The sequence below is a fragment of the Enterococcus sp. OL5 genome (genome assembly GCF_006491895.1).
GTDB classification, from domain to species: Bacteria; Bacillota; Bacilli; order Lactobacillales; family Enterococcaceae; genus Enterococcus_D; species Enterococcus_D innesii.
Genome location: NZ_VHIL01000014.1, coordinates 1 through 115,343 on the forward strand (window position 1 = coordinate 1; position 115,343 = coordinate 115,343).

The 115,343-nt window shown below is 42.6% G+C and carries 98 protein-coding genes, 3 tRNA genes, 1 rRNA gene, 4 pseudogenes and 1 other annotated feature (1 of these 107 running past the window's edge); of the genes and pseudogenes, 84 read left to right on the top strand and 22 right to left on the bottom strand.

All coding sequences use genetic code 11. From position 1 onward, the window contains the following. From rrf to FJU10_RS14630, 3 genes and pseudogenes are all read left to right on the top strand, one after another. A 5S ribosomal RNA gene (gene rrf, locus FJU10_RS14620) occupies positions 1–93 on the top strand; the annotation flags it as partial. 11 nt (positions 94–104) lie between these two features. Then, a tRNA-Asn gene (locus FJU10_RS14625) sits at positions 105–178 on the top strand. Between the two features lie 168 nt (positions 179–346). Next, a pseudogene (locus FJU10_RS14630) lies at positions 347–987 on the top strand (HAD hydrolase-like protein). Positions 988–1,035: 48 nt separating this feature from the next. Here the strand turns inward: FJU10_RS14630 and FJU10_RS14635 are convergent. Next, the gene (locus FJU10_RS14635; protein ID WP_140966224.1) at positions 1,036–1,392 is read right to left on the bottom strand and encodes an iron-sulfur cluster biosynthesis family protein; all 357 of its coding nucleotides are present in this window, start codon (positions 1,390–1,392) and stop codon (positions 1,036–1,038) included. Positions 1,393–1,784: 392 nt separating this feature from the next. Between FJU10_RS14635 and FJU10_RS14640 the strand changes: the two genes are divergently transcribed. Beyond that, positions 1,785–2,219: a universal stress protein gene (locus tag FJU10_RS14640; RefSeq protein WP_140966225.1), complete on the top strand. Its 435-nt coding sequence runs from the start codon at positions 1,785–1,787 to the stop codon at positions 2,217–2,219. A gap of 358 nt (positions 2,220–2,577) precedes the next feature. Continuing rightward, entirely contained in the window at positions 2,578–2,817 is a 240-nt protein-coding gene (locus FJU10_RS14645; RefSeq protein WP_081119116.1) for a hypothetical protein, read from the top strand. Between the two features lie 95 nt (positions 2,818–2,912). Here FJU10_RS14645 and FJU10_RS14650 read toward each other — a convergent pair. After that, positions 2,913–2,985, bottom strand: a tRNA-Thr gene (locus tag FJU10_RS14650). A 194-nt stretch (positions 2,986–3,179) separates the two neighbouring features. On the opposite strand from FJU10_RS14650, the gene FJU10_RS14655 reads away from it, so the two are divergent. Next, positions 3,180–3,253 (top strand) — tRNA-Asn (locus tag FJU10_RS14655). Between the two features lie 92 nt (positions 3,254–3,345). Here the strand turns inward: FJU10_RS14655 and FJU10_RS14660 are convergent. After that, the gene (locus FJU10_RS14660; protein WP_189372342.1) at positions 3,346–4,734 is read right to left on the bottom strand and encodes a hypothetical protein; all 1,389 of its coding nucleotides are present in this window, start codon (positions 4,732–4,734) and stop codon (positions 3,346–3,348) included. Beyond that, positions 4,731–5,120, bottom strand: a complete 390-nt coding sequence (locus FJU10_RS14665; protein WP_005225133.1) for a GntR family transcriptional regulator — start codon at positions 5,118–5,120, stop codon at positions 4,731–4,733. Before FJU10_RS14665 ends, FJU10_RS14660 begins: the two co-directional genes overlap by 4 nt. Before the next feature lie 164 nt (positions 5,121–5,284). On the opposite strand from FJU10_RS14665, the gene FJU10_RS14670 reads away from it, so the two are divergent. The 6 genes from FJU10_RS14670 (at position 5,285) to FJU10_RS14695 (ending at position 12,043) form a co-directional block, all read left to right on the top strand. After that, complete coding sequence (locus FJU10_RS14670; RefSeq protein WP_140966227.1) at positions 5,285–6,301, top strand: acyltransferase family protein; 1,017 nt, start codon at positions 5,285–5,287, stop codon at positions 6,299–6,301. A gap of 119 nt (positions 6,302–6,420) precedes the next feature. Beyond that, complete coding sequence (locus FJU10_RS14675; RefSeq protein ID WP_140966228.1) at positions 6,421–7,749, top strand: aminopeptidase C; 1,329 nt, start codon at positions 6,421–6,423, stop codon at positions 7,747–7,749. Positions 7,750–8,094: 345 nt separating this feature from the next. After that, on the top strand, positions 8,095–9,483 hold the full coding sequence (locus tag FJU10_RS14680; RefSeq protein WP_140966229.1) for an L-cystine transporter: 1,389 nt from the start codon (positions 8,095–8,097) through the stop codon (positions 9,481–9,483). 159 nt (positions 9,484–9,642) lie between these two features. Beyond that, entirely contained in the window at positions 9,643–10,422 is a 780-nt protein-coding gene (locus FJU10_RS14685) for a tyrosine-protein phosphatase (RefSeq protein WP_086293344.1), read from the top strand. 16 nt (positions 10,423–10,438) lie between these two features. Next, on the top strand, positions 10,439–11,269 hold the full coding sequence (locus FJU10_RS14690; protein ID WP_140966230.1) for a fructosamine kinase family protein: 831 nt from the start codon (positions 10,439–10,441) through the stop codon (positions 11,267–11,269). Positions 11,270–11,284: 15 nt separating this feature from the next. Then, a complete protein-coding gene (locus tag FJU10_RS14695; protein WP_140966231.1) occupies positions 11,285–12,043 on the top strand; it encodes an acyl-ACP thioesterase domain-containing protein in 759 nt (252 codons plus the stop codon). 50 nt (positions 12,044–12,093) lie between these two features. Here the strand turns inward: FJU10_RS14695 and FJU10_RS14700 are convergent, their stop codons facing one another. Further along, positions 12,094–13,062, bottom strand: coding sequence for an asparaginase (locus FJU10_RS14700; protein WP_086293338.1), 969 nt, complete (start codon positions 13,060–13,062; stop codon positions 12,094–12,096). 88 nt (positions 13,063–13,150) lie between these two features. Between FJU10_RS14700 and FJU10_RS14705 the strand changes: the two genes are divergently transcribed. From FJU10_RS14705 to FJU10_RS14715, 3 genes are all read left to right on the top strand, one after another. Further along, positions 13,151–13,981, top strand: coding sequence for a DUF72 domain-containing protein (locus FJU10_RS14705; RefSeq protein ID WP_140966232.1), 831 nt, complete (start codon positions 13,151–13,153; stop codon positions 13,979–13,981). Between the two features lie 8 nt (positions 13,982–13,989). Next, a complete protein-coding gene (locus tag FJU10_RS14710; protein WP_077454040.1) occupies positions 13,990–14,850 on the top strand; it encodes a Cof-type HAD-IIB family hydrolase in 861 nt (286 codons plus the stop codon). 94 nt (positions 14,851–14,944) lie between these two features. Then, positions 14,945–15,475, top strand: a complete 531-nt coding sequence (locus tag FJU10_RS14715; RefSeq protein ID WP_140966288.1) for an HAD family hydrolase — start codon at positions 14,945–14,947, stop codon at positions 15,473–15,475. A gap of 71 nt (positions 15,476–15,546) precedes the next feature. On the opposite strand, the gene FJU10_RS14720 is transcribed toward FJU10_RS14715, so the two are convergent. Next, the gene (locus FJU10_RS14720) at positions 15,547–16,896 is read right to left on the bottom strand and encodes an aspartate kinase (protein WP_077454038.1); all 1,350 of its coding nucleotides are present in this window, start codon (positions 16,894–16,896) and stop codon (positions 15,547–15,549) included. Positions 16,897–17,250: 354 nt separating this feature from the next. Here FJU10_RS14720 and ezrA point away from each other — a divergent pair, with 354 nt between their 5' ends. From ezrA to FJU10_RS14775, 10 genes are all read left to right on the top strand, one after another. Next, positions 17,251–18,972, top strand: coding sequence for a septation ring formation regulator EzrA (gene ezrA / locus FJU10_RS14725; protein WP_016611694.1), 1,722 nt, complete (start codon positions 17,251–17,253; stop codon positions 18,970–18,972). Between the two features lie 186 nt (positions 18,973–19,158). Beyond that, positions 19,159–20,301 carry a cysteine desulfurase family protein gene (locus FJU10_RS14730; protein ID WP_140966289.1) on the top strand — a complete coding sequence of 381 codons (1,143 nt, stop codon included), beginning with the start codon at positions 19,159–19,161 and terminating at the stop codon, positions 20,299–20,301. A gap of 47 nt (positions 20,302–20,348) precedes the next feature. Continuing rightward, positions 20,349–21,557 (top strand): tRNA uracil 4-sulfurtransferase ThiI, encoded by a 1,209-nt coding sequence (gene thiI, locus FJU10_RS14735; RefSeq protein ID WP_140966233.1) that lies wholly within the window; start codon positions 20,349–20,351, stop codon positions 21,555–21,557. 153 nt (positions 21,558–21,710) lie between these two features. Continuing rightward, positions 21,711–22,364 (top strand): redox-sensing transcriptional repressor Rex, encoded by a 654-nt coding sequence (locus FJU10_RS14740; RefSeq protein WP_005237525.1) that lies wholly within the window; start codon positions 21,711–21,713, stop codon positions 22,362–22,364. Between the two features lie 65 nt (positions 22,365–22,429). After that, positions 22,430–22,921: a thiol peroxidase gene (gene tpx, locus FJU10_RS14745; protein ID WP_140966234.1), complete on the top strand. Its 492-nt coding sequence runs from the start codon at positions 22,430–22,432 to the stop codon at positions 22,919–22,921. 57 nt (positions 22,922–22,978) lie between these two features. Further along, positions 22,979–23,213 (top strand) — a binding site (T-box leader). A gap of 533 nt (positions 23,214–23,746) precedes the next feature. Next, a complete protein-coding gene (locus FJU10_RS14755; RefSeq protein WP_140966235.1) occupies positions 23,747–26,392 on the top strand; it encodes a valine--tRNA ligase in 2,646 nt (881 codons plus the stop codon). Between the two features lie 148 nt (positions 26,393–26,540). Beyond that, positions 26,541–27,854, top strand: coding sequence for a bifunctional folylpolyglutamate synthase/dihydrofolate synthase (locus FJU10_RS14760; RefSeq protein WP_140966236.1), 1,314 nt, complete (start codon positions 26,541–26,543; stop codon positions 27,852–27,854). Beyond that, positions 27,847–28,521: an HAD family hydrolase gene (locus FJU10_RS14765; RefSeq protein WP_140966237.1), complete on the top strand. Its 675-nt coding sequence runs from the start codon at positions 27,847–27,849 to the stop codon at positions 28,519–28,521. Before FJU10_RS14760 ends, FJU10_RS14765 begins: the two co-directional genes overlap by 8 nt. A gap of 82 nt (positions 28,522–28,603) precedes the next feature. Next, entirely contained in the window at positions 28,604–29,296 is a 693-nt protein-coding gene (gene radC, locus FJU10_RS14770; protein ID WP_140966238.1) for a RadC family protein, read from the top strand. Positions 29,297–29,496: 200 nt separating this feature from the next. Continuing rightward, the gene (locus tag FJU10_RS14775) at positions 29,497–29,697 is read left to right on the top strand and encodes a cold-shock protein (RefSeq protein ID WP_005225155.1); all 201 of its coding nucleotides are present in this window, start codon (positions 29,497–29,499) and stop codon (positions 29,695–29,697) included. A gap of 143 nt (positions 29,698–29,840) precedes the next feature. Here FJU10_RS14775 and rnjA read toward each other — a convergent pair whose 3' ends face one another. Next, positions 29,841–31,520 (bottom strand): ribonuclease J1, encoded by a 1,680-nt coding sequence (rnjA, locus tag FJU10_RS14780; RefSeq protein ID WP_005225156.1) that lies wholly within the window; start codon positions 31,518–31,520, stop codon positions 29,841–29,843. A gap of 1 nt (position 31,521) precedes the next feature. Next, positions 31,522–31,734 (bottom strand): DNA-directed RNA polymerase subunit epsilon, encoded by a 213-nt coding sequence (locus FJU10_RS14785; RefSeq protein ID WP_005225157.1) that lies wholly within the window; start codon positions 31,732–31,734, stop codon positions 31,522–31,524. Positions 31,735–32,135: 401 nt separating this feature from the next. Here FJU10_RS14785 and FJU10_RS14790 point away from each other — a divergent pair, with 401 nt between their 5' ends. The 3 genes from FJU10_RS14790 (at position 32,136) to FJU10_RS14800 (ending at position 36,279) form a co-directional block, all read left to right on the top strand. Then, positions 32,136–33,869, top strand: a complete 1,734-nt coding sequence (locus tag FJU10_RS14790; protein WP_140966239.1) for an ABC transporter ATP-binding protein — start codon at positions 32,136–32,138, stop codon at positions 33,867–33,869. Further along, complete coding sequence (locus FJU10_RS14795) at positions 33,866–35,623, top strand: ABC transporter ATP-binding protein (protein ID WP_005225159.1); 1,758 nt, start codon at positions 33,866–33,868, stop codon at positions 35,621–35,623. The genes FJU10_RS14790 and FJU10_RS14795 overlap by 4 nt, the downstream gene beginning before the upstream one ends. A 62-nt stretch (positions 35,624–35,685) precedes the next feature. Continuing rightward, on the top strand, positions 35,686–36,279 hold the full coding sequence (locus FJU10_RS14800; RefSeq protein WP_223273080.1) for a gamma carbonic anhydrase family protein: 594 nt from the start codon (positions 35,686–35,688) through the stop codon (positions 36,277–36,279). 61 nt (positions 36,280–36,340) lie between these two features. Here FJU10_RS14800 and clpP read toward each other — a convergent pair whose 3' ends face one another. Next, a complete protein-coding gene (gene clpP / locus FJU10_RS14805) occupies positions 36,341–36,931 on the bottom strand; it encodes an ATP-dependent Clp endopeptidase proteolytic subunit ClpP (protein ID WP_140966240.1) in 591 nt (196 codons plus the stop codon). A 175-nt stretch (positions 36,932–37,106) separates the two neighbouring features. Between clpP and FJU10_RS14810 the strand changes: the two genes are divergently transcribed. The 6 genes from FJU10_RS14810 to glnA all read left to right on the top strand — a co-directional run bounded on the left by FJU10_RS14810 (position 37,107) and on the right by glnA (position 42,824). Continuing rightward, positions 37,107–37,625 carry a hypothetical protein gene (locus FJU10_RS14810; RefSeq protein ID WP_008377057.1) on the top strand — a complete coding sequence of 173 codons (519 nt, stop codon included), beginning with the start codon at positions 37,107–37,109 and terminating at the stop codon, positions 37,623–37,625. Positions 37,626–37,848: 223 nt separating this feature from the next. Continuing rightward, complete coding sequence (locus FJU10_RS14820) at positions 37,849–38,598, top strand: glycerophosphodiester phosphodiesterase (protein ID WP_016620554.1); 750 nt, start codon at positions 37,849–37,851, stop codon at positions 38,596–38,598. Beyond that, positions 38,595–39,512, top strand: a complete 918-nt coding sequence (miaA, locus tag FJU10_RS14825; protein WP_140966241.1) for a tRNA (adenosine(37)-N6)-dimethylallyltransferase MiaA — start codon at positions 38,595–38,597, stop codon at positions 39,510–39,512. Before FJU10_RS14820 ends, miaA begins: the two co-directional genes overlap by 4 nt. Then, positions 39,509–40,753, top strand: a complete 1,245-nt coding sequence (gene hflX / locus FJU10_RS14830; RefSeq protein WP_005225165.1) for a GTPase HflX — start codon at positions 39,509–39,511, stop codon at positions 40,751–40,753. Before miaA ends, hflX begins: the two co-directional genes overlap by 4 nt. A gap of 290 nt (positions 40,754–41,043) precedes the next feature. Continuing rightward, positions 41,044–41,424 carry a MerR family transcriptional regulator gene (locus FJU10_RS14835; protein ID WP_005225166.1) on the top strand — a complete coding sequence of 127 codons (381 nt, stop codon included), beginning with the start codon at positions 41,044–41,046 and terminating at the stop codon, positions 41,422–41,424. 59 nt (positions 41,425–41,483) lie between these two features. Then, positions 41,484–42,824: a type I glutamate--ammonia ligase gene (gene glnA, locus FJU10_RS14840; RefSeq protein ID WP_140966242.1), complete on the top strand. Its 1,341-nt coding sequence runs from the start codon at positions 41,484–41,486 to the stop codon at positions 42,822–42,824. A gap of 320 nt (positions 42,825–43,144) precedes the next feature. Here the strand turns inward: glnA and FJU10_RS14845 are convergent, their stop codons facing one another. Further along, entirely contained in the window at positions 43,145–43,534 is a 390-nt protein-coding gene (locus FJU10_RS14845) for a YxeA family protein (protein WP_140966243.1), read from the bottom strand. A gap of 234 nt (positions 43,535–43,768) precedes the next feature. Here FJU10_RS14845 and FJU10_RS14855 point away from each other — a divergent pair, with 234 nt between their 5' ends. Then, entirely contained in the window at positions 43,769–44,371 is a 603-nt protein-coding gene (locus tag FJU10_RS14855; RefSeq protein WP_077454029.1) for a LysM peptidoglycan-binding domain-containing protein, read from the top strand. Between the two features lie 124 nt (positions 44,372–44,495). Here the strand turns inward: FJU10_RS14855 and FJU10_RS14860 are convergent, their stop codons facing one another. Continuing rightward, entirely contained in the window at positions 44,496–45,659 is a 1,164-nt protein-coding gene (locus FJU10_RS14860; protein ID WP_140966245.1) for an epoxide hydrolase family protein, read from the bottom strand. 228 nt (positions 45,660–45,887) lie between these two features. Between FJU10_RS14860 and nagB the strand changes: the two genes are divergently transcribed. Next, positions 45,888–46,589 carry a glucosamine-6-phosphate deaminase gene (gene nagB / locus FJU10_RS14865; RefSeq protein ID WP_005225171.1) on the top strand — a complete coding sequence of 234 codons (702 nt, stop codon included), beginning with the start codon at positions 45,888–45,890 and terminating at the stop codon, positions 46,587–46,589. A 230-nt stretch (positions 46,590–46,819) separates the two neighbouring features. Continuing rightward, positions 46,820–47,530 carry an MgtC/SapB family protein gene (locus tag FJU10_RS14875; protein ID WP_008377072.1) on the top strand — a complete coding sequence of 237 codons (711 nt, stop codon included), beginning with the start codon at positions 46,820–46,822 and terminating at the stop codon, positions 47,528–47,530. Positions 47,531–47,590: 60 nt separating this feature from the next. Here the strand turns inward: FJU10_RS14875 and FJU10_RS14880 are convergent, their stop codons facing one another. After that, on the bottom strand, positions 47,591–48,415 hold the full coding sequence (locus FJU10_RS14880) for a DUF92 domain-containing protein (RefSeq protein ID WP_140966246.1): 825 nt from the start codon (positions 48,413–48,415) through the stop codon (positions 47,591–47,593). A 136-nt stretch (positions 48,416–48,551) separates the two neighbouring features. Here FJU10_RS14880 and FJU10_RS14885 point away from each other — a divergent pair, with 136 nt between their 5' ends. The 6 genes from FJU10_RS14885 to FJU10_RS14910 all read left to right on the top strand — a co-directional run bounded on the left by FJU10_RS14885 (position 48,552) and on the right by FJU10_RS14910 (position 56,629). Next, positions 48,552–49,859, top strand: coding sequence for an FAD/NAD(P)-binding oxidoreductase (locus FJU10_RS14885; protein WP_140966247.1), 1,308 nt, complete (start codon positions 48,552–48,554; stop codon positions 49,857–49,859). After that, positions 49,849–51,291, top strand: coding sequence for a helix-turn-helix domain-containing protein (locus tag FJU10_RS14890; RefSeq protein WP_140966248.1), 1,443 nt, complete (start codon positions 49,849–49,851; stop codon positions 51,289–51,291). The genes FJU10_RS14885 and FJU10_RS14890 overlap by 11 nt, the downstream gene beginning before the upstream one ends. Before the next feature lie 129 nt (positions 51,292–51,420). Beyond that, a complete protein-coding gene (gene glpK / locus FJU10_RS14895) occupies positions 51,421–52,941 on the top strand; it encodes a glycerol kinase GlpK (protein ID WP_140966249.1) in 1,521 nt (506 codons plus the stop codon). A 3-nt stretch (positions 52,942–52,944) separates the two neighbouring features. Next, positions 52,945–54,774 carry a type 1 glycerol-3-phosphate oxidase gene (gene glpO, locus FJU10_RS14900; RefSeq protein WP_140966250.1) on the top strand — a complete coding sequence of 610 codons (1,830 nt, stop codon included), beginning with the start codon at positions 52,945–52,947 and terminating at the stop codon, positions 54,772–54,774. Continuing rightward, positions 54,767–55,483 carry an MIP/aquaporin family protein gene (locus FJU10_RS14905; RefSeq protein ID WP_140966251.1) on the top strand — a complete coding sequence of 239 codons (717 nt, stop codon included), beginning with the start codon at positions 54,767–54,769 and terminating at the stop codon, positions 55,481–55,483. Before glpO ends, FJU10_RS14905 begins: the two co-directional genes overlap by 8 nt. Before the next feature lie 90 nt (positions 55,484–55,573). Further along, positions 55,574–56,629, top strand: a complete 1,056-nt coding sequence (locus tag FJU10_RS14910) for an alpha/beta hydrolase (RefSeq protein WP_140966252.1) — start codon at positions 55,574–55,576, stop codon at positions 56,627–56,629. A 59-nt stretch (positions 56,630–56,688) separates the two neighbouring features. On the opposite strand, the gene nrdF is transcribed toward FJU10_RS14910, so the two are convergent. The 3 genes from nrdF to nrdH form a co-directional block, all read right to left on the bottom strand. Continuing rightward, positions 56,689–57,654 carry a class 1b ribonucleoside-diphosphate reductase subunit beta gene (nrdF, locus tag FJU10_RS14915; RefSeq protein WP_005225180.1) on the bottom strand — a complete coding sequence of 322 codons (966 nt, stop codon included), beginning with the start codon at positions 57,652–57,654 and terminating at the stop codon, positions 56,689–56,691. A 97-nt stretch (positions 57,655–57,751) separates the two neighbouring features. Continuing rightward, positions 57,752–59,911 (bottom strand): class 1b ribonucleoside-diphosphate reductase subunit alpha, encoded by a 2,160-nt coding sequence (gene nrdE, locus FJU10_RS14920; RefSeq protein WP_140966253.1) that lies wholly within the window; start codon positions 59,909–59,911, stop codon positions 57,752–57,754. 97 nt (positions 59,912–60,008) lie between these two features. After that, positions 60,009–60,233, bottom strand: a complete 225-nt coding sequence (nrdH, locus tag FJU10_RS14925) for a glutaredoxin-like protein NrdH (RefSeq protein WP_005225182.1) — start codon at positions 60,231–60,233, stop codon at positions 60,009–60,011. 357 nt (positions 60,234–60,590) lie between these two features. On the opposite strand from nrdH, the gene FJU10_RS14930 reads away from it, so the two are divergent. The 27 genes and pseudogenes from FJU10_RS14930 (at position 60,591) to FJU10_RS15055 (ending at position 87,863) form a co-directional block, all read left to right on the top strand. Beyond that, positions 60,591–61,061, top strand: a complete 471-nt coding sequence (locus FJU10_RS14930; RefSeq protein WP_077454022.1) for a FeoA family protein — start codon at positions 60,591–60,593, stop codon at positions 61,059–61,061. Then, the gene (gene feoB, locus FJU10_RS14935; RefSeq protein ID WP_140966254.1) at positions 61,058–63,196 is read left to right on the top strand and encodes a ferrous iron transport protein B; all 2,139 of its coding nucleotides are present in this window, start codon (positions 61,058–61,060) and stop codon (positions 63,194–63,196) included. The genes FJU10_RS14930 and feoB overlap by 4 nt, the downstream gene beginning before the upstream one ends. Next, positions 63,193–63,324, top strand: coding sequence for a hypothetical protein (locus FJU10_RS14940; RefSeq protein ID WP_005237465.1), 132 nt, complete (start codon positions 63,193–63,195; stop codon positions 63,322–63,324). Before feoB ends, FJU10_RS14940 begins: the two co-directional genes overlap by 4 nt. Positions 63,325–63,752: 428 nt before the next feature. Then, complete coding sequence (locus FJU10_RS14945) at positions 63,753–64,199, top strand: PTS sugar transporter subunit IIA (RefSeq protein ID WP_140966255.1); 447 nt, start codon at positions 63,753–63,755, stop codon at positions 64,197–64,199. Between the two features lies 1 nt (position 64,200). After that, complete coding sequence (locus tag FJU10_RS14950; RefSeq protein ID WP_140966256.1) at positions 64,201–64,566, top strand: PTS sugar transporter subunit IIB; 366 nt, start codon at positions 64,201–64,203, stop codon at positions 64,564–64,566. Positions 64,567–64,591: 25 nt separating this feature from the next. Further along, positions 64,592–65,878 carry a PTS ascorbate transporter subunit IIC gene (locus FJU10_RS14955; protein ID WP_016610457.1) on the top strand — a complete coding sequence of 429 codons (1,287 nt, stop codon included), beginning with the start codon at positions 64,592–64,594 and terminating at the stop codon, positions 65,876–65,878. 24 nt (positions 65,879–65,902) lie between these two features. After that, the gene (locus tag FJU10_RS14960; RefSeq protein WP_140966257.1) at positions 65,903–66,568 is read left to right on the top strand and encodes an SIS domain-containing protein; all 666 of its coding nucleotides are present in this window, start codon (positions 65,903–65,905) and stop codon (positions 66,566–66,568) included. Continuing rightward, entirely contained in the window at positions 66,565–67,470 is a 906-nt protein-coding gene (gene dapA / locus FJU10_RS14965; RefSeq protein WP_140966258.1) for a 4-hydroxy-tetrahydrodipicolinate synthase, read from the top strand. Before FJU10_RS14960 ends, dapA begins: the two co-directional genes overlap by 4 nt. A 23-nt stretch (positions 67,471–67,493) precedes the next feature. Further along, positions 67,494–69,635: a BglG family transcription antiterminator gene (locus FJU10_RS14970; protein WP_140966259.1), complete on the top strand. Its 2,142-nt coding sequence runs from the start codon at positions 67,494–67,496 to the stop codon at positions 69,633–69,635. Between the two features lie 302 nt (positions 69,636–69,937). Continuing rightward, positions 69,938–71,206 (top strand): CapA family protein, encoded by a 1,269-nt coding sequence (locus FJU10_RS14975; RefSeq protein WP_140966260.1) that lies wholly within the window; start codon positions 69,938–69,940, stop codon positions 71,204–71,206. Between the two features lie 252 nt (positions 71,207–71,458). Then, a complete protein-coding gene (locus FJU10_RS19450; RefSeq protein ID WP_223273082.1) occupies positions 71,459–71,752 on the top strand; it encodes a hypothetical protein in 294 nt (97 codons plus the stop codon). 167 nt (positions 71,753–71,919) lie between these two features. Further along, the gene (locus FJU10_RS19455) at positions 71,920–72,072 is read left to right on the top strand and encodes a hypothetical protein (protein ID WP_223273083.1); all 153 of its coding nucleotides are present in this window, start codon (positions 71,920–71,922) and stop codon (positions 72,070–72,072) included. A gap of 275 nt (positions 72,073–72,347) precedes the next feature. Further along, positions 72,348–73,004, top strand: coding sequence for an HAD family hydrolase (locus FJU10_RS14985; RefSeq protein ID WP_081119071.1), 657 nt, complete (start codon positions 72,348–72,350; stop codon positions 73,002–73,004). Between the two features lie 553 nt (positions 73,005–73,557). Then, the gene (locus FJU10_RS14990) at positions 73,558–73,941 is read left to right on the top strand and encodes a DUF7006 family protein (protein WP_077454012.1); all 384 of its coding nucleotides are present in this window, start codon (positions 73,558–73,560) and stop codon (positions 73,939–73,941) included. Between the two features lie 249 nt (positions 73,942–74,190). Beyond that, positions 74,191–75,033 carry a Cof-type HAD-IIB family hydrolase gene (locus FJU10_RS14995; RefSeq protein WP_140966261.1) on the top strand — a complete coding sequence of 281 codons (843 nt, stop codon included), beginning with the start codon at positions 74,191–74,193 and terminating at the stop codon, positions 75,031–75,033. A gap of 314 nt (positions 75,034–75,347) precedes the next feature. Then, a complete protein-coding gene (locus FJU10_RS15000; protein ID WP_077454010.1) occupies positions 75,348–76,154 on the top strand; it encodes a MurR/RpiR family transcriptional regulator in 807 nt (268 codons plus the stop codon). Then, positions 76,144–77,589, top strand: coding sequence for a glycoside hydrolase family 1 protein (locus FJU10_RS15005; protein WP_140966262.1), 1,446 nt, complete (start codon positions 76,144–76,146; stop codon positions 77,587–77,589). Before FJU10_RS15000 ends, FJU10_RS15005 begins: the two co-directional genes overlap by 11 nt. 87 nt (positions 77,590–77,676) lie before the next feature. Further along, the gene (locus tag FJU10_RS15010; protein ID WP_140966263.1) at positions 77,677–79,515 is read left to right on the top strand and encodes a glucose PTS transporter subunit IIA; all 1,839 of its coding nucleotides are present in this window, start codon (positions 77,677–77,679) and stop codon (positions 79,513–79,515) included. Positions 79,516–79,801: 286 nt separating this feature from the next. Further along, a complete protein-coding gene (gene hisG / locus FJU10_RS15015) occupies positions 79,802–81,361 on the top strand; it encodes an ATP phosphoribosyltransferase (protein WP_140966264.1) in 1,560 nt (519 codons plus the stop codon). Next, positions 81,358–82,638: a histidinol dehydrogenase gene (gene hisD, locus FJU10_RS15020; RefSeq protein ID WP_140966265.1), complete on the top strand. Its 1,281-nt coding sequence runs from the start codon at positions 81,358–81,360 to the stop codon at positions 82,636–82,638. The genes hisG and hisD overlap by 4 nt, the downstream gene beginning before the upstream one ends. After that, a pseudogene (gene hisC / locus FJU10_RS15025) lies at positions 82,635–83,692 on the top strand (histidinol-phosphate transaminase). Before hisD ends, hisC begins: the two are co-directional and overlap by 4 nt. Next, the gene (gene hisB / locus FJU10_RS15030) at positions 83,689–84,282 is read left to right on the top strand and encodes an imidazoleglycerol-phosphate dehydratase HisB (protein ID WP_140966266.1); all 594 of its coding nucleotides are present in this window, start codon (positions 83,689–83,691) and stop codon (positions 84,280–84,282) included. The pseudogene hisC and the gene hisB overlap by 4 nt, the downstream one beginning before the upstream one ends. 67 nt (positions 84,283–84,349) lie before the next feature. Then, complete coding sequence (gene hisH / locus FJU10_RS15035; protein ID WP_140966267.1) at positions 84,350–84,973, top strand: imidazole glycerol phosphate synthase subunit HisH; 624 nt, start codon at positions 84,350–84,352, stop codon at positions 84,971–84,973. Then, positions 84,970–85,689: a 1-(5-phosphoribosyl)-5-[(5-phosphoribosylamino)methylideneamino]imidazole-4-carboxamide isomerase gene (gene hisA / locus FJU10_RS15040; protein ID WP_140966268.1), complete on the top strand. Its 720-nt coding sequence runs from the start codon at positions 84,970–84,972 to the stop codon at positions 85,687–85,689. The genes hisH and hisA overlap by 4 nt, the downstream gene beginning before the upstream one ends. After that, positions 85,686–86,444 (top strand): imidazole glycerol phosphate synthase subunit HisF, encoded by a 759-nt coding sequence (gene hisF / locus FJU10_RS15045; protein ID WP_140966269.1) that lies wholly within the window; start codon positions 85,686–85,688, stop codon positions 86,442–86,444. Before hisA ends, hisF begins: the two co-directional genes overlap by 4 nt. 38 nt (positions 86,445–86,482) lie before the next feature. Then, complete coding sequence (hisIE, locus tag FJU10_RS15050) at positions 86,483–87,115, top strand: bifunctional phosphoribosyl-AMP cyclohydrolase/phosphoribosyl-ATP diphosphatase HisIE (protein ID WP_140966270.1); 633 nt, start codon at positions 86,483–86,485, stop codon at positions 87,113–87,115. Between the two features lie 52 nt (positions 87,116–87,167). Further along, positions 87,168–87,863: an aspartate/glutamate racemase family protein gene (locus FJU10_RS15055; RefSeq protein ID WP_140966271.1), complete on the top strand. Its 696-nt coding sequence runs from the start codon at positions 87,168–87,170 to the stop codon at positions 87,861–87,863. A 133-nt stretch (positions 87,864–87,996) separates the two neighbouring features. On the opposite strand, the gene FJU10_RS15060 is transcribed toward FJU10_RS15055, so the two are convergent. Next, positions 87,997–88,446 carry a DUF305 domain-containing protein gene (locus tag FJU10_RS15060; protein ID WP_005225207.1) on the bottom strand — a complete coding sequence of 150 codons (450 nt, stop codon included), beginning with the start codon at positions 88,444–88,446 and terminating at the stop codon, positions 87,997–87,999. 258 nt (positions 88,447–88,704) lie between these two features. Here FJU10_RS15060 and FJU10_RS15065 point away from each other — a divergent pair, with 258 nt between their 5' ends. From FJU10_RS15065 to FJU10_RS15095, 6 genes and pseudogenes are all read left to right on the top strand, one after another. Further along, positions 88,705–89,181: a DUF1456 family protein gene (locus FJU10_RS15065; RefSeq protein WP_081119064.1), complete on the top strand. Its 477-nt coding sequence runs from the start codon at positions 88,705–88,707 to the stop codon at positions 89,179–89,181. 291 nt (positions 89,182–89,472) lie between these two features. Further along, on the top strand, positions 89,473–90,960 hold the full coding sequence (locus FJU10_RS15070; RefSeq protein WP_077453997.1) for a helix-turn-helix domain-containing protein: 1,488 nt from the start codon (positions 89,473–89,475) through the stop codon (positions 90,958–90,960). 304 nt (positions 90,961–91,264) lie between these two features. After that, the gene (locus tag FJU10_RS15075; protein ID WP_077453996.1) at positions 91,265–91,645 is read left to right on the top strand and encodes a DUF7006 family protein; all 381 of its coding nucleotides are present in this window, start codon (positions 91,265–91,267) and stop codon (positions 91,643–91,645) included. Between the two features lie 114 nt (positions 91,646–91,759). Further along, a pseudogene (locus FJU10_RS15080) lies at positions 91,760–92,114 on the top strand (RidA family protein). 530 nt (positions 92,115–92,644) lie between these two features. Then, positions 92,645–96,613, top strand: coding sequence for a mucin-binding protein (locus tag FJU10_RS15085; RefSeq protein WP_140966272.1), 3,969 nt, complete (start codon positions 92,645–92,647; stop codon positions 96,611–96,613). 245 nt (positions 96,614–96,858) lie between these two features. Further along, entirely contained in the window at positions 96,859–97,647 is a 789-nt protein-coding gene (locus tag FJU10_RS15095) for a MerR family transcriptional regulator (protein ID WP_175632042.1), read from the top strand. An 89-nt stretch (positions 97,648–97,736) separates the two neighbouring features. Here the strand turns inward: FJU10_RS15095 and FJU10_RS15100 are convergent. The 3 genes and pseudogenes from FJU10_RS15100 to FJU10_RS15110 all read right to left on the bottom strand — a co-directional run bounded on the left by FJU10_RS15100 (position 97,737) and on the right by FJU10_RS15110 (position 103,085). After that, positions 97,737–100,357, bottom strand: a pseudogene (locus FJU10_RS15100) (HAD-IC family P-type ATPase). Positions 100,358–100,579: 222 nt separating this feature from the next. Next, a complete protein-coding gene (locus FJU10_RS15105) occupies positions 100,580–100,900 on the bottom strand; it encodes a DMT family transporter (RefSeq protein WP_077453606.1) in 321 nt (106 codons plus the stop codon). 250 nt (positions 100,901–101,150) lie between these two features. Then, a complete protein-coding gene (locus FJU10_RS15110; RefSeq protein WP_140966274.1) occupies positions 101,151–103,085 on the bottom strand; it encodes a BglG family transcription antiterminator in 1,935 nt (644 codons plus the stop codon). Between the two features lie 247 nt (positions 103,086–103,332). On the opposite strand from FJU10_RS15110, the gene FJU10_RS15115 reads away from it, so the two are divergent. From FJU10_RS15115 to mngB, 4 genes are all read left to right on the top strand, one after another. Beyond that, positions 103,333–103,794 (top strand): PTS sugar transporter subunit IIA, encoded by a 462-nt coding sequence (locus tag FJU10_RS15115; protein WP_005225261.1) that lies wholly within the window; start codon positions 103,333–103,335, stop codon positions 103,792–103,794. Continuing rightward, complete coding sequence (locus tag FJU10_RS15120; RefSeq protein WP_005225262.1) at positions 103,791–104,114, top strand: PTS fructose transporter subunit IIB; 324 nt, start codon at positions 103,791–103,793, stop codon at positions 104,112–104,114. The genes FJU10_RS15115 and FJU10_RS15120 overlap by 4 nt, the downstream gene beginning before the upstream one ends. Positions 104,115–104,132: 18 nt before the next feature. Beyond that, positions 104,133–105,233 carry a PTS fructose transporter subunit IIC gene (locus FJU10_RS15125; RefSeq protein ID WP_140966275.1) on the top strand — a complete coding sequence of 367 codons (1,101 nt, stop codon included), beginning with the start codon at positions 104,133–104,135 and terminating at the stop codon, positions 105,231–105,233. Between the two features lie 263 nt (positions 105,234–105,496). Beyond that, a complete protein-coding gene (mngB, locus tag FJU10_RS15130) occupies positions 105,497–108,172 on the top strand; it encodes a mannosylglycerate hydrolase (protein WP_140966276.1) in 2,676 nt (891 codons plus the stop codon). A gap of 126 nt (positions 108,173–108,298) precedes the next feature. On the opposite strand, the gene FJU10_RS15135 is transcribed toward mngB, so the two are convergent. Together FJU10_RS15135 and FJU10_RS15140 are read right to left on the bottom strand one after the other, a co-directional pair. Further along, positions 108,299–109,420 (bottom strand): SGNH/GDSL hydrolase family protein, encoded by a 1,122-nt coding sequence (locus tag FJU10_RS15135; protein WP_223273086.1) that lies wholly within the window; start codon positions 109,418–109,420, stop codon positions 108,299–108,301. Positions 109,421–109,431: 11 nt separating this feature from the next. Next, positions 109,432–110,841 (bottom strand): PTS transporter subunit EIIC, encoded by a 1,410-nt coding sequence (locus FJU10_RS15140; RefSeq protein WP_140966278.1) that lies wholly within the window; start codon positions 110,839–110,841, stop codon positions 109,432–109,434. A gap of 157 nt (positions 110,842–110,998) precedes the next feature. On the opposite strand from FJU10_RS15140, the gene FJU10_RS15145 reads away from it, so the two are divergent. Together FJU10_RS15145 and FJU10_RS15150 are read left to right on the top strand one after the other, a co-directional pair. Then, the gene (locus tag FJU10_RS15145) at positions 110,999–111,715 is read left to right on the top strand and encodes a GntR family transcriptional regulator (protein ID WP_140966279.1); all 717 of its coding nucleotides are present in this window, start codon (positions 110,999–111,001) and stop codon (positions 111,713–111,715) included. A gap of 185 nt (positions 111,716–111,900) precedes the next feature. Then, positions 111,901–112,329, top strand: coding sequence for a GNAT family N-acetyltransferase (locus FJU10_RS15150; protein ID WP_140966280.1), 429 nt, complete (start codon positions 111,901–111,903; stop codon positions 112,327–112,329). An 84-nt stretch (positions 112,330–112,413) separates the two neighbouring features. Here the strand turns inward: FJU10_RS15150 and FJU10_RS15155 are convergent, their stop codons facing one another. Further along, complete coding sequence (locus FJU10_RS15155) at positions 112,414–113,241, bottom strand: LysR family transcriptional regulator (protein ID WP_140966281.1); 828 nt, start codon at positions 113,239–113,241, stop codon at positions 112,414–112,416. Between the two features lie 150 nt (positions 113,242–113,391). On the opposite strand from FJU10_RS15155, the gene FJU10_RS15160 reads away from it, so the two are divergent. Both FJU10_RS15160 and FJU10_RS15165 read left to right on the top strand, forming a co-directional pair. Next, positions 113,392–114,360: a TDT family transporter gene (locus FJU10_RS15160; RefSeq protein WP_140966282.1), complete on the top strand. Its 969-nt coding sequence runs from the start codon at positions 113,392–113,394 to the stop codon at positions 114,358–114,360. Positions 114,361–114,453: 93 nt separating this feature from the next. Further along, a protein-coding gene (locus FJU10_RS15165) for an L-lactate dehydrogenase (RefSeq protein ID WP_015509125.1) crosses the window boundary here: on the top strand, positions 114,454–115,343 show its 5' portion. Its footprint extends 70 nt past the window's final position; only the first 890 of its 960 coding nucleotides appear in the window; its start codon is at positions 114,454–114,456; the stop codon falls past the right edge of the window.

Genomic DNA, 115,343 nt, shown 5'->3' on the forward strand with positions numbered 1-115,343 from the left:
TACACCTGTAACCATGCCGAACACAGAAGTTAAGCTTCTTAGCGCCGATTGTAGTGAAGGGTTTCCCTTTGTGAGAGTAGGACGTCGCCACGCATTTCAATTTTTCCGGCATAGCTCAGTTGGTAGTAGCGCATGACTGTTAATCATGATGTCGTAGGTTCGAGTCCTACTGCCGGAGTTGCTTGATAGCATCTGCTATCTTTTTTTTTGCATAAAATGACAAAAATAAAGACGTTGCCTTTGATGGGGCAGCGTCTTTTTTATTTAGATGAGATCAGAACGAAAAGGAAGAAGTGTTGCTTGTACTGCTGTTTTTTTCTATACTATTAGAAAAGGAGACGATGGCGTGAGAAAAAAGGTACTTTTTGATTTAGATGGAACGATCATTGATTCGAGTGAAGGAATCTATGGGTCGATTCAATATGCGATGGAAAAGAGCAATTAGCGCAAGACATACTACGGAGCTTTGTGGGACCGCCTTTGATTGAATCCTTCCGTGGCTTGGGTTTAGATGAAGCAGCTGCCCAGCAAGCAGTTGTCTTCTATCGTGAAAATTATCGTCAAGCGGGGATGTTTCAAGTCCAACCATATCCGTTGATCGAAGAAACATTGCAGGAGCTGGCGCAGGAGCACGATTTGTATATCGCCACGTCGAAACCAGAAGTTTTTGCAAAAGAGATCCTGACCCATCTCAAGTATGATGGTTATTTCAAAGGAATCTATGGGGCGGATCTTGAGAATAAACGTGGCGAAAAAGCGGCGGTTATCCGCTACGCACTTACTGAGATCGAAAAGGAGCAAAAAGCGCAGCAAACCATCATGATCGGCGACCGTGAGCATGATATTTTAGGTGCAAAAGAAAACCAGTTACCGGCAATCGGCGTTTTATATGGTTTTGGGTCAAAAGAAGAATTGCTTGATGCTGGTGCGATCGCTTTAGCCGCTGAGACACAAGAACTCTTAGCGTTGATTCCAGATTCATTATAGAGAAAAAGAGCTAACAAGCACCTTACAAGGCGTTTGTCAGCTCTTTTGTTACGCATTCGTTTGTTTCAACTGTGGAGAGGATTCCAATAAAAGATTGGTATCCAAATAGCCGCTTTCGTTTTTCAAAATCAAGGTTCCTGAAGTTGGGTGAACATCTAGAATCAGATGACCAGTCAAGAACATTTGATCATAGGTTGATGTAAAGAAAGTAAACTGATTGCTTGAGACTAACTCATTGTATGGGTCTAGCGGTTCATCGATCGGTGTGATCAAAAAACGTTCGCCGATCATACAGCATCCAGCTGCTGAAGAAAATTGGTTCGATCCGTCATTACTCGTCAGAATATATAAGTCGGGTCCTTCTGGAAAGCGAGCAGCGGCACTAGGGGTAATATGTAAGTCCATTTTGCATGATCTCCTTTTTGAAACGAGTGAGCAACAAGCTGTTTCGTTTCGATAATTGTTGATAATCCAAGTGTATCACTCCTCTTAGGGATGTGACAGCAACTTGCTTTTCAACCAACCAAGCTTAAAGTTTTAGCAAGAAAAAGGCGATAATACCGATTATCAGCAAGAAAAGCCCTAAATACAAGAGCACAGTGACTGCAGCATGGAAAAAAGAGCGCATTTCTTTCACCTCGAATCATTGTTCTCCTTATTTTACTGCATAATTGCGGAACCAAGTAAGAACCTTCACAAATCTTAAAGGAAGTTTTAGGTCTCTTAAGAGTAGACATCGTCCTTTTTTGTAACGCTTCCATTTTTTGTGGTAAAATAAAGAAAAGGAGGCGATTTGGATGTTACGTAATTCTCAAAATGTACTTGTTGCCTTAGATGGGTCGGATCAGTCAGAAAAAGCGTTCCAAGAAGCACTCGCGATTTGTCATAGGAACAAAGCCAAATTGTATGTCCTCTCTGTTATCAACAATGCTGAGTTATCCACAAGTGCCTATGCTTTTGCGAAAATTTTTGATCAAGAAAAATTACGTGTGGAAACGGATATGTTGAAAAAAATCTATGATGCCAATCAACATGGGGTGGAAGATGTTGAGGTGATCGTTGAAGTCGGCGATCCAAAACGTTTTATCATTCATGCAGCGACTGAATTGTATCCAATTGATTTGATCGTTATCGGTGCAACTGGTAAAGGCACATTGACCCGAGCTGTCGTGGGCTCAACCACCGATTATGTCGTCAATCATTCGAAATGTACGGTGCTGGTCGTGAAGTAAAAATTTAAATCATACGGAAAAAATATGTTATTTTTTAAGTTAACACCAGGCATCTCCTTTCAAAAAAATTCAGTTTAGTTGAAAAATCTGCTCTCTTAGCTTTAGGAGAGCGGGTTTTTTGTTGTAAAAAAGAAGTGCCTAAAATTGAGCTGTGAGTAACGATTGAAAAATTCTTTTTGTTTGTTTTATAAGAAAATATTTATTTAAATTTATAAAAATTGACTATTAGAAGAGATAGTTTGTTACACTTTTAATAAGCAAAGGCTGTAGGAAAAGTAATGGAGAGAGGGGCTGATAATTTACTGAGTTTCCATGATTCAGCTGGTTGCAAGTGTCTATCATTGGAAAGGAGAATAAAATGAAACGTGTTGCAGAAAACTATTTGGTTGTTTTTTCGATTCTTTTGCTGATTATATGGTTAGGCTTGATCCAAGTAAAAGAATATTCCCAAGAAGCAGTTCTGTCGATCATTTACTTTATTAATCTATATACGCTCTTGTTTAAATTTAAAGATGCAGTGAGGATGGTGAAAGCCGTTGTATCTGTCCTACTATTGGGTTTTACGATCTTATTTCTTTTGTATATCGCAGGGAATTAGGGGCAATACGAATGATTAAGTTAAGAAAATATCGCTATATTTGGGGAATTAGATGCACAAAAAAAGACAACGTCCGACAAACGTTGTCCTACCAAAGCCACTTGACGGGCTTGAACCGTCGACCTCATCCTTACCATGGATGCGCTCTACCAACTGAGCTAAAGCGGCGTGTTATTTAACACAAGATATAGAATACCGTAAAGGCGCTGCTTTGTCAATCAGATTTTCGGATATTTCTTGAGAAAAACACTTTGCGGGAAGGGAAGTTTCTAAAAGGGGATTTTCTTGAAAAAAAGGAACAAAAAATTGATTTTTGCTCTTGCTAAATTATCTGACTATTTGGTATAGTACAGATAGATTCTTCCGGCATAGCTCAGTTGGTAGTAGCGCATGACTGTTAATCATGATGTCGTAGGTTCGAGTCCTACTGCCGGAGTATCAAAAACGACCTTCCGAAACGAAGGTCGTTTTTTTTTGATTGTGGATAGCCTGGAGATAATGGGTTCCCCAGTTTTTTCTCCAGAACACTTACTCTGCTGAGGAAATCTTCTGTACTAGTTCTTCGTATAAATCCGTCGTTTCGGCGGCTTTTTTATTTGTGTAAAAAACGGTTGGGCCATCTTTGGTGGTGACTTTTAAAATAGGTGTCGAGTTTATGTCCACGAACATTCTGGCAGGATCACCGGCAACGGTAAACTTACCGATTTGGTAACTGGCGGTTCCTACACCCATGGTACGAACACGAGGCGATGGCAAAGCTTCGATCAATTCCACCGTTTTTATATCTGCCAAAGAGACCGTTGTTTTCCCGGTCATTGGTGCATCAAAGGTGACTTCTTGTCCTTGCACTTCGCCGGTGATCGCATCAGGAGCGAAATCTAAGCGGTACATTGGAATGATGGTACCGACCATTAACACAAGTAAGAAGACAGCGGTGATGCCTGCGACGATTTGTCCGCTGCGTTTGCCTAGATTGATGCCGATATTCATCCCAACACGGTCAGGAACGAACAGTCGCGCATCATTAGGATTGATGTAAAAACCATATCGCCAGTAAGCATCTTCGCCATAATAGCGCGGTTGTCCTGCTGGTTCTAAGAGCTGATCTTGTTTTTTACGCAGATCTAGCAACAAGAAGAAGGTAAAGACGATCAAGAAAACAACCAAAACAACAAAGAGAAGTAAGAGGATAGTACTGAATGCTCCAGTAGCGGACATGGACGCCAGCGGAACAGTCAACAAGAGCAGTGTAATGGTACAAGTGACAGCGATCAATAAGGACCAATAGCGCTTTGTTAAATCATTGATGTGCTGGTCGATAGCTGAATCACCGCTGATCCCGCGAACGGGTAAGCGGCTGATGATCACCCAGAGATAAACGAACAGCGCAAAAATTGCTAAGGAGACACCGCCCATCAAGTATCCTGTAGAAAGATCAGGCAACTGCCATGCTTGGTACAAACTGATCATTAACAAAATCCCCGCTGGAACGAGGCTATACCACGGCAGCATTCGTTTATTTTTGGCTTGAACGAGTTTTGTGTCGATCCGAATCGGATCGATGGGTAGTTCCCATCCATTGGCAAGGATCAATTGCCGCATTTTTCCGATGTAATGCACTTGTACCAAGTAAGCTGTCCCCAACAAAGCGGCCATATAAAGCCAGAATAGGGTAAGGATGATGGAGTCAGATAAATTGAACAAAAAAAGGAGACTTGCTACACTAAATGTACCAACGATTTGTAAGATACGCTTGCGAAATTCTGTGATCAAGCTGTGGACGCTAGGATCATCCAGATGCTCAGGGGCAAGGGTATTTTCGAGTAAAACATTTTTGTGGGGATTGCTGATCAAGCGTAAACCAAATGCGGTCGTCCCACAGAGGACGAGGGCAATAATGAAAAAAAGATAAGTCATTTGCATTCATTCCTTTCAGGAAATTGGTCCAGCAGTTGTTGAACATCCGTTAAAAGCGCTTGCTTGCTTTTGCCGTGTAAGAGAGCGGTTGCTAGCTGTAGCTGCAAGTTTTGGCGATACTCCGCTTCTTGTCCGGAAGTAAACGGTGGTGGCGCGGCAACGGCGGTTCCTTTGCGGCGATCTGTGACTAACAAGCCTTCTTCTTTGAGGGAATTGTAGGCTTTTGAGATCGTCATGGTATTGATGCCGATCTCTTCGGCTAATTGACGGACGGATGGCAGCAATTCGCCAGCGGATAAATCGCCTTTTGCGATACCGACAATGATCTGTTCCCGCAACTGCTGGTAGATGGGTTGGTTGCTTTGGGTTTGAATATCAAATATCATCGAAAACAGCTCCTTTGTATTATATATATTAATACAAAGGATACAAAATAGCAACTGGTAATCAAATGAACAAGAATCGTTAGAAAAAAGTAAATAGCTTGTTACAGTTCTGTTTCATGGATCAGGTATCCTTTGACAGATACAACTTAGAGGAGGAACTTTTTATGAGCCAATCGCAAAGAACGGCTTACTTTGATAATGCAAAATTTTTACTGATGATCTTGGTCGTCTTCAGTCACTTACTACAGCCTTTTATCGGCGATCAGAAGTTTTATCATGACCTATATTATTTTATCTTCACTTTCCATATGCCAGCTTTTGTTTTTCTGGCTGGGTACTTTGCCAAACCGTTGACGAAGGGACACAAGCTTCGTGAGCTGATGAAAAAGTTCTTGCTGCCTTATGTCTTCTTTCAGGTGTTTTACACCGTCTATTACTGGTTGATCGGTCTACGGGAGTCGTTAAAAATCCAACTGTTGAATCCGCAATGGGCACTTTGGTTTTTGCTTAGCATGTTCTTTTGGCAGCTCTCGCTGTTAGTCTTTCAAAAAATGTCTAAAAAGCAGGCGATCTTGCTGAGTATCGGCTTGAGTATCTTCGCTGGCTACGTGCCGTTTTTAAATCAAGTGTTGACCTTGCAGCGGACCTTTGTCTTTTTGCCGTTTTTCATCATCGGGTTTTATTTTCCCAAAAATGAGATGCGCTTTTTATTGAAACCAAAGATTCGGACCATCAGTTTGCTTTTCTTACCGATCATCTACACCTTTATCGCATTTTTTCATGGGATGAACAAGTACATGGTTTTTGGTTCCAAGCCTTATGACGATTACTTGAGCTATCCGTTGTTCGGCGGTCCCTTGCGTGCGGTCTTTTTCGTGATCGGGCTGATGGGGATCATCGGCTTTATGAGCCTCGTGCCCAGAGAGCACTTGTTTTTTACGAAGTGGGGCAAAAACACTCTGCTGGTCTATCTTTTACAAGGGATCTTCATCAAGGGCTTGCGGGCATTAGCGATCACCGACTTGAATCTATCGGTATTAGGCTTTGTGACGTTGGTGTTAGCCAGTGTTTTACTGACGATCTTGCTAGCCAGTCGCCCGATCCGCTTTCTGTATGCACGATTTGAACGAGGACTATCCTTTGTTTTACTTGGCTTTTTGCTTTTGATGCTCACCCTTTAAATCCTTGATACGAGCAACCGCTCTTAGAAAGATGATCCTTTCATTTTTCTAGGAGCGGTTGTTATTTGAGAGGCAGAGGCGTAAAATGGAAGGAACGGAAAGTGAAAGGATGAAGAAATATGTCAGAAATTTCAAAAAAGACCACCGCTGCCTTTGCGCAAGCGTATCAAGACAACAATAAACAAACGGCACTGCAACGGAGTGTTGTGAAAAATGGGATCACCGCTTCTGCAGAAAACGTGTCAGCAAAAGTCAACAATGTGCCGGTTTTCTCAGTCGATGTGACAACAGGGAAAGTCTCAAACCAAAAACAATCAGGTCGCTGCTGGATGTTTGCCGCATTGAATACATTCCGTCATAAGATGCTGAATGATTTCAATTTAAAAGAATTTGAATTGTCGCAAAACCATACCTTCTTTTGGGACAAATACGAAAAAGCCAACTATTTCTATGAAAATATTTTAGCAACTGCCAACGAGCCTTTGACAAGTCGCAAAGTTGCTTTCTTGTTGCAAACCCCACAACAAGATGGTGGGCAATGGGACATGATCGTTTCGATTTTCCAAAAATATGGTGTCGTGCCAAAAACAGTCATGCCAGAAAGCAGCAACTCTTCTAATTCTCGTGATCTAAACAATTACTTAAACAAAAAACTGCGTAAAGATGCGGTTGCTTTGCGTCAGCTAGTAGCCGAAGGCAAAACAGCTGAAGACATCCAAACAGCCAAAGAAGCGATGTTGGAAGACATTTATCGTTTCTTAGCGACTTCTTTAGGCACACCGCCAGAAACCTTTGATTTTGAATACCGTGATGAAGACAAAAATTATCACATTGATCGCAACTTAACACCACAAAGCTTTTATGAAAAATATGTTGGTGTTGACCTTGATGATTATGTCAGCATCATCAACGCACCAACTGCCGACAAACCTTACAATCAATCGTATACCGTAGAAATGCTCGGCAACGTGGTTGGCGGCAAAGAAGTCAAATACTTGAACGTCGATATGTCGACCTTCAAAAAATTAGCGATCGCTCAATTGGAACAAGGGGAGTCCGTGTGGTTCGGTTGTGATGTCGGTCAATCTTCTACCAGAGATACTGGGATCATGGCATTAGATGCGTATGATATCAACGACTTATTTGATATCGACTTTACGATGACCAAAGCAGAACGCTTAGATTTTGGCGAAAGCTTAATGACCCATGCGATGGTCTTGACCGGTGTTGACTTGATCGATGGCGAATCAACCAAATGGAAAGTCGAAAACAGCTGGGGGGAAAAAGTCGGAACGAATGGCTTCTTCGTCATGAGCGATGCATGGATGGATGAATACACCTATCAAATCGTGGTTCGCAAAGAATTCCTGACAGCTGAACAATTGGCTGCCTTTGAAGCAGAACCAACGGTCTTAGCACCTTGGGACCCAATGGGGGCATTGGCGTAAGTCAGCAATTTCTATTGACCTCTTGAATATTCTCTGAAATTTTTCAAAAAGACGAAATGAAAAAATAACGAACCAGTTGCCGCAATCCAACCGTTAGGAAAGCAGAAATCCTAGCAGCATGGGGTGTGGTAACGGTTCTTTTTTTTATTTTCTGACAAAAAAGCGGTACCATCGCAGAAAACTGGAAACTTATTTATTGTAAGATGAAGCAAACTTCTTTAAAATGGAATAGTCACTAATGATGCCACACGTCTCATTAGAGTGAACTGTTGAAGAATGGTCACTGGGAACCTTTACTTCCTCTGACAGACTTTATCATGTTTATTGAACAAAAGGAGGATTCAAATGACAAATCTGTTAACTATCATTGTTGTTCTACTTTTTGCTGCCCTTATTTATGGGTTCTACTTATTGCAAAAGCGTCACCTGAAGTTTTCAACGCGGGTCTTTGCGGCGTTGTTCGTCGGGATCGTTTTTGGTGGTGTGCTGCAGCTGATTTTTGGGACAGGCTCTGACGTTGTCACGCAAGCTCTTGACTGGATCACGATGGTTGGTAGTGGCTATGTGGCCCTCTTGCAAATGCTGATCATGCCCTTGATCTTCGTTTCGATCGTTGGTGCTTTCACCAAGATGAAAGAAAGCGAAAAAATCAAGAAGATCAGTTTTACGGTTCTTGCGACTTTGCTAGGGACAACGGCGATCGCTGCCTTGATCGGGATCGTGATGGTCATGGTCTTTGGTCTTGACGGTGCCAGCTTTACCGAAGGGGCAACGGAGACAGCACGGATCGCAGAATTAGCGGAACGTTCGACACAAGTCCAAGATCTATCGATTCCACAACAAATCGTTTCCTTCATCCCAAGCAATGTCTTCGCCGACTTTGCTGGTACTCGTTCGACAAGTACGATCGGGGTCGTGATTTTCTCAGCCTTTGTTGGGATCGCCTTTCTTGGTGTCAAACGTAAATCACCGAAAGAAGCGGAAACTTTTGCGAATTTGATGGACAGCTTATATAAAATCGTGATGCGTATCGTCACGTTAGTTTTGCGCCTGACACCTTATGGGGTTTTGGCATTGATGACTAACGTATTAGCTTCAAGTGATTTTGAAGCCATCTTGAACTTAGGGAAATTTATCATCGCCTCTTATGCGGCTTTGTTTTTGGTCTTACTCGTTCATTCATTATTGCTGATCGCTGTTCGGGTCAATCCAGTAACGTATTTCAAAAAGGCCTCTCCAGTCTTAAGCTTTGCCTTTACTTCTCGTTCAAGTGCCGGTGCCTTGCCATTGAACATTGAAACCCAAACCAAAGCGTTAGGTGTTGATGAAGCCACGGCTAACTTTGCAGGCAGCTTTGGTTTATCGATTGGTCAAAACGGCTGTGCGGGTGTGTATCCAGCGATGTTGGCAACGATCGTTGCACCAACGGTTGGGATCAATGTCTTTGATTGGCAGTTTATCCTGCTGCTAGTTGCCGTTGTTACAATCAGCTCATTCGGTGTTGCGGGTGTCGGCGGTGGCGCAACCTTTGCTTCATTGATTGTCTTAGGCTCAATGAACTTGCCGATCGCTATCGTAGGCTTAGTTATTTCTGTTGAACCATTGATCGATATGGCACGGACACTCGTTAATGTCAGCGACAGTATGGTTGCCGGAATAGTGACCAGCAGCCGTATCAACGAACTGGATCGTTCGATCTTAGATGATTCTGCCGCCGTGATCGAAGCCGAATAGAAAAGGGTTTATAACAAGCGGAAGCAAAGAAAGACTGCGTGTGGTCTTTCTTTTTTTTGCCTGTTAAAGCTCAGCTTATAGAAAAATCTAGGTTTCAGTGCCCTTAATAGCGAAGTTTCTGCTATACTTTTAACTAGAACATCGCGGGAGGGATAAGCAATGACACAATTGATTCAACTAGAACGAGCAGCAAACGTCAGAGAACTTGGCGGCTATCAAACGACAAACGGCACGACGATCAAACGAAAAAAATTGATCCGCAGTGCGGCAATCAATGAATTGACTGCTTCAGATCAAGCAGTACTGGCAAACTATGGGGTCAATCAGGTCATTGATTTTCGCTCCATCGCTGAAGCCAATGCACAGCCTGATCGACCGATCGCCACAGCAAAGCAGCTTTTTTTACCTATTTTCAAAGAAGACGAAACGATGGTTTCCTTGTCGCCAGAAAGCTTGAAGCAGCGCTTGGAAGATGGGGAAGATGCCGAAGAGCAGATGAAAAAAGTCTACCGTCACTTTGTTGAAAGCGACTATGCCCGCCAACAATATCGGCAGTTCTTTGATCATGTGATCGACAATGCGGAAGGCGAAGGAGCAACCTTGTTTCACTGTACCGCCGGCAAAGATCGCACAGGCTTTGGCGCTTTTTTATTGCTACATGTGTTGGCAGTGGCACCAACGACGATCAAAGAAGATTATTTAGCGACCAATCGTTATCTAGCCCCAATGCTAAAAGAAAAATTTGCTCCAATGACCCAGCATTTGCCGCAAGAGCTGTTAACGGCGATCACGGTTTTGATGAGTGCCAAAGAGAGTTTTCTTGATGAAAGTTTGGCTGCGATCGATCAGCATTTCGGTTCGGTCGATCAGTATCTTCTGCAAGGACTAGGGGTGACGAAAGAGGAACAAGCGTATTTGACTGCCCAACTGACTGAGTAAAGAAAGGGAGATCCGTATGGAGGAAGCATTGTTCGCAGCAATCGGGATGACCGGCTCGCTGACGCCCATCAGTGGTGGGGATGTCAATCAAACGTATCGTTTCACTACAGGAGAAAATCGCTATTTTTTAAAGACCCATCCTCATGTTTCATCGATGTTCTTTCAAGCAGAGATCAACGGCTTAGCTGAATTAGCCCCTTTCGTGCGAGTGCCAAAAATCGAACGTCTCGGTCAGACCGAAGAGGGGGCGTTTTTATTGATGGAATGGATCGATGGTGGGGAAGGACAGCAGCGACGCTTAGGCCAAAGCTTAGCTCGGCTTCATCAGCAGACGCAGGAGTCTTTTGGGTTTTACGAAGACAATTACATCGGCTTTTTGCCGCAAGTCAATCCGAAAACCACCGATTGGCTTGATTTTTACACAGTCTGCCGTTTGGATGTGCAAGTCGAATTAGCGAAGCTAGGTAATCGCTGGCATGCCAAACGGGAAGCCGCTTATCTGCGTTTGAAAGAATTTTTGCATGAGAATTGGCGTGATCGCAGCGTCACACCTGCTTTATTGCACGGTGATTTTTGGCGGGGGAATGTGCTATTCGATCAACAAGGAGAACCAGTGTTTCTTGATCCGGCAGTCGCTTATGGGGATCGAGAAATGGATATTGCGATGTCCCAGCTCTTCGGCGGTTTTCGTCAGGAATTTTTGGAAGGCTATCAAGAAGTCTACCCATTAGATGAGGATTGGCAAGAGCGACTGCCAGTGTATCAATTGTATTATTTATTGGTCCATTTGAATCAATTTGGCGAAAGCTATGGACCCAATGTCGATGAACTATTGAGTCGTTTTTAGGAGGCAATTAGAACTATGGCAGCAAAGTATCAAACCACGCATGAAGTGGCGTATTATGAATGTGATATCAACCAAACGATGACGTTTCCAGCCATGCTAGGCATCGCCATCAAGACATCAGAAGAACAAAGTGCGGCGTTAAACCGCGGACCGGAAGTCATCGCTAGTTATAGCTTGACCTGGATCATTACCAGCTATCACATAACGGTGACTCGTTTGCCGCGCGTAGGGGAGCAGATCCAAGTGGCGACCCAGGCGAGAGAATACAATAAGTTTTTCTGTTACCGTTACTTTTGGTTATTGGCACAAGACGGAACGGAACTGGTCAAAATCGAGGCGGTTTTTGCGTTGATGGACCCTGAGACGCGCAAAGTCAGCAGTGTACCGGATGAGATCGTGGCGCCTTTTGGCAGTGAAAAAATCAAGCGAATCAAACGCTATCCGAAGATCACCCCTATCACCCAAGGACAATTTTTGCCGTATCGGGTGCGTTTTTACGATATCGATAGCAATCAGCATGTCAACAATGCCATGTATTTCAATTGGCTGATGGACGTCTTAGGCTATGAGTTTTTAACAAAACATGAAGTGACACAAGTGACGATCCGTTTTGATCGGGAAGTGGCTTACGGCCATTTGATCGAAAGCCATTTTCAAATCAATGAGAAGACAGTCGATGAAGCCGGCGAGGCTGTGCCGCTGCAAACGATCCACGAGATCAAGATTGGTGAGGATACTTACTGCGAAGCCATCTTTACTTGGCGAGAAAAATAAAACAACCCTTTTGCCTCCATTAGCGGAATGGCAAAAGGGTTTTTGTTTGGTTAATTCTCCATGAAATCAGGCAGTTCATCCATGGTCAACCCACGGTTTTTTGCTATCAGCAATTTGATGCGGGCTTTTTGGCTATTGATGCTATTGCAGAAAATCACCCCAAGAGCCTGCAATTCGATCCCGCCGCCTAAGTAGTCATAGACCGGCTCGGCAACTCCGTTGAAGCAGCGAGAAACTAAGACGACTGGAATGTTTCTAGCGATCAGTTTTTTCAAAGGTTCTATGGTTTGCGGCGGCAGATTGCCAGCGCCTAAAGCTTCGATCACTAGTCCATCGATCAGCGAGTCGGCTAAAGCATCGAACAATTCCCCAGTCATCCCCGCATAGGCTTTGACGATCGGAAACAGACCGTCGACACGATCAACATCCAAATGGCGGTTATTTAACAGCTCTTGCATAAACAAGATACGGTGCTTTGTGACTAAGCCGATCGGACCTAATGTCGGGGTACGGAACGTCGCAATATTGGTGGTGTGGGTCTTCGTAACATAACGTGCGGAATGGATCTCATCGTTCATCACGACTAAGACGCCTTTTCCTATGGCATCAGGTGATTTCGCCACCCGAATCGCACTTTCAAAGTTATAAAGCCCGTCACTGCCGATTTCATTACTTGAGCGCATGGCGCCAGTCACCACGATCGGTAACTGACCGCCGATCGTGGTATCTAAAAAGAAGGCTGTTTCTTCCAGCGTATCGGTTCCATGAGTGATCACGACCCCATCGACACCACTTAAATGCGCCAGCTGGATACGTTGTTTCAGCTGCAGCATCTCTTTTGGCGTCATATGAGGACTGGGAATATTAAAAATATCTTCGACGATCAATTCAACGTCGTCGTCAATGTGGATCGGTGCATCCATCAGTGGATTGCTGACATCAGGGCTGACGCCGCCAGTCAGGGTGTCTTCTTTCATGGCGATGGTGCCGCCAGTGTGCAACACGAGAATTCGTTTCATTTTTTCATCACCTGCAATGATTTATTTACTCTTAACTCAAAACTATTGTATACTATTAAAATAAGAAAACAAGGAGCGATGGGAAAAAATGATTCGAATTGGTTGTACCACATTTAGTGAACATGGCAGTCTCGTGCAAAGAAAAAACTCGAAATTATTTGAGTATGCCCGTTATTTTCCGTTAGTTGAGCTGGATACCACCTATCATTTTTTGCCAAAAGAAAAAGATGTGCGCAACTGGTTGACCCAGATTCCCGAAAATTTTCGCTTTGTGTTGAAAGTCCATCAAAGTGTGACCACCCAAGGGGATCTACCAGATCCGTTGACCATGACTGAAGCGCTGCAGCTTTACAAAGAAGCGATCGCGCCAATGATAGAAGCGGGCAAACTGTTTTGCCTACTAGCCCAGTTTCCCAACAGCTTTAAATGTACGAAAGAAAATGTCGCCTATTTAGACCAAGTGCGAGATTGGTTTGCGGGCTACCCCGTGGCGATCGAGCTGAGAGACAGCAGCTGGTATCAGCCAAAACTGTATCCGGGCATGATCGATTATATGAAGCGAAAACAGTTTTCCTTAGTAGTCGTTGATCAGCCGAAAAAGCTATCGACCACGATTCCCCTTGATCCAACCGTGACCAATCCCGAGTTTGTCTTGTGCCGTTTTCACGGACGCAACGACAGCGGCTGGACAGCGACAGGACCAGACGCCAAAAATCTGCGGACCTTGTATCGCTATGACCAAGCCGAACTAACGGAGTTAAAACAAGCGGTCCAAGCCATCGAAGCCAATGCCAAAGAAGTCGCAGTGGTCTTCAATAATAATGCCGGTCGTGATGCCGCTGACAATGCCCGCGCATTGATCGATGCGCTGCAGATCGATTACGAAGCATTAAATCCTAATCAGCTGAAATTATTTTGAGGAGTCATATGATAAAAGCAATCTTTTTTGATATTGATGGCACACTGATCGCCAGCAACGGCAAGGCGCTTGCCAGTACCCGTGAAGCCATCAAACAAGCCCAAGCCAATGGCGTCCTCTGCGGCATTGCCACCGGACGTGGTCCGGTTGATTTAGAGAAGGTGATCGATTACTTGTCGTTAGACATGTTTATCACCTATAACGGCCAATATGTCTACACGAAGGAAAACTTGATTTATGCCAAACCATTTCCAAAACAAACATTGGAAGCGATCGTAGACTACGCCGATGAAAATTACCGTCAAGTCATGTTTGGCGGAGAAACCCAAGTGGCTGGTAGCTTGACGATCCGTTTAAGCCAATCACCCGTCATGCAGCGCTACTTGCGCTATGTGCCCAAAAAATTTCCCGTCGGTTTTTTAAAGAAAGTTTTGCAGCGCTTCAGTCCCAATCGCAACGCCAAACGTTATGAATCATTGGACATTTTACGAGAGCCCATCTATCAGTGCATTATGCTGAGCCCTGAATCAGAGCGCGAAAAATTACGCTCCAAGCTGCCGCAATGTGATTTTAAGCGATCCAATGCCTATTCTGTTGACATCGTGCCGAAAAACGGTTCAAAAATCAAAGGCATCAAAGAGTTTTTGGCCTATGAAGGGATCGCGATGGAAGAAGCGATGGCCTTTGGGGATCATTTTAATGATGTGGAGATGTTAGAAGGCGTGGGGATCGGGGTGGCGATGGGCAATGCCCAGCCCATCACTAAAGCCAGTGCCGACTTTGTGACGGATACCAACGATCATGACGGCATCAAGAAAGCCTTGATCCATTTTGGCATCATTGCCGAGGATGCCCAAGCAAGGGAATAAAAATTAAGCAAGTAGCCAATCCATGAAGTAACATAGGAGACAGCGCAGAACCATGAAACAGAACCATGAGAAAAAGCAGAAAGAAGCGAGTAAAATGAGTCCATTTGAAATGACGGAAGAGTTTCATAAAACCTTTGATCCAACGCGACCGCCATATCCACAAGCTTTTTCAGCGGAAAAAGCCCAGTTTCGTGCTGGTTTTAAAATTGAAGAATTAGTTGAGTTCCTTTATGCTGCCAGCAACAATGACGAAGAGACCTTCCAATCAGGTCTGGAGCATTTGCATCAAGCGATCGATCAAGCCCAAGCCAAGCTGGCTGCCAAACAACAGCCTGTCAGTGATTCTCTAGTAGAACAAGTCGATGCGCTCTGTGATCTGCTGTATTTTACCTATGGCTCTTTTTCACTGTTAGGGGTCGATCCAGCGCCGATCCTGGCTATCGTTCATGAAGCCAACATGGGAAAACTTTTCCCAGATGGGCAGCCCCATTATGATCCTGAGACCCACAAAGTCATGAAGCCGAGCGATTGGGAAGAACGGTATGCTCCTGAACCGCGAATCAAGGCAGAAATCAAACGCCAATTGGCGCAAAAACAAGCGCAAGCCCAAGAATCGTCAGAATAAAAACCAAACGTGCCAGTTGCCCGTTCCGATTGCTTATCAGCAAAAGGAGTGGTGCAACTGGCACGTTTGGTTTAATCAAAGAAAGTGTAGTAAAGGGTTCTGACAGCGGCTTTTTCTTGTTCTTTGTGGATGCCGAACATGATGCTGACCTCAGAGGACCCTTGGTTGATCATCTCTAAGTTGATATTTTTCCGCGCAAGGGCAGCGGTACTGTCGGCAGTGATTCCGACTCTTTGACGCATTCCTTCACCAACGACGACGACCATGGAGAGATCGTGGGTCATTCGCAGTTCATCGGGATCGATCTCGTAGGCGATCTTGCGTAGCAGTTCTTCTTCCAATACTGGATTCAACTGGTTGGAGCGCATAATGATCGAGATATCATCGATTCCTGAAGGCATGTGTTCATAATTTAAATCAAAATCACGAAAAATCTCTAAGACTCGTAGCGTGAAACCAACTTCGCGGTTCATCAAGTATTTGCGGATATAGATCATACAAAAGCCTTCGTCACTGGCAACGCCGATCACCGGCTGATCCAAGTTGTCTCTTTGGTTGGTGATCAAGGTACCGGGATGACTTGGGTTATTGGTGTTTTTGATCACCACGGGAATTTTTGCATGGTATGAAGGCATCAACGCCTCATCGTGCAACACAGTAAAGCCGGCATAAGACAGCTCCCGCATTTCTCGGTAAGTCACTTCTTTGATGGACTCTGGATGATGAACGTAGCCTGGATGAGCAGAAAAAATCCCATCGACATCGGTAAAGTTTTCGTACAATTCTACTTGCAGGCCAGCCGCCACGATGGCACCAGAAATATCTGATCCCCCTCGAGAGAAGGTACAAATCTCGCCGGCTTCTGTGTAACCAAAGAAGCCAGGAATCACTAAGATTTCAGAACTATCGCGCCATTGTGCGATCTTGGCGTACGACTTGTTCAAGATACGGGCGTTTTGGGGTTCATCCGTCACTAGCAACCCAAGTTCTTGTGGATTCATGTAGCGAGCAGCTAACCCACGACTTTGTAAAATCCCTGCGATCAATTTGGCATTGTTGTCTTCGCCGCTTGCCAAGACCGTATCATAAAGATGCGGATTGTCTTGGGTAGGCAGCGTTTGAAAAGCCGCCAATGATTGCCAGATGCGATCTAAATGGATCTGTTCGATATTAAAAGGGGCGGCGATCGCGGTATAGCGGGCATAGATTTCTTCGATTAAATCAGTAATTTCTTCTTGAGCACACAGGCGGGTACAGACTGCTAGTAACAGATCGGTGACTTTCTGATCGTCACTGGAACGCTTACCAGGCGCTGAAACAACGACAAACCGTCTTTTAGGATCACTTTCAATTATCGCAACAACTTTTTCGACTTGTTCGGCTGAGGCAAGGGAACTGCCTCCGAATTTCGCTACTTTCATTTGACATTACTCCTGTTCAAGCTTTTTACTAGAGTACAGTTTCAATAGGGAGAAATCAAGCGGTTTCTTGAAAAAAATCGGAAAAATCAGAAAAAAAGTCACTTGTTGATGTAAATTTCACGATTTGTTTTCATTATCGCTGGAAAAGCCGTGAATGATTTTATTCGATGCGAAAAAAGTCGATCTTTTTTGCCTCAATCTAATGCTTGATTTTTTTCTTTATGCTATAATCTAGCGTAGATGCTTTTTTATAAAGGGACTGTCTGTCCTTTTTATGCTCAATGAACTTATCAATCTGCTGATCAGCAGGTTTTAGACGAAACATGTATATTTGAAAATTGGAGGAACCACAAAATGGGAACTAATATCATCTTTGGAATTGTCATTGCCATCATCATCATCGCAGCGGTCTTGTATGCAATTGGCTTTTTCATGCGGAAGAAAAACCAAGAAAAGCTAAATGACTTGGAAAAACGCAAAGAAAATCTGTTTGACTTACCGGTGATCGAAGAAGTCGATGAAGTAAAAAGAATGCACTTGGTTGGTCAAAGTCAAAATACCTTCCGTGAGTGGAACCAACAATGGACAGATATCTCCACAAAATCTTTTGCTGAACTTGAGAGTCAAATCTTTGAAGTGGAAGAACTAAACGAACGCATCCGCTTTTTCAAAGCAAAAGGGGCGATCGTCCAAGCCGAAGCGACCATGGATGAGATGGAACGTCAAGTAGAAGAGATTCGCGCCGGCTTGAAAGAATTACGAGAAAGTGAAGAACGAAATTCACTAGAAGTCCAAAAAGCGTTGGACGTTTACGAAGACTTGAAGAAGAAGCTACGGGATCAAGGCGAAGAATTCGGTCCTGCCTACAATGAGCTGCAAAAACAAATCAAAAACATTGAAATTGAGTTCACCCAATTTGTTACCTTAAATACTTCAGGCGATCCTGTGGAAGCACGGGAAGTGTTAGACCAAGCGGAAAAACACACCTATGAAGTGGAAGACTTAATGAAACGGATCCCAGCGGCCTACGAAGAATTAAACCGCACCTTCCCAGATCAGTTGAAAGAAATCCAAGATGGCTACAAAAAATTATTAGAACAAAAATATGTGTTCCCAGAAGCAAACTTCCAAGAAGAAATCAACCGTGTGAAAAAACGAGTTGAAAACTCCATGAACGATCTAGCGAAAACAGAAGTCGCTTCCGTTGAAGTGGCAAGTCGTGATACTGCAAGTGATATCGATGCCTTGTATACAGTGATGGAACGTGAGATCAACGCTAAGAAATATGTCATGAAAAATCGCCAAATCATTGAAGACTATATTGACCACGCAACGAAGAACAACCGTCAATTGTTGATCGAGTTGGATCATACGGCACAAAGCTACACATTGAATCATAATGAATTAGGTCGCGTCCGTGGTTTCCAAACGGAAGTCGACGAATTGGCTCGTCGCAACAACGAGTACCTACCACAATTAGAAAAGCACGAAATTCCTTATTCAGAAGTGCAAAGCTTCTACAAAGATGCCTACAAGATTTTGGATGATGTGGAAAGCCAGCAAGTCGAAATCGATGATTCCCTTGCGGAATTACGTCGTGGCGAAAAAGTTGCGCAAGAAAAAGTGGAAAGCTTCGAATTCCGTCTACGCAACTTGAAGCGGTTTGTTGAGAAGCAACGCTTACCTGGTTTGCCAGGCGAGTATTTAGAATTCTTCTTCGTGGCAACAGATCGGGTGGAAGAATTAGGCAAAGAATTGAACAAGATTCGCATCAACATGCAAGAAATCAATAAATTGGTTTCTGTCTGTGAAGAAGATCTTGATCTTTTAGATGAACAAACGAAAGACTTAGTGGATGCTGCGGCATTGACTGAGCAAATGATGCAATATGCCAACCGCTATCGTCATTCTCATCCAGATATCAAGGCAGCGATCGATAAATCACTTTACTTGTTCAGTAAAGAATATCGCTATCAAGATGCGCTAGATGAAATCGGCACAGCGTTGGAACGAGTAGAACCAGGTGCCTTCAAACGGATCGAAAACTTCTACTTCAATAACCGCGACTTAGTATAATACGAAAGCCAGCAGTGAAAAACTGACTGGCTTTTTTCATGGAAAGAATGGCTCGCTGCATGAGTACCGCTTACGAAGGAAGGAAAAGTTTCCTTTAAATAAGGGCAAAGCCAGCGAGTCACCTTGAAACTCAGCCCAAGAGCAGTTATAATGGGAAAGAATTTTTTTAGAGAAAGGGTCCTATCATTGATCTATTTTGACAACAGTGCAACAACCGCTATTTATCCACAAGCTTTAAATACATATGTCCAAGTCAGTCAGCGAATCATCGGCAATCCCTCAAGCCTGCATGATTTAGGAAATCAAGCCAATCGCCTGCTGCAGCAATCACGTCAGCAGATCGCCGATCTGTTAAACGTTTCTTCCAAAGAGATCGCATTTACCAGTGGGGGAACTGAGGGAGACAACTGGGTCATCAAAGGGACTGCTATAGCGAAAAAAGCCTATGGAAATCACCTGATTATTTCCAGTATTGAACACCCTGCCGTCAGTGAAACAGCGGCTCAATTAGCCGAGTTAGGGTTTGAAGTCAGTGTTGTGCCTGTCGATGCCCAAGGCTTTGTCAACGTGTCAGAATTAGCAAAGTTGATTCGCAAAGAAACGATTTTGGTTTCGGTGATGGCGGTCAATAATGAGGTAGGATCGATTCAACCGATCCATGAGATCGCAACCGTGTTAGCGGACTACCCAACGATCCATTTCCATGTAGATGCCGTCCAAGCCATCACAAAGGTGCCACAAGAGCAATGGTTCAATGAGCGAGTCGATTTTGCCGTGTTCTCTGCACATAAATTTCACGGACCTCGTGGCGCAGGCTTTATCTATTGGAAACAAGGCCGTAAGCTGGCGCCATTGATGACCGGCGGTGGGCAAGAGCAAAACCAGCGCAGCGGCACCGAAAATGTGCCAGCAATCGTTGCTATGGCAAAAGCCCTACGTTTAGCGACAGAACAAAAGGCTGAAAAGCCGAACCATGTTCAATTATTAAAAGGCTATTTGCATGAAGCACTGGCTGGGTACGAGAAAGTCACGCTTTTTTCTGGAACAGAAGGGTTTGCGCCGCACATACTTTGTTTTTCATTAAAAGGGATCCGAGGAGAAGTCTTAGTCCATGCCTTTGAAGAAAAGCAGATCTATCTTTCGACGACAAGTGCTTGTTCCTCCCGTAAAAAGATGGCCAGCAGTACGCTTCATGCGATGCACGTTCCGGAACAGTTAGCGACATCCGCTGTTCGTATCAGTTTAGATGAGAGTAATACGATGGCTGAAGTCGAGCAGTTTCTGATCGTCTTCCACCAGTTGTACCAAAAATTTTCGAAAATCAATTAAGCACGACAGACCACTATAAAATCAATCCAAATCAAAGGAGTTTTCTCGTGAATTATTCAGAAATCATGGTTCGTTACGGCGAACTGTCAACAAAGGGCAAAAATCGTCGTAGTTTTATTATGCAATTAGCTTCAAACGTCAAACGTACCTTAGCAGATTATCCCCATGTCAAAGTTCATGCCGAGCGAGATCGCATGCACTTGCTATTGAACGGTGAAAACAGCCAAGAGATCATTCCTAAGCTGCAAAAAGTCTTTGGTATTCAAAACTTTTCCCCTAGTATTCGGGTTGAAAAAGACATTGAGGTATTAAAGAAAGCCGTTCAAGACGTCATGGCAGAGATCTATACGGGCGTTGAGACCTTTAAAATCACAGCCAAACGCAGTGATCACTCGTTTGTGCAAGATAGCAACCAGTTGAATTTGACCTTAGGTAATGCGGTGATCGACCGTTTTCCTGATATCAAGGTCCAAATGAAAAAACCAGATATCAATTTGCGGGTAGAAATACGGATCGATGGCGCTTATTTGTCCTATGAAACGATCCAAGGAGCAGCCGGCTTACCCGTTGGCACCAGCGGTAAGGGAATGTTGATGCTTTCTGGCGGTATCGATTCGCCCGTTGCAGGCTACTTTGCTATGAAACGCGGCGTTGAGATCGAAGCGGTCCATTTCGCAAGTCCTCCTTATACGAGTGAACAAGCATTACAAAAAGCCAAAGATTTAACGAAGAAGCTTGCGCCTTATGTAGGAAGCATCCAATTTATCGAAGTTCCGTTTACGGAAATCCAAGAAGAAATCAAAAACCGCGTACCGCAGGGTTATTGGATGACCATCACCCGTCGGATGATGCTGCGTTTGACAGATGCGATTCGTGAGGCTCGTCATGGCTTGATCATCTTAAATGGTGAATCATTAGGACAAGTGGCTTCACAAACTTTGCATAGTATGGTCGCCATCAATGAAGTAACCAATACGCCGATCGTGCGCCCAGTGGCAACGATGGACAAATTGGAGATCATTGAAGTTGCCGAAGCCATTGATACCTTTGAATTGTCGGTTCAGCCCTTTGAGGATTGCTGCACAATCTTTGCGCCTCCTCAACCAAAGACGCGCCCAAGACTGGATAAAGTACATCAATATGAAGAGCGTCTCGATATCGCAGGGATGATGGAACGGGCGATGGCTGGGTTGAAACTGGAAGTAATCACGGCAAATCAAGAAAAAACAGCAACTGAATTCGCTGAATTCTTATAATAAACTCTCTTTTTTAAACTACGACCACAACTGTTATGGAACATTTGTGGTCGTTTTTCATCGTGTGAGAGAGTTTGTGAATATTTTCTTGCTATTGAAAATGGAACATGCTACACTCAATATGTGAATCATTTAACAAGGAGGGTGGACAGGATGGAAGCATTAAGAGATAAAAAACTTCCGAAAGCAACGGCAAAACGTTTGCCAGCTTATTTACGACACTTAAAATTACTGGATGCCTCAGGTATTCAGCGAATCAAATCAAAAGAGTTTGCAGAAATCACGCAAGTTCCTTCAGCCACGATCCGCCGGGATTTTTCTCATCTAGGAGAATTGGGTAGAAGTGGCTATGGCTATGATGTTCCTTATTTGATCGAGGTTTTGAGCTATATTTTAGAAACCAATGAGGAGAAAAAAATCGCCTTGATTGGTTATGGAAATTTAGGAAAAGCGTTAGCTAACAACAATTTTCGCAGAAATGAAAATCTTTCCGTCATCGCGGTTTTTGACAATGATCCAGAAATGATTGGCCAGACCATTAGTGGACGTTATGTCTATGGAATGGACCAATTGGCGGAAGTCGTAGCAGAAAAAGGGATCACCGTAGCGATTTCGACTGTTCCTAGTCGCTATTCGCAAATGGCGATCGATGCGATCGTGGATGCTGGGATCACAGCAATCCTGAATTTTGCCCCTGATCCCGTCATCGTGCCAAAAGATGTCAATATCCAATACATTGATTTGACGACAGAATTGCAAACCTTGATCTTTTTTGATACGACCTACTCGCAAAAATCGAAAGTCTGAGCAAATCCTTTTCGTTTTTTGACAATCTTTCTTATACTGGGAGAAAATGCTATAGGAGAGATGTTATGCAAGTTACACGCAAAGAAACGGTTTATGAGATGCCCGGCAACCAACCAAAAGTAGGGGATAAAGCAGCTGATTTTCGCTTGAAAAGTTTAGAGGACAAGGAATACACACTGACTGATTTTTTAGGAAAACCAACGATCATCAGCGTTGTTCCCGATATCGTGACACGCGTTTGTGCGTTGCAGACCAAGCGTTTCAACCAAGAAGCAAGTCAATTGGATGATATAAATTTTGTAACGATCTCTAACAATACAAAAGAAGAACAAGCACAATGGTGCGGCCAAGAAGGCGTCGACATGATCATGCTTCATGATCCGGCGAATACCTTCGGTGAGTCCTATCAAATCATGATCCCAGACTTCGGTCATTTTGCCCGAGCAATTTTCGTTTTGGACCGTGAAGGCGTGATTCAACACGTTGAGATCGTGCCTGAGATCTCCCACGAACCGGATTATCAAGCAGCCATTGATGCGGCGAAAGCAAACCTCTGATTGACTTTCAAAAAAGTTCATTGTAGAATGTAGCAAGATGAAACAAGAATCTATGATAGCAAGACAATGTTCAAGAGGAGTATCAGTGACCCTGGCGGTCAGAGAGAAGTCGGTCGGTGCAAGACTTCCCCAGACACTGAAAAGGTAGCTTGAAGGTCTTTGATCCGAACCACGGTTTGTTTCTTGCAGACAAAGCCGCACAGTAAGATCAAGCGCGTCGTGAACGTTACCTCACGTCAAAGTGGCAGAGCAATCTGCAATTTAGGTGGTACCGCGTATCAGCGCCCTAATGCCTCGGCATTAGGGCGCTTTTTGCTGTGAATCACTGCGAGTGGCCCACAAGTGGGACAGAGCAGATGATGAACAGTACTAGGCGACCGTAGGGAGCGTAGTAACCGTACTAGGAATCACTATGATTGGCCCACAAAGAGGGACAGAGCAGATGATGAATAGTACTAGGCGACCAAAGGGAGCGTAGTAACCATACTAGGAATCACTATGATCGGCCCACAAAGAGGGACAGAGCAGATGAGGAACAGTACTAGGCGACCGTAGGGAGCGTAGTAACCATACTAGGAATCACAGCGACTGGCTTGCGGAGCAAGACAGAATAGATGATGAACAGTACAAGGAGTCACCAAAAATGGTTCACGAAGTGAGCCATGACCTCTGTAAGCAATTTTTTTACCAACAATAAACTGCTGATAATTACCACCGCACTCATCCTGAACGATTCAAACATTGTCACGCTTTACTTGGCAACTGGCACCAAAAAAACCACACCAACCATTACGCTTAAAAAACGTAACTTTAGGAGGACCAACTATGACAGAAACTGAGAATCTATCCACCAAGTACAATCCCCAAGAAGTAGAAGCGGGGCGTTACCAAGATTGGTTAGAACATGACCGTTTTAAACCAAGCGGCAACAAAGAAGCAAAACCTTATTCTATCGTGATTCCACCACCAAACGTAACAGGAAAATTACACTTAGGTCATGCCTGGGATACCACGTTACAAGACATCATCATTCGTCAAAAACGGATGCAAGGGTATGACACCTTATGGTTACCAGGAATGGACCATGCAGGGATCGCTACCCAAGCCAAAGTAGAAGAAAAGCTGCGGGAACAAGGAATTTCTCGCTATGACCTTGGTCGGGAAAAATTTGTTGAACAAGTATGGGATTGGAAAGAAGAATATGCCGGTCACATTCGGGAACAATGGGCGAAACTAGGCTTATCTCTAGACTATAGCCGTGAACGATTTACGTTAGATGATGGATTATCCGAAGCGGTTCGTAAAGTTTTCGTGACGCTCTATGAAAAAGGCTTGATCTATCGTGGCGAGTACATCATCAACTGGGATCCGCAAGCCCGCACGGCATTATCTGATATTGAAGTGATCCATAAAGACATCGAAGGTGCTTTTTACCACATGTCTTACGAATTAGCAGATGGCAGCGGTGTGGTGGAGATCGCAACGACTCGTCCAGAAACAATGTTGGGGGATACAGCAGTCGCGGTTCATCCAGAAGATGAACGCTATCAAGCATTGATCGGTAAAAAAGTGATTTTGCCTTTGGTCAATAAAGAGATCCCAATCATTGCTGATGAGTACGTGGACCAAGAATTTGGAACAGGGGTCGTAAAAATCACTCCTGCCCATGACCCGAATGACTTTGAGGTCGGTAACCGCCATGACCTACCAAGGGTCAATGTTATGAACGATGATGGAACAATGAATGACTTAGCAGGTACCTATGCAGGAATGGATCGTTTTGCTGCTCGCAAGCAAATCGTGAAAGACTTAGAGGCGTTAGGTCGTCTGATCAAGATCGAAAAAATGGTCCATAGCGTAGGTCACTCAGAACGGACAGGCGTAGTAGTCGAACCTCGTTTGTCGACACAATGGTTCGTAAAAATGGAACCATTAGCAAAACAAGCCATCGACAACCAAGAAACTGACGAAGCGGTGGACTTTTATCCGCCACGTTTCAACCAAACATTTTTACGTTGGATGGAAAATGTCCATGACTGGGTGATCTCTCGTCAGTTGTGGTGGGGCCATCAAATCCCAGCTTGGTACCACAAAGAAACGGGAGAAATGTATGTAGGTCTTGAAGCGCCAGCAGATGCCGAAAATTGGCAGCAAGATCCAGACGTATTGGATACATGGTTTAGTTCTGCTTTATGGCCGTTTTCAACAATGGGTTGGCCAGATGAAAACAATAAAGATTTCCAACGCTACTTCCCAACGAATACATTAGTAACTGGTTACGACATCATTTTCTTCTGGGTAAGCCGTATGATTTTCCAAAGCTTGGAATTTACTGGCAAACGACCATTTGAAAATGTCTTGATCCACGGATTGATCCGTGATGAACAAGGTCGCAAAATGAGTAAGTCTCTTGGAAACGGAATCGATCCGATGGAAGTCATTGAACAATATGGTGCCGATGCATTGCGTTGGTTCTTATCAAATGGGTCTGCACCGGGACAAGACGTGCGTTTCAGCTATGAAAAAATGGATGCCGCTTGGAACTTCATCAATAAAATTTGGAATGCTTCCCGTTTTGTCTTGATGAATGTCAGTGAAATGACTGCAGAAGACATTGATTTTTCTGGTGAAAAATCAGTGGCGGATCGTTGGATATTGACGCGCTTGAACGAAACGATTGAAAAAGTCACTGATCTTTTTGAACGCTTCGAATTTGGGGAAGCGGGTCGTCAATTATACAACTTTATCTGGGATGACTTCTGTGACTGGTACATTGAAATGTCGAAAGAAACCTTATACGGTGACAATGAAGCAGCGAAACAAGTCAATAAGAGCATCTTAGTGCATGTTCTTGATCAAATTTTACGCTTGTTGCACCCAATCATGCCATTTGTTACAGAAGAAATATGGAGCAAACTGCCGCATACAGGGGAATCATTAGTCGTTGCTGAGTATCCACAAGTGGCACCTGAATGGACCGATGAAAAAGCGGCGCAAGGGATGGAAGTGTTGAAAGAATTGATTCGTTCGGTTCGAAATATCCGAGCAGAAGTAAATACACCACTTTCGAAACCAATTACTTTGCTGATCCAAGCAAATGAGCCTGAGATCGAAGAATTCTTGATTGCTAACAAAAACTATATCGAACGCTTCTGTAATCCAGAAGAACTAGAAATCTCTAACAGCTTGCAAGCCCCTGAATTGGCGATGTCAGCCATCCTATCAGGTGCGACGATCTACTTGCCACTAGCTGGGTTGATCAACATTGAAGAAGAAATCGCGCGTTTGGAGAAAGAACTAGCGAAGTTCACCCAAGAAGTTCAACGGGTACAAGGCAAACTGGCGAACGAACGCTTCGTTGCCAATGCGCCTGAGGAAGTCGTGGCACAAGAACGCAGCAAAGAAGCCGATTATCTTGAAAAACAAAAAGCCGTTCAAGAACGGATCGAACAATTACGCACGTTCCAATAGGATGAGCACATCACGCGCAAACAAGCATCTCTCGAAGATGCTTGTTTTTGCTTAATCAATAGAAACAGGGCGAATGATTTTCTCGTTTAAAGGAAAGAAAATGGGAAAGCCGTTCATTTTTTGTTAAAATAGGAGCGAGGTGAGCGAGATGACAAGCGAAGAAGCAACAGCGTGGATCCATTCGCGTTTGACATTTGGGCAAAGACCCGGGTTGATGCGTGTCGAAGCATTATTAAAACGGATGGGGAATCCTGAAAAAAAGGTGACCATGATCCATATCGCCGGCACGAATGGCAAGGGATCGACCGTCAGTTATTTGCGCAGTCTTTTAGAAGAAGCTGGGCAGCAAGTGGGGACCTTTACTTCCCCACACATTGAAGCGTTCAATGAACGAATCGAAATCAACGGACAATTTATATCAGATGAGGACTTGGTCGCTTGGGTGGAAAACATCCAGCCGCTGGTTGCTGAAATTGATCGCGATGAAACGTTGACGGGCATTACCCAGTTCGAGATCATTACCGCTATGGCATTAGGCTATTTTGAAGAAAAAAAGGTCGATGTTGCGATTATTGAAGTTGGCTTAGGGGGACTCTTAGATAGTACCAACGTTATTTCTCCTATTTTGACCGCGATCACGACGATCGGCATGGATCACATGGATGTCTTAGGGGATACCATTGAAGCAATCGCTGCCCATAAGGCAGGGATCATCAAGCCGCAAACACCCCTTGTTACTGGTAATATCGTTGAAAGTGCGCTTTCGGTGATCGATTTGAAAGCTGCAGAAGCACAGGCACCTGCTTATCATGCAGGGCAAGAGTACCGTGTGACCTATCGTCATCCCGATGAAGAATGGGGCGAATTGTTTGATTTTGAAAATGAGCATGGCAAAATCAAAGGTTTGAAAACACCGATGTTAGGCCGCCATCAACCAGAAAATGCCGGTGTGGCGATCCAATTGTACAGCCTGTATTGCGACCTACGACAACTGCCGTTTTCAGCCAAAGAGATTCGCAATGGCTTGCGAAAAGCCTATTGGCCCGCCCGAATGGAACGAATCAGTAGTGAGCCACTAGTGATTATCGATGGTGCCCATAACGTACACGCCATGGCTCGTTTAGTAGATACAATGAAAGAAGAGTTCAGCGACTATCGCATCCATGTGCTGTTCTCAGCCTTAGAAACTAAAAACGTCAATGAGATGCTTCAGCAATTGCTGGCGATTCCCCAAGCCGAGATTTATTTAACGACCTTTGATTTTCCCAAGGCACTGCATTTGGCAGACGGCTATCAGGAACTCGATAACAACCGAATCTCGACGGTTTCTTTATGGCAGTTTGGTTTGGCAGAGTTATTAGAAAAAATGACCAATGAAGATTTGCTGCTGGTGACAGGATCCTTGTATTTTGTTTCAGAAGTTCGTGAATTGTTGTTGGCAATAGGAGGAAGAAATGGCTAAGTTACGTGGTGTGATTTTCGATATGGACGGCTTGATTTTTGACACGGAGCTGCTCTACTACCAAGCAACTCAAATCGTGGCGGATCAAATGGGCATTCCCTATACAAAAGAGTTGTATTTAGCTTATGTGGGGGTCTCGGATGAAGAAGTTTGGGCCGCCTATCATGAACGGTTCGATGAGGCCTTTGGTCATCAGATGATTGAAGAATTTATTCAAGCGGCTTTTCAGCAAACGTTGGAAATGTTCCAACGGGGCGAGGCTGAATTGAAGCCAGGGATCCATGAGTTATTGCATTATCTTGATGAGAAAAAGATTCCTCGAGTGTTGGCGTCTAGTAACCAGCGTAAAGTGATCGACACCTTGCTGGAAGCAGCGGACTTAACGGCGGAATTTCCTGAGATCGTCTGCTTTGATGATGTCACATGGGCAAAACCAGATCCTGAGATTTTTGAAAAAGCCCACGCATTATTGGCGGTACCAAAAGAAGAATTGGTGATCCTTGAGGATTCGGCTAACGGTATTCATGCTGCTCATGGGGCAGGGATCTCAGTCATTATGATTCCCGATTTGATCGCGCCGACGACCATCATTGAAGAAAAAGTCTTGAAAGTCTTGCCTTCACTAGAGGATGTCCCAGATTTTTTAGAAACAGCTTTTTCTTTCTAATGGCGATTTTTTAAAAAGCATCGGAATCAAATAGTTCCTCCTTTGCGTATTTCTTATTAGACCGACGCAAAGGAGTTTTTTTATGATCAATGAAACAGTAATTCCCCAAAGCTCGTTTCCACGAGAGCGCTTAGTAGAATATGGAGTTGATGCCCTATCGAATCAAGAATTATTGGCCATTTTGTTGCGAACTGGCTCACGGCCCCTAAATGTCCTGGAATTAGCGGCCAGTGTCTTGAATCGTTTTGAAGAATTGTATGAATTAAAAGAAGCGACAATCGATGAATTACAAGAAATTCGCGGCGTCGGACAAATCAAAGCCATTGAGATCAAAGCGATGGTTGAATTAGGTGTGCGGATCCAGCGGTCTGTTCAACCAAAGTACGGCAAGATCAACTCCAGTATGGCGATCGCTCATCAGCTGATCCAAGAATTAAAAGACTTTCGTCAGGAGCACTTGCTAGGAATTTATTTGAATACCAAAAATGAGATCATTCAAAAAAAGACGATCTTCATCGGATCGTTGAATCAGTCGATCGCTCACCCACGGGAGATTTTTCATTGGGCGGTACGTTATAGCGCCGCACGTGTGATCGTCGTTCACAACCACCCAAGTGGAAGTCCTCAAGCTTCGGAGGCAGATCTGCTGTTTACACGCCGCTTGATCAAATGTGGGGACTTGATGGGGATCGAACTACTAGATCATTTGATTATTGGCGACAATGCCTATGTTAGTTTGCGAGAAGAAGGCCTCTGGCAACAAGAAAATTGCTGACACAACGGCTAATTTGCGAACATTATTAAAAATAAAGGTGAATTGTCTAATCGTCTGTCTTGCAAAAAAATACGGGCAAGTGTAAAATATTATTGTAATTTTGTTTGCTGAATAGATGTTGAAACGCACGTTAGGCCTCTATCGCACAAAGGCAATGTTACACATAATTAAGTGCTTATGCACGAGGAGGTTTTTTTATAATGGAACAAGGTACAGTAAAATGGTTCAATGCTGAAAAAGGGTTTGGTTTTATCTCTCGCGAAGACGGTACAGACGTATTTGTACATTTTTCAGCGATCCAAGGTGAAGGATTCAAAACTTTAGAAGAAGGTCAAGCAGTTACTTTCGACGTGGAAGATTCTGATCGTGGACCTCAAGCAGTTAACGTAAACAAAGCGTAAGCTTTTAAACAAACTGCCAGTAAGAACACTTTGAAATCAAAAACCCAAAAGACCATCAATTAGATGGTCTTTTTTTTGCTTTTTGCATGGGGAAGGAAAAAGGGGAGTTCCCAGTAACCTGAGAACTCCCCTTGCATGTGTGACTATAAATCATCCGGCGTCATGATCATTGAAAGGATCATTGGATGACGTTCGGTTTTTTCAAATAGGAATGGCTGTAAAGCCGATGACATCGCTTCTCTTAATTTGTGCTCTGTTGGGTCTGGTTGGTTCAAGACTTCCCGCAACGCACGGAAGAGGATCTGCTGTGCTTCGTTGATCATCTCGCCGGATTCTCGCATGTAAACAAACCCACGCGAAAGGATATCTGGTCCAGCAAGGACTTCTTTCTTCGCCACATCGACTGTCGCTACTGCTAAGACGAGGCCTTCTTCTGAAAGAATGCGACGATCTCGTAAGACGACATTTCCGATATCACCGATACCGCTGCCGTCGACATAAACATCATTGGCATTGAAATGACCAGCCAAGCGAGCGGTATCCGCCGTTAAGGCCAACATGTCACCATTTTCCATAATGAAACAATTTTCTTTTGGTACACCAACATCTTGTGCCAGTTGGGTGTGGATGTTCAGCATCCGAAATTCCCCATGGACAGGCATAAAGAATTTTGGTTTCATTAGACGCAACATCAGTTTTTGTTCTTCTTGGCCACCATGACCAGAAGTATGGATGTTGTTCAATTTGCCATGGATCACGTTTGCGCCAGCTTCCAACAGCAAGTTGATCAGCTGATTGACACTCGTGGTATTTCCTGGGATCGGTGAGCTTGAGAAAATCACGGTATCATCTGGGTGAATTTGGATTTGACGATGAGTCCCGTTGGCAATCCGACTCAAAGCAGCCATCGGCTCTCCTTGAGAGCCCGTACAAAGGATCATGGTTTCGTTTGCAGGCAAACGATTGATCTCATGAGATTCCACAAAGGTTCCATCCGGCACCTTGATATAGCCAAGGCGCTGTCCGTTGACGATCGCATTTTCCATACTGCGTCCAAAAACGGCGATTTTACGTCCAGTCGCAACCGCCGCATCTGCAGCTTGTTGGAGACGGAAAATGTTGGAGGCAAAGCTGGCAAAAATGATCCGACCATCGATTTTTTCAAAAATCTTTTGGATCGAGCTGCCGATCGTTTTTTCTGATTTGGTAAAGGTTGGAATTTCTGCATTGGTACTATCGGAAAGGAGGCAAAGGACACCTTCTTCACCAATTTTTGCCATTTTGTGCAAGTTTGCTGGTTCGCCCACAGGCGTAAAGTCAAACTTGAAATCGCCAGTTGCGACGATATTGCCAGAAGGCGTTTTGACAACGACACCTAAAGCATCAGGGATACTGTGGGTCGTTCTAAAGAAGCTGATGGACGTTTTACGGAAACGAATCACCGTATCTTCATTGATTTCGTGTAATTCTGCGTCTCGCAATAAGCCATGCTCATCTAATTTGTTGGTGATCAAAGCAAGTGCCAATGGTCCCGCATAGATCGGGATATTGGCTTCCCGCAACAAGTAAGGGATTCCGCCAATATGGTCTTCGTGACCATGAGTGACGATCAAGCCTTTGACTTTCGGTAAATTTTGAACGATGTAGCTATAATCGGAAATGACATAGTCGATCCCAAGCAGTTCATCTTCGGGGAATTTGATTCCCGCGTCTATTAAGATGATCTCATCTTGGAATTGAACCCCATAACAGTTTTTTCCGATTTCGCCAAGTCCACCGACGCCGAATACGCCAGTCTCATTATTTTTCAGCGAAACTTTCATCTTAAAACTCCGCTAATTTGAAATCAGCGTTTTCTTTTTCGTAAGCTAAATGTTTTTCATCTAGTTCTTGAACGAACTCGATGTTGTATGGGGTATTTTGTTCAACCAGACGGCGTGCGATCACTGCATCGTCTGCTTCAATGTACAAAGAGTGGGTTTGTTCTCTCTTTGGGTTGCGGTCTTTTGTTTCTTGGTAATAAATTTTGTAAATCATATCTTTTCTCCTTTATCTGCTTTTCGCAGTAGTCTATTTGGTTGATGAATTCGCTGCATCACAAAATCGAGGTCCGAATAAAGTGACCTGAAAAGAAGGCTTCGAGAGCCGCTGCATGCTTTTTTCAGACAATCGTTGTGAGAAAAAAGAGAAAGCCTCGTCTTTGCTTTCCAAATGTCGTCATAAAAAATTCACCGGGTTTGTAAGTCGTTCCACTACAAGTATCCCTAGTTTATCACAGAAAAACGAATAAGTATAGAAACACGTCATTCTGAAAAGGCTTACTGAAAGAAAATGAAACGACTATCACTGAAGTTTACTTTTTTTCGCTGATAGTGCATTACAATAAGAATATTCCTATGCTATAGTAGAAGTAATGAAGTAAAAAAGGAGGGGATTTTTTGAAATTAATGTGGCACTATACGATGAGAAACAAAAAACTGCTGGTTTTTAATTTCATCTGTGTTTTTGGTTTTATTTTGATTGAATTAGGTTTGCCGACGTTATTGGCAAGAATGATCGACAAAGGGATCGCCGCTGGTGATCGCGACTACATATGGAAAATGGGTGCGGCGATGATCGCGATCACCATTGTGGGGATCACGATGAACATTTTGTTAGGCTATTTCACGTCACGTATCACCACTAACATTGTGGCAGATATTCGTGACGATCTTTTTGAAAAAGTCCAAGGCTATTCACATACTGAATATGAAAAAATCGGGGTTTCATCATTGATCACCCGTGTGACCAATGATGCGTATCAAATCATGCTGTTTATGCAAAGTATCTTACGGACGGGTTTGATGACACCCATGATGTTTGTGGTCAGCTTGTACATGGTCATGCGGACAAGTACACAACTAGGGTTGTATGTCTTGGGGGCATTGCCGATATTACTGATGGCCGTCATCGCCATTGCCAAAATCTCGGAACCATTATCCACCAATCAACAAGCCAATCTAGATAAAATCAATGGCATCTTGCGGGAAAATCTCTCTGGTTTACGAGTGATCCGTGCCTTCGTCAATGAAAAATTTGAAGAAAAACGCTTTGGCAAAGTCAACCAAGCCTATGCGTCTAGTTCTCGCAGTTTGTTTCGCTTGATGGCAACGGCACAACCGGGCTTTTTCTTCTTGTTCAATATCGTGATGATCTTGATTATTTGGACGGGAAGTATTCAAATCGATCAAGGGCAGCTGCAAGTCGGTGACTTGATTGCATTTATCGAATACATCTTCCATGCGCTGTTTTCTTTCATGCTGTTTGCGACCGTCTTTACGATGTATCCACGAGCGGCGGTTTCTGCTCGCCGAATCCAAGAAGCGTTAGATGCGACTTCTGAAATCAAAGAGCCAGAACAGCCAGTGACAGAAACTAAGACAAAAGGTTTCTTGGAATTTAAAAATGTTACCTTTGCTTATCCAGGACATGCCCAAAGTCCAGTGATCCGTAATGTTAGCTTTACCGCTTCACCAGGGGAAACCGTGGCATTTATCGGTAGTACCGGGAGCGGGAAATCAACCTTGATCCAATTGATCCCACGTTTTTACGACGTCAGTGAAGGCCAAGTCTTGGTTGATGGCGTTGATGTTCGGGATTACAGCTTAACGACATTGCGCAACAAGATCGGGTTTATCCCTCAAAAAGCGTTGCTATTTACAGGGACGATCGCAGAAAACCTGCGCTATGGGAAAGAAGATGCCACGCAAGCAGAGCTGGAACGAGCGGCCGAGATTGCGCAAGCGGCAGATTTCATTTCTCGCACACCAGATGGCTTTGATGCTCACTTGGCAGAAGGCGGAACCAACTTCTCTGGCGGACAAAAACAACGCCTAGCGATTGCCCGTGCGGTGATCCGCCAACCAGAGATCTATATTTTTGATGATAGTTTTTCTGCATTGGATTACCAAACGGATGCAAAATTGCGGGCACGCTTGAAAAAAGAGACCACGGAATCGACCGTTTTGATCGTTGCTCAACGAGTAGGAACGATCATGAATGCCGATAAGATCGTCGTCTTGAATGAAGGCGATGTGGTTGGCATTGGCACCCACAAAGAACTGCTGCAAACTTGTCCAGTATACTACGACATTGCGGCGTCACAATTATCAGAGGAGGAGTTGGCACAATGAAAGCAATCTCTTCTTTAAAACGGTTAGGTGCTTACATCAAACCGTACAAAGTACAATTTATCCTAGTCTTGCTGTTTACTGTTGCAACCGTCGGCTTCAATGCGGCAATGCCGTATGTTTCTGGATTACCGACGACAGAGATCAGCCGCAACATCGCCGCTGGCGAAGGCGTTAATTTTGATTACGTGATCCTTTGCTTGATCTGGATCGCAGTCGTTGGTGTCGGTTACTGTTTCTCACAATTGATGTCAGGGCTGCTGATCACTAACGTTGTCCAATCGGCGATGCGAGATCTGCGGCAAGACATTGAAGAAAAAATCAATCGTTTGCCCGTTTCTTACTTCGACCGCAACCAGCAAGGGAATATCCTGTCACGGGTGACCAATGACGTGGATGCCGTCAGCGGTGCGATGCAGCAAGCCTTGATCGGGATCGTCAATGCCTTCTTAGGAATCGTTATGGCGGTTTCCATGATGTTTTACATCAATACCTACATGGCATTGGTTTCATTGATCATGATCCCAGCCTCCTTACTGATTTCTCGCACGATCGTCAAAAAGTCGCAAAAAGACTTCCAAGGCATGCAAAATGCGTTAGGGGATCTGAACGGCTACGTACAAGAAAACATGACTGGATTCAGTGTCTTGAAAGTGTATGGACGGGAAAAGCAAACACTTGAAGGGTTTAAAAACGTTAACCACCAGTTGCGCTATTACGGCTTTCGTTCTGCCTTTGTGTCAGGATTGATGATGCCACTGGTGCAAATGACCGCGTACTTTACCTATATCGCAATGGCAGTCATGGGGAGCTTTTACGTAATCAGCGGTGTGATCGTTGTTGGTCAGCTGCAAGCGTTCATTCAATACATTTGGCAAGTCAGTCAGCCGATGGGGAATATTACCCAGTTGTCTTCTGTCTTGCAAAGTGCCTCAGCAGCAGCAAAACGGGTCTTTGAAATATTAGATGAGGAAGAAGAGCCAGTCAATCAAACCGATATCCAATTGCCAGAACAAATCAGAGGCGACGTGACCTTTGAACATGTCGGCTTTGCCTATGATCCGAAAAAACCGTTGATCAAAGACTTGAACTTTGAAGTCAAAGCTGGACAAACCGTGGCGATCGTGGGACCAACAGGTGCTGGGAAAACCACCTTGATCAATTTGTTGATGCGTTTTTATGATGTCAATGAAGGGGCCATCAAGATCGACGGTATCGACACGAAGAAGATGGAACGTCATGATGTCCGTTCATTGTTTGGGATGGTTTTACAAGATGCATGGTTGTATGAAGGCACGATCGGCGACAACATTCGCTTTGGGAAATTAGATGCCACCGATTATGAAGTCGTTGATGCAGCGAAAACCGCCAATGTCGATCACTTCATTCGTACGATGCCGGATGGCTACGAGATGATCATCAATTCTGAAGGCGATAATGTCTCTTTGGGACAAAAACAATTGTTGACCATCGCCCGGGCAGTCATCTCTGATCCAAAGATTTTGATTCTCGATGAAGCCACCAGTTCGGTGGACACCCGCTTAGAAGCGCTGATTCAAAAAGCAATGGATAAAGTGATGGAAGGTCGTACCAGCTTTGTGATCGCCCATCGTTTGTCAACGATTCGTGAAGCAGATCTGATCTTAGTAATGGATCAAGGATCGATCATTGAAAAAGGCAATCACGAAACCTTGTTGGCAGCTGGCGGCTTTTATAGCCAACTGTATCAAAGTCAATTTTCAGAAGAAGCCGAGTAAGCCGAAAAGAGCGTCCAGTCTGACTGGCGCTCTTTTTGCATTGTCGCAAGGGTGGTGCTATAGTGAAAAAAGAAAGCGCAGATCCCTTTATGGATTGGAAGGAGAAGTTGATGGACAAAGAACAATCAGGGAATGAAACCCACAAAACAGTTTCGCCCGCCTCGTTGCAAGGAACACCTTGTTTTGTGGCAAAAAATGCGACGATCGTAGGAAACGTGACTCTAGGAAAAGAGAGTACGGTCTGGTTTCAAGCAGTGATTCGAGGCGATGCCAATCGCATCGAAATCGGCGCGCGTACCAATATTCAAGATGGAACGATCATCCACGTTGATCACGATGCCCCGACGATCGTGGAAGACGATGTGACTGTTGGGCATCAGTGTATGCTTCATGGCTGCACCATCAAAAAAGGGGCGCTGATCGGCATGAGCTCGATCGTTTTGAATCATGCAGTGATCGGCGAAAATAGTTTGTTAGGTGCCGGTTCGTTAGTGACGGAAGGAACCGTCATTCCTCCTAACGTGTTGGCGTTTGGTCGTCCGGCACGAGTGATCCGCCCGTTGACAGAAGAAGAAATCGCCAAAAATCAGGCAAACATCACGCATTACGTGGAAAATGGGTATGCTTACCAACAAGGCCAATATGGCGAAGTCTGACGCCGAATCCAAAGACGCAAAAAGGTGTACGAATTGCTTCGTACACCTTTTTTATGCAAGCTTATTTCAATTTGTTTGATTCCATGATCTCGTCGATCAAGCCGTAGTCTTTGGCTTCTTGTGCAGTCATGAAGTTGTCGCGATCGGTGTCACGTTCAATCACTTCGATTGGTTGACCAGTACGTTCTGACAAGATTTTGTTCAGACGTTCGCGGGTTGCCAAAATGTGGCGGGCAGCAATTTCAATCTCAGTTGCTTGACCTTGTGCGCCACCTAATGGTTGGTGAATCATGATTTCGGCATTTGGTAACGCAAAACGTTTGCCTTTTTCACCAGCGGTCAATAAGAATGAACCCATAGAAGCAGCCATCCCCATAACGATGGTTTGAACATCGGCTTTGATAAAGTTCATGGTATCAAAGATCGCTAGACCAGCAGTAACGCTTCCGCCCGGCGAGTTGATGTACAAGTAGATGTCTTTTTCAGGATCTTGCGCGTCTAAGAATAAAAGCTGAGCAATGATTGAGTTTGCTAAGTCATCGGTTACTTGACCACTCAACATAATGATCCGGTCTTTTAATAGACGAGAATAGATGTCATACGCTCTTTCACCGCGAGATGATTGTTCAATGACTGTAGGAATTAAATTCATAGTGATAGTCCTCCTAAAAATCGTTATAGATATAGTTTAGCATAAAGTTTTCGCAATATCTAAGAGATAGTATACCGATTAGGTCAAGAAAGGTCAAATAAAAAGTTCGTTATCTTTTTTGCGAAACTTTCAAATATGATACAATATGAAAAAAGGAATGAGGAAGGATCGAAGAATGGCAGTAGCAATAGCAGGTTTGATCGGCGTCTTAGTGGGCGCATTGTTAGTAACCATCATTTTTAATTTACGCATTCGGTATGAGGAACAAAAAGAAAAACAACGCCGTTTGTTGGAGCATAAAGTCAAAGAAATCGAAACGCTGGTTTTATTGAATCAAAAAATCAGTGAGATTCTACAAAAACGGGTCATGCTGATGGATGAGTATGTCAGCTTTGATGCCTTTGACGACTGTTATATCACCATCGATGATTTTGCCTATCTACAATCTTTTGCGGCGCAAAACAGTTTTTATCTACCGAATTTTTTCTTGGAAGAATTTTTCAAAAAAATCGGGACACGTCGGGTGATTTTGTCGCCAGAGGAAACCGTTAAGATCGGTGGGTATACGTATAAAGGCGGCCGGATCATTATGGAAAATTTCCTTGATCAATTGGTTGAAATGGTCAATGAGCGTAAAAACCAAATGAAAAACATGACGAGCGAACCGTTGACGTATTTTTCAAAAACGATTTGATCCTACTGGTCAGCCATTTGCCTCGGTTAAGGCAACCGTACCAGAGTATCGACGGTTGCGCTTTTTTAACTGATCACACACACTCTTACTGCGATCATAGTAAGGGTGTTTTTCTTTGACCGAAACAAAGAGCTATTATTCATTAAGAGGTTCGAAACAAACAGAGGCTTTTTGGTTCTAGCAGATTCCATGGTAAAATAAAGAGTGAGAATGGAGTGAAAGAATGATGGTACAAATCGTTGCCCACCGTGGGAGTAGCGGCAATCGACCTGAAAACACGCTACCAGCATTTGCGGAAGCGGTGCGGGTCAAAGCAGATATCATTGAGTTAGATGTACATCTATCAAAAGATGGCGGCTTGATCGTCATGCATGATGAAACGGTTGATCGAACGACCAACGGCAAAGGTCGGATCTGTGACCTGACGGTTGCTGAACTAAAAGACCTCAATGCTGGCAGCTGGTTTTCTGAGGAATTCCAAGCCGCCAAAGTCCCCACGCTAAAAGAAGTGTTGGATTTACTTGCAGCGAAGAATTATCGTGGCATTTTGACGATCGAATTAAAAACCGATCATTATGAGTATGAAGGAATCGAAGCCAAAGTATCCGACTTAATGAATAGTCAAGAATGGCCCTTTACTCATTGGTATTGTTCCTTCAATATCGAGACCTTGGATCGGATGCATGCGATCGAACCGGGTGCGACCCTTGATTTTATTATGGGACGCGGGGAAGACAAACCACCGTTGGCGCTCAGCCGACCGTATATCGAAGGAATTCATCCTGCCTATCGCTGGGTCCAAGAGACAGCGACGGTCTTGACTGATTTTCCGATCGCGATCCGTCCGTGGACTGTCAACGAAGAAGCGGCGATTCGCACCTGCTTGGCTCTGGGGTTGACCGGGATCATCACCGATTTTCCAGAAAACGCTCGGGCAATTGTGCAGCAGGTCCGCGAGGAAGCAAAAGGATGAAAAAAGTCTTAGTGATCGTGGGACCGACTGCAGTCGGCAAAACCGCCTTGAGTATCCAATTAGCTCAAAAATACCATGGGGAGATCATCAGCGGGGATTCCATGCAAATTTATCGACAATTAGATATCGGTACCGCCAAAGTGACGAAGGAAGAAATGGCAGGGATTCCTCATCATTTGATCGATATTCGTGCAATGACGGAAACGTACTCTGCGGCTGATTTCCAGCAAATGGGGCGTGAAGCCATTGAGACGATCCAGCAGCAAGGAAAGTTGCCGATCGTTGTGGGGGGGACAGGGCTATACATCCAAGCGCTTTTGTATGACTTTCGTTTAGGGGCAGAAGAAGGCGACCCAACGATTCGTCAGCGCTATGAACAAGAAGCAGCAGCCATCGGCAAAGAAGCTCTATGGCAAAAGTTGCAGGCGGTCGATCCCTTGGCAGCAGCGAAGATCCACTACAACAATGAGCGGAAAGTGATTCGTGCGTTGGAGGTTTTTGAAATGACTGGCGAAAGTATTGCTGCACCAAAAGAAACACCGCAAGTTTTGTACGATTTCTTCATGATTGGTTTAACCACTGAGCGAGAATTGTTATACCAGCGAATCAATCAGCGAGTGGACTTAATGATGGATCAAGGCTTGATCGAAGAAGCAAAAGCTGTTTTGCAGTATCCAGAAACGCAAGCCGCCAAAGGGATCGGCTACAAGGAATTTTTGCCCTATTTTCACGGGCAGGCCACATTGGATGAAACCATTGAGCAAATCAAGCAAAACTCACGCCGCTACGCCAAGCGGCAGCTGACGTGGTTCAATAACCGAGCACAGCCCCGATGGATTGATTTAGTGAGACAACCTGAAGAACAACGTACCCTTGAAACAGAAATCGACCAATGGTTGGAGGAGAAAAGATGAGCCAAGAACGTGTGATTCTTGTCGGAGTAGAAACGGAGAAAAACTATCTTCATTTTGATTCGTCAATGAAAGAATTGAAAAGCTTAACAAAAACCGCCAATGGCGAAGTTGTTTTTTCACTGGTTCAAAAACGGCAGCAAGTCGATCGACAAACCGTGATTGGCAAGGGGAAAGTTGCGGAATTGCAGCAGTTGGCAGAAGCACATGAAGCAGATCTAGTGATCTTCAATCATGAACTGACACCAAGGCAAAGCCAGTTGATTGGTGATGCGCTAGAAGTGCCAGTGATTGATCGCGTCCAGCTGATCCTCGATATATTTGCGATGCGTGCCCGTTCCAAAGAAGGAAAGCTGCAAGTAGAATTGGCGCAGCTGGATTATTTGCTTCCACGCTTGATAGGGCAAGGAAAGAACATGTCTCGGCTAGGGGGCGGAATCGGAACGAGAGGGCCAGGGGAAACCAAGCTGGAGACCGATCGTCGACACATCCGCAACCGCATCACCATCATCAAACGGGAATTGAAGGAAGTGGCAGCCCATCGAGACCGGACACGCCAAAAGCGCAAAGACAGCCAAGTCTTTCAAATGGGCTTGATTGGTTATACCAATGCTGGAAAATCAACTATTTTAAACATTTTGACCAGTGCAGATACCTATGAACAAGACCAGTTGTTTGCGACACTCGACCCTTTGACAAAACGTTGGCGGATGCCGGAAGGATTTGAAGTCACCATTACCGATACGGTTGGCTTTATCCAAGAATTGCCGACCCAATTGATTGATGCGTTTCATTCCACATTGGAGGAAAGTCAAAACATGGACTTCTTGCTGCATGTCGTCGATGCCAGTTCCGAAGAACGGGTTCAGCAAGAGGAGACCGTCTTGAAGTTAATGGAAGAACTTTCTTTGACCCAATTACCGATGTTGACGGTCTATAATAAGGCGGATCGCATCGACGCCGATCAGTTTGTCCCAACGCTCTTTCCCAACGTCTTGATCTCGGCAAAGAGTACCAAAGGCAAAGAACGCTTGACTCAGGCGATCAAAATGGAATTGATGCAGATCATGCAGCCTTATCATCTAGTGCTGCAAGCTGATGAAGGCAATGCGCTGAATCGCTTAAAACGGGAGTCACTAGTGTTGAGTAATGCCTTCGATGAAGCAACACAGACCTATCATATCAAAGGATTTGCGCTGGAGGATACCTATCCGCTACGCAGAATGGCGCAAGAACAGGAATAAGCAGAAACGGTGCAGCCGATGCACCGTTTTTTTTTGTGGTGACAAAATTATGGGAGCATAAGTGGTTTGGCTTCCTTCGAGTGCAAAACCCGAACATTTTCGGCTAAAGCACCATTTCTTCCAGAAAAGGACTGCTTGAACATGCGATCAAATCAAGGGTCTAATGAAAAAATCAAAAAAATTTGCATTCATGTCACTTTTTCTAACATGAGGGGTTGACACGCAAAAAAAGAATTGGTATAGTTTCCATAAAGTTACGCAGCATCATTGAAACGGAGGGGAGCCAAGTTATGCGGGAAAAAGAATTGCGGCGCTCAATGTCAGTCTTTCCTATCGGAACAGTCATGAAATTGACCGATCTCACCGCCCGTCAAATTCGTTATTACGAAGAACAAGAATTGATCCACCCGGAACGCAGCGATGGCAATCGACGAATGTATTCGCTGAATGATATTGATACCTTGCTTGAGATCAAAGACTATCTTTCCGATGGACTGAACATGGCGGGAATCAAACGAGTTTATGAAATGAAAGTTGCCAAAGAAAAAGAAGCGAAGAACAAACCGCCGCTGACCGATGAAGATGTACGTCGAATTTTTTATGATGAACTCTTGGCTCAAGGTGGATTGAATCAACAACAGCCATACCAGCAAAAAGGTCCACGAATGTAGAGCACTAGTAGATCGTTGCTGTGATATAAAAAAAGAATTGGGAAAAAGGAAGGGATACTATGCCAAAATTTGAAAGAACTGCCGAAGACATCAAACAAATCGTAAAGGATGAGAACGTGCGCTTTTTACGCTTGATGTTTACTGATATTTTAGGAACGAACAAGAACGTTGAAGTACCTGTAAGTCAATTAGATAAAGTACTGGAAAACAAAATGATGTTTGACGGTTCTTCTATTGAAGGGTTTGTCCGTATTGAAGAAAGTGACATGTATCTGTATCCTGATTTGTCCACCTGGATGATCTTCCCTTGGGAAAGTGAACATGGCAAAGTGGCTCGTTTGATCTGTGATATCTACAATCCAGATGGCACCCCATTTGCAGGCGACCCTCGTGGCAACTTAAAACGGGCATTAGCTGACATGCAATCCCTTGGTTTTACTTCTTTCAATCTTGGACCAGAACCCGAATTTTTCCTATTCAAATTAGATGAAGCAGGCGAAATCACAACGGAATTAAACGACAAAGGCGGCTACTTCGATTTTGCCCCAACCGATCTAGGGGAAAACTGCCGTCGCGATATCGTATTAGAATTAGAAAGCCTTGGCTTTGAAGTTGAAGCGTCTCACCATGAGGTGGCACCAGGGCAACACGAGATTGACTTTAAATATGCGGATGCAGTGGAAGCATGTGACAACATCCAAACCTTCAAGCTTGTCGTGAAAACTATTGCTCGTAAACACGGCTTGCATGCGACCTTTATGCCAAAACCATTATTCGGCATCAACGGTTCAGGCATGCACTGCAACATGTCCTTGTTCAAAGGTGATGAAAATGTCTTCTTTGATGAAGAAGGACCAATGCAATTAAGCCAAACAGCGTATCACTTCTTAGGCGGTTTGATCGAACACGCCCGTGCTTACACGGCTGTCTGCAACCCAACCGTCAACTCTTACAAACGCTTAGTGCCAGGTTACGAAGCGCCTGTATACGTGGCATGGTCAGGACGCAACCGTTCACCATTGATTCGGGTACCAGAATCAAGAGGCTTATCAACACGTTTGGAATTGCGTTCGGTTGACCCATCAGCCAACCCATACTTAGCCATGGCTGTTTTACTGCAAGCTGGACTTGATGGCGTTAGACGTGAGTTGACACCACCACCAGCTGTCGACCGCAACATCTACATCATGAACGAAACAGAACGTGCAGAAGCACAAATCGATGATCTGCCATCAACGATCCACAATGCCATCAAAGCATTGCGCAAAGACCAAGTGATGATCGATGCTTTAGGCAAACACATCTATGCCAACTTTGTCGAAGCAAAACGATTAGAATGGGCAGCCTTCCGCCAAACAGTCTCCGAGTGGGAAAGAGAACAATACTTGGAACTCTACTAAAATCGCAAGAAAGCCGCTAGAGATAAACAATCTAGCGGTTTTTTTATGATGAACTCAGCTTTTATCCTAATGATTCTCGGTTTATTTATTTCCGATAGTCAATAGCTACTTGATCAAAGCTTGAGCAGAAAAAACCTTGCAAAGCTAGAGCGGTTCTGTCTATAAGAAGCGTAAATCTTGCCTGACCATTGAGAAAAAATAAAAAATACCAGTCGGGCTAGGACTGGTAAGAGGAAGAAAAATAGTTTTGGTATAACGTTAGCATAGCCGGTCAAAGTAAAATGAACCTTAAAAAGTAGAAAGTTTCTTGTAAGAAGTCTTTATTCGTCAAAGGTTTCCAGCTCAGACAGTATTTTTGCTGGGACTTCTGATTGAGGGACTTCATTGGGACCCGAGATGACACGGGTTTTACTGATCTCTGCTTTGACTAAGGTATTTGGCGCGAATGGCTTCACATTTTCACCAGAAAGATCATAGGTCATGAGTTCTTTCTCGCCGTTTTTCTTAACAAACTCAAACGTGTACTTATACGTAAAGGAGCCATCGATTTTTTCACCGGAATCGCTGTACGTTTGGGTCTTTTCTGGGACTTTGTTGGGCGTGATGGCATAAGCCGTTATCCCTTGATAAGTTGTTGTATAGTACGTATAGCCAAAGTAGCAACCTACTGCTAAAATCAAAACGCCAAGCGTCAAAAGTAGTTTTTTCATGTGCATCGATCCTTTCAATTACTGGGTTTACTATAGCATGATGGAGCCAAAATCATTCATCGAAATGGATAACAATATTGTAAGTTTACTGATTATCAACAAAAAGCTTGTAACTTTCTGTTTAACAATTGTGATAATGAAAAATATGTCTGAAACCTTCCTGCAATATTGTAATGTTATTCTCTTACTTGTGCCCGATAGCGGGACAAATAATCAAAAGAGAGGTTTTTTCATTTGAAAAAATTTGCATTTACAGTTGTTGCAGGATTTGGTTTATTCGTTGGCGGAACAGTTGTTTCAGCAGCAGAACAAACCCATGTTGTCGAACCAGGAGACACCCTATCTGGGATCGCTGCTACTTATCAAACAACGGTCGAAGATCTTTTAGCTTTGAATGATTCGATCGAAAATCCAAATATGATTTTTGATGGCGAAACATTGTTGGTTTCTAACGATGGCCAATCAGTAGAAAACAAAGAAACAAGTACGAAAGAAAGCACAGAAAAAAGTGAATCTACAGCGACTGCTAACGTGAGTCAAACCCGTTCAAGCATTCCTGGTTCTGGTTCTGGTGTCTTGAATCCAGTGGACGGTATCAACTACTTCAATGGTGTGAGAGAATCGTACTACTCACAAAAAGTCTTGCCAGGAGGCGGATTGAACATCCCTGGTCGCCATGTAGCATCAGACGGAACCATCCGTGATGCCGATGGGTACATCGTTGTTGCCAGCGACAATCAACCGAAAGGTTCGACCGGTCAATCATCCTTAGGTGCCTATAAAGTCTATGACACAGGTGTTGGTCATAGCGGTATTGATGTTTATACGAATTGGTAAAAAAGTAAAACTTGATAGAAAAAACTACTATACTATAACTGAAGCGAGCATTTAGTTTTGAACAGCTCGTCGCAGACGCTAAAAAAGCTGCGCCCATCAACTTTTAGGGCACAGCTTTTTTTATTTACTCCTTTGTTGTATCAGTTACTGTAGAAAAGAAAGCGCGGATATGGCTCGCAAGCAAAGCTGGACATTCAGCAGCTGCGAAATGCCCACCAGTGTTAAGCTCTTCCCAGCGAAGGATCTTCGGGAAAAGTCTTTCTACGTACTCTTTTGGCGGACGTTCATGAGCTTGGGAAGTTAGTAAAACACCTAAAGGTACAAATGAACGGTCGAATTTGTTAGGCCACTGTGTATATTGGCCTTCATAGTAGAAGCGATTTGAAGAATTGATCGTTTCGGTAAACCAGTAAATAGACACATTGGTTAAGAGTGTGTCCAAGTCAAAGTGATAGTGGGTGTCTTCCTCATTCTGCATTGACCATAAATGCCATTTTTCAATAATGAAGGCAGCTAAACCTACAGGTGAATCATTGAGTCCATAAGCATACGTTTGTGGTTTTGTACCTAAACTATGAGCATAGCCACCTTCTTTTGCATACCAACGTTTACAAAGTGCCAAATATTCTGTTTCTGCTGTGCTCATAGGCGTTTCATCTGTTATAAGAGGACTAGGGTTTCCCGGTGAGGTGGTATGGTAGCCAATCACATTGTCTGGGTGATCCAAACATAGGAGACCGGCGATACTTGCTCCTAAATCATAACCATGAATTCCGAATTGATCATAGCCCAACCTCTTCATAAGTTTTAACAAAATCTGCCCAGCCTTGCGATCTTCAAAATGTCCCTCTTTTGGGATGTCAGAAAATCCATGTCCAGGAATCGAAGGAATGATGACATCAAAAGAAGCTTCTGGTGAACCACCAAAGGATTCTGGATCAGTTAGGAAGGGAATCAAATCCAAAAGCTCATAAATAGAACTCGGCCAACCATGGGGGATCAACAATGGTGTTGGATTGGGACCATGCCCACGTTCATGAATAAAATGAATCGTCATTCCATCAATCGTAGTTGTGAAATTGGCAAAAGCATTTATTCTCTTTTCTGCATTACGCCAATCAAATTCGTCTTGCCAATAAGAAATAATCGTTTTCATATCATCTAAAGGAATACCATAATTCCAGCCAGCATTGGCGGGTTCATCGGGATACCTTGTTAGCGCCAGGCGTTTTTTTAAGTCACTCAATGCTTTTTCTGAAATCCGTACTTCAAAAGGGCTAATTTCCATGGGACCTCCTAATAAAAATGTACTTGTTAAGAATTAGGATACATGAACGTATGTTCTTTTTACAGTTTTTCGCTTGTTGAGTCAAAATTGAACCTGATTTTTAGGATGAAGAAGACAGATTCGGCTATCAAAATAGTAAAAATCGTCATCTGGTCTAGACTAATTATTGTAATCAAACACAACCTGTGGTATTATTGGACTATACCAAATAGAAACGGAGCGCTGATCATGGAAATTATTCGCGTTAAAGATGCTGCTCAAGGCGGAAAGAAAGCTTTTGAATTGATACAAGAAGGTATGGCAAATGGCGCCAAGGTGCTAGGTTTAGCAACAGGAAGCACGCCAGAGACCCTTTATGCAGAAATGACTGCCAGTGAAGTTGATTTTTCAGAAATGACTTCAGTCAACTTAGATGAATACGTAGGACTAGGTGGCGAAGACGAACAAAGCTATCGCTACTTCATGAATGCTCATTTATTCAATAAAAAACCATTCAAAGAAACCTTCGTACCAAACGGCAAAGCGGAAGACTTAGAAGCAGAATGCCAACGCTACGATAGCGTGATTGCGGATCACCCAGTTGATATCCAAATCTTGGGTATCGGTCAAAACGGACATATCGGCTTCAACGAACCTGGTGCATCCTTTGAAGGAACGACCTCAGTCGTTGATTTGACTGAATCGACCATCAATGCCAACAAACGCTACTTTGATAAAGTCGAAGACGTCCCGACGACGGCAATTTCAATGGGAATCGGTTCAATTATGCAAAGCAAAAAAATCATTTTGATGGCATTTGGCGAAGTCAAAGCGGATGCAATCCAAAAAATGATCGAAGGACCCGTAACCAACGAATTACCAGCTTCAGTTTTACAAAAGCATGATGACGTGATCGTGATCATCGATGAGGCTGCTGCCAGCAACCTGTAAAACAAAATCAGCCCTTTTCAGAAATAAGTCAGAAGGAAAACGCGCCATCCTTGCAGCTTCCCCCTGCGCTTGTGCAGTAATGCCAGCGCAGCTGCGAGCGATGGTTCGGATCTATCTTGCTTATTTCTGAGGAGGCTTTTTTTATTTGGCCGCTCTAGCGATGTTTTTTCCTTTTTTCCATCAGAGATGCTATAGTTAAAAGAGAGAATACGAAGAAAAGAGGGATGCAAATGGTTGATATGCATTTATCCATTCCTGAAGTAGCACTGAGGTTGCTGTTGGCGATGGTCATGGGTGGCGCGATTGGGTACGAGCGGCAGTACAAAAGCAGACCAGCTGGTCTTAGAACCCATATCTTGGTTTGCATGGGGGCTTGTGTCATTGCTTTGATCCAAGTGGAGATCGCCACAGGTGCCATGCGAGATGCGCTGGATCATCCAGATTTAGCAGGCGTGATTCGTTCGGACGAAGCACGATTGATTGCGCAAGTCGTCAGCGGGGTCGGTTTTCTAGGCGCCGGAACGATCATTGTGACGAAGCGCTCGGTGACGGGGTTGACGACGGCTGCTTCCTTATGGGCGATCGCCGGTTTAGGAATTGCCATCGGGATGGGCTTTTACACCATCGCATTAAGTAGTTTTATCGGGATCTTCTTTGCATTGACGATCGTTAAGCGGATCGTCCGCGTACCAACAGCAAAGAAATTAGAAATCCAATACATCCACCGCACCGAGACCAAAGAGTTTTTGACGGAGTACTTCCAAGAGAAAAATATCGTGATCGAAGATGTCAATTTTGATGTCAAATTCATGGAAGACTATCGCATTTATACCAACATTTATACGATTGATCTCCCGCGAGGACTAGGCTTTTCTGAAGTGATCGAAGAATTGTCTGTCTACAAAAATGTCACGAAGATCCGCTTGGTGGATATTGCTTAACGGATATTGAATCAAAAAGCAGCAAGACACCTCACATTAGTGAGATGCCTTGCTGCTTTTTTATGATGCGTTAGACATTTTTAAGTAAAAGAAACACACAGTCAAAATAACGATCACTATTGAAGTCAGCAAATTGACCCCTTCATTCGTTACGAAGGAAAGACCGCCGACTTGCTTGGTCGCAACGTCGTGGTGGACTTTTTTTTCGGTGTATTGGTGACAGACAGGGCATTGATAGCGCACCTGAATCGCTGCGCCCAGTAAGCTGTCCAAAAGACTACCGCAAAAGCCTAAAGCAGTCAAAGTCAACCAGAGATCAAGGGAGAACGGCTTGCCGTTCAACCATAAGGCTGCTACGAATAAACCAGTGATGGCGAGACTCCCTGCTAGGGAAGCGGCAGTTCCCAACCAACTGACACCGCCGGAAAGTCCCGGTGGTAATTTTTTTCCCGTTAGTAAGTGACGCGGTGGACTTGGACTCAGCACGCCGATTTCTGAGCCCCAAGTGTCAGCCGTACAGCTAGCGATTCCCGCCACAAATCCCCAAAGGAATAGCGGTTCTTTCGTCCAAAAGGCAAGCAGTAGAGCAAAGATGCTTGGTGCGATGTTCGCAAAGACTTGTTTTGCATCACGGCGAGCACCTTTGGCAAGCACAGCTAACTCTGGCTGACGGCGCATTTTCTTTAAAAGACCAATGATGCCAGAGCTGGCAAAGAAAAAGCCAATCAAAAAGATGCTGTACCACGGACCAAAGCCAATGACCAGTGTGCCGCAAAGAATCGCAGCCAGTGCGCCAGAAACAGTCAGCCACTGAAAGACGAATGCTGCCGCTGCAACGAATATGCTGGCAAACAAGCCCAGCATGAATTGATAGAAGAAAACCATTTGAACACTCCTTTGCGTATAGTGTAGCATAGGTCTCATTTATTTTACCGCAATTAACAAAAAAATAGTCAGCTTGATAGCTTTTTACTCGTCAAATGAGAGCGTTTCATTTAAGCTAAAGGAGAGAGGTGATCCAATGAAAATCATAATTATAGGTGGGTCTTTTGGTGGTGTCAGCTGCGCCCGCGAAGCACGTCGATTATACCCTGACGCAGAGATTCTACTGATAGAAAAAAAAGCCCATCTTGGGTTTGTTCCAAGCGGCTTGTTATTGCTGATCGAAGGCAGGATCGCATCGCTGGAAGAAGCATTCTTTTGTACGAAGGAGCAGCTGGAGGCAGAAACGATCGACGTTGCCTTAGAAGAAACGCTTCTGGAGATTTTTCCTTCGGATCATCGGATTCGAACGGATCAGCGAGAACTAAGTTATGATCGACTCGTCTTGGCAGCAGGCTCCAGTCAAGATTCCACTGTTTTGCCACAACCAGAAGAAGCACTACTGACCTACAAGGAATATGAGGCAGCCAAGCATTTCTTGCAGCAATTGCCCCAAGCAGAGTCGATTACCATCGTAGGTGCTGGTCAAGCGGGGATGGAAGCGGCGAATACCTTGACTGCGATCGGAAAAAAAGTCAGTGTGATCGAATCAATGTCATATCCTTTGTTCAAGTACTTTGATCACGATTTTTTGCAGCCCTTTTTAACGGAGATCGAAAAAATCCCCAACTTGCAGCTGCATTGGTCCAAGCCAACTTTGGCAGTCGTTAAAACGGAAACAGGCTTTCGGATCGAAACCGCCGATCAAGGCTATGAAAGTGATCTGGTATTGACGACAGTCAACGTTCATCCTCGCTTGCCAGAGGCATTTGCGGTCTTTGAATTACACAGTGATCAAACCATCTGGACAGATGCTTACTTGGAAACTTCTGCCACGGATATTTTTGCGGTCGGCGATTTGATCCAAATTCCAAATGCTATTACGAAAGACACGGTCTATATGCCCTTAGTCAACAATGCCGTTCGCTCAGGAATCGCAGCAGCTCGCAATCTGGCAAGCAAAACCACCCCGTTTCGTGGTGGATTACGGACAGTCGGTACGCAACTGTTTGAATGGTACTTAGCAAGCACCGGCTTGACCGAGTCGGATCGGTTTTTCTTCGAATCTCCGATCGTCTGTCATGCGTTTACTGCCGCCAGTTCCCTGTTTGATCCAACACAGGTTCATGGAAAAGTGATGATCGAACAAGCCAGCGGCCGAATCGTTGGTGCGCAGCTTTTATCAAAAGCCAATATTTTGGAAAAAATCAATTTACTAGCGTTTGCGATCGAGCAGCAGGCAACGATGGAGGAGCTGACTCAAAAAGACTTTTTCTTCCATCCACGATTCACTAATGTAATCGACGAAACTTTTCTATGGTCGGGAAGTGATGCCAATGAGACTTGATCAGTTATTAGAAAAAAAAGAAGCAAAGCAATTGCAGCTGCTCAAAAAGCTTTTACTGGTGGGCGGAAAAATGGAGACGCACGAGCTGGCGAGCTATCTTGGTATCAGTAAGCCTTCCTTGGAAAAATATGTGGAGGAGTTGCAAGATGAGCTGGCTCACTACCAAGAGCAGTGTCGATTGTATTACCGAAATGGTTCACTGGTTTTTGAAATGAGTCCCACTTTTTCCCTCAATCAAATCGAATGGGCGTTTTATCGGTCAGCATTGAAATTTCAAATTCTTGAGCATCTTTTACAACATCAAGAAGTGACGACTGTCCAGCTGGCACAAAAATTAGCGGTCAGCGAGTCATCCTTGTTTCGCAAAATCAAAGAGCTAAATGGCTTGCTAGCAGAATTTGAATTAGAGATCTGGCAAGGAAAGCTGATTGGAGAAGAAACCCAAATTCGTTATTTCTATTTTGAACTCTTTTGGTATGTTCATTCTTTTGACAGTCAGCCATTGCCGATCGATGAGAAATATGTCGGTCTGATCACTCGCGGCCTGAACATGCGTTTTACGAAAGAAGCCCAGCAGCGCTTGTCCCTATGGCTGAGGATCATGAAAGCACGACTGAAAATTGCTACTCAATCCTTTCAAGTTTTACGGGAGAAAATGGCACCTTACATGAAAGACCCTTTGTTTCAACAATTACGGGAGTTGGTATTTCGTGGGTTTGGCCATTATGCATTAGAAGTCAGAGAAGAGGAGGCGATGCTGCACTTTGTCTTTTTACTGTCGTTCTCGGTGTTATCCGAACACGATCTGCAAGTGTATATGCTGCAGCGTTCTCGGTTTACGCCAACTGCCTTGACGGATACCTTGATTTTGGAACATATTTTGCATCTTTACCGCCCATCGTTTGTTCCTCGTGAAATCGAAGCCACTTGCTATGGTCACCTGCTGCAGATCCACAGCCGCGTCTATTTTTTCGAAGGGGATGTGGAAGTTTTTGATCGAGAAAATATTTGGCAGCTGGAAGCGCAGTTATCCAGCCGCAACATTCAGCAAATCAGTCATGAACTATTAGGTAAGGCCTTAACAGAGTTAAATATCAAGCCGTCCGAGAAAAATAGTCTACTGATGATGACGATGGTCAAATACTTGAGTGTCATCACGATCATCGACTATCAAATCAATCGAGAATTTCGTGTTGGGATCGCCTTGAAAATGGATGAGCTATTTAAAGAAGCCCTCTATTATATGTGGCTGCTGTATCTCAAAAATTTGAATGGCGTAGTTGTCGAACGCTATCGTCCAGAACAAGAATATGATTTGATCTTGGCGAATTACGCCATCGAGACCAAAACACCGACCTATCGAATCAGTGAATTAGGTACCGCATATGATCGGGAAACGATCAAAAAAATGATCCGTGAACGCTTTAAATAGTGGATTTCGTCAATTTCTTAGAGATTTGAAAAAAAATTGACGAACCATATAGCAAAAGTTCAGCTAAAATAAAAGCAAGTCAGAAAGCGCTAACAAACAGCGCGTATAAAACCAAAGGGAGCGAATCAAATGGCAGAAAAAAATTATGTAATGGCGATCGACCAAGGAACCACTAGTTCAAGAGCAATTATTTTTGATCGTAACGGGAAAAAAATCGGCAGTTCACAAAAAGAGTTTCCGCAATACTTTCCAAAATCCGGTTGGGTAGAACACAACGCCAACGAAATTTGGAACTCTGTCCAATCAGTCATCGCAGGGGCATTTATTGAATCAGGTATCCGACCAGAAGCAATCGCCGGCATCGGCATCACCAACCAGCGTGAAACAACAGTGGTTTGGGACAAAACGACAGGGCAGCCAATCGCGAATGCGATCGTTTGGCAATCCCGTCAATCTTCACCGATCGCTGACCAATTAAAAGCAGATGGTCATACGGAGATGATCCATGAAAAAACTGGGTTAGTCATTGATGCGTATTTCTCAGCGACCAAGGTGCGCTGGCTTTTAGACAATATCGAAGGGGCACAAGAAAAGGCGGATAATGGTGAGCTACTCTTCGGAACGGTCGATTCGTGGCTTGTGTGGAAGCTGACAGATGGACAAGTCCATGTCACCGACTACTCCAATGCTAGCCGGACGATGCTTTACAACATTCATAAATTAGAATGGGATCAAGAAATTTTGGATCTTTTGAACATTCCAAGCTCGATGCTACCAGAAGTCAAAAGCAACTCAGAAGTCTATGGTCACACCCGCAGCTACCATTTTTACGGCAGTGAAGTACCAATCGCTGGAATGGCTGGGGACCAACAAGCCGCCCTCTTTGGACAAATGGCCTTTGAAAAAGGCATGATCAAAAATACTTACGGCACTGGGGCATTTATCGTCATGAATACGGGTGAAGAACCACAATTGTCTGACAATGACCTACTGACGACCATCGGGTATGGTATCAACGGCAAAGTCTATTATGCCTTAGAAGGAAGTATCTTCGTTGCTGGATCAGCGATCCAATGGCTGCGGGACGGCCTACGCATGATTGAGACTTCTCCGCAATCAGAAGAAATAGCTGCCAAAGCAAAAGGCGATAATGAAGTGTATGTGGTGCCTGCCTTTACTGGATTGGGTGCACCTTATTGGGATTCAGATGCAAGAGGAGCCGTCTTTGGCTTGACTCGTGGGACGACGAAGGAAGATTTTGTTCGGGCAACATTGCAAGCTGTTGCGTATCAATCAAAAGATGTCATCGACACGATGAAAAAAGATTCTGGCATCGATATCCCATTGCTGAAAGTCGATGGCGGGGCAGCCAAAAACGATTTATTGATGCAGTTCCAAGCGGACATTTTAGACATTGACGTGCAACGAGCAGCGAATCTGGAAACAACCGCATTAGGTGCAGCTTACTTGGCAGGTCTAGCGGTTGGCTTCTGGAAGGACTTAGATGAATTGAAATCAATGGCAGAAGAAGGGCAAATGTTTACGCCAGAAATGCCAGCAGAAGAAAGAGACAATTTGTACGAAGGTTGGAAACAAGCGGTGGCGGCTACTCAGACCTTCAAATTCAAAGCGAAGAAAGAAGGCGAGTAAGCCATGACCTTTTCTCAGAAAGATCGGAAGCAAACCATTCAAGAAGCGGCAAAGACCACCTATGATGTATTGATCATCGGTGGTGGGATCACTGGCGCAGGGGTTGCTGTTCAAACCGCAGCCGCTGGGATGAAGACGGCTCTTTTGGAAATGCAAGACTTTGCCGAAGGGACGTCTTCGCGGTCCACGAAACTCGTTCATGGCGGTATTCGCTATTTGAAAACCTTTGACGTGGAAGTGGTCGCTGACACCGTGCGGGAACGGGCGATCGTTCAACAAATTGCTCCGCATATCCCGAAACCCGATCCGATGCTTTTACCGATTTACGATGAACCGGGGGCAACCTTCTCCTTGTTTTCTGTTAAAGTGGCGATGGATCTTTATGATCGCTTAGCAAATGTGACAGGCAGTAAATACGAAAATTATCTGTTGACGAAAGAAGAGGTCTTAGAACGCGAACCACAGCTGCAGGCGGAAAACTTAGTTGGTGGCGGAGTCTATCTTGATTTTCGCAACAACGATGCCCGCTTGGTGATCGAAAACATCAAACGAGCACAAGTCGATGGGGCAGCAATGATCAGTAAAGCCAAAGTCGTCGGCATTTTACATGATGAGCAAGGCATCATCAATGGGGTAGAAGTGGAGGATCAACTGACAAACGAGCGCTTTGAGGTTCACGCCAAAGTCGTGATCAACACGACCGGCCCTTGGTCAGACATCGTTCGTCAATTAGACAAGAATGATGAGCTGCCGCCACAAATGCGTCCGACGAAAGGTGTCCATTTAGTGGTCGATCGGGAAAAACTAAAAGTGCCGCAACCAACCTATTTTGATACTGGGAAAAATGATGGTCGGATGGTTTTTGTGGTACCAAGAGAAAACAAGACCTATTTTGGCACAACCGATACGGACTATACAGGCGATTTTGCCCATCCGACGGTCACACAAGAAGATGTCGATTATCTACTGACCATCGTGAATGAACGCTTCCCACATGCACAAATCACCCTTGATGATATCGAAGCGAGCTGGGCTGGTCTACGTCCATTGATTACGAATAATGGCGGTTCGGATTACAATGGCGGCGGTAAAGGCAAACTATCGGATGAAAGCTTTGAGCAGATCGTTGAAAGCGTCAAAGAGTATCTTGCAGATGAGCGGCAGCGACCAGTTGTAGAAAAAGCCGTAAAACAAGCACAAGAACGAGTAGAAGCCAGCAAAGTGGATCCATCGCAAGTTTCTCGCGGCAGCAGTTTGGAACGCTCAAAAGACGGACTATTGACGTTGGCAGGCGGAAAAATCACCGACTATCGTTTGATGGCGGAAGGAGCAGTCAAACGGATCAATGAATTGCTTCAAGAAAGCGGTGCTTCCTTCGAGTTAGTGGATTCAACCACGTACCCAGTTTCTGGTGGGGAGCTTGATGCAGCCAATGTAGAGGAAGAATTAGCGAAGTTGGCTGACCAAGCGCAAGCCGCTGGGTTCAATGAAGCAGATGCGACGTATTTGGCTCATCTTTATGGGTCGAATCTTCCCCAAGTGTTGAACTACAAGACGAAGTTTGAGGGCTTAGATGAAAAAGAAAGTACGGCCTTAAACTATTCCTTGCATGAAGAAATGGTTCTGACGCCTGTCGATTATCTATTGCGTCGGACCAACCATATCCTATTTATGCGAGATACCTTAGATGAAGTCAAAGCCGGTGTCGTTGCAGCTATGACCGACTTCTTTGGCTGGGACGAGGAAGAAAAAGCAACCCATGTAGCAGAATTGAACCAAGTGATCGCAGAATCAGATTTAACAGCCTTAAAAGGAGGAAAAAAAGATGAATGAAACAACCCGGATCTTTAGTGAATTTCTAGGAACGGCTATTTTGGTTTTGTTAGGGGATGGTGTGTGTGCGGCTGTCAATCTGAAAAAGAGTAAAGCGGAAGCCTCTGGCTGGATCGTGATCGCGATGGGCTGGGCGACAGCGGTAACGATTGCCGTTTACGTTTCAGGGTACATGGGACCTGCTCACTTGAATCCAGCCGTTACATTAGGCATGGCGATGACAGGGAATTTTTCTTGGAGCTTAGCTGTACCGTTTATGCTGGCGCAGATTGCTGGTGCGATCGTAGGGGCAATCCTCGTTTGGCTCAACTACTTGCCATTATGGGATGAAACAAAAGACCAAGGCGCGATTTTAGGTACCTTTGCAACAGGGCCTGCAGTTCGTAATTTAGTATCGAATACGATCACTGAAGTAATTGGTACCTTTGTCTTAGTCTTTGGCTTATTGGCTTTTGGTGCCAATACCTTTACGGATGGATTAAATCCCATCGTTGTTGGGATCTTGATCTTAGCGATCGGACTGTCGCTTGGTGGACCAACTGGCTATGCCATCAACCCGGCACGGGACTTAGGACCACGGATCGCTCACCAAATCTTACCAATCAAAAACAAAGGGACTTCCGATTGGGGCTATGCGTTAGTACCAATCATCGGTCCAATGATCGGTGCAGCGATCGCAGCTGGTTTGTTTATGATGTTGCCATTATAAACGATGTTATTTTAAGGATGGTGCCTATTGGTATCATCCTTTTTTAATCTTTAGCGATTGTCATTGAATTTGCTAAAAAAACATGGTTAAATGAAAAAGCTGAAACAGAACGAAGGAAGGAGCTTTTGCGTGAAAAAAATTCTGCGCTTTTTCATGTGGGTGGCGATTGTCCTGATCGGACTCTTAGCTGCCGTTTTTCTGGCTTTTCAACTCTCCCCACGACCGGGGGCTTTTTTGATCGGTCATCTGTTTAACCAAGAAGTGACCATCAAGGATGAGGCAGCTTATCAAAAAAGTTTGCCGAATGTGACGGTCAAACAGGACTTGACGTATCAATCGGATTATCAACGCAGTACCTTTGATCTATATTATCCCAAAGAGGCACAAGGCCCTGTTCCCGTCATTTTTTGGGTCCATGGGGGCGGCTATGTCGGGGGAGACAAAGAAGGCGTCAAAGAGTTTGCGACCTATGTCGTCGATGAAACCAAAGCCGCTGTGATTTCGATTAATTATGAATGGGCGCCAAGTTTGCATTATCCGGGACAGGTCAAACAGTTAGCCCAAGCGGTAGACTCGATCAAAGCAGATGCCCAAGCATACCCCATGCTTGATTTCGATCAACTCTTCTTTGGTGGAGATTCTGCAGGTGCCCAAATTGCCGGGCAATATGTGGCGCTGCAAACCAATCCAGCGTATGCGAAGGAAATGTCCTTTGATCAAGACATTCCTGCATCGGCCCTGAAAGGGTTTATTTCCTATTGCGGCCCCCTTGATTTGAAACAGATCGTTGGAACTTCTTCGGATGATCGTTTTATGAAATTCTTTGTTAAAACAGTGGCTTGGTCGTTATTAGGCAAAAAAGAATGGCAAGATAGTCCCCAACTGCAGGAGATCTCACTGGTGGATAAATTGACGGCTGATTTTCCACCAACGTATATCACTGATGGCAACGCCTATTCCTTTGAAGACCAAGGCATTGCCTTTGCCAATCAGCTGCAAGCTCTTGATATTCCCGTGACAAGTCGCTTTTACAAAGGGGATTCGGAAACGGTGACCCACGAATACCAATTTGATTATAGCTTGCCACAAGCACAGGCCTGTTTGACAGAAACATTGACCTTTATCAAAGACCAGCTGGCTCACTAAAAAACACCTTGTTTCTCACCCTCAATTGGCGAGAAACAAGGTGTTTATTTGTAAGCAAATCAATCAAGTCCGATGAAGTAGTCATCGTCTTTCATCGCTTCAACGGAACCAAGCAGATACCCGTTCCCAACTTGTGAGAAGAAGTCGTGATTGCTGGTACCAGTTGAAATACCGTTCATGACGATTGGATTGACATCGTTGGCGGTGTCTGGGAAAAGCGGGTCTTGTCCTAGATTCATCAAAGCCTTATTGGCATTGTAACGCAAGAAGGTTTTGACTTCCTCTGTCCAGCCGATCTCATCGTATAATTCTTCGGTATAACGTTCTTCGTTTTCATACAACTCATACAACAAGTCGTACATCCAGTCTTTCAGCTTTTGCTGTTCGTCTTCTGGTAATTCGTTGAAACCTAATTGGAATTTGTAGCCAATATACGTGCCATGAACGGATTCGTCACGAATGATCAATTTGATGATCTCCGCTACGTTCGCTAGTTTGTTATTGCCTAAGTAGTAAAGGGGTGTATAGAAACCTGAATAGAATAAGAAGGTCTCTAGAAACACACTGGCGATTTTTTTCTCTAGCGGTGTCCCATTTTTGTAAATCTCATTGATTCGTTCGGCTTTCTTTTGTAAGTAAGGATTGGTATTGGTCCATTCAAAAATATCGGCAATCTCCGCTTTTGTATTCAAGGTGCTGAAAATCGATGAATAGCTTTTTGCATGGACAGATTCCATAAATTGGATGTTGTTCAAGACCGCTTCTTCATGTGGGGTGCGGACATCTTTACGCAGTTGATCCATACCGCTTTCTGATTGAACGGTATCTAATAAGGTCAAGCCGCCAAAGACGTAGCCCACTGTCGTTTTTTCTAATGGTGATAGCGTCCGCCAATCATCAAGGTCATTTGATAAAGGGATCCGCGTATCTAACCAGAATTGTTCTGTTAATTTTTCCCAAGTGGATTTATCGATGATATCTTCAATCTCATTCCAGTTGATTGCTTCATAGTAAGTCTTACCCATAGTCGGTTCCTCCAATAATCGTATCAAGACAACAGCCGACCCGCTCTCAAGAAAGAGCAGGGGCAGGCGGTTGGTTCGTTTTCAGGCAAAAGTTGGATTAGATGACACAGCTTTCACATTGGTTGCTACCGATCTCTTCTGCATCATCTGTAAAGGTCCGTATATAGTAGATCGATTTGATGCCTTTGTGGAAAGCGTAGTGACGCAAGATGTTCAAATCACGGGTGGTTTGTTTTGTCGTTTCTTTCCATTCGTAAAGACCTTCTGGAATATCTGAACGCATAAACAAGGTCATACTCATCCCTTGATCGACGTGTTTTTGAGCAGTTGCGTAAACATCGATCACTTTGCGCATATCCATATCGTAGGCTGATTTGTAGTAGCCGATCGTCTCATTGCTCAAGTATGGTGCTGGATAGTAGATCTTGCCGATTTTCTTTTCTTGGCGTTCTTCGATCATCCGAGTGATCGGGTGGATGCTGGCACTCGTATCATTAATATAAGAGATCGAACCATTTGGTGCAACGGCTAAGCGGTTTTGGTGATACAAGCCGGTTTCTTTGACGGTTTGTGCCAAGGCTGCCCAATCTTCACCAGTTGGTAAAAAGACGCCTTCAAACAATGCTTTGACTTTTTCCGATTTTGGTTGGTAGTCACCTTGGATATAATCAGTGAAATAGCTGCCATCTGCATAGGCTGATTTTTCAAAGTTATGGAAAACTTCGCCTTTTTCTTTGGCGATGGCATTGCTTTCAACCAATGTCCAATAGTTCAACAACATGAAATAAAGATCAGTAAATTCAAGAGATTCTGGTGAACCGTATTCCATTTGATTTTTTGCAAAATAGGTATGCAAGCCCATTGCGCCTAAACCGATCGTGTGGTTCAAGGCATTCCCGTTTTGGATCGATGGTACCACGTCAATGTCAGACGCATCAGTAACAAAGGTCAAGGCACGAGTCATTGCTCGAACAGATTTCCCAAAGTCAGGGCTGTCCATCAAGTTCACGATATTGGTGGAACCTAAGTTACAGCTGATATCTGTTCCTAAAACCTCGTATTCTTGTTTGCCGTTGATTTCAGATGGTGCTTGGACTTGAAGGATCTCGGAACAAAGATTACTCATGATGATCTTGCCATCGATTGGGTTGCTGCGGTTTGCGGTATCGATATTGATGATATAAGGATAACCAGATTCTTGCTGCAATTTAGAAATTTCGTTTTCTAAATCACGGGCTCTGATTTTGGTTTTGCGAATCCGTGGATTCATAACTAAGTTGTCGTATTCCTTGGTGATATCGACATAAGAGAAGGGTACGCCATATTCTTTTTCGACACTGTAGGGACTAAAGAGATACATTTCTTCATTTTTACGCGTCAATTCGTAAAATTTGTCAGGTACGATCACGCCTAATGATAAGGTTTTGACACGGATTTTTTCATCCGCATTTTCTTTTTTCGCTGATAAAAAGCTGATGATATCTGGGTGGAAGACGTTCAAGTAGACTACGCCAGCCCCTTGCCGTTGACCCAATTGGTTTGAATAGCTGAAGCTATCTTCAAACAATTTCATTACAGGCATTACACCACTTGCTGCACCTTCGTAGCCTTTGATAGGCGCGCCGGCTTCCCGCAAGTTTGATAATGTGATCCCGACACCGCCGCCGATCCGTGAAAGTTGCAGCGCGGAGTTGATCCCACGACCGATCGCGTTCATGTCATCAGTGATTTGGATCAAGAAACAAGAAACCAATTCACCGCGACGTTTGCGTCCTGCATTCAAGAAAGAAGGAGTTGCTGGTTGGTAACGTTGGTAGATCATTTCATCTGCCAAGCTCATGGCTAACTCTTCATTGCCATCCGCAAAGTAAAGGGCGTTGAAAGCGACCCGATCTTCGTAACGTTCTAGATACGCGGTACCATCATTGGTTTTTAGTGCGTATTGTGAATAAAACTTGTAAGCAGCCATAAATGATTTGAAAGTAAAGTGTTGCTCGTCTAAGAATTGATACAAGTCCTCAATAAAAGCAGGACGGTACTTTTTGATAAATTCTTCTTCTAAATAATCATTTTCAATCAAATAATTGATTTTGTCCATTGCAGTCGCAAAGGTTAAGGTGTTTGGTTCAACGTTTTCTTTAAAGAATGCCGCTAGGGCTTCTTTGTCTTTATTTAATGGAATTTGACCATCTACTGGACGGTTGATCTCATTATTCAATTTGAAATAACTGACATCTTTGATTTCTTTCAAGCTCATAAATGGCTAACCTCTTTTCTTGTTTTGTTCGTATAAAAAAGGACTTGCGGTCTGGACGACTGACAAATCCCTCAAAAGCATCACATTGAGAAAAATCTTAGCTCGCTAATTGACGTAGTTGATCTGGACGGAAACCGATGATCGTTTGCGCATCAGAGGTAATGACTGGCACACTTTGGAATCCTTGTTCTTTCAAAAATTCTAATGCTTCAGGCTCATTATCGATATTGATTTCTTCAAAGGCAATCTGATTTTCACTTAAAAAGCGTTTCGCCATTTTACATTGCATGCAGTTGTTTTTAGAAAATAGTTTGATATTCATAATTGTTTCCTCCGAGTTGTAATAGTTATAAACCTAGTATAAATAAGTCTCGGAGAAAGTCAACGAAAAAACACTATATCTTGTGCTTGTGAATTCGACATACACAATTTATAGTGTTTCTGTGTTTTTTATGCAAATGAAAAAAGCGGAAAATACGTAGAATTACAAGGTTTTTGCGTAATTATTAGAGGGGATATGCAATCAAAATGAGTAAAAAAAATCTCCATTGTGAAGGAAGATTCAAAGTTAAGTCGAAAACAGATTGACTTCCTGTGGAAATGGCTCTATTATAATGATAATCATTCTCAATTAAAGTGGGTTAATTAAAACAACACTTCACAAAAGGAGTAAGAACCAATGAAAATGGCGCAAACTCGGGCTTCTGGGACATACAAAATCGACTCGTTCGCAACAACCAAAGAAATCACGGTTCATTTAAACGATCTTGGCATTCGCACGGGCGTTGAAATCGTTGTGATACAAAAAGATCGCAAAGGCGGCATCATTTTGCACCAGGGAACGCGGATTGCTTTAGATGCAAGGGTCATGGAACAAATCGATGTCACAGAGATCCAGCAGCAAACCGTCATTACCTCTTTGGATCAGCTACAAGTCGGTGAAAGCGGGAAGGTCAATCAGATTGGTGCAAAAGGTGCTTTGCGCCGTCGTTTGATGGATATGGGTCTTACGAAAAACGTTCATTTGGAAGTAGTGAAACTGGCTCCATTGGGTGATCCAATGGAGATTCGGCTCCGCGGCTATGAATTGTCTTTGAGAAAGCAAGAAGCAGCGTTGGTTTTTGTCGAAAAAGGAGTCGAAACGGTATGACCTATCACTTTGCATTAGCAGGAAATCCCAATAGCGGGAAAACAAGTACTTTCAATCAATTGACTGGTGCCAAACAAACAGTGGGCAATTGGCCGGGTGTCACCGTAGAACGTAAAGCGGGGAGACTGCGAAAAGACCGGCACGTGTTGATCCAAGATCTGCCCGGGATCTATTCCTTGTCGCCTTATACGCCGGAAGAACTGATTTCCCGCAATTATTTGATGGAGGCATCGCTGGATGCGGTAATCAATATTATTGACGGAACTAATCTTGAGCGAAATCTGTATTTAACCTTGCAATTATTAGAAATGAATGTTCCCACCGTGGCAGCCATCAACATGATCGATCTATTAAAGAAAAAAGGCTTGCAGATCAACTTCGAAAAATTGGCTTACGGATTAGGGATTCCGGTAGTGGGGATCAGTGCTTTGAAACAACGTGGTTTAGCCAAAATGATCGAGGCAGCGAAGCACGCAGTCAACACACAACAGCTCCCTCCCCGCTACGATGATCGTTTAGAAGCTGGCTTGACCGAGATCATGGCGATTTTGCCAGAGACGATCCCTCAGCAGCAAAAACGCTGGTTTGCCCTAAAACTCTTTGAAAAAGATGAAGCGATTCAAGCAATGTGTAAACTGACTGATTCCCAGCAAGCAGTCATTCAGGAGACGATTTCGATTTTAGAGATGATCTTTAAAGACAGCAGTGACGCCATTCTCGTTAATGAGCGCTATGGCTTCATTGAAGAATTGTTGGCGCTGGCAGTCATCAAGGAAACAGATCAGCACTTAGCCTTCAGCGACAAAATCGACCGCGTGTTGACCCATCGCGTATTGGCGCTACCAATTTTTGCCTTCATTATGTGGGGAATCTACTATTTATCGATTCAGACGATTGGCACGATCGGCACCGATTGGGTCAATGATGTATTATTTGGCAGCTGGATACCCGAAACAGCAGCGCACTGGCTAGAACAGCTGCGGGTCGCCCAGTGGCTGCAAGAATTGATTTTGGATGGCATCGTGGCAGGGGTCGGTGCGGTCTTAGGATTTTTGCCGCAGATTTTCGTGTTGTTTTTTTGCTTGGCTATCTTGGAGGACTGTGGATACATGGCGCGGGTGGCATTTGTCATGGACCGGTTGTTTCGCAAATTTGGCCTATCCGGCAAGTCGTTTATCCCTATGTTGATTGCCACAGGATGCGGCGTGCCGGGGGTGATGGCAAGCCGAACGATTGAAAACGAAAAGGATCGTCGGTTGACGGTGATGGTCACGACCTTCATGCCTTGTTCTGCCAAATTGCCGATCATCGCATTGATCTCCGGAGCCTTTTTCCCTCATTATAGTTGGGTCGCACCATCGGCCTATTTTGTCGGCATGGGCGCTGTGATTTTTTCAGGGATCGTCTTGAAAAAAACGCCGCTTTTTGCAGGTGATCTGGCACCATTCATTATGGAACTACCAGCGTATCATTTGCCGCAGCTCACAACGATTTTGAAAAGTGCCTGTGATCGAGCCGTTGCTTTTGTAAAAAAAGCCGGTACGATAATTTTTGTAGCTTGTATCTTTGTCTGGTTTAACTCCAGCTACAACTTTGCCTTGCAGCGGGTCAGTGAAGACCAAAGCATTTTGGCCTTTTTCGGTCGACTTTTGGCGCCGCTTTTCGCTCCTCTAGGCTGGGGAACTTGGCGAGGCGCCGTGGCGACGATCACTGGCTTGGTGGCCAAAGAAAATGTGATCGGCACATTCGGGATTCTCTACGGACAAACCGGTGAGTTGTCAGAAAGTGGGACGGAGATTTGGCAAGTGTTGCGCGGCGATTACACTGCTGTGGCGGCATACTCTTTCCTCGTCTTTAATTTACTATGTGCCCCCTGTTTTGCTGCCATCGGTGCGATCCACCGTGAAATGGGGGACAGCAAGTGGACATGGTTAGCCATTGGCTATCAATGTGGCTTGGCGTACTGCGCCAGTTTGTTGGTCTACCAATTCGGACACGTCATCTTTGAAGGTGGACACCTCACGCTAGGTGTTTTTGCGGCAATAGTCATTGCTGGTCTATTAGTATTTGCTCTGGTGAAGAAACCATTCCGAGGGAGTGCACCCTTGATCCAAGTCGTAGGAGGCGAAAAATGATTGCTACAGTAATTCTAAGCGGACTGATCTTTGGCTATGGCGGCCGTGTGGTTTACCGCATGGTGAAAAAGGATCATTGTTCTGATTGCCACAGCAGTTGTCCCGTGAAGCATGAGGAAGCAAAGTAGAAAATAGCAGTTGCAAGTAAAAATTCGTGTGAAAATACCTACGGCTAGAAATACAATTAAAACGGTAGATCTATAGCCATGAATAGAGTGTTTGCCTTAAGAAGTTCTTAGTTTATTTAAGAGCTTCTTTTTTGTGGATGCAAGCAAAAGATCTGTCCATTTTTGGTTCACTTTTTCCTTGATAGAATAAGTTTTGTGAACTGCTCAAGAAGGTTATCGAGAAAAACTGGAGGCAAATAAAAAAAATAGCCAGTATACCTGGTCTTTTTGAGAAGAGCAGTTCACTTAATCTGGGAGCGTGTACAAACATGTGGTCTAAAATCGTCTATTCAGGCCGAAACTTTTCACTTATAGTGTGTGTATAGGAATTATCTCGAGAAATTCTTTACTAAGACCTAAAGAAATTTTTTTAGAAAGGAAATTGTCGTTTGCAAACTACATTATTAACAAAAGAAAACATTTTACTTCAGCAAGAGAGTACCAGCTGGCAAGAAGCAATCAAAAAAGCTGCCCAGCCGTTATTGAGGAATGGCAACGTTACAAAACAGTATGTCGAAGCGATGATTCAATCCGTCTTAGATGCCGGGCCGTATATCGTGCTTATGCCTGGATTTGCTTTGGCGCATGCCCGATCAGAAGATGGGGTTTGTCGCTTAGGACTAAGTGCGATGACATTAAATACCCCCATCTCATTTGGTTCGCCCAATGATCCAGTGAAAGTCATTTTCTGTTTAGCAGCGATAGACCCGACGAGTCATTTGGAACTGATGGGTGAGTTAGCAGAGGTTTTAGCAAGGGACAGTATCATTGATCGTTTAGCAAATGTGGCGACACCAGAAGCATTTATACAACTATTAGAAGAAACGAGGAGTTAAGATGGGATTCTTTCAAAAAAAGAAAAATGATGCATCGATCCAATCAGATGCAAAACCTAAGGCGAGTATTGGCAAGAAATATTTGATAGCGGTTGCATGCCGTGCGGGGATGGGGAGTTCAACGCTGCTTCACATAAAAGTAAAATCAGTGATTGAAGAAAACGGCTATCCCATTGAAACGATTCATGGAAACCTAGACGTCCTCATTGGTTTTACGGGCGATGCCTTTATGAGTATGGCAGATATCGCAGCGGAACCTGATTTTCAAAACAAACCTTATGAAGTCATAGGCATTCAAAATATTATGAGTAAAGAAGAGATCCAAGGAAAACTAGAAACATTTCTTGAAACGATGCAAACAAAATAAATTGATGGAGCGAGGAATAAATTGAATGGCAATTTTAGTAATGAACCAATTCAGAAATACTGCTGTGTTGCTAATGATTTTGGCTTTGATTGGGTTACTTGCACAAAGAAAGCCTGCGAAGGAGACCCTGAGCGGTGTCCTCAAAGTGGGCATTGGGTTTATGATTTTTAATATTGGTGGTGGTCATGTAGGAACGATTGCTGCAAATTTTGCCACGTTGTTTCAGACCGCATTTGGTGTTCAAGGGACGGTTCTGGCAGTAGAGCCTGCTACAGCGTTAGCCATGGATGTATATGGTTTTGAAATATCAATGATTATGGGGCTAGGGTTCATATTCGGATTAGTTATTGCGAAATTGACGCCTTTAAAATCAATTTTCTTAACCGGTCAGCATTATCTTTTCTTTGCTGCTGTCATTGGGTTGATTTTTATTTCGAACGGTATGCCCACTTGGGTAACAGTTATCTTTGGTTCTTTGGTGCTAGGTTTTGCAGGAGCAGGGCTGCCCAAATTGGCTCAGAAATATACAGATGAGCTGACAGGTAATGCAGGGGTTGCACTAGGTCACTTTAACTTGATTTTTTACTGGTTCTCAGGTGTCATCGGCAGTGTCATTGGAGGGAAAAATTGGCAAGCAAAGAAAGAGAAAGCAGCCAATCGCGAGCTTCCTGATTTCTTCTCCGTATTCCGAGATTTTGTCTTCTCTGTTGCATTTTTCATGATTATTCTTTTCTACATTGCAACGATCGCAGCAGTTTTAAGTGGTCATATGGATGTCGTTCAAGAAATGGCTGGCAACGACTTATGGTTCTTATATCCGTTGATTCAAGGGTTGCAATTTGCGGCGGGGATGTCTGTACTGATTTATGGTGTGCGTCAATTTATTGCTGAATTAACGGCTGCCTTCGTGGCGATCTCAGAAAAATATATCCCAGGATCAATGCCGGCAGTAGATGTTCCTGTGTTTTTCCAATATGCGCCAACCATGGTTCCTGTCGGTTTTATTACCTCGTTTATAGGTGGCTTAACAGCGACGTTCGCCATGGCTGCTATGGGTTCTCCCGTTGTACTTTTGCCAGCAGCTGGGATTGCTTTTTTCTCGGGTGGAACCATGGGTGTCTTTGGTTCAATAAGAGGCGGGTTGAAAGGGGCGATCATCGCATCCTTCTTAGGCGGTATTTTGCTGACTGCATTGCCTTTGGTGCTTTTCCCAGCTTTTTCTGAATTAGGCATCACAGACGCTGGATTTCCTCAAATCGACTACAATATTATCGGAATTTTACTAGACAAAATCTTAAAACTATTTAGTTAAACAGTATGATTAGCAAGGAGAAGGATGAATACCATTTCTCCTTGCTATAAGAAAGGAAAATCTGTATTGAATGAAAAAAACGTTTTGTTTGCATATAGTACGAATTTAAAAGCCCAAAGCGATGCTCAATTTTATCGGCTTGAAGACGAAGAAGTCTATCAACAGATGGTGAAGGCCAAAGAACTTATTCTCCATGCAGAAAAAAATCATAAGCGCGTTCATGTAACCGGCGTGGGAAAATGTTCCTATGTAGCAGGCTATGCAGCTTCACTTTTCTCATCTGTCGGTACACCCGCCTATTTTTTAGACACAACCGAAACCGTGCACGGATCGGCAGGACAAGTCGTGGCTGGCGATGTAGTGATTGCGATAAGTAATAGTGGGAATACCAAAGAATTAGAATATGCGCTTGCTACCTTAAAAGCTAATGGCGCTGTAATTTTAGCGGTAACAGGAAATGAAGATTCTTCCCTAGCTTCCTGTGCTGAAGTCACATTGTCTTCTTATGTTTCCCAAGAAGGGGACTCATTGAATAAACCGCCACGTTCCTCTGTGATTGCCCAAATGATCCAGCTGCAGATTCTGTCGGTGTTGCTGCAAGAAGCAAAAGAAATCAATTTAGAAGATTACCTTAAATGGCATCCAGGGGGAAGCTTAGGAGCAACGACAAAAAAGGAGCTTACACAATGAAAATCAGAGGAATTATACCAGCAATGGTCACACCATTAAATGAGAACGGCATCAATGAAGAGTGCACCAGAAAGCTTGTAAGGCATTTGATTGCTGGTGGTGTCCACGGGTTGTTTATTTTAGGAACCAATGGCGAATTTCATACCTTAAGCAAAGAAGAGAAAATCCAGTTTGCAAAAATCGTTGTCGATGAAGTATCGGGCAGAGTACCAGTATTTGCAGGTGCCGGAGACATCGCAACGAATAAAGTGATTGAATTAGTAAATGAGTTTGCAAAAATCGGCGTTGATGCTGCTTCCATCATAACGCCATATCTTTTGAAGTATACCGATGAGGAGCTGATTCATCATTACCGTGTGATTACTGAGCAAACGACATTACCAATCATTTTGTACAATATTCCGCCAAATACTAGAAATTTCATCAATCGTCATGTTTTCTCGGAATTACTCAAAATTGACTCGATTATTGGGATAAAAGATTCAAGCGGTGATCTAGAAAACTTCAAGGGCTATCTTGAATTAAATCATCGAGAGGATTTCTCTTTGCTGATGGGAAGCGACTCTAAGATTTTAGAAGCATTACAGTTAGGAGCAGATGGCTCTGTGGCTTCAACCGCAAATGTTGTGACGAAAACAGATGTGGCGATCTATGAACAATTTGTAGCTGGAAACATAGAACAAGCGCTGCAAGCACAAGCAAGTATTGATGATTTTAGAGAAGCCTGCAAATGCTCAACGATTCCGTCTGGGCTGAAATACTGTTTGCGGGCAATCGGACAGGATGTTGGGTTACCGAAACTGCCTGTTCTAGATCTTACTAAAGAAGAAAAGCAGCAAGTAGATCAAGTGCTTCAAAAATATGTACAAGCGGAAGGATTTACATTGAAAGTAGAACAGTAGGCTGCAGAAATGGGGGAATATTGATGGTAAAAATTGACTATAGGACGAGAAAGATGATGATGGCTCTGATTGAAAAACCAACCATCAGTTACGATTATCTTCAGCGGAATTATTCTATGAACCGCACTCAAATAGAGTATACCATTGATAAAATCAACCAGTTTCTATCTGCCCAAAAACTACCACTTAGCGTGAATAAGGAAAGTGTGATTCGACTTCCTGAGAAAAGCAAGGAATATTTGTTGGAGTCATTTTTACGTGAGCGTATGTTTAAATATTATGAGATGAGTTCAAAAGAACGAGGAAAATATATCTTTTTGACGCTCTTTTACTACGAGAAAGACTATCTGTCGGTCAACCATTTTTTAGATGCGTTAAAAATCGGCAAAACAACCTTTATGAGTGATCTGCGCAAATTACAAGCGGAATTACATGGGTACGATATTTCAATCAGTTATTCGAGAAAAGAGGGGTATCACTTAGCAGGTGATGAACTGATGATTCGTTACGCTTTATTTCGAATGATTTTGGAAGATGTGACTAGCAAGGACGATGATTTTATTTACCGTTACTTTATTCATAACGAACGAATACAATTGGCGGATGAGCAGGACACCTATCTTTCTCTTCTTTTAGAAAAACATGCGATAGAGTTAGTTGAAAATAGGTTGATTGAATTGAACTATATCCTTATTTTTTTATACCCAAGAATGGGCTTGAATGAATTTGATCTAAAGCCCTTTTCTAATGATCATGAGTTAGTAAAAATGAAGGAGTATCGCTTTGCTGAAGAAGTTTTAGAAAACGCAGGGGTGATGAATAGTATAGAAAAGAACTACCTCTGTGGGTGGGTCCTGGGAATGGCATTAGGAAATGAAAAGGAATGGCTTCAAGGAAATTTGGTCATCATTGACTTGGTAGAAAGAATCGTCGAGCGATTTGAATTGCTTTCAGGTATTCGTTTCAAGGATAAACACTCTGTCATCAAGCAGTTATATAGTCATTTTCGACCGACCTATTTCCGGATGCTGTTTCGATTACCGATCATCAATCCTATGCAGGAGAAAATTTTTGAAAAATATAATGATCTTTATCAGATCGTAAAAGAAACCTTGAGACCAATCAGTGATAGCTTTGATTCAAAGCTTCCAGATGAAGAAGTAGCCTTTTTAACAATGCACTTTGCGCTTTTGATCAGGAATTCTGAAGAATATATGGTGCAACAAAAAGTGGGGGTCGTTGTTTGCCCAAATGGTATTGGAAGCTCAGCAATCATTTACAATGAATTAAAGGAAATCTTTCCCTCTTTTATCTTATTGGGACCGATTGAAACAAGCGAACTATATTCATTTGATCAGTCGTACGATATCATTTTTACGACAAAACCCAACTTTCAACTTTATCCGTTAAACAAACCGATTTTTGTAGTAAACCCGATCATGTCTTACGAGGAACGAACCCAGTTATTTTTAGATGTCAAATTTGAAACCAGTACAAGTATCAAGCCCAATACTGTTACGATCGACGGCTTGATGCAAATTATTCAACAATATTCAACAGTTACTAGCGAGTCAGCTCTGCGACATCATCTAGAGAAATTTGTACAAGAGACCTGCTCGCCAACGGCATCTATCATGTCTCAAAAAGAGAAAAAGTCAAAAGAACCTGCAATGCTGTTGGATATGATGCGTCCAGAATTGATACAATTAAACAAAAAAGCCAGAACGTGGGAAGAGGCCTTTTATCTCGCAGCCAATCCATTGATTGAAAGAAAGATCATCACTAGAAATTACATCGATTCGATCATTCAACAAACCAGATCAGAAGGTGCTTATATGGTGATATTCGATCAAGTTGCCTTACCGCATACGGTTCCTGAAGCAGGTGCAAAAAAACTTGGCATGGGATTGACAACATTAGAATCTGAAGTATATGTCTTAGGAACGATTCCTGTAAAGTACATCTTTACTCTTTCTGCGTTAGACAGCAAGCAGCATCTAAATGCGATGACTCAGTTTATTACCCTTATTGAATCCAAAGACTTTTTTCGAGAATTAGAAAAACATGAATGTCCGGAAACAGTTTATCAATGGTTTGTAGAGCTTTTACGTACAGGGGATACGGAGTCCATATATGATCGGAAGTCTATCATTCATGATGAATGAGAAGAATCCTTAGCTAAAAATCGTAGCCTAAGATACTAAATGATACAAGACCTTAGACAACACAGACCTGCAGGAATGATTTTAGAGGAATCCACTGCTAAGAGATGTGTGAAACAGTTCGATTACGATCGGGCTGTTTTTTTATGCTTTGTAAAATGACCTATTAAAGGGCTGATAAGTATAGTATAATTATTTAATAAAAAGATATTATTTAGTGGGACTCGCAGAGAAGGAAGCAGGGAATCTAGGTAGAACGTAAACGAAGATAGATTTTTGATAAAGCAGAGTGAAAGGGTGAGGGTATGAGACAACAACGAAGACGGGAGCGTCAGAAAAGGCAGCGGATCATTGCGGGGTTAAGTGTAGCGCTGCTGGCAATCACACTTGGAGTGATTTATCTAGTGATTCAAGCGATAGGTATCCCCGAACAGCGTCTTACAGCAGAGTCGACAAAACCGACAAAAACAATGCAAGAAACAAGTAGTTCTACCGAAACAAAGCCAGCAATAAAAACCATCACAGTGACAGCTAGTGGTGATATGCTTTATCATACGCCTGTTTATTTAAGCGCTTACGACGGAAAGCGTTATGATTTTGACAACGATTTTGAGCAGGTCAACCCGTTGATTGCATCGGCGGACCTTGCTTTAGGTGATTTTGAAGGAACCATCAATCCTAATAAACCGCTCGGCGGTTTTCCCTTATTCAACGCCCCTATCGATGCTGTTGCCAGCATCAAAGACGCGGGCTTTGATGTGATCGATCTTGCCCATAACCATATTTTAGATACGGGGATCGAAGGAATCAAAACGACGGCGGCTGCTTTTCACGACCAAGGCTTGGCAACGATTGGTGTCACGGTCGACAACAGTGGAATCCTGGTCAAAGAAGTCAACGGGATCAAAGTTGCTCTCTTGGCTTATGCCTACGGCTTCAATGGCCTTGAAGAAAGCTTAACTCAAGCAGAGTATGATACCTACTTGAAAGACTTGTCGTTAGATAAAGTGGAGGCAGAGATCAAAGAAGCGGAAAGCTTGGCGGATATCACCATCGTGATGCCTCAGTCTGGTGTCGAGTATTCTTTAGAGCCAACGGAAGAACAACAAACTGTTTATCGGAAGATGATCGATTTTGGTGCTGATATTATCTTCGGCGGCCATCCGCATGTAGCAGAACCAACCGAAATCATCGAAAAGGACGGCGAAAAGAAATTTATCATTTACTCAATGGGGAACTTACTGTCGAATCAACGTTATGAAACCGTCAATAACAACTATTGGACCGAACGAGGCGTCATTCCAGAAGTTGAAATCTCCAAAGAAGGGCAGCGGACCTATTTAAGCCAGATTGCCTTGCATCCAACTTGGGTCTCCAAAGAACCGATCCCTGATCGTACCTATTATGATCCAGCATACGGCGTCTTGCAGGCCTTTGATTTTCAAGTCTGCCTTGCTGAAGATTATCTGCCAGATGGGCGATATGCCAAAAATGTCCCTGAAGAAAAGCGCCAGCGAATCGAAACCGCCTACCATGAAATGCTGGAACTGTTGGATTTGAAGTGGGAGCAGTGATGAGAAACTCAAAATGGCAAATACGGCAATCTGACAACGGTTGTTTTTTATAGGTTATCGAAAAAACGAATTATGAAATGAACGTTGATCCTTTCCACAAAACATGACACCATATCAGCATTTATGAACAAAAAATGACACCTCAAGCGGATAAAAATAAGTAATAATGTCAACATAAAGCATTCAGAAATGAGTCCGAATGGATTCAGTAAATGATTTCTGAATAAATGGGGAATGAAAGCAGGATGTGTCATGAGAATTATTATACTGACAAAAAACATATCATATGAGATTGATTTGCAGCGGGAGCTACAGATGTTGAGTCATGAAGTATTCGTAGGGAGAACTACGAAAGAGGAAGAGTGGTTGATAGAAAGCGCCAAGTTATTTGACTGTTTATTTGTTAGTGAAACAATTGCTGATCCAGAATTTTTATTGATCAATCAGACATTGGCTCCTCATTATCAACAGCGGATCGTCCGCATCTTGGCAGGGGATCGTGAACAAGAAGGTATGATTGCAAAGCTGAGAATGCCACGTACCTGAATCGCTCTTTTGTCGAGCTGAGAGAATTTTTAGCAGCTTTACCACCAAATAGTCGTAAATTAGAAAAAGCATCCGTTACAAAAGAATCCTTTCCTAAGTTTCTTAGTCTGCAAGAACAGATCTTTTTTAACAATTTAGGAGAAGAACAATTCATCAACCGGGAAGATTTGTGTTGGAAAATTTGGGGAAATGGTGGAACGAACTCAAGAAAATCCCAGTTGTCGATATTAGCGAAACGCATCAATGAAAAACTAGATGAATACGACTATACTGAAAAGCGGGTGCGAACCGCTTGGGGCAAAGGCTATATTTTACAATAAAAAGAACCAATGTGTGGTAAGAAGTGTATTGAAGCTTTTTCTATCACGAGTACACCTCTTTAAATCAGTCTATTTTGTAGAAGCGACTCTGTTTTCAAATTGAGTCGTTTTTTATATAAAAACATTAGTATTAAATGAGTGATGGTATTGAAAATTATAATAATGCTTTTTTTTAGTGTTAAAATAGAGATAATCAGTAATGAAAAGGAATACTGCAGGATCTAAAAAGTGCTTAGTAGAAAAGTGTTGTAGTATCTTTCAGAGGAGGAAATGGCGTGAAGAAGATTGAGTGTGTGATATTTGATTTGGACGGAACTTTATTGGATTCAAAAGAGTGCAGTGTTAAGGCAACAAAAGCAGCTTTTACAGAGATGGGACTCAAAGTACCCAGTGAAGTAGTCATTGAACACTATATGGGGATACCGATCGAAAAATCATTTTTTAAAATGTCAGAACAGCCATTAGATCAAGAAGTCGCAGCGGAATTGATTCGGATTTTTCGTGCCTATTACCAAACATATGAAGAAAGTACCTTGACAGTATTTCCTGAAATTCCCCATATCTTAGAGAGTTTAAATAAACGAAAGGTTCCTTGTTTCGTTGTTTCAAGTAAGAAGACAGCAGTCGTCAAGCGAAACTTGGCTGCTCAGGATCTTGTGGATTTCTTTGAGGAAATCATCGGCTCAGATGCGGTGTCCCACTACAAGCCTCATCCAGAAGGAATCAATCAATTAGTAACGCAGTATCAGTTTGATCCGACCAAGACGATCATGGTAGGAGATGCTATTTTTGATATTCAGATGGGCAAAGCAGCTGGTGTCAAAACCATCGCCGTAACGTGGGGCAGCCACAATGCAAAAAAACTTTCTGCCGAAAAACCAGATGCTGTGGCAGAGACACCGCAGGAGATTTTAGATTATATTTATGCTTGATCCATTTTTACTGACACTGTCCCAAAGTCCATTCTATTTTTGACCTGTAGCGTGATAAAATAGTATGGACTGAACGTCTTCTTCCAACAAAATATTTAAGGTTTCGACCAATGATCGATAGATTCGATTATTGGTTTTTTTTGGTATGGATAGGAGGTGTCTTTGTTCCTTGAAGCAACAACTTTAGCTATCTGTTGATTTTTATCGATATTGTAGTCATTTTCTTTTTACTAGAACCGATCTAGTTTCGTTCGAGCACTACTTTTTAGTAGAAGGAAACGAGTTGTCCGCCACTTTTTCACTCTTATTTCTCTTATTTAATAAAAAGTAATTATAAGAGGACACGAAAGGGAAACTATAATAGGAGTAACTGATTTTCTTAACGTGTCTGCACTGGTAAGAGCTAAGGACCCAATCACTTTTAGTCGTTTTTGGACAGCTAAGCTTCAATTTGTCTGAGCGAATAAAAACACCTAGTGGAAGAAAATCAAAGCGAGCAGAAGTGATAGCGCTACTTTCACCGAAAAAAACATAGATGTAAAGGAGTAAGGATATGATATCAGAAAATATCAAGGAACCGAAAGACTATTTGTGTTATTCAAAAGAAGTGTTGCTAAGTGTAGGGGTATTGACTGATTACCCAAAAATCTTCCATTATTATCAAGAACTCTGTGATGAATTTGAGCACATTTACTATGATCAATCAAAGAGTTTATTTGTTCAGCTCAAAGCACTTCTAGCAATAGATGCGCAGATTCAAATTTTACTGGAACTTTTTGAAAATAGTAGAACAAACTTATGCCAAGAGTTTTGTATGGATGAGCATGAAATAATTTGTATGATCAAAAATGATAAAAAATCATATTATCGCGAGCTTACAGGCCAAAAAAACAATCAACTACCAAAATGGAGCTTAATTTATTTAAGTGAGGAGTAAGCACAATTTAGGAAAATTCAACCATCTCAAGAAAAAACACATGGAGTAATAGTGCGATGAACACGGAGTAAAGGAATAGAAAGAGCGACCACAATAACAGAATCCCATCTTATGATCAATTAAAATAGTCTAGCGAACTTTCCTTGTGATTTGTTATACTAAATCTAAGTAGCTGATCTTGACACCTTGTATTCGGCAAGTACGTTCATGTGAGCGCTTTATTGATTGAGTGAGAAAAGAGGGAAAGAAATGACGAAAAAAATTGTCTTTTTAGATGTAGATGGAACATTATGTGATGACGCGGGGAACGTACCAGAAAGTGCACGCCAAGCGATCACAGCGGCACATAAGAAGGGACATGAGTTTTTCTTATGTACCGGTCGTTCAAAAGCCGAAATCACAGAGGATGTACTGACGCTGCCCTTAAGCGGAATGATTGGTGCCGGCAGTGGTTACTGTGAAGTACACGATGAGGTGATTTTACACAAAGTTTTTGAAAAAGAAGCTTTATTAAGATTGGTCGATTTCTTAAAAGAAAACCAAATCGAATATTATTTAGAATCGAATCAAGGATTATTTGCAAGTACCAATCTACGAAAACGCTTGCTGGAGATCGTTTTGGCAGGTGAGCCTGTTGAAAGTGAAGCAGGAAAACAACGCGTTCAAACTATTCAGTGGTTCCTTGACTTACTGATTGAGGACGAAGCGAAAATTGATTATGATGACGTGAACAAAGTTTCCTTTATCAATCATTCGATTCCTTATGAACGGGTCCATGACCAATACCACGATCAATTCCAAATGATTCGCAGTACGGTACCTGTTTTTGGCAAAGACAGTGGCGAGATCGGCATCAAGAATATCCATAAGAAAACAGCTATCGATTTTCTCTTGAACCATCTAGGAATCGATAACAAAGATACATTGGCGTTTGGTGACGGCCATAATGATGTCGAAATGTTTGAAGCTGTTGCGACAGGAATTGCGATGGGCAATGCCTGTGAACAGCTATTGGCAGTAGCTGACGAGGTGACGGCTCGACCAGAAGACGGCGGGATTGCGCAAGCGTTACAAAAGCACGGTCTTGTGTAGCCACCAAAAAGCATGTCTAGCACATGCGTTTTTATGCTAGTCAGGTTTCATAGTGACAAAGTTCAGACGACCTGCGAAATGACCGATAGAGTAGTTTTTTGCTCCATTATTGTGAAGAAGACTCTGATTAGAAAGAAGTACTATCAGTGACGCTAGAACATACCATAGGTAGAAGGGGACAGAAGCCGAATTCTGTGCCTCTTTTTTTATTTCTAGATAAGATTTAACTGGGGACAAGACATGCACCCCAACTTTGGAAACGGATACGTTATAATTTAGATACAATCAAACTTGGCCAAGGGAGATTAAAAAAAATGGATAATAATCGATTGAATTTCATTTATAAGCTTAATCATATTGTGAACGAAAATGAAGTAGGGACGGTTGAATTTGAACTTGCTAAATTTTTCTTAGAGAACTTCAAAAGCGTGACTCGCTGGAACATTTATCAGATTGCAGAAGAACAGCATGTATCACGGGCCTCCATTCGACGATTTGCGAAACAATTGGGTTACGAGAACTTTTTAGATATGAAAAAAAACGCGGAAACTTTTGATGATGGAATCAATGAATTTCTAAAGTTTTACGGCTACTCTGATTTTTTGCCTAAGCTTCAAGCCAATATTACTTCGCTAATGGAAGAATTAAGTCTGCGGTTTAACACACAAGAAGTCGATCGTCTTGTCCGATTAATCAATGATAGTCGAGAAGTTATGATTTTGTGTTCAAGCAATATTACCGGTAGTGTAAAAACTTTCCAACAGCGAATGGTTATCTTCGGCAAAAGAATTACTCTATTAACGTCAAAGAGCGACCTGACATTAGCCTTGGAACATTGCCAAGATCCCTTGATCATTGTTTTTTCGCTATCGGGTCTCTTCGTCTCTTCCATGCTTGAGATACTAAAAGAGGTCAAGGCACCAACGATTTTGTTTACAAATAATAGAAACCCGATCTATAACCGCTATTTTGATAAACTGTATCATTTAAGTTCACAAACACATGAAAAAGAAATCAATGAGCTGCTTTACTATACGTATGGCATTGATTTCGTGCTTGATCTACTATTCAATGGTTATTTACTTAAATTTAAGAGAGAAGGCAATGGGCATGCATTATAAAGATAAACCACTATTTCCAAAGGATTTTTTATGGGGGGCTTCAAGTGCGGCGTGGCAAGTTGAAGGGGCTGTAGCAGAAGATGGGCGTTCAACTGCGATCATCGACTTAAACAGTAAAAAGAAAAAGCCCTATACAGATAATTCGATCGCCGCTGATCATTACCATAAATACAAAGAAGATGTCCAATTAATGGCTGATGCGGGCTTTACTTCCTATCGCTTTTCGATTGCTTGGCCTAGGATCTATCCTGATAATTCAGGGGTGCCCAATCAATTAGGAATTGACTTTTATAATCAGCTGATTGATGAATTAGTTGAACATAGCATTACCCCAATCGTCACTTTGTATCACTACGATATGCCAGTCTGGGTTGACGAAGAATTCAATGGCTGGTACGACCGAGGTATTATTGATGCATTTGACCAATATGTTAGAACCTGTTTTGAGTCATTCGGCGATCGTGTGAAATACTGGCTGGCAATTAATGAGCAGAACATGCAAATTGTCTATGGAGACTGGTTAGGTGTATGCAAATACCCAGAGACTTGGTTTGAAGACAAGTGGAAAGTCAATCATATTATGAACCTATGTCATGCAAAAGCGGTGATTGCGTGTCATGAGTTGGTTGAAGACGGCAAGATCGGCCCGGTTCCTGGGATGGTTCCGTTTTATCCTGAGTCAGCAAAACCAGCAGATCAGATTGCAGCGATGAATGCAGAAGAACTGACGGAAAAAATCTGGAATGATTTTAATGCAAATCGTGAATACAATGGTTTTATTAAACGTTATTGGAAAGAAAATAATATTGACCCAGATATTCGCCCTGGGGATATGGAATTGGTTGCACATGCAAAAATAGACTTTTTCGGCATCAATTGTTACCGTAGCAACGTAGCGAAGGAGTCACCAGTGGCATCCGATCATCAAGAAATTGGGTTGAACAAATCGGGGAAAAAAGGGGAATTTGTTTACCCAAATTATCCAGGGATTTTTGCGCAAACGGTCAATCCTTTTGTCGAGACAACCGATTGGGATTGGGAGATCGATCCAGTTGCTATGCGTTACTTGTTACGGTATATGGAAGACCACTATCATTTACCAATGGTGATTACTGAGAATGGCTACGGGGCGCATGAGACGCTAGGTGAGGATGGACAAGTACATGATCAAGAACGAATCGATTTTTTAAATGATCAGATTTATCAAGTCGGATTGGCGATTGAAGATGGCGCAAAAGTCTTTGGTTATAATCCATGGTCATTTACTGATCTTTTAAGTACGGGCAATGGGATGGCGAAACGGTATGGACTTGTCTATATCAATACAACTGATGAAGAGTTACTGGATTTACGTAGAATCCCGAAAGATTCTTACTATTGGTATAAAGAAGTGATCCGATCAAATGGTCAAGCGTTAGCACGTCCAAAAGGATGAGAAATGAGCGATAGAAGAAAGAGCTTCTATCGCTCCAAAACTACTTTAGTGAAAGCGGTTTATTAAATAAAGTGAGGATGAATCACTATGTCAAACTATCATGAACTGGTTGCGTATATTATAAAAAATATCGGAGGAATCGAAAATGTTCAAACAGTCAATCACTGTGCCACTAGGCTTCGTCTGCAGTTGAGTGATCCAACCGCTTTTGATGACAAGCAATTAAAAGAAAACAAACTCATTTTGGGCACAGTGAGAAGAGGACATGAAGTTCAACTGATCATCGGTCCGGATGTGCCAAAAGTGTATGCAATTTTTACAGAAAAGCGAAATCAAATGAATGGTCAGACAAAGGAGGAACGAAAAACGAAGCGCACCCTCAAAGACTACGGCTTGCTGGTTGTCGATTTTATCAGTGGAACCTTCGTTCCAGTTCTGCCCGTATTGGTAGCTGCTGGGCTGGTATCGGCGGTATTGAATATTGGTGTGACCTTTTTCGGACTTGCAGCTGACAGCGGGACCTACACGATTTTAAATGCCATCAATGATGCGGGTTTTTATTTTCTACCGATTTATATTGGGTATAGTGCTGCTAGAAAACTTGGTATCAATGGTTTGATGGGTATGTTCCTAGGTGCGATCCTCGTCCACTCATTGATCAATGGCGTGGAAGGATTGAATTTCTTAGGAATCGCTATCCCAACGATGAGCTATAATACAACGACTATTCCTGTAATATTTGGTGTTTTGTTTATGGCGGTAATGGATCGAATCGGGGATAAGTTTATTCCGCAATCGATCAAGTATTTCGTCAAGCCATTATTAGTTATTTTAATTACCGTACCTGTCACACTAATCGTATTAGGGCCAATTGGCAATGCAGTGGGCGGATACATTGCTAGTGGTTTGAGCTTTTTATACGACAAACTCGGCTGGTTTTCAGTTGGTGTCTTAGGAGCAATGACTCCGCTATTAGTCATGACCGGCACTAATCAAGCGTTGTTCCCCTTGGTCTTTGCTATGTTAGGAGACTACGGCTATGATTCATTTGTTATGCCAGCTATGCTGGCAGCTAACGTTGCCGTGGGTGCATCAGCCTTAGCTATTTCTTATACGGAAAAAAATACTGAAAAAAGAGCGTTGGCTCTTTCTTCAGGACTGACTGGTGTGATGGGGATCACCGAGCCGGCTATTTTTGGCGTCTTGATCAACTACCGAAGTGCTTTTATAGGGGCGATTCTAGGTGGTGCAGTAGGTGGGATCATGGCAGGGTTTGTTCAACTAAAACAATATGCAGTTGTTTCACCAGGTCTGGTTGCGATCCCGACTTTTATCCCGACAGATGGTTCTGGATTCAATAGCAATTTTTGGTTTGCAATTGTCGTCATTCTCCTAGCTGTATGTGTCTCTTTTACTACAACGATTCTCTTAGAACAAAAACGAGTTCAAGCAAATCAAATGAGTAAAGCCGAAGATGCTTTGAAGGTTAGCAGCCCAATATCGGGAAGTGTTATTTCTCTTGAGGCAGTCAAGGACCCGATGTTTTCGGAAAAAATGATGGGGGATGGAGTGGCGATCATTCCTTCTGATGAAATTATAGTCGCTCCTTTTGATGGCTATGTGATTATGACTACACCCACCAAGCACGCGATTGGCTTAAGAGGAGAGAATGGTGTCGAACTTTTGATCCACATCGGGATCGACACGGTTCATTTAGATGGAAAAGGATTTACTCTTTATGTAGCTGAAAATCAATACGTTAAAGCTGGAGAAAAACTGATTTCTTTTGACGAAGAAGAAATCAGTGCAGCAGGCTATGATCTAACGATCCCCATCATTGTCACAAATACAGCTGATCATGAACCCTTTGCTCAGACGATACAGCAAAAAGTAAATAGCAGCGATTATTTATTTTCAGTTCAATAATGGGTTCCTAATTACTTCTTTTTCACGTTCCTAGGCGCGGACGTCAACTATACCTTCAAGTGAAAGCCCTGTCTTGAATTTTCGGCAGGGCTTTTTATTTGATGCCCTTTCTTTATTTCTACCAATAAAGTGTATCTAAAAAATCCAGAATATTTCGAAAAATACCATTGCTTATTTATGGCAAAACCATTAGTATTATTAGAAAAACTGATGGTGAACCGATGAAAAAGTTTAGTTTTTAACAACGGAAAAGTCGGATCAGTGGCATGAAATAGGAGTGATAAGTGTGGAAGAGTTATGGAATGTATTGAAACCAGCCGAACAAGTCGAACTGAAATTAAGAAAATTGTATACGCAGCATCATTTTTCCCCTTATCACTCGAACAACTTTGAAGAGTATCGCAACTATCAGCAAAATGATCAGTTCTTGCGTGGTTCTTCCATCATCACGTTTACAGGCACGGATGGCAGGACGATGGCGCTAAAACCCGATGTCACCTTGTCGATTGCCAAAAATACACCTTCTGGAGAAGCCCGCAGAGTGTATTATGTGGAGGATGTCTATCGACAGGATCGTCAAGCAGGGGAATACCAAAAGATCGATCAAATCGGTTTGGAGCTCATTGACCAAATCACATGGGAAGATCAACTGGAAGTTGTAAAACTGGCGTGGGAAAGTTTGGCTCAGGTGGGAAAAGGGACCTTAGATCTGTCCCATATGGGGATTTTGGATGGCATCTGCCAACGCTTTCCCGAAGCGGATCGACAAAAGGTACTGCACTGCCTGCGGGACAAGAGTTCTCATGGCATGGATGCACTGACTGAAAAAGCTGGCTTGTCAGCAACAGAAGCTGAAAAATTGGCGAAACTGGTACGTTTGTCAGGTGATTTTGAAACCAAGTATCAAAAAGCCAAAGAGCTGCTGGCAGAATATCCGCAAGCTCAAGCTGGTTTAGCAGAACTGAACCAACTGTATCAAGCATTGCAAAAAGAACAACTGTCAGCCTCCATTCGGATAAGGCTGGATTTTTCGATTTTAAATGATGCCGATTATTACAGTGGTTTGCTGTTTCAAGGATTCATTGAAGAAGCAAGAGAGACGATTTTATATGGCGGCCGTTATGATCGCTTGATGAGTCGCCAAGGCAAAGAGCAAGGGGCGATCGGGTTTGGTATGAAACTCAACCATGTAGGGCAAAAGGTGCCGACTGACAACGAAAGTTCAGGCTATTTGAACATTGCGCTACCTAAAGGCCGCATGGGGGATGCCGTATACGATTTGTTCACGAAAGCCGGTGTGGCTGCACAAGGTGTTTTCAAAGACAATCGCCAACTGATTTTTTGTGATGAAGAAAACAAACTGCGCTTTTTCTTAGTCAAGCCAAGTGATGTGGCAATCTATGTGGAGCACGGAGTGGCGGATATCGGTGTCGTAGGCAAAGATATTTTAATGGAAAGCAAGGCAGAAGTCATCGAATTTCTTGATTTGCATATGGGGGTCTGCCGTTTGGCAGTAGCGGCGCGTACAGATTTCGAGGAAGACTTCTCCCGCCCGCTGCGGGTCTCCACAAAATATCCGCAGATCACCCGCCAGTTTTATCAAGGGTTAGGTCGCTCGGTGGAATTGATCCAACTGCATGGATCGATTGAATTGGCTCCTTTGTTAGGTCTCTCCGATGTGATCGTTGACATCGTCGAAACGGGGACGACACTAAAAGAAAATGATTTGAAAGTGATCCAAGACATCGCGCCGTCTTCAGCGCGCTTAGTGATCAACCACGCCACGTGGCGTTTCAAGCAAGAACGCATTCAAACAGTGATTGAGAAGGTGAGGGAGCAATTATGAGAATTTTTTCGACCCAAAAAGATACGATCGAAACGATTGTGGCAAGGAAACAGTCGGAAACAAAGGATGTTTCAACCGTTGTCGCCCAAATCATTGCCCGTGTTCAGCAGCAAGGAGATCAGGCGTTGTTTCAATTAATTGAGGAAATCGATCAAGTGACCTTGTCTTCCTTAACCGTCAGTCCAGGGGAGATAGACGCGGCTGTCCAAGCCGTCTCCCCTGAGCTACTTGAGGTGATGGAACAGGCGAAAGAAAACATTTTGGCATTTCATCAAAAGCAAGTCCAGCAAGGCTTTGTCTTAACGAAGGAAAATGGCGTTGTGATGGGGCAGCGGGTCTTGCCACTAGCAAAAGTCGGGGTCTACGTTCCTGGCGGCACAGCAGCTTATCCCAGTACGGTTTTGATGGATGTTCTGCCGGCAAAAATCGCCGGGGTCAAAAAAATCGTTATGATCACACCGACGGACAGCCAGGGAAAAGTTCCGTCTGCTATCTTAGCGGCAGCTTCCGTTGCCGGAGTGGATGAAATCTACAAAGTCGGTGGGGCCCATGGCGTAGCGGCATTGGCTTATGGGACAGAAACGATTCCCAAAGTCGACAAAATCGTTGGACCAGGCAATATCTATGTTGCCACAGCAAAAAAAATGGTGTACGGCGAAGTTGATATCGATATGATCGCAGGGCCCAGCGATGTCCTGATCATCGCTGATGCCAGTGCAAATCCTCGCTGGCTGGCAGCGGATCTTTTGGCACAAGCCGAGCATGATCCCTTAGCGCAAGCCATCTTAGTCACAACAGAAGCAGCCTTGATTGAACAAGTCCAAGTAGAGCTTGACTTGCAGCTGAAGGAACTGCCCCGTAAAAACATTGCTGCTGCGGCGCTTGAATCTAGCGGAAAGCTGATCCTAGTCAAAGATTTGACCGACGCACTCACCATTGCCAATCAAATTGCTCCAGAACACCTTGAATTAGCAGTGGCAGATCCTTTTGCTTTGTTGGGACAAGTAGAAAATGCGGGTAGTGTCTTTTTAGGTCACCATACCCCAGAAGTACTGGGAGATTATTTTGCTGGGCCAAATCATACTCTACCAACAGAAGGGACGGCTCGTTTCTATTCGCCGTTATCCGTGGATGATTTTATTAAGAAAAGCAGCTACTTGTATTACCCAGAAGCAGCCATGAAGGCGGCTGGTCCAGCCGTAGCGTTGTTCGCAGAAACCGAAGACTTGATCGGCCATGCCCGTTCGATCAATGTACGAAGAGAGGGAGAAAAATGACCTTTTTACATCAAAAGTATCACAAGCTGGCTCCTTATACACCAGGGGAACAAGTAGACGAGCAAGCCGTTATTAAACTGAACACCAATGAAAGTCCTTATCCGCCAGCGCCAAGTGTTCAAGCAGCGGTTGCCGATGCCGCCCACAAGCTAAATCGTTACTCGGATATTGCTGCTGAAGTGGTGACAACCCCTCTGGCTGCTTATCTTGGCGTTACACCAGCCCAGCTGTTTCTCGGTAATGGCAGTGATGAAGTTTTGTCCTATCTCTTTCAAGGCTTCACGGAAAACGGCATCGCCTTTCCCGATGTGACCTATGGGTTTTATCAAGTGTATAGTGCCTTGTATCAAGTCGCTGCCACCGTTGTTCCGCTGCAAGAAGATTTCTCGATCGCGTTAACGGACTACGATTCGCTCAAAGGGACTGTCATTTTTGCCAATCCCAATGCGCCGACGGGGGTTTATCAAGAACAAAGCGAAATTTGTGCCTTTCTAAAACGGCATCCTGATCGCTTAGTGATTGTCGATGAGGCCTATATCGATTTTGGCGGCTCTTCGATGGTTTCTTTGATCGATCAATACCCAAATCTTTTAGTGGTGGGGACGTTTTCGAAATCTCGGCAGCTGGCAGGGGCACGCTTAGGCTTTGCGGTTGCTAATGAAGGACTGATCCAAGACTTGAATCGGTTGAAATTTAGCTTGAATCCTTACAATGTCAATAGTTTGACCCAAGCCGCAGGTGCAGCCGTTTTGCAGGAACAAGCGTATGTCGATGAGAAGATCCAAGCAACGATCCGCGTGCGTGAGTGGAGCAAGCAAGCCCTAGCGAAACTCGGCTTTGAACAGACCGACAGCCAAGGAAATTTTTTGTTTGCAAGGCATCCTGCGATTGCCGGTGAAGAGTTGTATCAGCGCTGAAAGCGCAGAATATTTTCGTCCGCTGGTTTAATCAGCCCCGCATCAAAGAGTATTTACGGATCACGGTAGGAACGAAGGCCCAGATGGAACGATTGATGACGGTGTTAACAACGATCATAGAAGAGGTGAAGGAATGAGAAAAGCAGAAGTTACCCGTAATACGACTGAAACCAAGATCCGCCTGCAGTTGACGATCGATGGTACTGGTCAGCAATCGATCAAGACTGGTGTGGGGTTTTTAGACCACATGCTGGAATTATTTGTCCGCCACGGTCGCTTTGATTTGACGTTGGTTTGTGATGGCGATACAGAAGTAGATGCCCATCACACAACAGAAGACGTTGCCATCGCCATTGGCCGAGCGTTTTCAGAAAGTCTTGGGGAGCGACGAGGCATCAAACGTTATGGTAGTATGCTGCTGCCAATGGACGAAGCCTTAGTTATGACGGCGATCGATATTAGCGGTCGCGGCATGGCAGTCGCAGAATTGGCGATACCGAGTGAAAAAATCGGGCAGCAGTTTGATACGGAATTGGTTGAAGAATTCTTCATTGCTTTTGCCCGTGAATTAGGTGCTACGATCCATCTCCATCAAATCGCTGGCAAAAACAGCCACCACATTGTGGAAGCGTGCTTTAAAGGCTTTGGGCGTGCTTTAGGTGAAGCAGTAGCGATCAATCAAGCAGCCCCAGATGAGATCCCTTCAACCAAAGGGACGATCCAGTGATTCATGAGGGGGAAAAATGATTACGTATCTTCCACACAGATGGATGAGATAAGGAAAGGGGCGTATTATGTTAGCAATCATCGACTATGGTGTCGGCAATTTGTTCAGCTTGTCTCGTTCGCTGGACTACTTGGGTGTTGAGTGCCGAATCACGCGTTCACTAGCGGAATTAAAAGCTGCCGACCGCATTCTTTTACCCGGCGTAGGTGCGTTTGGCGATGCCCGCCAAAAGTTAGCAGAGTTGTCGCTGATCGAACCGATCCAAGAATTGGCAGCAGCTGGCAAACCCTTTTTAGGCATTTGTTTAGGGATGCAGCTGTTGTTTGATAGTAGTGAGGAGTTTGGCACACATGCGGGGCTCGGTTTGATTCCAGGAAGGATCGTTTCCATGCAAAGCGCCGTTGAAGAAGCCAAACTGAATCTGAAAGTGCCGCAGATTGGTTGGAATCGGTTGACTGTCAGAAAAGAAAGCCCCCTCGTCAGCGGGTTAGGGGAACAAGACTTTGTCTACTATGTCCACAGTTATTTTGCTACTGATTGCCAAGAGTATGTCATAGCAGACAGTGACTATGGTCTTGCAATTCCCGGTATCGTGCAAAAAGACAATGTCTTCGGCACTCAGTTTCACCCAGAAAAAAGTGGGGCTGTCGGGTTGAAGATTTTAAAAGCATTTACGGAGGTGCCGCTATGAAAATTTTTCCAGCAATCGATCTGTTAGATCAAAAAGTGGTCCGTTTGTACCAAGGAGACTATGAGCAAAAAGAAGTGTTTGGGGATGATCCAGTGGCATTTGCTCGTTCCTTTGAAGAAGAAGGTGCCAACTATCTGCACCTCGTCGACTTAGATGGTGCCAAAGCCGGCAAACTCCATCACTTTGATGTCGCAAAAAATATTGTCCAGCAGACCAATCTGTTTGTCGAAGTCGGCGGCGGAATCCGTGAGGAAGAAACGATCCAGCATTGTTTGGCAGCAGGCGTTCATCGGGTGATCCTCGGCACGATTGCCCAGAAAGACCCAGCATTCACAAAAGCGATGCTCAAGAAATACGGCAACAAGATCGCCATTGGGGTCGATGCCAAGGAAGAAAAAGTGGCAGTGGAAGGCTGGCTCGAGAAAACGGCAACAGACGCGTTTACTTTTTGCCAACAATTGGTGGCATGGGGAGCGCAAACGATCATCTTTACCGAAATCTCCCGTGACGGTACAGGAGAAGGTATCAATCTGCCCTTATACGAAAAACTCAATCAATTGGATTGCGACATCGTGGCTTCTGGTGGCGTGGCTTCATTGGCAGATATCAAAGGATTAAAACAGTTGGGCATCTCTGGCGTGATCGTCGGGAAATCCTTATATAACGGCAGTCTCCAATTGGCCGATGTCTTAGCAGCAGGGGAGGAAAGGTCATGATCGCCAAACGAATCATTCCTTGCCTTGATGTGCGAGATGGGCGAGTCGTGAAAGGGGTCAACTTTGCTGGCTTAAAAGATGTCAATGATCCGGTGACTTTGGCGCGCTTTTACAATGAACAAGGCGCCGATGAGCTGGTTTTTTATGACATTACTGCTTCTGCAGAAGAACGCGGCTTATTCACGGACATTTTGCAGCGCGTGGCGTCAGAAGTGTTTATTCCTTTGACGGTGGGGGGCGGCATCAATCAAGTAGCAGATTTTGAACGAGTCTTAAACTGTGGCGCCGACAAAGTCAGTGTCAATTCGGGGGCGCTTCGTCGACCAGAGTTGATTGCAGAAGGTGCGAAACGCTATGGCAGCCAGTGCGTTGTTGTATCCGTCGATATTCGCCGAGTCGGTGAGAACTGGCATGTGTTTGCCAAAGGGGGGCGGGAAGATACAGGCTTAGAAGCATTGGCGTGGATTCGCCAAGCCGAGCAGTTAGGTGCGGGTGAACTAGTCATCAACAGCATGGATACCGATGGTGTGAAGCAGGGGTTTGATCTCGACTTGCTGAAAGCTGTCAGCGAAATCACCAAATTACCGATCGTCGCATCGGGTGGTGCTGGCAAAAGTGCCGATTTTATCGAGCTGTTTCAGTTGCCAAATATTGAAGCAGGTCTGGCAGCCTCGATTTTTCACTATGGCGAGGTAAAAATCCCGGAGCTGAAAAAACAATTACAGGCCGTCGATATTCCCGTACGAACCGTATAGCGTTGGCGTTTTGACAGGCAATAGAAGGAGTGGATAACATGGTGCAAGTACGATTTGATGAACAAGGATTGGTTCCAGTGATCGTGCAGGATGTGGAAACGAATGAAGTTTTGACCTTGGCTTATATGAACCAAGAAAGTTTGACTTTGACCTTGAAGGACCGATTGATGACCTTTTATTCCCGCAGTCGTCAAGAATTGTGGCGCAAAGGAGAAACCAGCGGCAATTACCAGCATTTAGTATCTTTGACCGCAGATTGTGATCAAGATGCCTTAGTCGCCAAAGTAAAAAAAGACGGACCTGCTTGCCATACAGGCACAGAAAGCTGCTTTACAGAAGTGCTTTATGGTACAGAATCCTCTCCGACCATTGATGCGTTGTATGAGCTGATAAAAGGTCGTAAAGATACCCCGCAAGAAGGCAGCTATACCAGCTACTTGTTTGAAAAAGGCAGTGAGAAAATCTTAAAAAAAATCGGCGAGGAAGCAACCGAGGTCGTGATTGGGGCGATGAAGGAAGACCGTCAAGAAACCGTTTATGAGATTGCTGATTTGGCGTACCATATATTGGTTTTAATGGCAGAAATGGGGATTGAGTTAGCTACTATTCGCCAAGAACTTGCCAAGCGTCATGTTGTGGATAAGAAAGTCAAACAAGAGCGGATGCAATAACAACATATTATCGATTTAAGTCTCTTTATTGTGATAGAAAGGAGATTTCTTTATGAAGACGATTGGATTGCTCGGTGGAATGAGTTGGGAAAGTACTGTCACATATTATACAAATATTAACAAAATGATAAATCAACAATTAGGCGGGGTGCATTCTGCTAAACTACTTTTAGCAAGTGTAGATTTTGCGGAGATTGAAGTTTATCAAAAAGAGAATGAATGGGAAAAAAGTGCCGTTGCTCTAACGAAAGTAGCCCAAAAATTAGAGAAAAGTGGAGCTGATTTTCTTTTAATCTGTACAAACACGATGCATAAAAATTATAATTACATCCAAAATAATCTGTCAATTCCAGTGCTCCATATTGCCGATGCTACAATTGCGGAACTTCAAAATAAAAATATTTCACGCGTTGGATTGATTGGAACAAGATATACAATGGAACAAGACTTTTATAAGAAAAGAATTGTGGATTCAGGAATTCAAGTGACTATTCCCGAACAGGATGAAATTGCAGAAGTAAACGATATTATTTTTAAAGAGCTTGTTTTTGGGAAGACACTTGCAGAATCAAAATCGTTTTATTTAGAAGTTATTGAAAAAATGGTGAGAAAAGGTGTTCAAGGAATCATTTTGGGTTGTACGGAAATAGATTTGTTGATTCAGCAAGAAGATTTAACCATTCCTGTTTTTGATACAACGATTATCCATTCAGAAAAAGCGGTTAATGAAGCCTTAAAAGAAGATTAGATATGCTCTTATAATTCATGGACTGTTTATTTACCATAAGACAGCAAAAGAGCTTGCTAGAAGTTTGCTTTGTAGAATGACTTTTAGCAAGCTAGTTTGATAATAGGTGGCTTCAAAGCATTCTTTTATCCCATTACTTATTTTCCAACTCTTCGATCAATTCTTTCATTTCTTTGATTTCTTTTTCCTGTGCGTCAATGATTTTTTCTGCAAGTTCTTTTACTCTTGGATCAGACAAATCGGCATTTTTACTGGTTAAAATCGCAATCGAATGATGGGGAATCATGGCTTTCATCCAGGCCGTATCTCCCACGGCAGTTTGGCTTCTGACCATAAACAGTGAACCAAAAAAGAGTACAACACTGACAACTAGAATGCCGATATTCATTTTCTTGTTGTCATACATCTTCCACATAAATAACAGCATGATGATCGCCATCATCGCGCCCATCATAAGTGCCATAAACAGGCGGGTTTGGCTGAAAAAGATATGATCGAGGGCGTAGACATTGAAATACATCATACAAAACATAATCACCGTCGATACCCCAATCATTACCAAAAATTTCCCGTATTTCTTCATTTCTTTCCTCTCCTTTTTGTATACAAAATAAAAACAATAAAGCAATCCAAAACATCATCGTAACTGATGCTTTTTTTCGTTTATTGTTCTGTTAGAAGAAATTTACTCCCTAAATCAAGTATAGCGGAGGAAGTGGAAGGAGAGAAGCGATATACATCTGAACGAGAACAATGGATTCTCAGAGTAAAAAAGCGAAAACAGGATTACTCGTCTAGGTTTATTTGTTATAATCAACCTAAGAAATGGATGGTGTATAGAATGAATCACAATGATCGCTTAACGCGTTTACGCTATGCTTTGGATATCAAGGATACCGACATGGTGAAAATTTTTGAACTTGGCGGCGCTTCTTTCACAAAAGAAGAAGTAAGACAATTATTGAAGAAAAAAGATCCTGAGACCTACGAGATTGAGTGTACCAATGAAGCCTTTGAGCGTTTCTTAAATGGTTTGATTCGCTCGCAACGAGGAACAAAGCCAGATGCTGCAGAACCTGTCTTAGAGCTAAACAATGGCAATGTGAATAATTTGATGTTGAAGAAAATAAAAATTGCCCTTTCCCTAACCACGGATGAAATGCTGGACATTTTCCAGCAGGCTGGAGTTACGGTTTCAAAAGGTGAACTAGGCGCCATTTTACGCAAAGAAGGCCATCGCAATTACAAACCATGCTTAGACAAATATGCCCGCAACTTTTTAAAAGGATTGACGATCGAGTATCGGGACAACAAGTAAAAATCTAAAAATAGGATGAGCTTACAAAATGGCCGTTAAAGAGATGCATTTTATGTGTCTTTTTTTTTTGAAATCTCATAGTATCAGCTCTTGTTGAACAATTATAAAACTGATGGGGTTCATACAAGGAGTAAAAATGAGTAACTCAACTGACAGATTATTCTTTTCAATTCTTTTTGTTGGAACTTGACGTACTCATTCACCACTGATACGAGAATTAATACCTACTAAATGAAAATACATGTTTAAAAGAGTATAATTACCTTAAAAATAAAGTTAAGAGGTAGTGCTATGTATAAGTTTCTTTTAACTAAATTAGACCAAGATGTCTATGAACTATTTGCGTATTTTTTTGAACAGGCGATTGATCGTGAACGATTGAGTGACCTTGCTGACAAAGTAAATCTGTCAAAAAGAAGAATAGCGCTAGTTTTTGAGCGGGCCAGAGACTTACAAAACTCCTATCCTTTTTTTGAGATCGATATGCATGAGGGGAGGGAGTTGGTGCTTTATTTTGCTCCTAATTTTTTATTATCCAAGCTCTATTCGGTCATGCTCTCAGAGAGTATGCCATTTCAAATTATAGACAGACTCTTTAGTGATAAATATGTGTCCTTAGAAGAAACCGCCCAACAACACTATGTCAGTAATCGCACCGTTCAAAGAAAACTCAAGGAAATTGAGAGTATTTTAGAAAATTACCAAATCAAACTTAACTTAAAAAGGAAGCCACTATTCGTGGGAAAAGAATACCGCATTCGTCATTTTTTCCATATTATGTATTGGCAGATCTATGATGCAACAAATGTCCGTCATTTCGGATTGTCGAAACAGAGCATTCGTTCCTTTAAGGACAAGTTAACGAGTTACCCCAGCTGCTATCGCGGTATTGATCAGGAAAAATTTGTTCAGCTGCTTGCGATAAGTCTTTATCGTTTAAAAAGAGGATTTCCTGTGAATGAGATTCCTCAGGAGATGAAGGAAATGGTTCATCTCACGATTTCCTTTGAACAATTCAAAGAAGAGCTTATTAAACCATTGTTAAGAGATAACTTGATTCTAAATGACGTTCCAGAAGCAGAATTTCTTTTCTTATATTACATGTTCTCTGTAATGACGACGTATTTACCTGAAGAGATTCCTAGCCATCCATCAATTGACGATCATTTCTCAGAACAAGCACTAGCAACAGCAAGATTATTTGCGGAAACTGCTCAGAAGATCTTTCTTGTACCAGAAGGTGAGACTGACTATCTTCTTATTAATGCTTTGTACATTCATTCTGTTTCTGTTGTTTTTCCATCGAAAAACAAAATCGATGCTTTTGGAAAAACGACAACGGATAAGGACTATCGCAGAGTGTTTCCAAAGATTTTTCCACTTGTTCAGGAGCTGTATCAAACCCTTACCCAACAAACACCACTCTTTGCTAGTATGTACGCTGGCAATAATCGCTTGTTATTTCAATACAGCATGCTTCTTTCAATTGTAGCAAAGATCGATCGATCGACCGTGCGGATTTTTCATGAATCAAAATTCGGAAAAATCCAAGAAATCAGGCAAAAAGAACGGTTGAAACGCTGGTTTGGCTATACCCTATCTTTCGTTTCTGAGAAACCAGATTTTGTTGTGACCGATTATCCAGTCGATCGGCAAGCCTTTCTTGATCAAAATCCGAACGTCCAATTTTTTAAATGGAATAGCTTTCCAACTGGCGATCGTTGGCTAGAACTAATTGAGGCGGTGGAAACATTTCAGAATAGGTCCAATCAAAAATAAAAAAGTGATTGATTTATCCAAGTTTCAGCAAACAGTCAGTATTCTCAAATCTGAGAGTATTGACTGTTTTTCTTTATACCCAGAGGATATAAATTCGTTGAACAGGAGTGTTTCAGGTTCTCTTGAATGCCAACGAAGTTTGGAGGTAAATCAATTAGCTGTATATAACAGGACGTATTTTGTATTTAATCAGTCACATATTGACGCGTTTCCAGCTAAAAACCGTGTGATAATACAGACATACAATGCTAGAACAATTCCTTTTACATAAGAATCAACAGCTAAAATAAAGGAGGTGCTTACGATGGAGGAACCATTTAAGATCCACACATTGCAAGAATATTTGAACTTTTATATTGAGGAATCTGAACGAATTTTCAGTAAGTATGGGTATTTAAAACTCAAAGAAAAGATTCAAAAAAATTGTTTAGAAGTTCGCAGAGCAATTCAAGAAGTCAATCAAGAAAATTTTTTCGAACAGTTTGCAAGAATCAATACGCTTGAAGCAGAAATTTTGATTATTTTGGAGTGTATTGAGCTGCGGGGAAGTGATAATGTTGTGCCTTTTACTGAAGCGGAAATCTTGCAAGTGGCAAACGAAGACAGCAAGACTTACTTTAAAGAAAGATGTGGGCTGACTTTGACCGCCCCAACCCCGCACTCTTTGCATTTTTCGGTGGATTAGGAATTCATCAGTTGGTATGCCATGGTTGACGATTTAAGTCATACAAGGTCAAGAATAGAACAAGGCAAGTATTAGACAGCGTCTATTACAAAAAGAAATATAAAGGAGAAGCGAATGAAACGATATGATATCAATGAGGATTGGGCACTTTCAGGCGTGATCGAAGCAGGGAATTTTTTTTTTTGTTGGCTACTGTGTGGGAAATATCGGACAGTCTATCGAACAACAGATTGTAGGAGCACTGGATCAATTGGAAGAACGCTTGAAATTAGTGGATTTGTCATTAACAGATGTAGTCAAAATGGATGTACTTTTTAAAGATGTTTTTGATATCCCGATTATGGAAAAGATTCTGAAAGAAAAATTCCATAGAAAATTTCCGGTGAGAAAATCGATTCAGACAGCATTTGCTCATTCGGGTGAGGTAGGGATCCTTTTTCAAATCGACGCCATTGCTTTCAAAGGATAACATGTCTGGGAAGCATGTAGGATTCAAAATTCGGTTTAGTTTTTCACCCTTAATCGCAGGAGAACTTGAAAGAACAGGGATTTTTGGCTGTTCCTATAAAAAGGAGTAATAAAAAGGAGGCTGAATATCCAGTCTCCTTTTTTAACCCTCTGTAACCATCTTTTTCTTAGAAATAATTGGAGTGTTCGATTGTTTCAAAGTTTTTTCATTAGGTACCCAAATAGTTTATAAAAATGGTGCACATCAATTTTAGGTAACAAATTATGTGATATTTTTTTATTTTATCAATGCTTTCAGAAACAGATGTATTTATATTCTTTTATTTTCGCTTTATAAAATAGGACTTATTTTGTCTTTTTCGTGACGATTGTTGTCGTGTCCGCACTTGAAAACCATGCAATAATGCAATCATAAGGAATGAGACTACGAACGCATTACATAGCTGTAAGACGGAGTTGTCAAAGGGCAGCTTTTTTTTAATTGGAAAGAGTGTCGTTGATTTCATTTACTTAAACTGAAAGAAGGAAAAAATGATGATACCCGTGAAGAGAGAGCTTTTATCACGTATTTTGGTCAGCTCTTCTGTTTTTATATTAGGCAGTCCCTTGATTACCCAAGTATTTGTCAGTATTCCGGCAGCAGCGGAAACGATCAATACATCACCGACAGAAGAAACGACACTAAGTACTAACGAATTAGTACCTGAACAACAATCAGTCACAGCCGAGCAAGCAGTAGTCGAAGAAACCGTTGATTCAGAAACACAAATAGAAAAAAGCGCAGAAGAACAAGCGTTAGCGGAATCATCACCAGCAAATGATTCTCAATCAGAATCATCCGCAGAGCAAATAGTAGAACAATCCACTGAGGCAGAAGTAACTGAGAGTGGTACAACATCTGATGAGGAGTTGAAAATAAAAGCAGCGGAATCAGACAATATCCTTTGGTCAGGCAATTGGGGGACGGCGCCAGCAACATTAGATATCGAAGGGGTGTTAACTGTAGGCGCAGGCACACTGTCTACCACCGTGGATCAAGTGATCCCATTAGATGATTCTCTCAAAAACATGGTCATCAAAAAAGTTGTTCTCACTGCACCAGTTATTCTGCCAGCAAATGTGCCTGGTCTGTTTGAGAGCACCTCTCATTATGGAAAAGTTCCATCAGAATTGGATGAGATTGTTGGGCTGACTTACCTTGATACGAGTCAAGCAACGACAATGAATAGTATGTTTTATGGCTTTCGAGGAACAACGCTAGATTTGTCGAACTTTGATAGCAGTGGTGTAATAAGTTCTTTAGGAGCTGGGATGAACCAATTTTTAGCCGATGTTTGGTACTTAAAGGAATTGAAGTTAGGACCAAATTTTAGTTTTGTAGGATGGAACAATTGGTCAAGCAATCCCTATCCAGTGAACTTAGTTGACCCTAGTGGAATGTATGGTTTTCATTCCAGTTACTATACCGGCTATTGGCAAAATGTTGGGACTGGTACCGTCGAAGCGCCATATGGTGAAAATATATTGAAGTCACAGGAGCTAGTGTTGACCTATGATGGAGCAACGATGGCGGACACCTATGTGTGGCAGCCTCGGTTTATTGAAGGCGCACCAGTCACTATCAATTACTTAGATGAAGATGGTCAGGAATTATTGCCTCCGAATGTACTGACTGGCGGAAATATTGGCGATTCAATTGAAGTTGTTCCTGAAGATATTCCTAACTATACATTGAAGGAAGTACAAGGGGAAGAAAAAATTATTTTTAGCAATATTCCGCAAACGGTCACGTATATCTACAGTCCCTTGATAGAAACCAGGGAAGAAAGAAAAATTGTTGCACGAATCATTCACTATTTACATGAAGACGGTATGGAAGCTGCCCCAGACCATGTGGATACAGTCGAATTTATTCGAGAAGTGATAACGAACCTAGCCACTGGCGAAGAAACGCTTGGTGAATGGCAAGCAAGAGATGATGATACAACCTTTGACTTAGTCAAGAGTCCAGAAATAGACGACTACTTTACAGATAGGGAATTTATTGATGAGGTCATGGATGTAAAGGCCGATTCAGAAGATATTGAAGAATTTGTCATGTACTCGCCAAAGATAGTTGAATCTACGGAAACCAAAGAAGTCAAGCGAATGATCCATTATGTGTACGAAGACGGCAAAGAAGCAGTGCCAGACAAAGTAGATACTGTTACTTTTATTCGAACTGTCACCACAAATGAAGCAACAGGTGACAAAACTTTTGGTGAATGGCAAGCCAAAGATGATGATACGACCTTTGACGAAGTGTTAAGTCCAGAAATTGACAAATACAATGCGGACAAAAAAACGGTTGTTAAAGTCACAGGTCTGACTGCAGAATCAGAAGATCGTGAAGTGACTGTCACTTATTCGCCAAATATGATCGAATCTACGGAAACCAAAGAAGTCAAGCGAATGATCCATTATGTTTATGAAGACGGCAAAGAAGCAGCGCCAGATAAAGTAGACACGGTTACCTTTACACGCACAGTGACAACGAATGAAGCAACAGAAGAAAATACCTATGGAGAATGGCAAGCTAAAGATGATGACACGACGTTTGACGAAGTGTTAAGTCCAGAAATTGACAAATACAATGCGGACCAAAAAAGGGTTGATAAAGTCACAGGTCTGACTGCAGAATCAGAAGATCGTGAAGTAACTGTCACTTATTCGCCAAATATGATCGAATCTACGGAAACTAAAAAGGTGAATCAAACGATCCATTATGTTTATGAAGACGGCAAAGAAGCAGCGCCAGACAAAGTAGACACGGTTACCTTTACACGCACAGTGACAACGAATGAAGCAACAGGGAAAAATACCTATGGAGAATGGCAAGCTAAAGATGATGACACGACGTTTGATGAAGTGAAAAGTCCTGAGATAAAGAACCACCATGCGGATAAAGCAAGCATAGATGAAGTTGTAGGTTTGACAGCCGACTCCAAAGACCGCGAAGTAACTGTCACTTACTCACCAAATATAACAGAGTCAACAGAAACCAAAGGAGTCAAACAAACGATCCATTATATGTACGAAGATGGCAAAGAAGCTGCTCCAGATAAAGTAGACACGGTCACGTTCACACGCACAGTGACAACGAATGAAGCAACAGGTGACAAAACTTTTGGTCAATGGCAAGCGAAAAATGATGACACGACGTTTGACGAAGAGAAAAGTCCTGAAATCAAGAACTATCACGCAGACAAAGCAACAGTTGAAGAAGTCACTGGGCTGACAGAAAAATCAGAAGATCGCGAAGTGACGGTCAATTACTCGCCAAACATGACCAAATCAACAGAAACCAAAGAAGTCAAACAAACGATTCATTATGTATACGAAGATGGCAAAGAAGCTGCTCCAGATAAAGTAGACACGGTCACGTTCACGCGGACGGTCACTACCAACGAAGCAACTGGTGACAAGACCTATGGCGAATGGCAAGCCAAAGATAACGATACGACATTAGATGAAGTGAAAAGTCCTATGATTAAGAACTATACCGTCGATAAGGAAACAATCGAAGCAGTTACAGGAGTAGCGGTTGATAATCAAGACATCGAAGTCACCGTTATGTATATGCCAAAAATGCAAACCGAAACAGAAACTAAGGAAGTTAAGCAAACCATTCATTATGTGTATGATAATGGCAGCAAAGCGGCGGACGATCATACCGATAAAGTCACGTTCACCCGTGAGATCACAAAGAATTTGGCAACTGGTGTAGTTACCTATGGCGAATGGAAGGCAAAAGACAACGACACGACTTTTGCCGAAGTTTCCAGCCCAATGATTGAATATTGCACACCAGATAATGAGTTGATCAAAGCAGTTACAAATATTCAACCCGATGTAAAAGATACCGAGTTGACTGTGACTTATAAAGCGAATACGGAAACGAAAGAAGAAAGCAACGAGGTTTCTCGGACGATTCATTATGTCTATGAAGATGGCAGCAAAGCGGCAGAAAGTTATACGGAAACTTTGACCTATACACGTAATGCAACAACCAACCTGTTGACGGGTGAAGTCGTATATAGTGACTGGGCAGCCGCAAACGATGACACGACATTTGATGAGGTGAAAAGCAAGAAAATTGAGGGTTACACGGCAGATCTTACGGCGGTTAAAGAACAAACAGGAATGACTGCGGAAGATGAAGATACAGAGCTGATTGTGACGTATACAAAAAATACAACAGATGAAGCCGATCCGACAGACCCATCAAAAGAGTCAAGCAACACGCCAAATGATCAGACAAAACCAGAGGATGAAACACCATCTATTGGTGAGAAAACAACGACTAAAGTACAAGAAACAACAAAAACAGCAACTAGTGAAAAAATTCTTCCGAAAACTGGAGAAGAAGCCAATCCCTTCGTATTATACGCTGGAGTGACTATGGCGGTATCATCCCTGCTAGCATTTTTCTTAAGACGCTTAAGACAGAAACGAAAATAAGGAATCAGAAATAGCTTTCTTATGAAATGGAATAGAGTACTGACGAAGTAGGAGACTACTGATAATTTCCAATACTAATTTTGGAAAATTATCAGTAGTCTTTTTGTTACGATTTGAAGCTTGCTCAAGTACTGACAAACACCAAAACTTCTGTCTGCTTTAATATAAAAACTCCTTCGTTTTCTGTAGAAAACTATGATATGATTTTGTGACAGAGACACGCGATGAAAGATAGGGATGGAACGATGAAGATAAAACAAGTGAGTGAAAATTATGATATTACACCGCATACTCTTAGATACTATGAACAGATTGGTTTATTGTCACCCAACTATACTGAGAATGGCTATCGAGATTACTCATACGAGGATATTGAGCGATTAAATACCATTAGAGATCTGCGTTTTTTCGATGTGTCACTTGAGGAAATTAAGAACTACTTGGATACAAAGAATAAAGCGTTGACCAAAGAAATCCTGCATTTCGAGATGGAGCAATTAGAAGACAGAATCCAAGCATTAAAAGAGAAACAAGATTTGTTAAAAGAGCGAATTGACTTGCTTGTCTATGCTGAAAAAAAGCAAAACCATGAAATTGAACGTACTTTTTATGAAGAACGCTACCTTGTTTTAAGCCAAGAAAAAGATACGTTGGGGAAAGACCTATACTTTGAACTTAAGCGCCTGCACAAACAATTTGAAAAAGAACTCCATGCCAACAATCAAAATGTTTTCGGAACGATTTTACTGCCGCACGAAGACGCATTTAGGCATCAAGTTTTCTATTGTCTGACAAACGATTTAGCAGATGAGAAGGCATTTACAATGCCTGCAGGAGAGTATCTCGCTATTTATTATACAGGCACATATAAGCAGCGCTTAGCTGCTTTAGCAGAACTAAACAGTTACCTAAAGAAAAATAGACTGGTCGCGAAAGGGAATTTTTATGAGTTCTACTTGATTGATTTTCATGAGACGAATTTTCCGGAAGAATACGTGAGTAAAATAGAAATTCTCCTTGATCAACCCGATTAAAACGGGATCAATCAAGGAGAAACGTATCTATTGGTACTTGGTGATTCAGCAAGTTTATCGATAAGATAACTTATGAAATGGAGCTGTTCTTATTTCTTTACTTTGGTATCCATTGAGTAGGCGGGAACATTTTCCTTTAGAATGACTCGTGTTACGTGCTTTTCGGATTCTACTAACAAGAAAAGGAGAGTTGCTGGGAGAACACTGATAAGCAATTCGGATACAGTTAAAGAGGTGGTCTGTAGGATACTTTGCAATGGTGAAAAGTAGACCATTCCTAATTGGAGAATTGCCATAACAAGTAATGAGTAAATCAAGGCTTTATTCTGCTTGATTTTGTTACTGAAGGCTGAATCCGTGATCTCACGACAGTTGATCATGTAAAAAGCTTGACCGAAAACGATCGCATTGATCAAAACGGTTTGTCTGACAGCTTCGTCGCTGAATGCATTCATCGTTAGAAAGCCGAAGAAGGTCAAGAGTAGACCGACATAAACGATTCGAAAGAGTGTATATTTGGAAATGATTTTTTCTTTCATATCACGAGGTGCTCGATTCATGATCATTTTGTGAGCTGGTTCAAAACCTAACGCATAGGAGAGCGTAATTGACGCAACTAGATTTAACCAAAGAATCTGCACGGTACTTAGTGGCAAAGGGAGATTTCCCAACATAGAGACGATCAGCAAAAGCCCTTGGGCCAGACAGGTTGGCAAATAGAAGAGGATCGTCTTTTTTAAGTTATCAAAAATTCGACGGCCTTCTTTGATTGCTTTTGCAATTGTTTCAAAATTATCGTCAATGAGGATCATGTCGGCAGCTTGTTTACTAACATCGCTTCCTTTAATTCCCATGGCGATCCCTACATCTGCTTTTCTAAGTGCGGGTGCGTCATTGACCCCATCACCAGTCATTCCAACGATTTCGCCTTGTTCTTGTAAATAAGTAACGATCATAAGCTTATGCTCAGGTGTCGTTCGGGCAAAAATATTGGTATTTTTTACCACTCTTTGCCACTCATCTGTGGATAAACGATCCAGTTCAGTTCCAGTGATTGCCCGTTCAGAATGGTCGATTCCTAATTTTTTGGCAATCGCTTTTGCGGTCGTTGGGTGATCTCCGGTGATCATTACGACTCTTACGCCGGCTTTTTTACAATCTGCTACCGCTTCGATCGCTGATTCTTTTGCTGGGTCAATAATGCCAGCTAATCCGATGATTACGAGTTCGTCCATCTCCTCATGAGTCAATTCTGTCGATATATCTACATCCTTATAAGCAAACGCGATCACTCGTTGTCCCTCTGAAGCAAAAGCCAAATTGATCTTTTCCCACTGTGCATGATCAAACTCCGCTATCTGCCCATCAATATGTGCAGCAGTTGCTTTATTTAAAACGATATCTGGAGCACCTTTTACAAAAATCCGCTTTTTCCCATTGATCAGGTGGCTTGTTGCCATATACTTATATTTTGAGTCAAAAGGTAATGTTTCTAGACTCTTGATCCGCGGTGTGCCAATACGATTGGTCCAACGTAATAACGCTAATTCTGTTGCATTTCCGGTCACTGGACAGTGGCGATCATCGAAACTCTGTGTTTCTTGACAGTTTTGCATGATTTGGGCTAGTAGTTCATTGTTCGAAAGATCTGTTTGGTCTTCATGATCAATCACTGTTACCTGATTATTAGAAAACACATTGGTAAGGGTCATATCGTTTTTGGTCAAAGTACCTGTTTTATCAGAACAGATGACTGTCATTGAGCCAAGTGTTTCGACAGTAGGCAATCCCTTTACGATCGCATTTTGATCCGACATATTTTTCACGCCGGAAGACAAAATAATCGTCAAAATAGAAGGCAATCCCTCAGGAATAGAAGAAACGATCAAAGCAATGATTGCTGATACGATATACATCGGACTCATGCCATAAATGAAGTAGCTGATCAATCCTAATAAGAAGATAAAGACGCCGATCCCTTTAAAAATAGCATGATTCATTTCGTTCACTTTTTTCAATAGAGGGGTTTCTTTCACTTCAATGGTTGCTAAAGAAGCATTGATTTTACCAATCTCAGTGTCCGAACCAATTTCAACAACGATCCCTTTTCCAGTTCCTGACTGAACTTGGGTACCCGAATACGCCATATTGGTTCGTTCAGCAAGTGCTATTTGCCCCTCTAAATGAGCAGTTGTTTTTACGACTGCGTCAGGCTCTCCAGTTAGAATCGATTCATCGATTTTTAGTTCATTCACGGTTTCCATACGCAAATCAGCAGGAATAATATCACCCGGTGCTAAATAAACGCGATCCCCTGGAATCAAATCTTCTGCATCAATTGAAAGACGTCCGTTTTCAGATTCGATTGTCGCCTTTGAACTAAGCAATTTTGAAATGCTAGATAGTGAATCATCTGCTTTTCTCTCTTGGTAATAACCAATCATTGCGTTTAAAACGACAACGAGTAAAACGATCGCTCCTTCAATTAGACTTCCCGTCATAAATTTTAAAACAGCTGCACCGATCAAGACATACATTAACGCATCATGAAGTAAGATAGAAACTTCTTCCATTCGGGTGTCTTTTCTGATGCTTGTAATTTATTTTTCCCGTGTTTTTCTTGATACGCTTTACGAACCTCATTTGTGACAAGCGTCTCACTTGTCGCTGACTGCACCTTGTCAATATCCAAATTATGCCATTGTTTCATTATTTTCCCTCCGTTTTCTTTACATGAATAGCATAAAGGTTAGAGTGACTATAAGGTCAAATGTTTTTTGAAAATATTTTGTACCTATAGGCTAATTTCAAAAAAATCTTTAGATGGACTGAAAAAGGCGATTTGTATCCGTGTTTCGTTATAGGAGTCAAGGCGCTTGATTGATGAAGGTACCTACAAAAAGGCTAGCAAAACTATTATCAAAGGGCTAAATCAGTGGCCACTGGTAAACTTGATGCCCAAAATACCAACTATTAATAAGATGACGAAAACCCAAGTCAGGAGAGACAGCTGGTCTTTAAAGAACACGACCCCCACAATAATCGATCCCACCGCGCCGATGCCTGTCCAAACAGGATAAGCGATACTTAATGGTAGATTTTTGACCGCTAAAGCCAAGAATCCAAAACTGAAAATCATTCCGATGACCGTTGAAAAACTGTACCAAAAGTGGCTAAACCCGTTGCTCAGTTTCATGGTAGATGCCCATACGACCTCAAAAAATCCTCCTAAAAATAAATAAATCCATGTCATAATTTGTTCTCCTCCTCAAAAAAAATAAGCATTCAGTAAACTCTTCAAGGACCTAATGAGTTTACCAAACACTTCTATCACCCGGTGGTGGTTTGGATATTCAATTAATGTAACAATAATAAAATCTTAGCTGAAAAGGGAGGGATTGTCAAACTCTCTGAATTCAGAATCTTTTCATTTACTAACCATAGTTTGCATGCATTTCACAAAAGTTAGAATCAACAAAAGGAGCTGGATTCCCCAGCTCCTTTTATAATTGCTTTATACAGCTCAAAAAGTGGTGATAGTCACTTTTTTGCAGGATTGCTTGTTGAATATCTTCACGATCCATCAACTCTAATAAAAGACTATAGATTTCTTCGGTATCTTCATATTCGTCTTTTTGAATCGCAAAGAGAAAGACAAATTTAACCAAATCACCATTTCCCCAATCAACACCATCAGGAATGATCGCCACTGAAACGGCTGATCGTTTTGCCATCAATGTCATGGGGTGGGGGATAGCAAGCCACTCGTTAATATTGGTTTGATTGATTGCTTCTCGTTTTTTCACACTGTCATAAAAATCTTGGGGCACAAAATCTTTTTGGTACAATTGCCGCGCCATTTTCTTTAGCAAGGTTTCTTTATCTACATGATTTTCATGAAGAAAAAATGCTTTATGAAACAATGAATAGATGCCGTCTTTTGTTTCGCTGAGCGTTTCAATGAACGGTTCGATTTTGTCAATTTCTTTATCTAGCTTGGCCATGTTGATATAAATAGAAGGAACCGAGAACTGTTCTAATGGAACGGTTGTGATCACAAAATCAATCGAAGAAAGATCACATTGTTGTAGCTCGACGTAAGAAAAGCGATCAACGACTTCGATCGTTTCTTGATAGTGCTTGATAATTTTTGCTTCAATAATACGACTCATGGCTCGACCGGTTCCGCAAACAAGGATGACGCGATGTTTATGATGATTTCTGATGGAACTCCTTTCCATAGCACCTGCGATGTGCAAAGCGATATAGCCGATCTCATCAGGAGAAAAATAAAAACCGTGTTTCAGGCTTACCGTTTCTAAATGAGTCAAACATAAATCATAAGCCTGTGGAAAAGATTTTCTGATCGTTGCCAGCAATGGATTGCTACGGCGTGCATCCATTAGATTCATGTTGATAAAGCCCTCAATATGAGATGTCAAATCGTCTATTAGCATCTTGTCTGTCTCTAACGCATAGTTTGACGTCTGTTTGATCGCAGTTAATAATTCTTCCACAATGGCTTTCGCAGTTTTCGTGGAAGAATCGCTTGCATCGCCTGTTTCAACTAAACGTGGTGCATTCATCGCAAGATAGTAAATGAAGTATTGTTTTTCTCCAGCAGTCAATTGTATATCAAATGCATGATCGATTTCTTCTAAGAAGTAACCAACAACTTTCTGGGCGTCTTTTTTGAGCGCGGGCACATGCAAGGGAAATTCGTTGATCTGATGACCGGCTATAAAGCGACTGATTGCTAAAGCAAAATGAGAAAGAATGTTTTTATGATAGTAATCAGAGTCTAATAAGTCTAAGGGTGCCAGATGATTTAATGACAATTCTTGCAAGCGAGTCAGATCAATCGTATCAAACAACTCAAGTTCCATTTCCGTAAAGCCCACCAAATACTCTTGGAGATCTTTTTCAATCAACAGATCACTGATTGCTTGGCGTTTGGCGAATTCGTTACCCAAGACTTCAAAACCAATATTTGGACGATTTACTATTTTTAATTGATAGGTCGCTAAATTGTCTCGAGCCGTTTTTAAGTATGAGTAAAAGGTGTTTTTACTAATAAATAATCGATCAAGAAAATCATCTAAGGATAAAGGGTTTTCATTCTTAAACAAAAGGAAAAGTAGATAGGCTTGTCGTTCTTCACTCGTAGTTAGAAAGGACTCGGTAGTCGACATACTTTCAGTCCACCAGTCATGAAATTGTTCTTTTGAACCAATAGACAACAAATAGCCTTGCCCTCGAATCAACTTGATGGAGGCACCCACATTTGTTAACAAATCATTCAAATTTGCAATGTCCGTCCGAACCGTTCGCTCAGAAATCGAGAAGCTTTTCGTTAACTCCTTCATTGGTAGCGGTGCCGTTTGTCTAGTTAATACTTCCATTAGATCATCTAATCGTTGATAAGCAAGTTTTGACACTTGTTTCACCTCCGTGCTCTTTCTCATCATACAATAGAAAGAATAAGAATGAAATGCTTCACCAGTACCGAAAATTTCCAGAAGAGTTGGCAATCATTTTGGAAAACGCTTTACTAATGATTGCCACTTGAATTGGAAATTTGTTGTGTTTACATCGTGAATTAGAAACCGTAAATTAAACGTGTACAGAAAATAAACCACACGAATTACGATAATGGTTTCATAATAAAGGAAAGGAGCAGATGAGATGGATTTTCAGAAAAAAAATATTCTCTTGAATGTGGCTGTTACATCAAAAGAAGAACTGTTTCACGTAATTGCGCATCATGCCTATGAATCAGGGATCGTTACCAATGCAGCAGATACATGTGCGGCATTCATTGAACGGGAAGCACAATATTCAACCGGCTTACAAGAAGGCTTTGCTATTCCACATGCAAAAGCTGAACCGGTTTTGGAACCGACCGTTTTGTTTATTCGTTTAGAGCAAGCCATCGAATGGGAAACCTTCGATGATTCGGCAGTCAAAAATGTGTTTGCTTTGATGGTTCCTAAAAAAGATGAAGGAACGGTGCATCTGCAAATGTTGAGTCGCCTAGCAACCGCATTGCTTGAAGAGACATTCATCCAGCAGATTCAACAATCAGAAGACAAAGCTTATTTAGCAGAATTGATCAAAAAGGAAATGATGGGAGAGAAAATTGTATGAAAATAGTAGGAATTTCCGCCTGTCCAGCTGGATTGGCACATACACCGATGGCGGCAAAAGCTTTAGAAAAAGCTGGTGTGAAACTTGGCTATGAGGTCAAGATCGAACAGCAAGGTTCGTTAGGACAAGTCAATGAGATCACTGCAGCCGAAGCAAAAGAAGCAGATTTCTTACTTTTAGCGACTGACCAAAAAGTTGTTGGGATGGAACGGTTTGAAGGGAAACCGCAAATTCGAGTAAATATCAATACGTGTATCAAAGCACCGGAAGCTGTGCTGAAGAAATGTGTCGCTGCTGTTGAACAAAGAAACGCAAACTAAAGGAAAGAGGCAAGGATGATGAAAAGAGTTCTAGCAGATTTAAAAGGCCACTTGATGAGTGGAATTAGTTTTGTACTGCCATTGATTATTGGTGCTTCACTGGTTGTTGCCATTCCGAAAATGATTGCTCTTGGTATGGGAATCACAAGCTTAGATCCATATGCTGACACGGAAGGCTTTAAACATGCGCTTTATTTGATTGAACAAGTAGGATGGACAGGAATCGGCTTGATCAATACTGTCTTGGCTGGTTTTATCGCGTATTCTGTTGGAGATAAGGCTGCGCTAGGTGCCGGCTTTATCGGTGGTGCGGTCGCTTCTAGTACCAATGCTGGGTTTTTAGGGGCAGTTATTGCTGGGTTCTTAGCAGGATACTTAGTGAAGTGGGCGAAAGAACATATCAAATTACCGGAGTCGTTTGTTGGTGTGATGCCGCTGGTAATTTTACCCTTGATTGCTACATTGTCCGTAGCAATCGTCATGGGTGCTTTACTCTCTGAGCCATTGGCGTGGATCAATACTAGTTTGGTTGAATGGATCCGAACCATGATTGAAAATGACGTTAACAAAATTTTACTGGCAGTCATCATGGGGGCAATGATTGGCTCTGACTTAGGGGGACCTGTAAACAAAGCTGCTTGGATGGCAGGAAATGTGTTACTAGCGGAAGGAGTCTATTTACCAGCCATCATCGTGAACGTTGCGATTTGTGCGGTACCATTTGGATATGCCTTAGCAACTTTGTTCCACAAAAATCGATTCAACAAAGAGCTACTGGATGCTGGGCGTAATAACTTTATTATGGGGTTCATCGGAATCACAGAAGGAGCAATTCCTTTTACATTAGTCAATCCATTACGGCTTGTGCCGATCAACATGTTGGGAGGTGCAATCGCTTCTGGTTTGGGGATCGCATTAGGAATGTATGACAAAATGCCGCCAGTTGGGGGAATCTACGGCTTCTTCACTGTTGGAAACGGTTGGGCGTATTTGATTGGACTATTTGCAGGAGCAGCCTTCATCGGTTTTGTTGCGCCTTTATTCGTGAATTTCAATAAGCAAGAAGAACAAACAGAAGATATTGCCCTCGATGATATTGAAGTGAGCTTTGAAAATTAAGCAACAAGGCTGATTAGCTAAATAGTAGCAAAAGAAAAGGCACGAGCAGGTGATTTTTCAAGAACGTTTTAAGGTATCTGACAAGGACAAGACTTGGGGAAGAAAACAAGAGTATTTGAAGAGAAACGATTTTCAAAATTCGAAGCATTCATGTAAGGATCAAATTACGCGTACTAGATGGTAAAAAAATTGAGAAAAATTAATAGGCACGAACGACACCCATCGTTACGTGCCTTTTTTAATCACGGGAGAGGAATGATTGAATGAAAAAAACAGTACATGTCGTACCCCACAGTCATTGGGATCGCGAATGGTATTTTACGACGAGTCGCTCGAAAATCTATTTGATGCACGATCTAAAAAACGTCATTGAACAACTAGAAAAGGATGATCCTTATGAAAGTTTCATTTTAGATGGACAGGCTTCTCTGTTAGATGATTACTTGAAATGGCGCCCACAGGACAAAGAAAGGATTCAACAACTTGTTCAACAAGGGAAATTGATCATTGGCCCATGGTACACACAAACCGATCAATTAGTGATCTCGGGAGAAAGCATTGTTCGAAATATGTTATATGGCATGAAAATTTGTGAAGCATTCGGAACCTACATGAATGTCGGCTATGTGCCAGATTCTTTCGGACAAGCAGCTAGTATGCCACAAATCTATCGAGAGTTTGGTATCACTGACACAATGTTTTGGCGCGGTGTCAGTGATGATGATGTTAAACACACAGAGTACAAATGGCGTGGAGAAGATGGTTCTGTGGTCAATGTTTACCAGATCCCAAGTGGGTACTACATTGGCGGTGCCATTCCTGAACGAGAAGCAGAATTAGCAGAGTTCTTACATCAAGAACCGTTTAAAACGACTTGGGGACGCAGTGCAACGGATCAAGTGTATTTTCCAAATGGTTTCGACCAAGCACCAGTTAGAGAAAATCTTCCAGAATTAGTTGATCGAATGAATCAACTGTATCAGGATGAGTATGAGTTACAATTTTCAACGATTGAAAAATACATTGCTGCGGTCAAAGCACGCCATCCTGAGTTGGAAGAAATCGCTGGTGAACTGATCAACGGCAAATTGATGCGAATCCACAAAACGATTTTTTCTTCACGTCCTGATTTGAAGGCGATGAACACTCAGATCCAACATTACTTAGTCAATGTCATGGAGCCTATCCTAACAATGGCTATGCAATTAGGATTTGAGTACCCTGTGGAAACAGTCATAGAGATTTGGAAGTTAATGTTTGAAAATGCGGCGCATGATTCGATTGGTTCTTGTGTTTCTGATACGACCAACGAAGATATCTATATGCGCTATAAGCAAGCGCGAGATATTTCCATGAATCTTGTCGAATTGACGTTACGACAGATTTCTACTGCAATCAACAACCCACAAGCAAAAGAAATTACTTTTACGCTTTTCAATACCTATGACACAAAACGTAATGGGGTGATCGAAGCAGAGGTTTATTTGCCGCAAAAAGAATTTGCGATCCTTGACCAGTCAGGTCAGGCGTTACCTTATACGATTTTAGAGCTTACCGACCAAACGGAGTATGTGTTGAATCAGGGGAACATATTAGATCCAGTCAAGGAGATCTATTTGCCGGAGAAAGTCTATAAAGCAAAGATTGCCATAGAAGCGACTGACGTGCCGAGTATGGGGTATACCCAGCTGACAATTGATTTAAAAGGTGATACAAGCGCACCATTGCAGGAGATTACAACCAATACGATCGAAAATGAGTACTATCAGATCACTGTCAATAGCAATGGCTCGTTGGATATTCTAGATAAAACCAATCAGGTGCTTTATCAAAATCAAGGGATCATTGAAGAAAATGGCGACGATGGTGATTCATTCAATTATTCACCACCTGTGAAAGATTTTGTGATTTCATCAATTGATGCGCAACCAACGATCTCGATTCAGCAATCAGCAATCTACCAAAAGATTGATGTGGCATTCACGCTGAGGGTTCCGAAGGATTTAGCTGAACGTGCAGAAAAGAAGGCCTCGGCTTCACTGCCGATCCAATTGACGATCGTGTTGAAAAAACAATCGCAACAAATTGATTTCAACTTAACGGTTGAAAACCAACAAGTGGATAGTCATCGGGTATGTGTGCTATTTGATACCGGAATTGCCTCGAAATTTTCGCTGGCTGACCAACAGTTTGGTACGTTGCAGCGTCCGGTTGTTTTTGAAAAAGAAATGGCTCTTTGGGAAGCTAATAAAGAGCAATGGAATGAGAAGCCGATTGCCATAGAAACTTGTCAATCGTTTGTCGGTTTATTCGATGCGTCCCATGGCGTAGCAGTCATGCCTCAGGGGGTACGTGAATATGAGATCGTGGGGGAAGCGTTTGATACGATTCGCTTAACGATTTTCCGAACCTATGGCTTCATGGGGAAAGAGAATCTACTGTATCGACCAGGGCGTGCTTCAGGAGAATCAGTGATTGCGACACCAGCTGCGCAGTGCCACAAAACGATGCATTTTGATTTCTCTGTTGCTTACTTTGCTCAAGGATTTGATCGAGCAAATGTTGCACAACATGCCAAACAAGCAGTAACACCGATCACGCTTTATCAATCCGCAGAATTCCTGAATTCTCGCTTGATATTTACTTTAGGACCGGTTGAACCAACCTTACCGGCAAACTTTAGTCTTTTTGAGATCAATGGCAATTTGACCCTGAGTGTATTGAAAAAAGCCGAAGATCGTCCAGGTTATATTTTGCGCCTATACAATGGGCTTTTAGATGAAGGAGGACACGCGACGATCACATTCAACCATCCAGTGAACGTAGTGGAAACAGTCGATTTAAAAGAAGCTACAAAAGAAGCACTTCTTGTGGAAAAGAATGTAGTCACTCTTGAAAAGATAGACCATGCAAAATTTGTGACATTGTACGTAGAGTAATTGCTAGTGATCGAGAGTAAGGATATTCAAACACAGAGTTGAAGAAAATTCATAGTTAAAAGGTCAACCTCCCGTATACATTCTAACTAGATGTGTACGGAAGGTATGTTTTATTTTCGACTATTTTTAGCAGTTTTTTGTTGAGAGTCTATCAATTGATAGCAATGACAAGTAAAGAATTTTCTCAGCTACAGCTTTTCCTAAAAATTCCCCTCCAGTTTGAGAAAAATGCAGATGATCCCCCGAATCAAATGCAGAAGCTAATCTTGTTTTATCAGAAGGATCTCTTACCATATCATTGATATCGATCGTATTTTCTTGCGTCATTAACCATTGATTAAACGCAGTTCGGATAGCTTCTTTTTCCTCGGTCCAACTCGGCTTTCCTTGGTTGTAAGAATAGTTAAAAGGGGGAAGCGTGAGGGGAACAAACGGAATGTCTGCTTTATTTGCCAGATTTATTAGAACTTTGTAGTGTTTGATCAACTCCTCTTTGGTAGGTAATTCTGAAAGTGGAGAGCCCGTTCCTGGATGAAATAAGTCATTTAACCCAATCAATGAAACGATCAAATCTGGCTTTTGATCCACGACATCTACTTGGAACCTGTTTATTCCTGCAACCCCAAAACTGTCTTTCCAACGAGAAATCCCTGAACCTGCACATGTCAGACGATTACCTGATATGCCAGCATTAAAGCTTGTTGCAACCAGACCACGTTTGTTTAGATTGTCGATGACACTATCGCTAAAATATCCTTGATTCGTCAAAGAGTCACCAAAAAAAGCAATGACTTTTGCATCAACTTCCGTTTCTAGAGCAACTGAAGTAATTCCAAAAATAAAGTTATTGGTTTCTCTTATATTCGAATGGACTACTTGATCAGACAGCAAGTTTGCCGAGGAAGATACGCGATTGATCTCGTTAGAAAATAATGCCTCTATCAGAATATCGGCTCCTTTGGTTACTGTAAAATCAATGTCATCTGTCCATAAAGTGGCCCCAGCTGGGACAATGAATTGTGGTCGATTATCTAAGGTAATAACACTGGATTGTTGGTTTCCCGGATCACTACTGATTTTTATCGACTCTACGTTTAAATCAAAAGAATCGTAGCGGTTACAAAGTTCAAGTGCTAATCGTTTTCCAGAAAGCGGCTGCTTGATTCTCAAACGTAATTTACGTCCATTAGGAGAAAAGTTTAGTACTTGGTAATTAGAAAATACTTGATGCCAAATTATTTTTTTCATCATATATCACCTTACAGTTCATCTGCAGCGTTCATTTTATCATTGAAACCAAAAAGCCAAGTCAAAAGAAAGGATAGCAAAAATGTTCCTATATGAGAGAGTAGATAAGCATAGAAATTTTTATCGATCCCTGCAACCGGGTTGATAAAAGAGGCAAAGCCTATAACCCCACCTGCAAATCCATAGTTGACCAAGTGAAGGAAGCCTGCTAGAGCACCACCAAAAATATTTGAAAGGGTCACGAGATAGAAAACTTTTTTGTATTTTAGTAGAATACCATAGATTGCCGGTTCGCCAACACCGCATATTTGTGAAAGAGTGGCAGCAAAGGCAACTTGTTTTAGTTGAGCTTTTTTTGTTTTTAATGCAATCGAGCACGTTGCACCCGCAATACCCATCATCAATACAGACGAGAAGGCATTCATCATACTAAATCCGTTGACAGTTAAATCGTTGACGATGATCGGAATCAATGGCCAGTGCATGCCGAAGACCACTAAGACTGGAAAAAGTGCGCAATAGACGGCTCCGCCAATAATCGTGTTAAAGTCAAAAATGGTACTAATTCCGAATGCAAGCCCATCACTAATAATCGTTATGATTGGTCCGATGATAAGAAGAACGGCTAAGCTTAGTACCAGAACTTCAACGATTGGTGACACAATGGAAGAAATCACGAGAGGAACAATTTTCTTTAAAAACTTTTCAACATACGTTGCTAACCAAGCAGCGACCAGAATAGGGAAAACCGAAGCTGTATAATTCATAATGGGGAATTCTATGCCAAAAATAGCGACCTTCGCAGCTGTACTTGAAGCAATAGTGACTATATTTGGATGAATGAGTATCGCACCCACGACTGCCAGAACAATAGGATTCACCTTTAATTTTTGAGCTGCAGTAAAACCTAAGATGACAGGCAAAAAATAAAAAATGCCATCTGCAATCGTATTAATCAATAGATAAGATTGCGAACTATCTTGTAATAAATCAAACGTCACCAACGAAGCTTGTAATCCTTTGATTATTCCAGCTCCTGCAAGAAGACCGATGACGGGCATCATTGAACCTGTAATTATGCCAATAAACTGATTGAAGCCATTTCGAAATAGCTGAAGAAAATCACTATTGGAATCATTTTCCACCACTCCTTCTGTAGAATCAAAGGCTTGATCATTGTTTAACTGGCGCATTACTTCCTCGTAAATAGCATTTACTTTGTTTCCAACAACCACCTGATATTGTCCTTGGGCTTCTACGACGCCCATTACACTATCCAACTCTTTTATCTTATTTGTATCGGCTTTCTCTTTGTCCACTAGATAGAAACGAACACGTGTAATGCAGTGGATTACATTTTTGATATTATGTTTTCCACCAACGTACTCAATCATGTACTCTGCTAACTGTTTGTCACTCATACTAAAACCTCCTCATTTCTTTATTTCTTTTAACCGGTTACGCTCATTTTAAATTTGTTTAAACAAATAATCAAGTATTTGTCTAAACAAATTAAAGTTTTTTTGTATAGGTAGAATGATATCATGCTATAATTAACTGAAAGAGTGAGGTGGAACTATGGTGAACAAGTTTCGGGATATATATGACACTTTGAAAAATGAAATTAATGAGGGACTCTATAACGATACAATGGTTTTACCGACCGAAATGGCGTTAATTGAGCGATTTGGTACTAGTAGAAATACAGTTCGCCGAGCGATTCAACTGCTTAATGAAGATGGATTGGTTTATAGTGTGAAAGGAAGAGGGGTAGTGATTCTTGAAAGAATCGAGATTGACAAGAAGTCATTCAAGGTAGGAAATTTTCAAGGATTGAAGGCACTATCCTCAGATACTGAAGTCGAAAAAAAAACAATTGTGCAAGAATTTCGCGAGTTGACTGTTGATGTTTCATTAGCAAAAAAAATTTCATTTCCGGTTGGTGAAAGAGTATACCTTGTGAAACGATTACGAATCATTGATGGGAAAGCGATGATGTCAGATACGAGTTATTTCAAAAAAAGTATTGTTAAGGGACTTAATGAGAAAATCATAGCCGGATCAATCTACGACCATATCAGACAAAACTTAGATTTTAAAATCGCTGCATCAAAGTCCATTATGAAAGTTGAGTCTGCAAAAGATTCTGACTTTAAAGAATTAGCTTTAGGAAAAAATAATTGTGTGGGGATACTGGAAAATGCGGTCTATAATGATATGGGAAAATTATTCGAATATACGACCATCAGGTATATACCTAACGAATACGCACTCATTTCATTTGATCAAAATTAAAAACTGGTTTAGCTAAATAACATAAAAGATCACAGCAAAGTGATTTCTAGTACACTGTCTGTATACTTCTTTTTTTCTATTGCACTTTAACAAATCAACTAACTGTCATTTATTTCTAAGTTGATAAATGAATGTGAGTTATCTAAAACAAGACCGAATCAAAAGCCAAAAGGTGGGAGAATACTATGAAAATTAGATCCGCAGCATTGTCTGATCGTAAAGAACTAGCTCATTTATCGAAAGTACTAGGCTATCCAATCGAAGAAGAAGTATTGATCGAGGGTTTAAAGAGGATCTTAGCTGAGGAGGATCATCTCTTACTGGTCGCTGAAATAGGGGGAAAAGCAGTTGGAATGATTGAAGCACAGCCGTATTCAACAGTTTATTCTGCCGGGCGATTTTTTAATGTCCTAGGTTTGGTAGTGGACGATCAAGTGCAAAAGCAAGGGGTTGGGGGGGAACTACTGTCGGCAATTGAAGAAGAAGCCCGACAGAGAGGAATGCAAGGCATTCGATTAAATTCGAATGTCAAACGCCATGCTGCCCACAGGTTTTATGAAAACCATGGCTACCACAGCAGTCATGAACAGAAACGGTTTATCAAGGAATTATAAAAATGAAAAGACGCTGGAGGAGTGACAAACGACACTCCAGCGTCTTTTTTTGTATTCATTTTAATTGGTTCAAAAGACTAATATTTATGGAATCAATGCCAACAACAGTCGTTTAATCTCCTCATAAACCTCTCCGGTTTCCGGCGTCACACGCTGACGATTTTGAATGATAAAAAGATCACGATAGCGGTACTCTGGATCAAGTTCCTGCCACGGCAACTCTTCTGGTAATGAAAGTTTCGAGATGATCGATTTGCCGATGTTTTGTTTTAGTAGGGACAAAATCACTTCGCTGTTATTGGCTTTAATGATTTGCGGATGCAGGTGCTGTGCGTACAGATAGGTTTCGTTAATGTAATACATCCCCGAGTCGTTTTCTCGCAAGACCCAAAAATCAGAAGCGAGGTTGCCTGCTAACACCAATTCATCGCGATAAACGAATTCTTTTTGGATCAACGGCGAAACGATTGATTTTTCTATCAGGCCAATATGGGCTTTGTTTGATTCGACGGCATCGATCACTTCTTGCGAATTCATGATTTTGATTTCAAAGGCAAACGTTGGAAATTCTGCAATCAGCTGCGCCATGATGCTGGGCAGTAAATAAACGGCGGTGGTATTCGAACAAGCGAGCACACACTCCGTTTTAAAATTTTTGGTGTCTTTGGCTTGCGAAAAAATAGTGGACAATGAGCGGAGGGACTCGACCACACGAGGATACAAAAACTCCGCTTGGCTGGTGGGTAAAATCAATTGTTTTCCTTTACGTTCAAAAAGCTTGAAGCCAAGTTCTGCCTCTAAGCGTTGGATTTGCAAGGAGATCGTTGGCTGAGTTTTATAGAGCTGTTTGGCGGCAAGACTAAAGTTTCTCGTTTCATAAACAACAATGAAGGTTTTGAGCAATTCAATCATTTTGCGGACTCCTTTATTATTAATAAAATTTATAATTAGTATTTAAAAGTACAATTTTACAAATAGTTATTAGGTGATTATAGTATAAGTGTAGAGAAAAAAGAAAGCAAATTTAATTGAAATTTTCATACATTAAGAAAGGATGAGTTGATGAAAACATCGATCCAGCATTTTTTACATTCATTGCCAATCCCGATTTGCGGCTTGATTTTAGGCACTGTGTCTTTGGGGAATTTATTGTATTCAGAAGGAATGGAGACGGTTGGAAATGCGTTTTGCACCCTTGGTGTTTTCATCATGGGGCTCTTCCTTCTGAAAGTATGCTTTACATTTAAGCACACGATGTCAGAGTTGCAAAACCCAATCGTTGCTTCGGTGGCGCCGACCTTTACGATGGCGCTGATGGTGATCTCCACTGTTTTTGAACGGGTCATTCCCAATGCAGTGGTGAATGATCTGCTCTGGTGGGGGGCTATCGGCTTACATTTTGCTTTAATGATCTATTTTGTTGTCGTGCATATTTTGCCTGTCGACCTTTCGCTGGAATACATTTATCCAAGCTGGTTTATTACCTTCGTCGGGATTGGCGTAATTCCCAATACTTCTGCTGTCTTTTTTAAAGAGCTAGGAGAAGTGATCGTCTGGATCGCATTGGTATTGTATTTTGCGCTTTTGCCGATTATTTTAAAGCGAATCGTCCATCAAAAGCTAACGGAACGGGCGGCAGTTCCTTTGATCACGATTTTAACAGCGCCAGGTTCTCTTTGCTTAGCAGGTTACCTTTCCGTATTTGAACAAGGCTCTGCTTGGTTTGTCGCCTTTATGCTGTTATTGTCACAAACGATTTATTTCTGTGTCGTCGCTTATATGAAAAACATGCTAGCAGTCGGGTTTTACCCCAGCTATGCGGCATTTACGTTTCCTCTTGTGATCTCGGCGACTGCAATGTTCAAATCAGCACTGTTTTTTGCGAATCACCCACTGATATTTGGGTTTCTACAAGCCTTAACGATTATTGAAACAAGCTTTGCCGTGATTGTCGTCTGCTATGTGTTAGGAAAATATGCTGTTCATTTGTATCAGCAAACCAAAGCGCTGATTGCCGGTCATAGTTACTAAGGAAGCACAAGAGATTATCTATTTTTTAAGAAAATGCGTACTCTACGCAAAACAATAGTACAAGTATTTGAAAAGAAAGGGAAGGGATCGCACATGAAAAGTACAAGCAGAAAAGTTGTCGTTGTCGGAACAGGTTTCGTTGGAACGAGCATTGCGTATTCCATGATCAATCAAGGACTGATCAATGAGTTAGTCTTGATCGATGTCAATCGGGACAAAGCAGAAGGAGAAGCCCTCGATTTGTTAGACGGTATGTCATGGGGGCAAGAAAACATCAAAGTCTGGGCGGGAGAGTACTCGGAATGTAAAGATGCTGATATCGTCGTTATTACCGCAGGGGTCAACCAAAAGCCAGGACAAACTCGGCTTGAATTGATCGATGTGAACGCCGAAATTATGGCAAGCGTCACAAAACAAGTGATGGCTTCAGGCTTTGATGGCGTGCTTGTCATCGCTTCAAACCCAGTCGATGTCTTAACTTATCAAGCATGGCGCGTGTCCGGGTTGCCAGCCAATCGTGTCGTTGGTACGGGAACGACCCTCGATACCACAAGACTTCGAAAAGAAGTGGCGGCAAAATTAGCCATCGATCCACGGAATATTCATGGGTATATCATTGGGGAACATGGTGATTCAGAAGTCGCTGTCTGGTCCCATACAACGATCGGTGGGCAACCGATCGTAGAATTGATCAAGCAAAAGGATCGTTTGACCGTTGCCGATCTAGCGGTTCTTTCTGAACGAGTAAAAAATGCCGCCTATGAAATCATTGATCGAAAACAAGCAACTTTTTACGGAATAGGGATGAGTGTCGCAAGAATCGTTCGAGCGATCTTAAATGATGAGCAAGCGATTCTACCGGTTTCTTCCTACCTTGATGGAGAATATGGCATCAACGATTTATTCACAGGGGTTCCTGCAGTTGTGGACCAAAACGGTGTTCGCGAAATTATTGAATTGACGCTTACTCCTGAGGAAAAACG

Coding starts and splice junctions, on each gene's coding strand:
- FJU10_RS14635 (WP_140966224.1), bottom strand. CDS start 1,392: ATGGACTTACATATTACCCCTAGTGCCGCTGCTCGCTTTCCAGAAGGA.
- FJU10_RS14640 (WP_140966225.1), top strand. CDS start 1,785: ATGTTACGTAATTCTCAAAATGTACTTGTTGCCTTAGATGGGTCGGAT.
- FJU10_RS14645 (WP_081119116.1), top strand. CDS start 2,578: ATGAAACGTGTTGCAGAAAACTATTTGGTTGTTTTTTCGATTCTTTTG.
- FJU10_RS14660 (WP_189372342.1), bottom strand. CDS start 4,734: ATGACTTATCTTTTTTTCATTATTGCCCTCGTCCTCTGTGGGACGACC.
- FJU10_RS14665 (WP_005225133.1), bottom strand. CDS start 5,120: ATGATATTTGATATTCAAACCCAAAGCAACCAACCCATCTACCAGCAG.
- FJU10_RS14670 (WP_140966227.1), top strand. CDS start 5,285: ATGAGCCAATCGCAAAGAACGGCTTACTTTGATAATGCAAAATTTTTA.
- FJU10_RS14675 (WP_140966228.1), top strand. CDS start 6,421: ATGTCAGAAATTTCAAAAAAGACCACCGCTGCCTTTGCGCAAGCGTAT.
- FJU10_RS14680 (WP_140966229.1), top strand. CDS start 8,095: ATGACAAATCTGTTAACTATCATTGTTGTTCTACTTTTTGCTGCCCTT.
- FJU10_RS14685 (WP_086293344.1), top strand. CDS start 9,643: ATGACACAATTGATTCAACTAGAACGAGCAGCAAACGTCAGAGAACTT.
- FJU10_RS14690 (WP_140966230.1), top strand. CDS start 10,439: ATGGAGGAAGCATTGTTCGCAGCAATCGGGATGACCGGCTCGCTGACG.
- FJU10_RS14695 (WP_140966231.1), top strand. CDS start 11,285: ATGGCAGCAAAGTATCAAACCACGCATGAAGTGGCGTATTATGAATGT.
- FJU10_RS14700 (WP_086293338.1), bottom strand. CDS start 13,062: ATGAAACGAATTCTCGTGTTGCACACTGGCGGCACCATCGCCATGAAA.
- FJU10_RS14705 (WP_140966232.1), top strand. CDS start 13,151: ATGATTCGAATTGGTTGTACCACATTTAGTGAACATGGCAGTCTCGTG.
- FJU10_RS14710 (WP_077454040.1), top strand. CDS start 13,990: ATGATAAAAGCAATCTTTTTTGATATTGATGGCACACTGATCGCCAGC.
- FJU10_RS14715 (WP_140966288.1), top strand. CDS start 14,945: ATGAGTCCATTTGAAATGACGGAAGAGTTTCATAAAACCTTTGATCCA.
- FJU10_RS14720 (WP_077454038.1), bottom strand. CDS start 16,896: ATGAAAGTAGCGAAATTCGGAGGCAGTTCCCTTGCCTCAGCCGAACAA.
- ezrA (WP_016611694.1), top strand. CDS start 17,251: ATGGGAACTAATATCATCTTTGGAATTGTCATTGCCATCATCATCATC.
- FJU10_RS14740 (WP_005237525.1), top strand. CDS start 21,711: ATGGAAGCATTAAGAGATAAAAAACTTCCGAAAGCAACGGCAAAACGT.
- tpx (WP_140966234.1), top strand. CDS start 22,430: ATGCAAGTTACACGCAAAGAAACGGTTTATGAGATGCCCGGCAACCAA.
- FJU10_RS14755 (WP_140966235.1), top strand. CDS start 23,747: ATGACAGAAACTGAGAATCTATCCACCAAGTACAATCCCCAAGAAGTA.
- FJU10_RS14760 (WP_140966236.1), top strand. CDS start 26,541: ATGACAAGCGAAGAAGCAACAGCGTGGATCCATTCGCGTTTGACATTT.
- FJU10_RS14765 (WP_140966237.1), top strand. CDS start 27,847: ATGGCTAAGTTACGTGGTGTGATTTTCGATATGGACGGCTTGATTTTT.
- radC (WP_140966238.1), top strand. CDS start 28,604: ATGATCAATGAAACAGTAATTCCCCAAAGCTCGTTTCCACGAGAGCGC.
- FJU10_RS14775 (WP_005225155.1), top strand. CDS start 29,497: ATGGAACAAGGTACAGTAAAATGGTTCAATGCTGAAAAAGGGTTTGGT.
- rnjA (WP_005225156.1), bottom strand. CDS start 31,520: ATGAAAGTTTCGCTGAAAAATAATGAGACTGGCGTATTCGGCGTCGGT.
- FJU10_RS14785 (WP_005225157.1), bottom strand. CDS start 31,734: ATGATTTACAAAATTTATTACCAAGAAACAAAAGACCGCAACCCAAAG.
- FJU10_RS14795 (WP_005225159.1), top strand. CDS start 33,866: ATGAAAGCAATCTCTTCTTTAAAACGGTTAGGTGCTTACATCAAACCG.
- clpP (WP_140966240.1), bottom strand. CDS start 36,931: ATGAATTTAATTCCTACAGTCATTGAACAATCATCTCGCGGTGAAAGA.
- FJU10_RS14810 (WP_008377057.1), top strand. CDS start 37,107: ATGGCAGTAGCAATAGCAGGTTTGATCGGCGTCTTAGTGGGCGCATTG.
- FJU10_RS14820 (WP_016620554.1), top strand. CDS start 37,849: ATGATGGTACAAATCGTTGCCCACCGTGGGAGTAGCGGCAATCGACCT.
- miaA (WP_140966241.1), top strand. CDS start 38,595: ATGAAAAAAGTCTTAGTGATCGTGGGACCGACTGCAGTCGGCAAAACC.
- hflX (WP_005225165.1), top strand. CDS start 39,509: ATGAGCCAAGAACGTGTGATTCTTGTCGGAGTAGAAACGGAGAAAAAC.
- FJU10_RS14835 (WP_005225166.1), top strand. CDS start 41,044: ATGCGGGAAAAAGAATTGCGGCGCTCAATGTCAGTCTTTCCTATCGGA.
- glnA (WP_140966242.1), top strand. CDS start 41,484: ATGCCAAAATTTGAAAGAACTGCCGAAGACATCAAACAAATCGTAAAG.
- FJU10_RS14845 (WP_140966243.1), bottom strand. CDS start 43,534: ATGAAAAAACTACTTTTGACGCTTGGCGTTTTGATTTTAGCAGTAGGT.
- FJU10_RS14860 (WP_140966245.1), bottom strand. CDS start 45,659: ATGGAAATTAGCCCTTTTGAAGTACGGATTTCAGAAAAAGCATTGAGT.
- nagB (WP_005225171.1), top strand. CDS start 45,888: ATGGAAATTATTCGCGTTAAAGATGCTGCTCAAGGCGGAAAGAAAGCT.
- FJU10_RS14875 (WP_008377072.1), top strand. CDS start 46,820: ATGGTTGATATGCATTTATCCATTCCTGAAGTAGCACTGAGGTTGCTG.
- FJU10_RS14880 (WP_140966246.1), bottom strand. CDS start 48,415: ATGGTTTTCTTCTATCAATTCATGCTGGGCTTGTTTGCCAGCATATTC.
- FJU10_RS14885 (WP_140966247.1), top strand. CDS start 48,552: ATGAAAATCATAATTATAGGTGGGTCTTTTGGTGGTGTCAGCTGCGCC.
- FJU10_RS14890 (WP_140966248.1), top strand. CDS start 49,849: ATGAGACTTGATCAGTTATTAGAAAAAAAAGAAGCAAAGCAATTGCAG.
- glpK (WP_140966249.1), top strand. CDS start 51,421: ATGGCAGAAAAAAATTATGTAATGGCGATCGACCAAGGAACCACTAGT.
- glpO (WP_140966250.1), top strand. CDS start 52,945: ATGACCTTTTCTCAGAAAGATCGGAAGCAAACCATTCAAGAAGCGGCA.
- FJU10_RS14905 (WP_140966251.1), top strand. CDS start 54,767: ATGAATGAAACAACCCGGATCTTTAGTGAATTTCTAGGAACGGCTATT.
- FJU10_RS14910 (WP_140966252.1), top strand. CDS start 55,574: ATGAAAAAGCTGAAACAGAACGAAGGAAGGAGCTTTTGCGTGAAAAAA.
- nrdF (WP_005225180.1), bottom strand. CDS start 57,654: ATGGGTAAGACTTACTATGAAGCAATCAACTGGAATGAGATTGAAGAT.
- nrdE (WP_140966253.1), bottom strand. CDS start 59,911: ATGAGCTTGAAAGAAATCAAAGATGTCAGTTATTTCAAATTGAATAAT.
- nrdH (WP_005225182.1), bottom strand. CDS start 60,233: ATGAATATCAAACTATTTTCTAAAAACAACTGCATGCAATGTAAAATG.
- FJU10_RS14930 (WP_077454022.1), top strand. CDS start 60,591: ATGAAAATGGCGCAAACTCGGGCTTCTGGGACATACAAAATCGACTCG.
- feoB (WP_140966254.1), top strand. CDS start 61,058: ATGACCTATCACTTTGCATTAGCAGGAAATCCCAATAGCGGGAAAACA.
- FJU10_RS14940 (WP_005237465.1), top strand. CDS start 63,193: ATGATTGCTACAGTAATTCTAAGCGGACTGATCTTTGGCTATGGCGGC.
- FJU10_RS14950 (WP_140966256.1), top strand. CDS start 64,201: ATGGGATTCTTTCAAAAAAAGAAAAATGATGCATCGATCCAATCAGAT.
- FJU10_RS14955 (WP_016610457.1), top strand. CDS start 64,592: ATGGCAATTTTAGTAATGAACCAATTCAGAAATACTGCTGTGTTGCTA.
- FJU10_RS14960 (WP_140966257.1), top strand. CDS start 65,903: ATGAATACCATTTCTCCTTGCTATAAGAAAGGAAAATCTGTATTGAAT.
- dapA (WP_140966258.1), top strand. CDS start 66,565: ATGAAAATCAGAGGAATTATACCAGCAATGGTCACACCATTAAATGAG.
- FJU10_RS14970 (WP_140966259.1), top strand. CDS start 67,494: ATGGTAAAAATTGACTATAGGACGAGAAAGATGATGATGGCTCTGATT.
- FJU10_RS14975 (WP_140966260.1), top strand. CDS start 69,938: ATGAGACAACAACGAAGACGGGAGCGTCAGAAAAGGCAGCGGATCATT.
- FJU10_RS19450 (WP_223273082.1), top strand. CDS start 71,459: ATGAGAATTATTATACTGACAAAAAACATATCATATGAGATTGATTTG.
- FJU10_RS14990 (WP_077454012.1), top strand. CDS start 73,558: ATGATATCAGAAAATATCAAGGAACCGAAAGACTATTTGTGTTATTCA.
- FJU10_RS14995 (WP_140966261.1), top strand. CDS start 74,191: ATGACGAAAAAAATTGTCTTTTTAGATGTAGATGGAACATTATGTGAT.
- FJU10_RS15000 (WP_077454010.1), top strand. CDS start 75,348: ATGGATAATAATCGATTGAATTTCATTTATAAGCTTAATCATATTGTG.
- FJU10_RS15005 (WP_140966262.1), top strand. CDS start 76,144: ATGCATTATAAAGATAAACCACTATTTCCAAAGGATTTTTTATGGGGG.
- FJU10_RS15010 (WP_140966263.1), top strand. CDS start 77,677: ATGTCAAACTATCATGAACTGGTTGCGTATATTATAAAAAATATCGGA.
- hisD (WP_140966265.1), top strand. CDS start 81,358: ATGAGAATTTTTTCGACCCAAAAAGATACGATCGAAACGATTGTGGCA.
- hisB (WP_140966266.1), top strand. CDS start 83,689: ATGAGAAAAGCAGAAGTTACCCGTAATACGACTGAAACCAAGATCCGC.
- hisH (WP_140966267.1), top strand. CDS start 84,350: ATGTTAGCAATCATCGACTATGGTGTCGGCAATTTGTTCAGCTTGTCT.
- hisA (WP_140966268.1), top strand. CDS start 84,970: ATGAAAATTTTTCCAGCAATCGATCTGTTAGATCAAAAAGTGGTCCGT.
- hisF (WP_140966269.1), top strand. CDS start 85,686: ATGATCGCCAAACGAATCATTCCTTGCCTTGATGTGCGAGATGGGCGA.
- hisIE (WP_140966270.1), top strand. CDS start 86,483: ATGGTGCAAGTACGATTTGATGAACAAGGATTGGTTCCAGTGATCGTG.
- FJU10_RS15055 (WP_140966271.1), top strand. CDS start 87,168: ATGAAGACGATTGGATTGCTCGGTGGAATGAGTTGGGAAAGTACTGTC.
- FJU10_RS15060 (WP_005225207.1), bottom strand. CDS start 88,446: ATGAAGAAATACGGGAAATTTTTGGTAATGATTGGGGTATCGACGGTG.
- FJU10_RS15065 (WP_081119064.1), top strand. CDS start 88,705: ATGAATCACAATGATCGCTTAACGCGTTTACGCTATGCTTTGGATATC.
- FJU10_RS15070 (WP_077453997.1), top strand. CDS start 89,473: ATGTATAAGTTTCTTTTAACTAAATTAGACCAAGATGTCTATGAACTA.
- FJU10_RS15075 (WP_077453996.1), top strand. CDS start 91,265: ATGGAGGAACCATTTAAGATCCACACATTGCAAGAATATTTGAACTTT.
- FJU10_RS15085 (WP_140966272.1), top strand. CDS start 92,645: ATGATGATACCCGTGAAGAGAGAGCTTTTATCACGTATTTTGGTCAGC.
- FJU10_RS15095 (WP_175632042.1), top strand. CDS start 96,859: ATGAAGATAAAACAAGTGAGTGAAAATTATGATATTACACCGCATACT.
- FJU10_RS15105 (WP_077453606.1), bottom strand. CDS start 100,900: ATGACATGGATTTATTTATTTTTAGGAGGATTTTTTGAGGTCGTATGG.
- FJU10_RS15115 (WP_005225261.1), top strand. CDS start 103,333: ATGGATTTTCAGAAAAAAAATATTCTCTTGAATGTGGCTGTTACATCA.
- FJU10_RS15120 (WP_005225262.1), top strand. CDS start 103,791: ATGAAAATAGTAGGAATTTCCGCCTGTCCAGCTGGATTGGCACATACA.
- FJU10_RS15125 (WP_140966275.1), top strand. CDS start 104,133: ATGAAAAGAGTTCTAGCAGATTTAAAAGGCCACTTGATGAGTGGAATT.
- mngB (WP_140966276.1), top strand. CDS start 105,497: ATGAAAAAAACAGTACATGTCGTACCCCACAGTCATTGGGATCGCGAA.
- FJU10_RS15135 (WP_223273086.1), bottom strand. CDS start 109,420: ATGAAAAAAATAATTTGGCATCAAGTATTTTCTAATTACCAAGTACTA.
- FJU10_RS15140 (WP_140966278.1), bottom strand. CDS start 110,841: ATGAGTGACAAACAGTTAGCAGAGTACATGATTGAGTACGTTGGTGGA.
- FJU10_RS15145 (WP_140966279.1), top strand. CDS start 110,999: ATGGTGAACAAGTTTCGGGATATATATGACACTTTGAAAAATGAAATT.
- FJU10_RS15150 (WP_140966280.1), top strand. CDS start 111,901: ATGAAAATTAGATCCGCAGCATTGTCTGATCGTAAAGAACTAGCTCAT.
- FJU10_RS15155 (WP_140966281.1), bottom strand. CDS start 113,241: ATGATTGAATTGCTCAAAACCTTCATTGTTGTTTATGAAACGAGAAAC.
- FJU10_RS15160 (WP_140966282.1), top strand. CDS start 113,392: ATGAAAACATCGATCCAGCATTTTTTACATTCATTGCCAATCCCGATT.